The organism is Ruania zhangjianzhongii (assembly GCF_008000995.1).
In the GTDB taxonomy this organism is placed as follows: Bacteria; Actinomycetota; Actinomycetes; order Actinomycetales; family Beutenbergiaceae; genus Ruania; species Ruania zhangjianzhongii.
The window spans coordinates 2,913,600-3,028,548 of the sequence record NZ_CP042828.1; the positions used below are offsets into that span (position 1 = coordinate 2,913,600).

Consider the following 114,949-nt stretch of genomic DNA (forward strand, 5'->3'; position numbering starts at 1 on the left):
AGGCGCGGCGGGAGCCGAGCCCGGCGCCGGCGAGCACCTTCTGCAGCCGGATCCCGTCGGGATCGTGCACATCTTTCGTTGTCATGGCCTACCTTCCTGATCCGACCGGCGCGTCCCGACCCGGGCGGCCCTCCCCCATGGGGCGCGTGCTCACTCCGAGCTCCCGTCGATGTCCTCGAGCGTGTCGATATCCGGCAGGTACGGCGCCAGCGGCGGCAGGTCGTCCAGATCCCGCAGTCCGAGGCGCTCGAGGAAGTAGCTGGTGGTGCGGTACAGGGTGGCGCCGCCCTCGAGGTCCTGGCCCGCCTCCTCGATCAGCCCACGGGTCAGCAGCGTGCGCACCACCGAGTCGACGTTCACCCCGCGGATCGCGGAGATCCGGCCGCGGGAGACCGGCTGCCGGTAGGAGATCACCGCGAGCGTCTCCAGAGCGGCCTGGGTCAGACGCGCCGTCTGCCCGTCGATCACGAACTTCTCCACCGCGGGGGCGAACGCGGGTGCGGAGTAGAACCGCCACCCACCCCCGGCCTCGCGCAGCTGCACCCCGCGCGGGCGTTCGCAGCGGTCCAGCTCGGCAGCGAGCTCGGCCAGGGCGTCGGCCACGGCCGGTATCGGCACGCCGAGCACGGTGGCGAGCTGGTCGGTGGGCACCGGGGTCTCGGTGACCATCAGGATCGCTTCCACGGCACCGAGCAGCTGGTCACCGGTCCACACCGGGGTGTCCTCCTCGATGGCCGCGGCGCCGTCGGCGGCCTCGGTCGGTGTCGGTTCGCTCACTGGTCCTCCCCGCTCCTCTCGGCGGTCTCCGGTTCACCCGCACTGTCGTTGTAGTCGTCGTACTCCTCGCCCACGTCCACGTCGCTGGCCTCGCCGCCGGTCCAGTGCACGCTCAGGTCGCCGAGCGGTCCGGCCTGGTCGAAGCCCACCAGGCCCTCGCGGAACAGCTCGAGCAGGGCGAGGAACCGCGCCACCACCACCGCGGTGGAGCCGGCGTCGTCGGTGAGGGTGCGGAACGAGGCGGACCGGGTGCGGCGCAGGCGCCCGGCGATCTGTGCGGCCTGTTCCCGCACGCTGACCACTGGGGCGTGCAGGTGGGAGACGTCCACTCCGGCCGGTTCCGGGCGGGGGGTGAGCGCCTTCGCGGCGAGCTGGGCGAGCTCGTCCGGGCCGATCTTCATCACCAGCTCCGGCAGCAGGGCCGCCAGCCGGGGCTCCAGCGCCACCTGCCGTGGGAAGGAGCGTCCGGCGAGCTGCCAGGCGGCGTCCAGATCGGCTGCTGCCTTCTTGAACGCGCGATACTGCAGCAACCGCGCGAACAGCAGGTCGCGCGCTTCGAGGAGTTCCAGGTCCTCTGCGTCCTCCACGTCCCCGCGGGGCAGCAGCCGGGCAGCCTTCAGGTCCAGCAGAGTGGCGGCGATCACCAGGAACTCGCTCGCCTGGGACAGGTCCCAGCTTTCCTGACCGCGAATATGGGCGATGAAGTCGTCGGTGACTACTGCCAACGCCACCTCGGTGACGTCCATCTTGTGCTTGGCGATCAGGGAGAGCAGCAGGTCGAACGGGCCGGTGAAGTTCTCCAGCCGGACCTCGAAGACCGGCCGGCCGGAGGCCGGTGCACTGTCCTCACCCCCGACCCGGGTGACGTCAGCGTCCGGGCAGGGCTCCGCCGTCGCCGGTTCGCCCCCGGTGACCGGGGCGTCAGGCGACGTCACCACGGTAGACGAGCTCCCGGGCGAGCTTGCGGTAGTGGTACGCACCCGGGTGGTTCGGGGCAAAGCTGGTGATCGGCTCCGTGGCCACCGAAGCGTCCGGGAACTTCACCGACCGGGTGATCACCGTGTCGAAGACCACGTCACCGAAGTGGTCACGCACCCGGGCGAGAACTTCACGGGAGTGCAGGGTCCGGGTGTCCACCATGGTGGCCAGGATGCCGTCGGTGTGCAGACGCGGGTTGAGTCGCGAGCGCACCTTGTCGATCGTCTCCACCAGCAGCGCCACACCCCGCAGTGCGAAGAACTCGGTCTCCAGGGGCACGATCACCCCGTGCGAGGCGGTCAGCGCGTTGATCGTGAGCAGCCCGAGCGAGGGCTGGCAGTCGATGATGATCGCGTCGTAGTCGTCGGTGATCGGGCGCAACACCCGGGACAGGGCCTGCTCCCGGGCCACCTCGTTCACCAGCTGCACCTCGGCAGCGGACAGGTCGATGTTCGCCGGGATCAGGTCCAGCCCCTGCACGCCGGTGGGATGGATCACCCGGTGCACGTCCGGTTCCGCGGACATCAGCTCGGTGTAGATGGTGTCGTCCAGCTCATGCGCGGCCACGCCCAAGCCGGCCGAGGCTGCACCTTGGGGATCGAAGTCCACGATCAGCACCTTGCGGCCGTACTCGGCGAGCGCGGCGCCCAGGTTGATCGTGGTGGTGGTCTTGCCGACCCCGCCCTTCTGGTTGCACATGGCGATGATCCGCGCCGGACCGTGACCGCTCAGCGGTGCCGGGACGGGGAAGTCGCGGTCGGTGCGGATCTCGGATGCTTCGCTACTCACCCCGCCCACACTACTGGTCACCAGAGGCGGTGGACGGCCCAACACCCGCTGTACGGCCGTAGTCTGGCCGTTATGGCTTACCGCACCCGTGCGCTGACCCCCGCGGATACCGACGCCGCCCGCCATCTCGGCCGGGAGGCGTTCGGCATGCCGGACGCGGACCGGCCGGACCAGGACCCACCCGACGGCAGCCCGTGGCCCGGGCCGGGTTCTCATGCCCTCGGCACGTTCGCCGGTGCGGAGCTGGCCGCCCGAGCGGTGGCGCTGGAGCTGGGCACCTGGTTCGCCGGCCGGGAGCTGCGCACCTGCGGGATCGCGGGGATGACGGTGGCGGCCGAACACCGCGGGCGGGGCCTGACCCACCCGCTACTCACCGAGCTGCTGCTCGCCGCCCGGGACCGGGGGGAGGTGATCGCCACGTTGTTCGCCACCGCACCGGGGATCTACCGCAGGCTCGGTTTCGAGATGATCACCACAGTGGACCAGGTGCAGCTGCCGGTCTCCTCGGCCGCGGCGGTGCCCCCCGGCGATCCGGTGCGACTGCGCCGGGCCACCGCCGCCGATGCCCCGGCCCTGCGGGACTGCTACCGGGACTGGGCCCGGGTACGGCAGGGACCGCTCACTCGCACCGGAGCGGCCGAGCAGGTCAGCGACGAGGACCTGATCGGTGACCAGGACGCCGTCACCCTGGCGGTCTCCGAGGCCGGGGAGATCCTCGGCTACGCCTGTTGGGACCGCGGCACCCTGTCCGAGCGGACGCTCACCGTGACCGAGCTGGTGGCCCACACTCCGCAGGCGTACCGGTCGCTGTGGCGGATGGCCGGCGCCTTCGCGATGAAGGTGGACCGGGTGCTGCTGCACGCCCCGGCCGGCGATGTCGCCCGGACCTTCCTGCCCGCCAAGCACTGGCAGGTGGTGGCGCAGGAACCGTACATGCTGCGGGTGCTGGACCTGCCGGCGGCGTTGGCTGCGCGGGGCAGCCGCGGCAGCGGGCAGGTGCGGATCACGGTCGCCGGGGACGAGCTGGGCCTGGTCAACGGCACGTTCCAGATCACTGCCGACGGCGGAGAGCTCAGCTGCGAGCCGAGCGCACCTGCCGAGGGCCCTCCGGTGCTCACCGCCGGTGGCCTCTCCCTCGCGGTGTCCGGGGCGTTCAGCTGCGCGGACCTGCGGGCGAGCGGGCACCTCACCGGTGGGGACGCCCGCACCGACCGGACCCTGGAGGACCTGCTGCACGCGCCGCCGTGGCAGATCCGGGACACGTTCTGAACCGGGCGCCCGCACTCCATCCTCCGACTCATCGGCCGGCCGGCAGCTTCACACTTTCGACTGACGATCACCCGCACGCACGCGCCCTAGCGTGCCGGGCATGACGTTACGCCCTGCCCACTCCACCTTGACCGCCGCGCTGCTGGCACTCCCGGCACTGGTGGCGCTCTGTCTGCCCACACCGGCGGCCGCGAGCCCGCCGGAGACCAGCACGCCCGACCTGCGCGATGTCGGGGCGGTGGTGGACCAGGTGCTGCCGGACCAGCTCGCCGACGGGGACATCCCCGGTGCGGTGGTGACCGTGGTGGCCGGCGGCGAGACCGTGTTCAGCAGCGGGTACGGGGTGGCCGACCCTGCCACCGGTGCACCGATGGATCCCGCCACTACCGGTCTGTACACCGCCTCGGAGGGCAAGCTGTTCACCGCGACCGCGGTCATGCAGCTGGTCGAGGAGGGCACGCTCGACCTGCGCGCGGATGTGAACGAGTACCTGGATACTCCGATCCCGGACACCTACCCGGGCCGGCCGGTCACGCTGGAACACCTGCTCACCTTCACCTCCGGCTTCGACTACGACATCTACGGCTGGTCCCAGTGGGAGTACAGCGAGCTGCCGACGCTGGCGGAGTTCGCCACCGAGGTCCGGCCGGACCGGGTCCGCCCGCCCGGTGAGCTGGTCGCCTACAACAACTTCGACTACGTCCTCGCTGGGCGGATCGTGGAGATCGCCTCCGGGCAGAGCTACGCCGACTACCTCGCCGAGCACGTCTTCGCCCCGGCAGGGATGTCCAGCACGACGGCTCAGCAGCCACACCCGGCGGAGCTGCAAGCGCGGACCAGCCCGGGTTACCGGCCGGCCGACGGTCGGCAGGAACCGGCCGGCGGGCAGGTCAGCCCAGCAACACCGGCCGGTACCGACACGCTGACCACCGCCGCGGATATGGGCCGGTTCATGATCGCCCAGCTCCGTGCCGACTCCCCGCTGGGCACCGAGGCGACGGGCGAGATGCAGGCCGAACAGTTCCGCGCCGATCCCGAGGTACCGGGAATGGGGTACGCGTTCGAACAGCGTCCGATGAACGGCCAGCAGGTGATCACCAAGGACGGCGACCAGCCCGGCACGCACCACAACCTGGCCCTGCTGCCGGAGCACGACATCGGCATCCATGTGGCCTACAACGGCGATGGCAGCAACGGGGCGGCATTCTGGGGCGGAAAGGAACTGGTCCGGGCGATCCTGGACGCCTACTTCCCCACCGATGGGCAGGACACCGCGGACGCGGCGAGCGCGGGCGCAGACGTCGAACCGCTGGCCGGTAGCTACCGGGCGGCACGCACCTCGCAAGGGACGTTCACCACGGTCACCAGCCTGACCGGGCCGGTCACCGTCGAGGCCACCCGGCCCGGGCACGATCAGCACCACCGGACTGTCCGAGAACCCCGACGCCGGCGCCCAGGTCTGGCACCAGACCTCACCCGGGCACTTCGTCCTCGACGGCGGTCAGGCCACGCTGGCGGTGACCGAGTCCGGGGCGCTGGTCACCAGCCAGATGCCGAACAACTCCTTCGTGCCACTGCCGTGGTTCGAGGCGCCGACGCTGCACCTGATCCTGCTCGGGCTCACCGCGCTGGTCCTGCTGGCCGCGTTCGTCACCATTCCGGTGCGAGCAGTCGTCTCCCGGGTGCGCGAGCGCGAGCCTGGGCCGCTCGGGGGCAAGATGGCCCAGGGCCTGACCTGGCTGAACGGGCTGTGTCTGGTGATCTTCGCGGTCGGGTTCGCCCTGGTCTCCGCCGATCCGAACCTGCTCGTCCAGATCCCGCTGACCGGCTCGCCGGCGCTCTCGCTCGCGCTGAACACGATGACCGTGATGGTCGCGGTGACCGTGGCCACGATCGTGCTCACCGTGGTGGCCTGGGCCCGGCGGTGGTGGAGCGTGACCGGCCGGATCGCGCTGACCGTGACCACCCTGGCGGCCACCGGCTTCGTCACCGTCGCGATCTTCTACCGGCTGATCGGTCTGCCGTTCATGCTCACCGTATGACTGCCGGAGCCCTCGCCCGGAACACGACTAGGCTGCCGATACCGCCCAGGCCGACCGGAGGCCCCGATGACCGACCTACCCGCCCTGCCGGACGCCGTCGCGCGCTATACCCGCCACAGTACGTACACCGATCCGGGTGAGCATGCCGCGCTGCTCCGCGCGGTGACGCCGAGTACGGAAGGAGTCAGCGCCGTCGCCCGGAATCTGATCGCGCACTACCGTGGCGAGGCGGCGGTGCTGCCCGCCGCCACCCGGGAGGACGTGAACCTGCGCTGGCTGGCCGACCAGCTCGCCACCGACCAGGAACGGCACGGCGTACCGCTCGCCGAGCCACGCGCACTGGCTGACCGGCTGCAGGGCTGTTGCCGGGACCACTCGCTGCTGTGCGTGGGCACCTTGCGCGAGCACGGCGTGCCGGCCCGGACCCGGATCGGTTTCGCGGGCTACTTCCGGCCCGAGTTCAGCCACGACCACGTGGTGGTCGAACGGTTCGAGGGCGAGCGGTGGGTCCGGTTCGACCCGGAGCTGACCGACGGGTTCGACTTCGACGTGAGGGATATGCCCACCGGGACGGGCTCCCCGTTCGAGACTGCCGCCGAGGTGTGGCGCGGCCACCGGGCCGGCACTCTCGATGTGTCCCGCTACGGCGTGGACCCGAGCCTGGATGCGCCGCTGCGCGGCGAGCAGATCGTGGCGGCCTACGTGATCAGCGAGGTGGCGCACCGCCAGGGTGACGAGCTGTTGCTCTGGGACGTCTGGGGCGCGGCAGTGCCCGACCCGACGGCCGATCCGGCTCTGATCGACGAGGTGGCCGCCCTGCTGGTAGCGGCCGACGAGGAGGAGCGGGCCGGCGTTCTGGCCGGGCCGGCCGCCGGAGAGCTGGCCGCCTGGTACGCCGCCGACGAGCGGCTGCATCCGGGCGACACGGTCACTCTGCTCAGCCCGCTGCCGCCGGCCCGGGTGCCGGTGCCGGTGCAGGTGCCGTTGCGCTGAGCCTGGCGTTCAGGGCCGACGGCTCCACACCTCGGCCTCGGCGAGGAAGGCCGAGGAGGAGGGCCGCTGCGTAGTGCCGCTGCGCCGTACCTGACCACCGAGCTGCCGGCCGGCGATGCTCAGCTGACCCTGCTGGCACGGTCCGAGTACCAGCCGTAGCGTGTGCGGAACCCCGCCGAGCGGGAAGTCACCGGTGGCCACCGAGCGCACGTCGAGCACCTGGGCGAGCCGCACCTCGACATCACCGGCCCGGGCGGATAGCCCCTGCGCCAGGTCGATCGTGGTCTCGACCGGTGTCTGTTCGTACTGCGGCTGGGGCCAGTCCAGTCCGTCCAGCTCCGGGAAGTGCCGGGTGAAGTCCTCGGTGAGCCAGCGGGCCAGGGGCAGGGTGCTGCTCAGCACCCGGACACCGGTCGGCTGCCAGAGCACCAGTGCCGTCCCGGTGCCGTGGCTGCGGGACCAGTCCACCCGCCACACCGAGACGTAGCCGGTGCACTCCCCCTGTGCATCGAAGAGCTGCAGGCCGGGATTGGCACCGACCAGGACGGGCCGGTGCGGCCGGTCCGGGGGCGGGGTCTCGGTGCTCATCCGCGCGCCCTCGGGTGGCTGGCGGCGTACACCTCACGCAGCGTGTCCGGGGTGACCATCGTGTAGATCTGGGTGGTGGTGACCGAGGCGTGCCCGAGCAGCTCCTGCACCACCCGCACATCGGCACCGCCGGCGAGCAGGTGGGTGGCGTAGGAGTGGCGCAGCGTGTGCGGTGAGATGTGCCCGGCCACCTCTCCGCGTTCGGCCGCCAGCTGGAGCACCGCCCAGGCGCTCTGCCTGCTCAACGGGTTGCCGCGCTGGTTCAGGAAGACGGCGGAGTTCCCGCGACCGGACTGGGCGAGCACCGGGCGGGAGCGGATCAGGTAGGCGTCCATCGCGTCCACCGCGTACCGGCCCACCGGGACGATCCGTTCCTTGCGTCCCTTGCCGAACAGCCGGATGCTCGGATGCTCCGCGTGCAGCTCCAGGTCGTCGGCGGACAGCCCGACCACCTCGGAGATACGGGCGCCGGTGCCGTACAGCACCTCCACCAGCGCCCGGTCGCGCAGGCCGAGCACCCCTTCGGCCATCGAGGCTCCGGCCAGCAGCTTGTCCACCTCTTCGACGGCGATCGCCTTCGGTAGCCGCTTCGTGGCCCCGGGTGGACGCACTGCCGCGGCCGGATCGTTGTTCGTATGTCCCTCGACGGTCGCGAAGCGGTGCCACCCCCGCACGGCGACCACCGCCCGCGAGGTGGAGGACGCAGACAGCGGATGACCGCCATCGGCTCCGGTGCGGACCGCCTCCACATAGCCGGCCACATCCGCCTCGGTGACCTGGTCGAACCCGGAGCGGCCCCGCACGGCGAGGAACGCCGCGTACCGGCGCAGATCGCGCCGGTAGGCGGCCAGGGTGTGCTCGGACAGGCCGCGCTCCACCCCCAGGTGCGCCAGGTACTCGGTCAGCTGTGCCCGGAACGGCGCCTCCTGCTCTGCAGGCGTCGACTCAGCCATCGATCACCAGGGCAGGAACGGATCGATCGAGATCGCTACGAACACGACGGTCAGGTACGTGATGGAGGCGTGGAACACCTTCATCGCGCCGAGCTTGCGCGTGGTACCGGTCACCGCGCGCCGGTACAGCTGGATGCAGGCGAATCCGAACCATGCTCCGGCGGCGATCGCCACCGCCGTGTAGAACCAGCCCATCTGCGCCACCGGGATGAGCACCAGGGAGCAGGCGACCATCGCCACGGTGTAGGCGATCATCTGCCGGGCCACCTTGGTGTCGGCAGCGACCACCGGAAGCATCGGCACCCCGGCGGCGGCGTAGTCCTTCTTGAACTTCATCGACAACGGCCAGTAGTGCGGCGGGGTCCACAAGAAGATGATCCCGAAGAGCAGGAACGGGGCCAGGTCCAGGGACCCGGTCACCGCGGCCCAGCCGATCAGCACCGGCATGCACCCGGCCGCACCACCCCAGACGATGTTCTGCCGGGTGTGCCGCTTCAGCAGGACCGTGTAGCCGTAGGAGTACATGACGTTCGCCGCCGCAGCCAGCGCGGCGGCCACCCAGTTCACGGTGAGCCACAGCCAGGCCACCGAGAACGCCCCGAGCAGCAGCCCGAATACCAGGGCGGCCCGCGGCGTCACCGCACCGGTCACCAGTGGGCGCTTGCGGGTGCGCGCCATCACCGCGTCGATGTCCCGGTCGTAGTACATGTTCAGGGTGTTCGCCGAACCAGCGGCGGCCGCGCCGCCGATCAGCGTGGCGATGATCAGCCACCAGGACGGGAACCCGTTCTGGGCGAGGATCATCGTCGGCACCGTGGTGATCAGCAGCAGTTCGATGATCCGCGGTTTGGTCAGCGCCACATACGGGCCCACCACCTGTTTCAGCGACCTCCGCGGCGATGCCGTGGTGGCGCGCGCGGAAGCCTCCGCCTCGGACAGGGGTGCGTCAGGCACTGTCACTTCACTCTCTCGACTACTGATCGCGCCACTGCGGACACGATCGACGGGGCTGGCCCGTCCTGGCCAGTGTAGGCCGTGCCCGGCGGCGATCCCACCTGATCCGACCGGGCGGCGTCCACCCTGCGACTACCCGCGCGCCGGTGGCACCTGCATTGAGTAGGGTCGGATCAGCAGCTGCCACGAAAGTACGCGAGGAAGAAGGACCTGTGAACGCACCTGACCCCAAGGCCGACGCCGTCGGTTGGACCGCACTCGATGTCAAGGCCGTCAACACCATTCGCACCCTCGCCGCGGACGCGGTGGAGAACACCGGTAACGGCCACCCCGGCGCGGCGATCTCGCTCGCACCGGCCGCCTACCTGCTCTACCAGCAGGTGATGCGGCACGACCCGAAGGATGCCGACTGGCTCGGCCGGGACCGGTTCGTCCTCTCCGCCGGGCACTCCTCCCTGACCCAGTACATCCAGCTCTACCTGTCCGGCTACGGCCTCGAGCTCAGTGACCTGCAGGCGTTGCGGCAGTGGGGCTCGCTCACCCCGGGGCACCCCGAGGTGGGGCACACCACGGGGGGTGGAGACCACCACCGGTCCGCTCGGCCAGGGCCTGGCCACCGCCGTCGGGATGGCCTTCGCCCAGCGCCGGGTACGCGGTCTGCTCGACCCGGACGCGGCAGCCGGCACGACGTCTCCGTTTGACCACCACGTGTACGTGATCGCCTCCGACGGGGACCTGCAGGAGGGCATCTCCTCCGAGGCGTCCTCGCTCGCCGGCACCCAGGAGCTGGGCAACCTGGTGGTGATCTGGGACGACAACGAGATCTCCATCGAGGGCGACACCGATGTGGCGTTCACCGAGGACGTTGTCGCCCGGTACGCGGCCTACGGCTGGCACACGCAGAGTGTGGACTGGACCGCCGGCGGTGAGTACCGCGAGGACGTGGACGCCCTCGCTGCGGCGATCGAGGCGGCCAAGAAGGCCACCGACAAGCCGTCGTTCATCGCCCTGCGCACCATCATCGCCTGGCCGTCGCCCGGGAAGCAGAACACCGGTGCGGCGCACGGCGCCAAGCTCGGGGCCGAGGAGGTCGCCGGCCTGAAGAAGGCGATCGGGTTCGACCCGGAGGAGAGCTTCGCGGTGGACCCCGAGGTGCTCGACCGCGCACGCGAGGTGGTCACCCGCGGCAGCGCCGCGCACCGGGAGTGGGACGAGGCCTTCGCCGCCTGGGAGCAGGCGAACCCGGAGCGGGCGGCTTTGCTCAAGCGCCTGCGCGCCGGCCGGCTGCCCGAAGGCTGGACCGATTCGCTGCCCACCTTCCCCGCCGGTGAGTCTCTCGCCACCCGTGCCGCTTCCGGGAAGGTGCTGAACGCCGTCGCCGAGGTGCTGCCCGAACTCTGGGGCGGGTCCGCTGACCTGGCCGGCTCGAACAACACCACGATGGACGGTGTGCCGTCCTTCCTGCCCGAGGCCCGGTCCACGGACGACTTCTCCGGGAACATCTACGGCCGGACGATGCACTTCGGCATCCGCGAGCACGCGATGGGCGCGATCCTCAACGGCATCGCGCTGAACGGGCTCACCCGCCCCTACGGCGGCACCTTCCTCACCTTCAGCGACTACATGCGCGGCGCGGTTCGCCTCGGCGCGCTGATGAAGGCGCCGTCGATCTTCGTCTGGACGCACGACTCGATCGGGCTCGGCGAGGACGGCCCCACCCACCAGCCGGTGGAGCACCTGGCTGCGCTGCGCGCCATCCCTGGGCTGGCCGTGGTCCGCCCGGCGGATGCGAACGAGACGGCTGCCGCGTGGCAGACCGTGCTGGAGCGGCGTGACGGGGCGGCAGGTCTGGTGCTCACCCGGCAGGGTCTGCCCACCGTGCCCCGTGGGGCAGAGGGCTTCGCAGGGGTCGACGGCGTTGCTCGCGGTGCGTACGTGCTGCTGGAGTCCTCGACCGGCGCTCCGCAGGTGATCCTGATCGCCACCGGGTCCGAGGTGCAGCTCGCCGTCGAGGCCCGGAGCCAGCTCGAGGCTGACGGTATCGGCACCCGGGTGGTCTCCGCACCGTGCCTGGAGTGGTTCGAGGACCAGGATGCCGACTACCGCGAGTCCGTCCTGCCCGCCGGCGTGCGTGCCCGCGTGAGCGTGGAAGCCGGTGTGGCGATGCCGTGGTACCGCTACCTCGGTGACGCCGGCCGCGCCGTGTCCCTGGAGCACTACGGTGCCTCCGCCGACTACAAGAGGCTGTTCGAAGAGTTCGGCATCACCGCCGAGGCCACAGTGGCTGCGGCGAAGGAATCGATCGCGGCCGCGTCGGCCGCCGGCAGCGAAGGGAACTGATCATGACCAACCCCACCCATGCCCTGCAGCGGATCAGCGACGCCGGGGTCTCCGTCTGGCTGGACGACCTGTCCCGGGAAGCGCTCACTTCCGGTGAGCTGGCGCAGCTGGTCGCCGAGCGGAACGTCGTCGGGGTGACCACGAACCCGACGATCTTCGCCAAGGCGCTGTCCGAGGGCACCTCCTACGATGCCCAGCTGGCCCAGCTCGCCGCCGACGGTGCGGATCTGGACCAGGCTGTGCTCACCCTGACCACCGATGACGTGCGGGACGCCTGCGACCTGTTCGCCGACACGTTCCGCGCCACCGACGGTAAGGACGGCCGGGTGTCCATCGAGGTGGACCCCCGCCTGGCTCGGGACACCGAGGCCACGATCGAGTCGGCGCACAAACTCTGGAACACGGTGGACCGGCCGAACCTGTGCGTGAAGATTCCGGCCACCCTCGAAGGCCTGCCGGCGATCACCGCTGCCACCGCGGCGGGGATCAGCGTGAACGTCACGTTGATCTTCAGCCTGGACCGCTACCGGGCCGTCACCCAGGCCTACGTGGACGGACTGGAGAAGGCACAGCAGGCCGGTATCGACCTGACCACGATCCGTTCGGTGGCCTCGGTCTTCCTCTCCCGGATCGATGCGAAGGTGGACGACTCACTGGATCAGATCGGTTCCGAGGAGGCGCTCGCGCTGCGCGGGAAGACGGCGATCGCCGGTGCACGGCTGTGCTACCAGGTGTTCGAGGAAGTGTTCTCCACGCCACGGTTCGCTGCTCTGGCTGCTGAGGGTGCGCACCGGCAGCGTCCGCTCTGGGCCTCCACCGGGACGAAGAACCCGGAGTACCCGGACACGATGTACGTGGACGAGCTGGTTGCCGCGGATGTGGTGAACACGATGCCGCACAAGACCCTGGACGCCGTGTACGACCACTCGCCGGCCACCGGCGCAGACCAGGTGCAGGGCACCTTCGACGCGTCTCGCGCCGTCCTGGACGACGTGGTGCGCGTGGGCGTGCCGTACGAGAGGATCCTCGCCGAGCTGGAGACCGGCGGTGTGGACTCCTTCGAGAAGAGCTGGGCCGAGCTGTTGCAGACCGTCACCGAAGGCCTGCAGGCCGCCACCGAGAAAGGCTGACCCAGCCGCATGCCGTCCGCTGCACGAGGTAATCCCCTGCGCGACCCGGCGGACCGCCGTCTCCCCCGCATCGCCGGCCCCGGTGGCCTGGTGCTGTTCGGGGTGACCGGCGATCTGTCCCGGAAGAAGTTGCTGCCCGCCGTCTACGACCTGGCCAACCGGGGCCTGCTGCCGCCCGGCTTCGGGCTGACCGGTTTCGGACGTCGCGACTGGGACGACGACGACTTCCGGGACATCGCCCACGAAGCGATCCAGTCCTACTGCCGCACCCCGTTCGATGAGCGGGTGTGGGAACAGCTCGCCAAGGGTTTCCGGTTCGTCCAGGGCACGTTCGACGACAAGGAGTCCTTCGCCCGACTGGCCCAGACCGTGGAGGAGCTGGACAACGAACGCGGCACCGGCGGGAACCACGCGTTCTACCTGTCCATCCCCCCGGCCCAGTTCCCGGTGGTGTGTCAGCAGCTGTCCGAGTCCGGGCTGTCCACCTCGACGCCGGGCAGCTGGCGTCGGGTGGTGATCGAGAAGCCGTTCGGTGACGACCTCGACTCCGCTCGGGCACTGAACGATGTGGTGGAGAAGGTGTTTCCACCCGACGCGGTGTTCCGCATCGACCACTACCTCGGCAAGGAGACGGTGCAGAACCTGCTCGCCCTCCGGTTCGCGAACCAGCTGTTCGAGCCGATCTGGAACGCCCACTACGTGGACCATGTGCAGATCACGATGGCCGAGGACATCGGCATCGGCTCGCGCGCCGGCTACTACGACGGGATCGGCGCCGCCCGGGACGTGATCCAGAACCACCTGCTCCAGCTGCTCGCCCTGACCGCGATGGAGGAGCCGGTCTCGTTCGAGGCCGGTGCGCTGCGCACGGAGAAGGAGAAGGTCCTCTCCGCGGTGCGGGTGCCCGCCGATATCGGCCGGCACACCGCCCGGGGGCAGTACGCGGGTGGTTGGCAGGGCGGCTCGGAGGTCCAGGGGTATCTGGACGAGGACGGTGTGCCCCAGGACTCGGTGACCGAGACCTACGCGGCGATCCGGTTGGACGTGGACACCCGCCGCTGGGCGGGGGTGCCGTTCTACCTCCGGGCCGGTAAGCGGCTCGGCCGCCGGGTCACCGAGATCGCGGTGGTGTTCACCCGTGCCCCGCACCTGCCCTTCGGCCTGAACGAGACCGAGGAGCTGGGCCAGAACGCCCTGGTGATCCGCGTCCAACCGGACGAGGGCGTCACCATCCGGTTCGGGTCCAAGGTGCCCGGTACCGCGATGGAGGTCCGGGACGTGACGATGGACTTCGGGTACGGCCATGCCTTCACCGAGTCCTCTCCGGAGGCTTACGAGCGGCTGCTCCTGGATGTGCTGCTCGGCGACCCGCCACTCTTCCCGCACCAGCCCGAGGTCGAGCTGTCCTGGCAGATCCTGGACCCGATCATCGAGCACTGGTATAGCACCGGGCGACCGGAGCCCTACCGCGCCGGCACGTGGGGTCCGCCGTCGGCGGACGCCATGCTGGCTCGGGACGGACGAACCTGGAGGCGACCGTGATCATCACACTCGAGGACACCAGCACGGCCGAGATCGGTGCCCGACTGGTCGACCTGCGCGAAGAGGGCGGGGTGGTGGCGCTCGGCCGGGTGCTCACCCTGGTGATCATCGCCACCGGGGACGAGGCGGAGACCGCCGTGGAGGCCGCGAACCGGGCCAGCCGCGAACACCCCTGCCGGGTGATCGTGGTGGACCAGGCGAACGGCAGAGCCGACGTCGCCCTCGATGCGGAGATCCGGATCGGTGCCGACGCCGGTGCCTCCGATGTGGTGGTGCTGCGTCCGTTCGGCGGAGCGCGGGCCGAGGTCGACACACTGGTGATGCCGCTGCTGCTGCCCGATGCACCGATCGTGGTGTGGTGGCCCAGCCGCCCGCCGGCGGTGCTCGGCGCCGAGCCGCTGGGTGCGATGGCCCATCGCCGGATCAGTGACGTGGGCGAGTGCGAGGGTGCGATCGAGCTGCTTGCCGATCTGGGCGCCGGCTACACCGCTGGGGACACCGACCTGTCCTGGGCCCGCACGACGCTGTGGCGCGGGATCACCGCGGCAGCACTGGACCAGACCACGGCCCGGGTGGACCGGGTGACGGTCTACGGGTCATCGGTACGGCCCTCCACCCATCTGTTCGCTGCCTGGTTGGCCACGTACTTGGAGGTGCCCACGGTGCTGCAGGGCGATCCGGACGCGACGGCGATCACCGGTGTGGAGCTGCAGCTGGGCAGCGACACCATCTCGATGCACCGCCCGGAAGGTTCGAGTGTGGTGACGCTCAACCAGCCGGGCCACCCGGAGCACCAGATCGCGATGCCGAAACGACCCCTGGAGGACTGCCTGATGGAGGACCTGCGCCGGCTCGACCCGGACGAGGTGTACCGCCGGACTCTGGTGGACGGCCTGCCGAAGGTTCAGGTCGCGACCGCGGAGGTGGCCCGATGACCGGGAGCAGCGGCGAACGCGCTGTGGTGGTGCACCCGGACGCCGATACGCTGGCCCGCGCAGCGGCGGCCCGGTTCCTGCTCGCCCTGGCGGACGCCCAGTCCCTTCGCCACCCGGTACATGTGGCGATCACCGGCGGCACGATCGGCACCCAGGTGCTCGCCGAGATCGGTCACTCCGACCTGCTCGGGGTGGTGGACTTCTCCGGAGTGCACATCTGGTGGATCGACGAACGGTTCGTTCCGGGCGGGGACCCCGACCGGAACGAGGGGCAGGCCGGTGAGGCGCTGCTCGCGCGGTTGCCGATCCCGGACGAGAACGTGCACCGGATGCCGTCCTCGGACGAGGCGAAGGATGTGGACGCCGCGGCCCGCGCCTACGCCGAGGAGCTGGCCGCGTTCGCACCGGAGGGTGCTGTGACGCCCGATCTCGACCTGGTGCTGCTCGGGATGGGGCCGGATGGACACATCGCCTCGCTGTTCCCCGGTCACGGCACAGTGGCGGTCACCGACCGTACGGTGATCGGAGTGCCGGACTCCCCCAAACCGCCGCCGGAACGCATCTCGCTGACGCTGCCGGTGCTGAACAGTGCCCGGCAGGTGTGGATCATCGTCTCCGGTGCGGCGAAGGCCGACCAGGTCAGCCGTGCGCTCGAAGGTGCTGAGCCGGACGAGCTGCCGGTGGCGGCGGCTGCCGGCCGGGACCTGACGCTCTGGCTGGTGGACGCAGAGGCCGCTGGGCAGTAGCCACCCGGCAGTCTGGTGCCACGGGCGGTCTGGAGTCACCGGTGGCGCGGGGCTGAAAATCTGCTTGTAGTTTCGTCTGGTCTTTGCCAGGCTCGGCACTGATGACTCCGCCCGACGGTCCGTCCACGCTCCGGCTGCGCCCGCCACAGCATCGCTATGACCCGCGGGTGGTGGCGTGGTGGCGGTGGACGATCCTCGGCTGGACGGCCGCCGGTGTCCTGGTGCTGGTGGTGCTCGGGATCCTGATTGCCCCCGCCCGGTTCTGGCTGTTCCTGCCGGCGGTGCTGATCGCGGTGGGTGGCGGCGTGCTCGGCGTGCTGCTACCGCTATGGTGGTACGCCAAGCACCGGTGGGAGGTCACCGACGAGGCGGTCTACACCCGCACCGGCTACTTCTGGCAGACCTGGCGGATCGCCCCGATGTCGAGGATCCAGACCGTGGACAGCACCCGAGGTCCACTGCAGCGCGCCCTCGGCCTGGCCACAGTGGTGGTCACCACTGCGTCCTCGGCCGGACCGGTGACGATCGCTGGGATGGAGCACGAACAGGCCGCCGAGCTGGCCCACGAGCTCAGCCTGATCACCAACGCCACCCCAGGTGACGCCACGTGAGAGGCGCCCCGCCTGCGGAGCCCGACCCCACGCCGTCGGCCAGCACCGGGGCCGACAGCCCCACGTGGCTCACCCTGGCCCCCTCCACGGTGGCGGTCACCGCGCTGCTGCTGTTCGCCTTCTGCCTGGGCACGTCGGTACTGATCGTGGTCCCGGTCTGGCTCGGCGGCGATCACGGGCCACTGGCGCTGGTGCTGTGCCTGGCTGGCACCGTCCTGGTGACCGGTGGCAGTGCTGTGGCCGATCGACTGCGGTGGCGCACCACCCGCTACCGGCTCACCGGGCAGCGTCTGGAGATGCACAGCGGCATCCTCTTCAAACGCCGGCGTTCGCTGGCCCGGGGGCGGATTCGCAACGTCGACCTGACCGCCCACCTGCTGCTGCGGATGTTCGGCTTGGTGCGGTTGAGCCTCGGCACCGGGGAGAAGGTGACCGAGGGGACCGGGCAGTCGATCGTGCTCGACCCCATCCCCCGCGCCGATGGTGAGCGACTGCGCAGCGAACTGCTGCGCCGGGAGCAGGCCGAACCGGCTACCGAGGGTCCGGAGCTGCTGGCCCAGTGGTCACCGGCCTGGATCCGGTATGCGCCGGTTTCTGTGTTCACGTTGTTGTTCTCTGTGGGTGCTGCCGGCGGTATCTTCCAGGTTGCGGAGTGGGCCGGCGTGCCGGCACTCCCGGTGGAGTGGGCCGGCGAGATCACCGACCGGATCGGGGCCTGGCCGGCACTGCTGGCCGCCATCGTGGTGTTCGTCGTGGTCGGAGCCGTGGCGATGACGGCACTCTGGGTGGAGTCCTGGTGGGGATACCGGCTGGAGCGCTCCGAGCAGGCGCTGCGGGTGCACCGCGGTTTGCTCACCTCGCGGTCGGTCAGCTTCGAGGCCTCCCGGATCCGGGGTGTGGAGCTGGTCGAGCCGCTCGGTGTCCGGCTGGCCGGAGCCGCCCGTCTGGACGTCGTCGCCACCGGCCTGCGCGCCGACGCAGAACAGCAGGACAGCGCGACCCTCGTGCCCGGGGCGCCTCGCGCGGTCCCGCTCCAGGTGGCCGAGGAGATCACCGGCCGGGCACTACCGGACGAGCTGCGTCCGCACCCGCCGGTGGCCCGGACCCGGCGCCTGGTCCGCGCGGGCGCTCTGATCGTCGGGCTCCTGGTGGTGGCCGTGATGCTGGTGGCACTGCTGCGCCCGACGGCGTTCTGGACCTCGGTCATCGTGGCCGCCGTGCTCGGCTCTTCGGTGCTGGCGGTGGCTGTCGCGGTGGACTCGGCACGGAACCTGGGGCACGAGTTGACCGCCGCCCACCTGCTCGCCCGCCGCGGCAGCATCCGGCGCACCACAGTGGCGCTCGACCGGCCAGGGATCATCGGTTGGCGGGTGCGGCAGTCCCTCTTCCAGCGCCGCGTGGGAGTGCTCACGGTGACCGCCACGACGGCTGCCGGACGTGGGCGTTACTCCGTGGTGGACGTGGCCACGGGCCCGGGGCTGGCCGTCGCCGAGGAGGCGGTACCCGGGCTGCTCACCCCGTTCCTCGAGCGCGAGGACCTCCCCAGCCACGAGCCGGCCGGAACCTGAGCCGTCACGCGGCGCGCCGTTCCTCGGCTTCGAGCCGCGCGCGTCGGTTCATCAACAGCGTGGAGACGGCGTAGCCCAGGTCGAACGGGCGAGCATCGGTGGCGGTGAGCTGGTCGGTGACGCCGCTCAGCGCCGGCCTCTCGGCCGCTGAGCGGGCCGCGGATGCTGGCACCGGCTCCACCACTGTGCCATCCGGGCTGTACGTGTGCAGGGTGCCGTCCGGGCCCCGGCGGAGTTCGAAGCCACCTTCGTGGTGCCGACGGTGGTGCTGACCACACAGCAACGCCATGTTCTGCAGGGTCGTCGGTCCGCCGAGAGCCCAGTGCCGGAGATGGCGAGCGTGCAGGTAGCGGCGCCGACCGCAGCCCGGAAACACGCAACCTTGGTCACGGTCCCACAGCGCCCGGAACAAGGCGGCGTTCGGGCGCCGATGCCTGCGCCCGAGGTCGATCGTGCGTCCCGACCGCCCGTTCGCGCTGATCAGGACCTCGCGCCGCGCTCCCGCGGGAGCGTCCTCGTGCAGCTGCAGCACCACCCCGGTGTCACAGGACAGACGTCTCGCAGTCTCGGGGTGCAGGGCCGGCCCGAGCTCCAGATGTGGCCCCGTGATTCCGCTGCCGGCAGCGTCGGCCAGATCGTTGAGGGTCGCGTGCAGCACGGTCTCGCTGCGCCGTGAGGCCCGGACACAGTCACCCGGACCCTTCGGAGCGGGCAGCGCCTCGGGTGTGCGGACCGGACCGACGCTACTCTGCTCACAAATGAGCACCAGAGCGTCCAGCAGTGTGTGCTCGGTGTGGGCGAGATCGTCCGCCAACGAACTCGCCGTAGCGTGGTCCGCCGCCGTCTCCGTGTGCTCCAGATAGTCCTGGGCCCGGCGCAGTGCCTCCACGATGACCGCACCGTCCTCGGGTGCGCTTCTGATCGAGAGGCACACCGACCCGTCGTCGTCGACCCGATAGCTCAGTCGGCGGCGACGATGCTGGGCGTTGATCTCTTCCAGCGAAGCCCCGGTACGGATGCCGGCACACAGCCGGTCCAGCTGGACAGCGCTGGCCGCCTTGGCCGCCTGGACCAGCTCGTCCTCGTTCGCCGCTGTGCCTACCCGCGTGATCGCGCGCACCTTGGAGTAGCTCAGCCGGCCCGCAGCGAACTCCGTGTCGGTCAACGGCAGCGCGCTCAGGGCGCGCGCGATGCGGACATGCTCGCGTGCGGTCGAGGCAGATATGCCGCAGCGCCACGACAACCAGTGCGCAGACGAGCACATCCCGGCGTACTGCTGCCACCCCTGCTGGGCATCGAACTCCGCCAGGACATGCAGAAACCGAGCGGTGTGCGCCGCGATCTCGGCAGCCAGCGATCCCAGCTCATCGGCAAGCTCGGCTACCGGCCGCGGCGGCTCGGTGGGCGACTCCGTCCACTCATTCATCCCTATCCCTCACCCTCTCCTCGAACAACTGTTCCAGGATAGGGAGCGGGTGTGACACTCTGGTCGGCGGGGCCGCCGTTCGAGCCCGCTGGGCGCTCCCGCGGGAGCGTCCTGCGGTCCTTCGGTGGTGCTCCACTAGTCACGGCAACCGCCACCTGCAAACGGCAGCACCGCCGTCGCCCAGGACTTGCTCTGCGAGTGCAGTGGCGCTGCGGTCAGCCGCCGCGGCGGGCGCGCAGCGCGGCGAGGGCCTCGTCCAGCAGGGCTTCGCCCTCGGCGTCGCTGCGCCGTTCCTTCACGTAGGCCAGATGGGTCTTGTACGGCTCGTTCCGCGGCGCCGACGGCGGGTTCTCCCGGTCCTGGCCGGCGGGCAGGCCGCAGCGCGGACAATCCCAGGTCTCCGGCACCGACAGGCCCTGCTCCTCGGCGAAGCTCGGACGGGTCTCGTGGCCGCCGGCACACCAGTAGGACACCCAGACCCGAGGGGCCGCCTCTCCGCGCTCGGCCTCACCCATCGGCCCCGCACCGACGCGGGATCCTCGGATCGCACTACCGCCTGCCATGTTGCTCCCTGCTTCAGAATGCGAAGCGCTGCACGAGACCGAGCAGCACGATGACGACGCCCCAGACGATGGCCGAACCGACCGTGATCCGGTTCAGGTTCCGCTCCGCCACCCCGGAGGAGCCGAGGCTGGAGGACAGGCCGCCACCGAACATGTCGGACAGCCCTCCGCCCTTGCCCTTGTGCATGAGGATGGTCAACACCAGCATCGCGCTGGTCAGCACCAGCAGGACCTCAAGAACGATGGTCAGGATCGTCACGGTTGCGCGTACTTCCTCATCTGGACTGCGCGTGCGCGGCATCTGCGCACGGGGGACGCACAGAGTCTACGCGATATGCGCACCGGGTCAGAGCCCCACCTGGTGAGACTGGTACCGGACGATCGATGCGAACTCCTCGGCCTGCAGGCTTGCGCCGCCGATCAGACCGCCGTCGATGTCGTGCTGCGCCATCAGCGAGGCGCAGTTGCCCGACTTCATCGAGCCGCCGTAGAGCACTCGCACCGCTTCGGCTACCTCGGTGGAGTACAGCTCCGCGAGCCGGGCGCGGATGGCAGCGCACACTTCCTGCGCGTCCTCCGGGGTCGCCACCTCACCAGTGCCGATCGCCCAGACCGGTTCGTAGGCGATCACAGTACGGGCAGCGTCCTCGGCGGAGATGCCGTCGTACGCGCCGTCGACCTGGGCGAGGGTGTAGGCGACCTGCTCCCCCGCCTGACGCACCTCGAGCCCCTCACCCACGCACACGATCGGGGTGAGCGTGGCGGCCAGGGCCGCCTTGGCCTTCGCGCCGACCAGCGTGTCGTCCTCACCGTGGTACTGACGTCGCTCGGAATGGCCCACGACGACGTAGCTCACGCCGAGCTTGGCCAGCATCGTCGCGGAGATCTCACCGGTGTAGGCGCCCTTCTCCTGCGCGGAGACGTCCTGCGCGCCGTAGCCGATCTCGAGCTTGTCGGCGTCCACCAGGGTCTGCACCGAGCGAAGGTCGGTGAACGGTGGGCAGACCACCACCTCGACCGAGGAGTAGTCGTGCTTGGCGTCCTTGAGGGTCCAGGCCAGCTTCTGCACCAGGTGGGTCGCCTCGTGGTGGTCGAGGTTCATCTTCCAGTTCCCCGCCATCAGCGGGGTGCGGGTGGTTGCCATCGATCGTTGCCTTTCCGGGCCGTGGGTCGTCAGTTCAGAACGTCGATACCGGGCAGGGTCTTGCCCTCGAGGAACTCCAGAGAGGCACCGCCGCCGGTGGAGATGTGGCTGAAACCGCCCTCGTCGAAGCCGAGGGTGCGCACCGCCGCAGCCGAGTCGCCGCCGCCGACGATGGTGAAGGCACCCTCAGCGGTCGCGTCGACCATCGCCTCGGCGACCGCCTTGGTGCCGTCAGCGAAGGCGTCGAACTCGAACACGCCCATCGGGCCGTTCCAGACGACGGTTTTCGCCTCGCGGATCGCCGCACCGAACGCGGCACCCGAGTCCGGACCGATGTCCAGACCGATCTGGTCGGCGGGCATATCGGCTGCGGGCACCACGGTGGCCGGCGAGTCGGCCTTGAACTCCGGGGCCACCACGATGTCGGTGGGCAAGAGGATCTCCACACCACGGTCAGCCGCGGTGTCCAGGTAACCCTTCACCACCTCGATCTGGTCCTCCTCGAGCAGCGAGCTGCCGACCCGGTAGCCCTGCGCGGCGAGGAAGGTGAACACCATTCCGCCACCGATCAGCAGCCGGTCGGCCTTGGTGAGCAGGTTGGCGATCACTCCGAGCTTGTCGGAGACCTTCGAGCCGCCGAGCACCACCACGTATGGGCGACCGGGGTCGACGGTCGCACGGCGCAGGGCTTCGACCTCGGTCTGCACCAGCGAGCCGACGGCGCTCGGCAGCTCCTTGGCGATGTCGTAGACGCTGGCCTGCTTGCGGTGCACCACACCGAACCCGTCGGAGACGAACACCTCAGCCAGGCCCGCCAGGTCCTTGGCCAGCTCGGCCCGCTCGGCATCGTTCTTGGACGTCTCGCGCGCATCGAAGCGGATGTTCTCCAGCAGCAGGACCTGCCCCTCGGCCAGCTCTGCGGCGGCCGCCTTGGCCCCCTCGCCGACGGTGTCCGGAGCCAACGTCACCGGCGCCTCGAGCAGCTCGCCGAGCCGGCTGGCCACCGGGCCCAGGGAGAAGGCCGGGTCCACAGCACCCTTCGGCCGGCCCAGGTGCGCGGTGACGATGACCTTGGCACCGGCGTCGACCAGCCGGCGCAGCGTGGGCAGTGCGGCGCGGATCCGCCCGTCGTCGGTGATCGTGCTGCCGTCCAGCGGGACGTTGAAATCAGACCGGACCAGGACCCGCTTGCCGCGCAGGTCGCCGAGATCGTCGATGGTCAACATATGCAAGTCTTTCCCTTGTTCTGATGGTCGCTCAGGTGCCGCGGGGGCTGGTCCTCAGGTGCGGACATGACTCGCGCCCGTGCGCACTGGCACACGGGCGCGAGCTGGCAGCAGCGATAGTTCAGAGCCGCTCGCCGACGTAGCTGGTCAGGTCGACCATCCGCTGGGCGAAGCCCCACTCGTTGTCGTACCAGGAGACGACCTTGACCTGGTCGCCGATCACCTTGGTGAGACCGGAGTCGAAGATGCTCGACGCCGGGTCCCCGGCGATGTCGGAGGAGACCAGCGGGTCCTCGGAGTACACGAGGATGCCCTTGAGCGCGTCCGTGGCGGCTGCCTCCTTGACGGCGGCGTTCACCTCGTCGACGGTCACCTCACGGGAGGCGGTGAAGGTCAGGTCGGTGGCCGAACCGGTCGGCACCGGCACCCGCAGCGCGTAGCCGTCCATCTTGCCCGCCAGCTGCGGCAGCACCAGGGAGACCGCCTTGGCGGCACCGGTGGAGGTGGGGATGATGTTCAGCGCGGCGGCGCGGGCGCGGCGCGGGTCCTTGTGCGGGCCGTCCTGCAGGTTCTGGTCCGCGGTGTAGGCGTGAATCGTGGTCATCAGGCCACGCACGATCCCGAACTTCTCGTCCATCACCTTGGCCAACGGCGCCAGGCAGTTGGTGGTGCAGGAGGCGTTGGAGATGATGTGGTGGTTCGCCGGGTCGTAGTCGGTGTGGTTCACACCCACCACGAACGTGGCGTCCTCGTTCTTCGCCGGGGCGGAGATGATCACCTTCTTGGCGCCTGCGTCCAGGTGCGCCTTGGCCTTGGTGGCGTCGGTGAAGATGCCGGTGGACTCGACCACGATGTCAGCGCCGAGCTCACCCCAGGGCAGGTTCGCGGGGTCGCGCTCCTCGAACGCCTTGAAGGTCTGGCTACCGACCGTGATGGAGGTCTCGTCGTGGGAGACCTCCTGGTCCAGCTTGCCGAGGATCGAGTCAAACTTCAGCAGGTGGGCGAGCGAGGCGTTGTCGGTGAGGTCGTTGACACCGACGATCTCGATGTCGGCGCCGCTGGCCAGCACGGCGCGCAAGAAGTTCCGTCCGATGCGGCCGAAGCCGTTAATGCCGACGCGGATGGTCACGTTTTCCTCCTGGCGCGCTCACTGCGCGCATAGCGTCTGGGTTCAGGTTGCGCCGGTGGCGCGTATCCCACGGGATCCGGGGGTTCGATGACACCGGCCGCCGGGTTCTCGGCGTGGGTGTTCACCGCAGGTTCTACGGTACACCCGGCGGGCACCACGGTCAGTTCAGGAGCAAGTCAAGAGTGAGCGTGATCACATGTCGAGCATGTCCTGGGTGAGGTTGCTCTCCGTGTCCGGGACGCCGAGCTCGTGGGCGCGCTTGTCCGCCATCGCCAGCAGACGCCGGATCCGCCCGGCGATCGCATCTTTGGTCAGCTGCGGTTCGGACAGCTGGCCGAGCTCCTCCAGACTGGCCTGCTTGTTCTCCAGCCGCAGCCGGCCAGCTTGTTGCAGGTGATCCGGGACGTCCTCACCGAGCAGCTCGAAGGCGCGCTCCACTCGGGCACCTGCGGCTACGGCCGCCTGTGCGGAGCGGCGCAGATTGGCGTCGTCGAAGTTCGCCAGCCGGTTCGCGGTCCCGCGCACCTCGCGCCGGATCCGCCGCTCCTCCCAGGCGATCACCGCGTCGTGCGCACCCATCCGGGTGAGCAGGGCGCTGATCGCGTCTCCGTCGCGGATCACCACCCGGTCCACACCGCGCACCTCGCGGGCTTTGGCGGGAACGTCGAGCCGGCGGGCCGCGCCGACCAGGGCGAGTGCCGCCTCCGGTCCTGGGCAGGTCACTTCAAGAGCGGAGGACCGGCCCGGTTCGGTCAGCGACCCGCGGGAGAGGAACGCCCCCCGCCAGGCGGCGACGGCGTCCCCGGTGCTGGCGTTCACCACATGCGGGGGCAGCCCGCGCACCGGGCGACCGCGAGAGTCGAGCAGACCGGTCTGCCGCGCCAGCGCCTCTCCCCCGGTGACCACCCGGACCACGTACCGGTTGCCCCGGCGCAGTGCACCCCCGGAGACCACGATCACCTCGCTGGTGTGGCCGTACACCTCGTGGATCGCCTGGCGCAGCCGGCGTGCGGCCACCCCGGTATCCAGCTCGGCCTCCACGACGATCCGCCCGGAGATGATGTGCAGGCCCCCGGCGAACCGCAGCGTGGCGGCGACCTCGGCCTTGCGGGCGGACATCTTGTCCACCCGCAGTCGGGCCAGCTCGTCCTTCACGTCGGCGGTCAATGACATGAGCGCCATCCTGCCATTCATCCTGACCTCTCTCCGACGTCGCCCAAGAAGCGTTCGAACGCATCCGAGTAGGCGGCAGCCAACCGCAGCATGTCGTGCTGCGGCCTGCCGTCGCCCTCGCTGACCTGACGTAAGAGTAACCGGGCACCGAGGGCCCGTGCGCTTTGGGTCAGGTCGTCCAGGTCCTCCACCGAGGATGGATCGGCGACCACCACGTCCAAGCGCAGGTCCGGTGCATACTCGGTGAGCGAGCGCACGTGGTCGGCGGCGCTGTAGCCGGTGGTCTCCCCGTCCTGCGCCGACAGGTTCAAGGTGAGTGCCCGGCGCGCCCGGGTCTCGTTCAGGGCGGTGGCGATCTCGGGGACCAGCAGGTGCGGCATCACCGAGGTGAACCAGGAGCCGGGGCCGAGGATCACCCAGTCGGCGGCCCGGATCGCCTCGACCGCCTCGGCACACGCCGGCGGTTCGGACGGGATCAGCCGAACCCGCTCCACCCGGCCGGAGGTGACCGCCAGCCGGCTCTGGCCACGCACCAGAGAGCGGGTCGCACCGGGCCCCTCCCCCAGGGCGACGTCCGCCTCGATGTCCAGCGGCACCGAGGCCATCGGTAGCACCCGGCCCTTCGCGCCGAGCAGCTGCCCGATCAGGTCCAGCCCGGCCACCGGGTCCTCGAGCAGCTCCCAGACGGTGGCGATCAGCAGGTTGCCCAGCGCGTGTCCGTCCAGCGGCCCCGGTGAGCTGAATCGGTGCTGCAGCACGTCCCGCCACACGTGCCCCCAGTCCGAGGAGTCGCACAGCGCGGACAGAGCCATCCGCAGGTCCCCCGGCGGCAGCACGCCCAGCTCTTGGCGCAGCCGCCCGGAGGAGCCGCCGTCGTCGGCCACGGTCACCACTGCGGTGACCTGGGTGGTCACGTGCCGGAGCGCCCCGAGGGTGGCGGACAGCCCGTGGCCACCACCGAGGGCGACGGCGCGCAGCTGATCCTCACGCCGGTAGGCGCGTACCGGGGGCATGCCGATCCTCATTCGCGCCCCAGGTCCCGGTGCACCGTGCGCACTGTTCGTCCCTGCGCCCGCAGGCGGCTGGCGATCGCCTCGGAGATCGCCACCGACCGGTGTTTGCCGCCGGTGCAGCCGACGGCGATCGTCACGTACGGTTTCTGCTCCTCCAGATAGCCGTCCAGCACCGGGTTGATCGCGGCGACGTACCGGTCGACGAAGTCATCGGCACCCTGGAGGCCGAGCACGTAGTCCCGCACCGGTTCGTCCTTCCCGGTCAGGTGCCGCAGCTCGGTCACCCAGTACGGGTTCTTCAGGAACCGCACGTCCACCACATGGTCGGCGTCCAGCGGCAGTCCGTACTTGAAACCGAACGAGACCGTCGTGACCCGCAGCTTGGTCTCGGTCTCGGTAGCCACCACGTCCCGGACGGCGCGAGCCAGGTCGTGCACGGACAGCTCACTGGTATCGATGGTCACGTCGGCACGTGAGCGCAGGTGCGCAAGCAGGCGTCGCTCCTCGGCAATCCCGTCGAGCATGCGACCATCCCCCTGCAGCGGGTGCGGACGCCGCACCTGCTCGAACCGGCGCACCAGCGCCTCGTCCGAGGCGTCCAGGAACACGATCCGGTAGTCCAGGCGGGCGCTGCGCAGATCGGCGAGCACCTGCACCAGGTCGGCGAAGAACTCCCGGGACCGCACATCCACCACAGCGGCCAGCCGCCGCACACCACCGTCGGTCTGGGTCATCATCCCAGCCAGTGCGAGCAACATCCGCGGTGGCAGATTGTCCACCACGTACCACTCCAGGTCCTCCAGCACGGCCGCGGTGCGGGTCCGGCCCGCCCCGGACATCCCGGTGATGATGAGCACCTCGGGGCGGTCGTCCTCCGGCGGCGGGGCGGTCTCGTCGAGCAGTGGGATCCCCTGCGGAACGGTCGGTGGCGGCTCGGGCCGGCTCGGGTCGCTCATGGGTTCAGGATGGCACGTCGGATGCATCCCGCGCGCTGGATGCACTCGATTCTCCGGCACCGGAACTAGCGCGCAGCGCGGCGGAGATCGTGGCGGCCAGGGCCGGGCCGATCCCGGGCACCGTGGCGATGTCGGCCACCTCCGCCTCGGTGAGCGAGCGCACCGAGCCGAACTGCCGCAGCAGCGCAGCCTGGCGCTTCGGCCCGAGGCCGGGCACGGCATCCAGGGACGAGCGGGTCATCCCCTTGCCACGGCGCTTGCGGTGATGGGTGATGGCGAACCGGTGCGCCTCGTCCCGCAGCCGCTGCAGCAGGAACAGCCCGTCGCTGGTACGCGGCAGCACCACTGGGAAATCCTCCCCGGGCAGCCATACCTCCTCGAGCCGCTTGGCCAGGCCGACCACTGCCACGTCGGTGATGCCCAGCTCGCCCAGCGCCAGGTGAGCCGCTGCGACCTGGGGAGCTCCGCCGTCGACCACCACCAGCTGCGGCGGATACGCGAACCGGCGCTTCTCCGCGACGGCGGTCCTCAGCTCGCCGCCGGCCACCTGCTCCCCGTCCTCGGCAGCGTCCACCTCACCACTGGCCACCCCTTGCTGCTCGGCCAGGTAGCGCCGGAACCGGCGGGTGAGCACCTCGTTCATCGCCTCGGTGTCGTCCCGCGCGCCGGTCCCGTCCGGCCCGCGGACCACGAAGTGCCGGTACTCGCTCTTGCGGGGCAGCCCGTCCTCGAACACCACCATCGAGCCGACCTGCTCCGAGCCCTGAGTGTGCGAGATGTCGTAGCACTCGATCCGCAGCGGGGACTCGGCCAGGCCCAGGTACTCGGTCAGCTCGGCGAGCGCCTGGGACCGGGCGGTCAGGTCACCGGCCCGCCGGGTCTTGTGCAGCGCGAGCGCGTGCACGGCGTTCTGCCGCACCGTCTGGGCCAGGGCACGCTTGTCCCCGCGCTGGGCCACGTGGATCCGCACCCCGGCACCGCGGATGCCCCGCAGCCAGGCGGTCACCTGCTCGAGGTTCGCCGGCAGCACCGGCACCACGATTTCCCGGGGCACCGAATGCGCGGCCTCCTCCCCGTCGGTCAGATCGCCGTAGACCTGCTCCAGCAGCCGCTCCACCAGCTCGGCCTCGGTGACGTCCTCGACTCGCTCGGTCACCCAGCCGCGCTGTCCGCGGATGCGCCCGTCCCGCACGTGGAACACCTGCATCGAGGCTTCGAGCTCGTCGGCAGCCATCGCGAACACATCCGCGTTCGTGCCGTCCGGAAGCACCACCGCGTTCTTCTCCACCACTTTGGTCAGTGCCGCCAGGTCGTCGCGCAACCGCGCCGCCCGTTCGAAGTCCAGCTCGGCGGAGGCCTGCTTCATCTCCTGCTCCAGCCGGCGCACGTACGGCCCGGTCTGACCGGCCATGAAGTCGCAGAACTCCTCGGCGAGGTCCCGGTGGTCGGGGATACTGATTCGTTCCACGCACGGCGCCGCACACTTGTCGATGTAGCCGAGCAGACAGGGTCGCCCGGTCTGCTGAGCACGCTTGTACACCCCCTGGGAGCAGGACCGGATCGGGAACACCCGGAGCAGCAGGTCGACCGTCTCCCGGATCGCCCACGCGTGCGAGTACGGCCCGAAGTAGCGGTTGCCCTTGCGCTTGGCGCCGCGGGTGACCAGCACCCGCGGCACGTCCTCGCTCATCGTCACCGCCAGGTACGGGTAGGACTTGTCGTCGCGGTATTTGACGTTGAACCGGGGGTCGTACTGCTTGATCCAGGAGTACTCCAGGGCGAGGGACTCCACCTCGGTGCCCACGACGGTCCACTCCACGCTCGCCGCGGTGGTGACCATCTGCTGCGTGCGCGGGTGCAGTCCGGACACGTTCTGGAAGTAGTTGCTCAGCCGGGCGCGCAGGTTCTTCGCCTTGCCCACGTAGATCACCCGCCGGTGGCTGTCCCGGAACCGGTACACCCCGGGATCTGTGGGGATCTCCCCCGGGCGGGGACGGTAGGTGGAGGGGTCGGCCATGCCCTCCAGAGTAGTTCGCGCTAGCGTGTGGTGATGGGACCCCTTCACTCATATTCAGTCGTCGTGGACTGGTCCGGAGCCGGTGAGCGCGGCACCGAGTCCTACACCTCCTACGGGCGTGACCACGTGGTGCGGATCGAGGGCAAGCCGCCGCTGCCCGGCTCGGCGGACGTCGCCTTCCGCGGTGATCCGGACCGGTACTCCCCCGAGGACCTGTTCGTGGCGGCGCTCGCGCAGTGCCACATGCTCTGGTTCCTGCACAAGGCTGCAATGGGTGGCGTGGTGGTCACCGGGTACACCGACCGGGCCGCCGGAACGATGCGGGTGGAGACTGCCGGCGCCGGGCAGTTCACCGAAGTGGTGCTGCACCCGCGGGTGAGTGTGGCCGAGCCGGTCGGCGAGGATGTGATCGCCGCACTGCACCAGCAGGCGCACGACCACTGCTTCATCGCCCGCTCGGTGAACTTCCCGGTGCGGCACTCCCCGCTGACCACGGAGGTCGTGGCCCGCGCCTAGCCGGCCCGGCCACCCGCGGCCGGGGGCGCAGCAGCTGGCCCGCAGCGGCGCTCAGGCGGTCGCCGCGGACTTCGTCCGCCGTGCCTTCCCCTTGGCGGCAGCCTCCTTGCGGCGTGCGGACCGAGCCTTGGGGCGGGTCAGCGCGGCCACTGTGGTCACCGGGCGCAGATCTGCCTGGGCATCGGTGCCGAGGATCTCGGCGAGGAAGTGGCCGGTGTGCGAGGTCTCCACCTTGGCGAGGTCCTCCGGGGTGCCCTCGGCCACCACCAGTCCACCACCGGAGCCCCCTTCCGGGCCCATGTCGACCACCCAGTCGGCGTTCTTGATCACATCCAGGTTGTGCTCGATCACGATCACCGTGTTGCCCTTCTCCACCAGACCCTGGAGCACGTCCAGGAGCTTGCGGATGTCATCGAAGTGCAGCCCGGTGGTGGGTTCGTCCAGCACGTACACCGTGCGCCCGGTGGACCGCTTCTGCAGCTCGGAGGCCAGCTTCACCCGCTGCGCCTCACCGCCGGAGAGGGTGGGGGCCGGCTGCCCGAGACGCACGTAGCCCAGGCCGACGTCCACCAGGGTGCGCAGGTGCCGCGAGATCGCCGGCACTGCGGCGAAGAACTCGGCAGCCTCCGCGATCGGCATGTCCAGCACGTCCGCCACGGTCTTGCCCTTGTAGTGCACCTCGAGGGTCTCCCGGTTGTACCGGGCCCCGTGGCACACCTCGCACGGCACGTACACGTCCGGCAGGAAGTTCATCTCGATCTTCAGCGTGCCGTCACCGTTGCAGGACTCGCAGCGGCCACCCTTGACGTTGAAGGAGAACCGGCCGGGGGTATAGCCGCGTACCTTCGCCTCGGTGGTCTCGGCGAACAGCTTGCGCATGTGGTCCCATACCCCGGTGTAGGTGGCGGCATTGGACCGTGGGGTGCGCCCGATCGGGCTCTGGTCCACGTGCACCACCTTGTCCAGGTCGTCCAGACCGGTGACCCGCTTGTGCCGGCCGGGCACGTGCTTGGCGCCGTTCAGCTCGTTGGCGAGCACGTTGTACAGGATCGCGTTCACGACGGTGGACTTGCCCGAGCCGGACACTCCGGTCACCGCAGTGAAGGTGCCGAGGGGGAAGGCCACGTCGATACTGCGCAAGTTGTTCTCGTGCGCGCCCTGCACGGTGAGCCACCGCCCGGAGTCCGGCTCGCGCCGCTGCGCGGGAATCGGAATGCTGCTACGGCCGGCCAGATACGCACCGGTGATCGAACCAGGAGCTTCGAGCAGGCCCGGGTAGTCGCCGGAGTGCACGATGTGCCCACCCTGCTCCCCCGCGCCCGGGCCGATGTCCACGATCCAGTCCGCGGTGCGGATGGTGTCCTCGTCATGTTCGACGACGATCAGCGTGTTGCCCAGGTCCCGCAACCGGGTCAGGGTGTCGATCAGGCGACGGTTGTCCCGCTGGTGCAGTCCGATGCTCGGTTCGTCGAGCACGTACAGCACTCCCACCAGACCGGAGCCGATCTGGGTGGCGAGCCGGATCCGCTGGGCCTCGCCGCCGGAGAGCGTGGCGGCCGGCCGGGACATGCTCAGGTAGTCCAGGCCGACGTCGAGCAGGAAGCCGAGCCGGGCGTGGATCTCCTTGAGCACCTGGCCGGCGATCGCCGCTTCCCGCTGGCCCAGCTGCAGACCGTCGAGGAAGGACTTCGACTCCCGGATGGACAGGTCGCACACCTGGGCGATCGACTTCCCGCCGACGGTCACCGCGAGCACCTCGGGCTTGAGCCGGGCGCCCTGGCAAACCGGGCACGGCACCTCGCGCATGTACTCCTCGTACTTGTCCCGCGACCATTCCGACTCGGTCTCGGTGTGCCGGCGCTGGAGGAAGGCGATGGCACCCTCGAAGCCGGTGGAGTAGGACCGCTCCCGGCCCCACCGGTTCCGGTACCGCACGTGCACCTTGTGGTCCTTGCCGTAGAGCACCGCTTCCTTGGCGCGCTTGGGCAGCGCGCGCCACGGCACGTCCACGGAGAAGCCGAGATCGTCGCCGAGCGCGGTCAGGATCCGGTCGAAGTACTGCGAGCTGCCGCTCGCCCACGGCGCCACCGCGCCTTCGGCGAGGCTGAGCTCCTCGTCCGGCACCACCAGCCCCGGGTCTACCTCCAGGCGGGTGCCGATCCCGGTGCACTCCGGGCAGGCGCCGTAGGGGGCGTTGAAGGAGAAGGTGCGTGGTTCCATCTCCTCCAGGGTCAGCGGGTGGTCGTTCGGGCAGGCCCGGTTCTGCGAGAACCGCCGCTGCCGATCCGGGTCGTCGGCGTCGAGATCAACGAAGTCGGCGATCACCAGGCCCTCGGCCAGACCCAGCGCGGTCTCCACCGAGTCGGTCAGCCGTTGGCGGATGTTCTCCCGGACCACGAGCCGGTCGATCACCACATCGATGGTGTGCTTGAGCTTCTTCTCCAGTGTGGGCGGCTCGGCGAGCTGGATCAGCTCACCGTCCACCACGGCGCGGGCGAACCCACGGGACTGCAGGTCCCGGAATAGCTCGGAGTACTCCCCCTTGCGCCCGCGGACCACCGGGGCGAGCACCTGGAACCGGGTACCGTCGGGCATCTCGCGCAGCCGGTCGACGATCTGCTGCGGGCTCTGCGCGACGACGCGCTCGCCACATACCGGGCAGTGCTGAGTACCGGCCCGGGAGAACAGCAGCCGCAGATAGTCGTAGACCTCGGTGATGGTGCCCACGGTCGAGCGCGGGTTGCGGTTCGTCGACTTCTGGTCGATCGAGACCGCCGGGGACAGTCCCTCGATGAAGTCCACATCCGGCTTGTCCATCTGGCCGAGGAACTGCCGGGCATAGGCGGACAGGGACTCGACGTAGCGGCGCTGCCCCTCGGCGAAGATCGTGTCGAACGCCAGAGAGGACTTCCCGGATCCGGACAGACCGGTGAAGACGATCAGCCGGTCCCGGGGAAGCTCGAGATCGACGTTCTGGAGGTTGTGCTCGCGCGCGCCGCGAATCAGGAGGGAGTCACTCACGGATGCCATGGTAGGACGAGCCACCGACATCGTACAACCGTTCGAGATGCTGGGTTGGTCACAGTTGCTCATTTCCGGGTGGGGTCCTGGAGGGGGTGCCTGAGCGTGTGCGCAGGTCAGCGCCCGTCGTGGTGGTGCACTGCACCATCACGTGGGAGGACACCCACCCGGGGGTCGTGATGAAGCGAGTGCGGGCCGGATAAGTGCTCGTGCGGCGCTCCTTGCCTGTGGTGTGGGTGTGACGTACTGGGCACGTCAATCCAACACCGCAACGGCCCGTCCGGCAGGTACGGGCTCCGGCCACACCCCAGCCCTGACCGACACCCCCACCGTCGCTCGCCCCGGTCGTTGTCGGCGCGCCGTGGCAGGCTGCCGACATGGACCAACGCCTCAGCCTCATCACCCTCGTCGTCGACGACCTCAGCCGAACCCGCGCGTTCTATCTCGACGGGCTGGGCTGGACTGCCGACGTGGACGTGCCCGGGGAGGTGCTGATGATCCGGATCGGGCAGCGCCTGCTCCTGTCCCTGTGGCAACGCGATCATGCCGAGGCCGAGATCGGCCCGGTGACCCGCGACGGCACCCCACCGATCACACTCGCGCACAACCTCGCCACCCCGGACGAGGTGGATACCGTCCTGGTCGAAGCCCGCGCTGCCGGGGGTGCAGCGGAGGCCGCGACCCAGCGCGAATGGGGCGGCTACTCCGGATATTTCACCGACCCCGACGGCTTCCGGTGGGAGATCGCGGTGAACCCGACGCCGCTGGGTGAGAGCCTGCTGCCATGACCACCACCGAACTTTCCGGATCTAACCCGATCGTCCCGGGACACGTGCAGCGTGGCGGGCCCACCGCCGTCTGGCGTACCGCCAATGCCGAGGTGCACAAGGCGAGCGTGTCCGCGATGGACAACAACGCCTACCTGATCGTGGACCGGCGCACCGGCGACCACCTGCTGATCGACGCCGCCGACGATGCCACGCGGCTGCAGGAGCTGCTGGCAGCCGAGGCGGCCACCGGGTCGCTGGTCGGGATCCTCACCACGCACCGGCATCCCGATCATCACGGCGCTCTCGCCGAGCTCGTCGCCAGCACGGGCGCGCCGGTCCTGGCCGGAGGTCCCGATGCCGACCAGCTGCGAGCAACGGTCGATCACCGCCTGGGTCACGGCGACCAGGTCACCGTGGGCTCCCTCGGTCTGCACGTGGTCGCCCTTCGCGGACACACGCCCGGTTCCGTGGCGCTCGTTCTTGCCGACGACGGCGCCCCGCCCCTGGTCTTCACCGGTGACAGCTTGTTCCCGGGTGGGGTGGGCAAGACGGGGTCGGCTGCGGACTTCCAGCAGTTGATCGCCGATGTCACCGAGCGGGTCTTCGCTGTCCTGCCCGACGGGACGGTGGTGCTGCCCGGGCACGGGGACAACACCACCCTCGGCGCGCAGCGACCGGCCCTGCCCGAGTGGCGAGCACGGGGCTGGTGACCGGCCGACCACGGGTACAGTCGACGGCCATGAGCACCTTCGCCGTCGAGTACAGCTACGACCCGGACCGCGCCACTGACATGGAGCGGATCCGCCCCGGGCACCGTGCATTCCTGCGCAGCCTGTTGGAGGAGGGTCGGCTGCTCGCCTCCGGTCCCTGGGTCGGCGAAAGCCCGGGGGCCTTGCTGCTGATCATTGCCGAGGACGCCGCCGGCGTCGAGCAGATGCTCGACGCCGACCCGTTCCAGCAAGCCGGGCTGATCACCGAGCGCCGCGTGCGCGGCTGGAATCCGGTGATCGGCCCGTTCGCCGACGAGGCGAACTAGTGCTCTAGCCCCGCTCCTGCTCCTCGGCCTCAACCTCAGACTCAGACTCAGACTCAGCCGGCAGCTTCCGCCGACCGAAGGTGAGCGAGGCGATCGTCGTGATCGCCAGGATGCCGACGATCACGACCAGCGAGGTGATCGTGCCCGGTTCCGGGATCACCGTCCACGGCTCGCCACCGTTGATGAACGACACCTCGTTCTTGTGCAGGGCGTGGATCACCAGCTTGGCGCCGATGAACCCGAGGATGCCGGCCAGGCCGTAGTTCAGGTAGACGAGGCGGTCCAGCAGCCCGTCGATGAGGAAGTACAGCTGCAGCAGGCCGAGCAGGGAGAAGGCGTTCGCCGCGAACACCAGGAACGGTTCCTGGGTCAGGCCGAAGATCGCCGGGATGGAGTCCACTGCGAACAGCACGTCGGCGCTGCCGATGGCGATGATCACCACCAGCATGGGGGTGACGTGCCAGCGGCCGTCGTGCTTGTGCAGCAGCTTGTCGCCGACGTAGTCGCCCGTGGTCGGGAAGATCCGCCGCACCACCCGGACGGCGATGTTCTCCTTACCGTCGTCCTCGTCGTCGTTGCTCTTCAGCTGCGTGATCGCGGTGTAGATGAGGAAGGCGCCGAACAGGTAGAACACCGCCGCGAACTCGTTCACCGCTGCTGCGCCGACGAAGATGAAGACGGTCCGCAGCACCAGCGCGATGATGATGCCGATCAGCAGCACCTTCTGCTGGTACTGCCGGGGCACTCGGAAGCTGGTGAAGATCAGCACGAAGACGAACAGGTTGTCCACCGACAACGACTTCTCCGTGACATAGCCGGAGAAGTACTGCACGCCGAAGTCCGATCCCCACTCCCACCAGACGAATCCGCCGAACACCAGGGCTATCACTACGTAGGCGAGCGACCACAGCGCCGCCTCCCGCAGCGACGGCTCATGCGCCTTGCGGGCATGGCCGAAGAAGTCGATCGCGAGCATGAGCACGATCACACCGATCGTGACGCCCCAGACCCAGGGCTGTACATCCATCAAGAAACCTCCGGTGAGTTGAACTGGCACCGGAGGTCTCCCCCACCCGAGAATCGGGCCGCTGGCACCGAGTCGACCTCGAGGTCGACTGTGATGACGACACCAGCGCTTATGGGGTACTCCCCTCCACGATCACTGAGTGTACCGGTCGCCCACCGGCGATGCGCCCCGACCCTCCACGGGCGGGGGATCCGGCTTCTCTAGGCGCTTGCGCCCGAACGTCAGCGAGGTGACGGTCGTGACCACCAGAATTCCGATGATCACCACCAGCGAGACCAGGGTGGTCGGCTCCGGGATCACCTCCCACGGCTGACCCCCGTTGATGAAGCTCCGGTCGTTGGTGTGCAGCGCGTGCAGCACCAGCTTGCCGCCGATGAACGCCAGGATCGCCGCCAACCCGTAGTTCAGATAGACCAGCCGGTCGAGCAGCCCATCGATCACGAAGAACAGCTGGCGCAGCCCCATCAGCGAGAAGGCATTGGCGGCGAAGATCAGGTACACCTCCTGGGTGAGGCCGAAGATCGCCGGGATCGAGTCGACTGCGAACAACAGATCGGCGCTGCCGATCGCGATCATCACGATGAGCAGCGGGGTGATGTGCCGCTTGCCATCGATATGGGTGGTCAGCTTGCCACCGACGTAGCCGTCCGTGGTGGGGAACACCCGCCGGGTGAGCCGGAGCAGGAGGTTCTCCTTGAACTCCTCGTCGTCGTTGCTCTTCAGCTGGGTGATCGCGGTGTAGATGAGGAAGGCACCGAAGATGTAGAACACCCAGGAGAAGTTGCTCACTACCGTAGCGCCGAGCAGGATGAAAACGGTACGTAGGGCCAGCGCGATGATGATCCCGACGAGCAGCACTTTCTGCTGGTACTTCCGGGGCACTGCGAAGCTGGACATGATCAGGACGAACACGAACAGGTTGTCCACCGAGAGCGACTCCTCGGTGATGTACCCGGAGTAGTACTGGACCGCGAAGCCGCTGCCCCACTGCCAGAGCACGAAGAGCCCGAAGAGCAGCGCCACGCTGATGTAGCAGGCGGACCAGATCGAGGCTTCTTTGAGGCTCGGTTCGTGTGCCTTGCGCACGTGGCCGAAGAAGTCGATCGCCATCATCGCTGCGATCACCAGGATCAGGGCAGCCCAGGCCCACGGTTCTACGTGCATTCGTTACCTCCGGTGAGTACGTCGAGCACCGGAGGTCTCCCCCGCCCAACATCGGGTCGATGGCACCGAGCCTGCTACCTAGCCGGCCGTGGTGACGACGCCATCGCTTATGGGGTACTCCCCTCCACCGCGATGAGTCTAGACCTCAACTGCCGGCCGCGCGGGTGGTATCCATCACATCGCCCACCGCAGCGGTGCGGTCGGATTCGACAGCCGGGGCGGGAACCGCCGCAGCCAAGCCGGCTCCGATCAGGGCAACCAGGCGCACACCGCCGCGGCGGAGCAGGCCTGGGGCCGGCAGCCGGTCGGTCATCTCCTCGTACTCGGCGGTCACGGCCGCGCTCGGCGCGGCGGTGAGTCGGCTGACCAGGACCGCGACCAGCAGGTTCATGGCGAATGCGGGGAGCAGCTCGTGCAGCGTGTCGTCCAGTCCCGCTTGGGTCCAGACGAACACCACGACGGCGCCGCTCGCCAGGCCGGCAAGCGCACCCCAGGAGGTGAGCCGCCGCCAGAACAGGCTGAGTAGCACCAGGGGGGCGAACGTGGCGCCGAACCCGGCCCAGGCGAAGGCGAACAGATCAACTGCACCGGTGCGGCCGCTGTAGGCGAGCATCGCTGCCACCGCGGCCACCACCAGCACGGCCAGCCGGGCCAGACCGGCATGGCGCCGCCTGGGCTGCTCGGTGCGCACGATCAGCCGGTACAGGTCCTCCACCAGGGCCGAGGAGCAGAGCAGCAGCTGGCTGGCAGCGGTGCTCATGACGGCCGCGAGCACCACGGTCAGCAGCAGTCCGCCGACGAACGGCGAGAACAGGAGTTCCGCCAGCCGCGGGTACGCGTCCTCGGGGCGATTCAGGGGCCGCCAGCTCTGCTCGAAGTAGGCGAGGGTGGCCAGTCCGACCACGATCGCGGCACCAAGGCTGATCACCAGCCAGCCGATCAGCACTCGCCGCGCGGACCGGGCCGCACGGGGTGAGCGCAGCGCCATCATCCGCACCAGGGCTTGCGGCTGACCGAGGTAGCCCAGCCCCCAGGCCAGTGCGGTGAACAGGCCCGCCCCGACCCCGCCGGCCAGCAGCGACGTCGACTCCGGCGCTACCGACTCGACGACCGCCCGGGTGGCGTCCCAGCCGCCGAGCTCGCGCACCGCGGTGACCGCCACCAGCACCAGTCCACCGGCCATCAGCAGGGCTTGGACCACATGTGCGTTCGCCACCCCACGCATCCCCCCGAACAGCACGTAGACCGTGGTGACTGCGCCGACCACGACTAGCCCGACCAGCTCGCTGGTGCCGAAAGCGGAGGCGAAGAAACTGCCGCCGATCCGCATCCCGGCGGCCAGGTAGAAGGTGAAGAACACCAGGATCAACAGTGCGGACGCGATCCGGAGCAGATGCGACGAATCGTGGGTACGGCGGTCAAAGAAGGTCGGCACTGTGATGGCATCACCGGCGATCGGTGCGTAGCTGCGCAGCCGCGGGGCAACGACCGTCCAGGCGAACCAGGCCCCGAGGATCAGACCGATCGGGATCCACGCTGCGTGCATCCCGGTGCTGTAGGCGGCTGCCGGCAGGAGGAGGATCAGCCACCAGGAGGCATCCGAGGCACCGGCACTCAACCCCGCCTGGCTACCGCGCAGCCGCCGATCGGCGAGCAGATAGCCGCCGAGCGTGCGGCTCTGCTCGTGCCCGGAGTAGCCCAGAGCGAGCATGCCGATGAGAAAGAGGGCGATGGCCATCCATAGAGAGGTCTCGTCGCTCATCCGGCCATCATGCCGTGCCCGGGCGCTCGATGTGCACGCGTCCACCCGGGCACGGCCGCTCCGTGCGGGAGTACCACTGACTCCCCCGTTACTTCATGGTTCCTTGGGTGACCGATCCTTGGAGCTGTCGTTGGAAGATGATGTAGACCACCAGCACCGGGACGACGGTGATGACCACGGCGGCGAACATGGCGCCGAAGTCGACCTGGTAGGTCATCGCGGAGGCGAATGCGTTCAGCCGCTGGGACAGCACCCAGTTGGCCTCGTTGGTGTTCAGCGCCACCGGCAGGATGAACTGGTTCCACAGACCGAGGAAGTTGAAGATCGCAATCGATGCCATCCCCGGTTTGGCCATCGGGAGCATCACCTGGAAGAACGTGCGCCACTCCCCTGCGCCGTCGATCGCTGCCGCTTCGGAGATCTCCTCCGGTAGCCCGCGGAAGAAGGCGTAGAGGAAGAAGACCGTGAACGGCAGCGCGAAGGCGATATAGGTGATCGTCAACCCGAGCAGGGTGCCGAGCAGGCCGATGTTCTTCAGGACGAAGAACAGCGGCACGATCGCCAGGAACACCGGGAAGGTGAGTCCGGCCAGCATCAGGTAGTAGATCGCGCGCCGGCCGGGGAAGGAGAATCGGGCAAGTACGTAGGAACACATCGCCCCGAGGAGCATTACCGCGACCAGCGCGAAGCCGACCACGATGATCGTGTTCAGGAATGCTCGGCCGATCTCGGAGGAGACCCAGGCGTTGATGAAGTTCTCGAAGCTCCACTCGGCGGGCAGCCCGAACGGGTTACCGAAGATCTCCCGGCTGGTCTTGAACGAGCTGAGCAAGGTCCACAGCATCGGGCCGATGACCAGGATGCACCAGACCACGAGCACAAAGTGGGACAGACCAGAGACCAGGCGGTCACCCTTGGCACGGCTCGCGGGCCGGGTCGCGGTCGCGGTCGAGGCACTCATGAGACCCCCTTCTCGTCCTTACCTCCGGTGAGGCGGTTCACGGTGAACACGATTGCTGCGAACACCAGCGTCACCACAGCCATCGCGACCCCCATCGCGCTGGCGTAGCCGGCCTTGCCCTCGGTGAACGCGGTGCGGATCAGCTGCTGGCTCATCACCAGCGTGCTGGAGTCCGGGCCGCCGGTGGGAGTCATCGCCTGGACGTAGACGAACAGGTCCAGTGCCATGATCCCGATATAGATGTAGGCGGTCTGGACGTTGTCCCGGATCAGGGGCACCGTGACCGAGACCGTCATCCGCCACCGACCGGCGCCATCAATCCGGGCGGCCTCATAGATCTCAGCCGGCACACCCTTGATCGCGGCGATGAACAACAGCATGTAGAACCCGATCAGCCCCCAGACCACCACCAGGATGACCACCGGCATGGCCGTGGACACGTTCCCGAGCCAGGCGAAGGACTGGAACTGGTCCAGGCCGACCGCGGTGAGGATGCCGTTGACCAGGCCGCTGCTCGGATCCAGGATCAGTCGCCACATCAAGCCGATCGCAATACCGGGGATCACGTAGGGGAACAGCGACACCACCCGGTACATCCCGGCGTTCTTCACCCCCCGGACCTGCCCCTTACCGGAGCCGCCGATAGTGAGCAGCACCGCGAAGGTGAGAGCGATTCCGAGGGTCACCGCCGGGATCACGATCGCGAACACCATCGAGTTGCCCACCGCGTTGATAAACCGGGGGTCTTGGGCCAGCTGGGTGAAGTTGTCCAGCCCGACGATGTTGAACTCCGCGGAGTACCCGGACCAGTCGGTCAGCGCGTAGAACCCCGCCTGCAGGAACGGCCAGATCACGAACAGCAGGAACAACGCCAGCGGGAGACCGAGAAACACCACGAAGAAGCTGACCACGTCGAAGGACAGCTTGCGGCGGGGACCCCGGCGGGGCGCACCGCGCCCCGCCGGAGCTTCCGCTGGGTTGACGACCGCGGTCACGAAACCTCGATCTTCTCGATCGAGTCGTCGTTCGCGATCCGGTCAGTGATCGCCTGCAAATCGCTGGTCAACGACTCCACCGTCTTGTCCCCGGAGAGGAACGAGTTCCAGATCGGCAGCTGCTCCGGGTTCATCCCGTACGTGTTCACGAAGTTGAAGGTGAAGATGTCTTCACCCGCAGCATCGAGCATGTCGGTCTGGGACACCAGAGCGGTGGAGCCGAACCCGTCCTCGGGAACCAGGTCCTTGATGACCGTGGGGGCGAGCTTCTCCTGGGAGAAGTTGCTCGCGGACTCCTCGGAGAGCATGATCCGCAGCAGCTCCTTACCGTTGGCGACATTACCGTCGGAGGGGACGATGAACGGTTCACCGGCAGTGGAGTGCAGTGCGGTCTGCGGCATCGACGGACTCGCCGTGAGCGAGAACGATGCCACACCCTTCATCTCGAAGCCGTCTGCCGTCTGGTCCTTCATCTCGTTCTCGATCCAGGAACCGGACGGGTACAGCAGCGCCTCCTGCGCGTCGCTCCACTGCGCCTGCGCCTGGGTGAACTGGGTGCCGGCGCCGCCGGGCTTGAAGTAGCCGGCGTCGACGATCTCCTTCATCGCGGTGAACACACCCTGGATCGGCTCCAGCGACCAGCAGTCCGGCTGCAGGTTCTCCAGCGCCAGCCGCACCTCGTCGCCACCCTCCTTGATCGCCGACTCGATCGCCAGCGACTGGTAGTAGGTGGCCGCCTCGGTGCCCCAGCAGAACAGGAACAGCCCCTCCTCCTTGGCGGCGGCGCCGAGTTCCTTGGCTTCCTCCCAGTTCGTCGGCGGGGTCCAGCCGTGCTCCTCGAACAGACTGCCGGAGTACCAGACGGCGTAGACGGTGAGTACGTAGTTGATCGCCGCGAGCTTGTCCCCGTAGGTGCCCGGCTCGAGCACGCCGCCATACAGCGTGTCCCGGATCGTGGTGCCCTCGAGGTTCGGCGCATCGATCACGTCGGTGAGGTCCTCGAGCTGCTCCAAGATGGTGTTGAAGCCGATCGAGTTCGCACCGGAGTTGTCGATCAGGTCCGGCGGGTTGCCGGAGACGAACCGGGGCTGCATCTCCTGGGCGATCTGGGTGGACGGTGCCACCGTCACCGTGGTGCCGTCGTGCTGGGTCTGGAAGATGTCGGCGGCGAACTCCACATAGTCCACGCCATAGCCACCGTCGAAGATCACCGCGTCGACCTCAGCGTCGGCCTCGACGCCGAACGGGTTCTCCGGGTCGCCGGCGGGCTCGTCGCCACCGTCACCGTCGTCGGTCTCGTCCTCGTCGCCGCCACCGCCGGTGGCGCAGGAGGCGAGGGTGACACCGAGCGGAACAGCCGCCGCGGTATACAGGCCGCCCCGGAGTACGGTGCGACGGTCGGGAGCGGAGATTCGTGAATCAGTCATCGTCCTCGATGCCCTTTCTGTGCTGGTAGTGAAACTGGGTTGGAATGCTCACCTGACCCGCTGGGCGGTGAGGGTGGGGCGTTCGCCCCGATCGGTGCGCTCGGCGCTGGTGCAGGTCAAGCCAGACGGCGAAGTCGGCCGCTGTAGACGTCTTCTAGTGCGCGGTTGTGCTCATCACCTCCTGGCCGGTTCGCCGAGATGTACAACGGCGGTTCCTTGTCCGCGGCAAGCATCCGTTCCACCACACCCAGGGTGAGCACCTGAGCGATGTAGGCGGCCGTCAGGGAGGAGACGGCGCCGGCGCCGTACTCGTCACCGAGGGTCAGGGTGGAGTCGCCATAGGGGGCAAGGTTGTCGATCACCACATCTGCCACGTCCACCAGCCGCTTGCCGCTGGGGTGCTTGGGGGTGACGGCGTGGGTGTGTTCGAGGCTGGTGACCGCGATGATCTTGTGTCCACGTTCGGCCACCGCGAGCGCCATACCGACGATCGAGCCGTTCACCCCGGAGTTGGAGGCGATCACGAACACATCCTCCGGGGCGATCTGGGCGGTGCCGAGCAGATCGTCGGCCACGGCTGGGTTGCGCTCCAGTTCGGAGCCGCGAAGGTCGTCGACCTCCCATCCACCGAGGAGTGCCAGATCGGCCAGTGCGAGCTTGCTGGTGGGGATCAGCCCGCCGGCGCGCCCTGCGACCTCCATAGCAAAGGCCTGCGAGTGTCCGGTGCCGAAGGCCTGGATCACGCCACCGGACTCGATCGCGGCAGTGAGCAGATCGACAGCCTCGTCGTACTCACCGGCGGCGGCACGCTCGGCGAGGGTACTCAGCCGAGAGGTGGTCTCGGTGAGGAAGTCGGCGGCAGAGGTGATCATCAGGCGATCGGTTCCTTTCAGTCGGGGCGGCGATGGCTGGCGACGGCGGCATCGGTGGCCGCGATCCGAGCAACCGTCTCGGTGTAGTCGTGCTGGGCCACGAGCAGGTACAGCAGGTCCAGGACGAACAGCTGGGCGTGTTTGGCGGACAGGTCCGCCGGGTGCAGGTAACGGTCCGGCACGGAGGCGAGCAGGACGTCGTCGGCCACCTGCGCCAACGGGGAGGCGCTCTGGCTGGTGATCGCGACCGTGTAGGCGCCGGAGGACTTGGCCCGGCCAAGCATCTCGATCGTCTCTTTGGTCCGCCCGCTGTGCGAGATACCGATCGCCACGGACTTCTGCGGCAAGATCGATCCGCTCGCCAGGCCAGCGTGCACATCCCCCCAGGCGTGGGCGTTGACGCCGATCCGGTACAGCCGGGTCATCATCTCCTCGGCCATGGCCGAGCTGCCGCCGGTGCCGTAGATGTCCACATGCGCCACAGTGGCCATCCGCTCCGCCACCCGGGCGCTCACCTGCGGGTCCAGCACACTGGCCGTGGCCCGGAGCGACCGGATGTGTGCGTTCAGCAGCGTGCGGGAGACGTCGTCAGCGGTGTCGTTCGGATCGAGCGTGCGGCTCATCGCGGCGCGCCAGCGGTTGTCGTCCGCCTCGCCGTGCCCGGAATCGGTGGCCACACCGACCCGGAACTGCACGTATCCGGGGTAGCCGAGCTGCCGGCAGAACCGGGTGACCGTGGCCGCAGAGGTGCCCGCCCGGTCCGCGAGCTCGGTGATCGACATCTCGATAGGTGCGGACGGATCATCGAGGAGCAGCTCGGCGATCTTGACCATCGCCGAGGACATCAGCGGGAGGTTGGCGTGGATACGCTCAGTAACCCGGAGAGCCCCTTCGGACTCGGGCGGCGCACCCACCATGGTGAAAATCCCTCTCACGTCGTTGTCGATCTGTCTGAAAGGTATTCTCACGATAGGTTCTCGTCAAGCCACCTGAAGGAATTGTGATGTTGCGTTATCTCGGCGTCGACGCCGGCGGCACCTCTACCCGCGCTGTTCTGGTGTCCGCAGACGGCACCTGTCTCGGTCTGGGGCGTGCCGGAAGTGGAAATCCGGTCTCCTCCGGGACTGAGCACGCCGCCGCGCAGGTGCTCGCCGCTTCGCTGCAGGCGGTGACAGCGGCGGGAACTGATCCGGCGTCGGTGGCCGGTGCCGTCGCGGCGATGGCCGGTGCCCGGGTGGTGGGTGGACCGGACTGGTTGAATCAGGCCGCTCATACCGGTGGGCTCCCGGTGACGTTCCGGTTGGAGGCAGACCTGCACGCAACGTTCTGCTCGGCCTCACCGGAGCCCGCCGGGTACGCACTCGTAGCGGGGACCGGAGCAATTGCCCTGCGGGTGCGCGATGACGAGGTAGACCAGGTCAGCGACGGTATCGGCTGGCTGCTCGGTGACGTCGGCTCCGGGTTCTGGATCGGCCAGCAGGTGGCTCGGGCGGGTCTGGCGGCCCTGGACGGTCGTGGACCGGCCACGGCGCTCAGCCGCGCCCTGCTGGAACAGCTCGGTCTGGACCCGGACCCGGCAGACCTGATCGAGGGGCGTTCGCGCAGTGTGCAGGATGCCGTGGACCTGCTCTACAGCTGGCGACCGGTGGACCTCGCCCACCTGGCACCGTTGGCGTTCGCCGTCGGCGTGGACGAGGTGGCAGATCAGATTGTCTCCGCGGCGGCCTCAGCGCTGGCGACGACGATCACCGCTGTGCGTCAGCCCGGGCTGAGGGGGCCGATGGTGTTCGGTGGCAGTGTGCTCAGCCGTCAGCCGGAGTTCGCCGCGCAGGTGCGCCGGCTCGCCGGTGATTTCGACGATCCGGTGTTCACCCATGACGGTCTGGTCGGTGCGGCGAGCCTCGCGCTACGCCGGCATGGTGTCCCGGTAGACCGGCAGATCTTCGACCGGTTGACCACCACGATCGCCGCCGCCCGCGCTGCAGCCTAATACTGACCACCGAGCTCAGGCGGTCGCCTCGGTCATCTGCCGGAGCTCCTTCTTCAGGTCGGCGATCTCGTCCCGCAGCCGCGCGGCGAGCTCGAACTGGAGCTCCTCGGCGGCCACGTGCATCTGGTCGGACAGCTCCTGGATGAGGTCGGCCAGATCGCTGGCGGCGGCACCGGCCAGCTTCGCCCGGGCCGTCGTGGGCGTCGGAGCCTTCTGCCCCTTCTTTCCCGGCTGCCGGTACCCGCCGGCGAGGAGCTCCTTGGTGTCGACATCCTCCCGGCTGAGCATGTCGGTGATGTCGCCGATCCGCTTGCGCAGTGGAGTCGGGTCGATGCCGTGCTCGGCGTTGTAGGCGAGCTGGGCGTCCCGGCGCCGGTTGGTCTCCTCGATCGCGTGCTGCATCGAAGCGGTGACAGAGTCGGCGTACATGTGCACCTGTCCGGAGACATTCCGTGCCGCCCGACCGATGGTCTGGATCAGCGAGGTACCGGACCGCAGGAATCCCTCCTTGTCCGCGTCCAAGATGCTCACCAGGGACACCTCCGGAAGATCGAGACCTTCCCGGAGCAGGTTGATCCCGACCAGCACGTCGAAGCTACCGCTGCGTAGCTCACGGAGCAGCTCGACCCGGCGCAGCGTATCCACTTCGGAGTGCAGGTAGCGCACCTGGACGCCACGTTCGAGCAGGTAGTCGGTGAGGTCCTCGGCCATCTTCTTGGTGAGGGTGGTCACCAGCACCCGCTCGGAGCGTTCGGCGCGCTCGTTGATCTCGGCGAGCAGGTCGTCGATCTGGCCCTCGGTCTGCTTGACCACCACCTCCGGGTCCACGAGTCCGGTGGGGCGGATGATCTGCTCGACCACGCCGTCGGACTGGGACAGCTCGTAATCGCCCGGGGTGGCGGACAGGTACACAGTCTGCCCGATGCGTTCGAGGAACTCCTCCCAGCGCAGCGGCCGGTTGTCCATCGCGCTGGGCAGCCGGAAGCCGTGATCCACCAACGTGCGCTTGCGGGACATGTCCCCCTCGTACATGGCGCCGATCTGCGGCACGGTGACATGCGACTCGTCGATCACCAGCAGGAAGTCCTCGGGGAAGTAGTCCAGCAGGGTGTTCGGGGCCGAACCGGCGTCACGGCCGTCGATATGCCGGGAGTAGTTCTCGATCCCGGAGCAGGAACCGATCTCGCGCATCATTTCGATGTCATAGGTGGTGCGCATCCGTAGCCGCTGGGCCTCAAGAAGCTTGTTCTGCCGCTCCAGCTCCTCCAGGCGTTCAGCGAGCTCGGCTTCGATCGTGCCGATCGCGCGCTCCATCCGTTCCGGGCCGGCCACGTAATGGGTGGCGGGGAAAAGGAAGATCTCCTCCTCGGAGCGGACCACGTCCCCGGTGAGCGGGTTCAGGGTGGCCAGGCTCTCGATCTCGTCGCCGAACATCTCGATCCGGACGGCGAGCTCCTCGTAGACCGGAATGATCTCCACCGTGTCGCCGCGCACCCGGAAGGTGCCGCGGGTGAAGGCCATGTCGTTGCGGGTGTACTGCATGGTGACGAACTGGCGGAGCAGGTCGTCCCGGTCGAGCTGGTCTCCTACCCGCAGCGGCACCATTCGATCGACGTACTCCTGCGGGGTACCCAGACCGTAGATGCAGGAGACCGAGGCGACCACCACTACATCCCGCCGGGTGAGCAGGTTGTTGGTGGCGGAGTGCCGCAGGCGTTCCACCTCGTCGTTGATCGAGGAGTCCTTCTCGATGTAGGTGTCCGTCTGCGGGACGTAGGCCTCAGGCTGGTAGTAGTCGTAGTAGGAGACGAAGTACTCGACGGCGTTGTTCGGCAGCAGCTCACGGAACTCGGTGGCCAGCTGGGCGGCGAGGGTCTTGTTCGGGGCCATCACTAGCGTGGGCCGCTGCACCTGTTCGATCAGCCAGGCGGTGGTGGCGGACTTACCGGTGCCGGTGGCGCCGAGCAGGACGATGTCCTTCTCCCCCGCCTGCAGCCGGCTGGTGAGATCGGCGATGGCGGTCGGCTGGTCGCCGGCCGGCTGGTACTCGGAGATCACCTCGAGCGGCGCGACGCTCCGCTGCAGATCTGTGACTGGACGCATGGAGTCAACGGTACGCCGGACCACCGACAGTCGAGGAGTGAGCGCAGCGAGCCCCGCAAGACTGGCGCCACCAACCCCCACAGTCGAGGAGTGAGCCCGGCGAGCCTCCCCACCGCGAGTGGCCAAACTCCGTTGCCTCGCCGCGACCCGGACAACAGATCTTGTCCACTCGCGAAACTGGTACAACTCAGCTATGACCTCGATCCGGCCGCTGGAGCTACCCGTCGACCCCGCTGCCACCGTCTGGTCCGTACCGGAATCGGAGCTCCCCGGGGCACTCGAGAGCCGCCCCCTGCTGGTCCTGATGCACGGTTACGGCTCGCACGAGCACGATCTGGCCGCCCTTGCCGCCCACCTCGACCCTGGCCACCCCGGTACCGGCCCGGTGGTCGCCAGCCTGCGCGCACCGCTACCCGCCGGGCCCGGGTACGCCTGGTTCCCGATCACCGACCCCACCCGAGCCGGGAACCCGGACATCGATCTGGCGAATGCGGCCACCGTCGGGGTGATGCGCTGGCTGGAGGAGGTGCAGGCACTGGCCCGCACCCCCGGCCCGGTCGCCTTGCTCGGCTTCTCCCAGGGCGGTGCGATGGTCACCCACCTGCTCCGCCACCATCCGGAGCAGTTCTCCTGTGGGGTGGTGCTGTCCGGGTTCACCGTGCCCGGTCTGGTGGGTGGGGACCAGGCTCTCGCCGAGATCTCACCGCCGGTGTACTGGGGCCGCGGACTGGCGGATCCGCTGATCGGCGCCGACGCGGTCGCCCGCACCGAGCGGTTCCTCACCGCTCACACCGACCTGACCGCGAGCACTTTCGCCGGCCTGGGGCACGGGGTGGCCGGGGAGGAGATCGAGGAGGTCGCAGCGTTCCTGGCTACCCACCTGACCGCCCCTTCCAGGTGAGCCGATATCTCCTGGCGACCTGCGCCGTCGCCGGCTCGAACCGAAAGGCGCCGATTCGAACTCCGCACAGCGGCGAGCGCCGATGCACTCTGGTGTCGTACCGGGCAGGATGGAGGGGTACGCAGTTCCCGACACGGTTGGAGACCACTATGCCCACGCCCGTCACCAGCAGCGCCAACGGATCCTGGAACGGTGACCTCACCTCCGGCTCCGGCCAGACCACCCTGTCCACCTCCGGACTCGGCACCTTCGATGTGAACTGGAAGGCCCGCACCGAACCGAACGCCGGCACCACGAATCCGGAAGAGCTGATCGCCGCAGCGCACGCCGCCTGCTACTCGATGGCGCTGTCCAACGAGCTGGACGGCAACGGCACCACGCCCACGTCGGTGCGCACCCAGGCCGATGTCACCTTCGTGGCCGGTACCGGCATCACGGGCATCCACCTGACCACCGTCGCCAACGTGCCGGGCATCTCCGAGGCGGACTTCGCCCGCATCGCCGACGGCGCCAAGGACGGGTGCCCGGTCTCGGTCGCCCTGAAGGCCACCCCGATCACCCTGGACGCCACTCTGGAGCAGTAGGCCTCAGCGCGTCGGGCCGGCTGCTACCAGGGAGAGTTCCACCACGGTGAGCAGCCGGTCCAGCGCCGCCTCGAAGTCGTCGGTGGCATCGAATCCGCCGTCGGCGTAGATCCGCGCCATGGTCGGATAGCGGGAGTAGTCGAAGTAGTCCGTCCAGAAGCTGCTCACCGATTCCCAGTAGCGGTCGAACTCGATCCCGGAGACCCGCCGATCGGCGTCCTCGGCGATGTCGGCGCGGGCGGTCCCCTGGACGACGGTGTCCACCAGCGCGAGCGTGCGGACCACCTCGGGCGCGGTCAACCCGGTGCCAGCAAGCGTGCGCAGGCCCGCCTCCTGAGCGTCCAGCACATGCGGGGCCAATGGGCCGCGCCACATGTTCAGCTGCAGCAGCCAGGGATGGCGGCAGTACAGCCGCCAGGTCTGGCGCGCATACGTCCCGAGCCCCTCCCGCCAGCCGAGACCGGCCGCGGGCAGCTCCAGCTCGCCGAAGACCTGGTCCACCATCAGCTCGACCAGCTCGGCTCGTCCCGGTACGTAGGTGTACAGGGACATCGCACCGACCACGAGCTCACCGGCTACCCGACGCATGGAGAGTGCCTCCATCCCATCCCGGTCGGCGACCGCCACCCCGGCGGCGACCACGTCCGCGAGGGCGATCCTCGCCTTCCGGCCGCGGGTCGGCGGCTCGCTGATGCCCCAGAGCAACTCCAGCCGGCGGGTGACCTCTGGGCTGCGCACCACGGGGTACCCCTGGTCCGCGGCATGAGCCAGTGCGTCCTGACGCAGCCGATCCAGCTCAGCCTCTCCCGGCTCCCACTCCTGCTGCACTCCCGGTCCACCTCCTTCTTCCGTTCCCGTACACCGTATGCTATCGTCGCTCCGCCATTTCGGTACACCGTACGAGAGGACTCGACACTCACGTGATCCGAGCGAGTGGTCTGACCAAGACCTTCCACCGCAACAACGAAACGATCGAAGCCGTCAAAGGCATCGACGTGACCGTCTCCGAAGGTGAGCTGGTCGCCTTCCTCGGCCCGAACGGGGCCGGCAAGTCCACCACCCTGCGGATGCTCACCTCCCTGCTGCCACCCACCGCAGGCACCGCCCACGTGGCCGGCTGGGACGTGGCCACCCACCCGGCGCAGGTGCGCAGCCAGATCGGCTACATCGGCCAGGGCAACGGGGGCGGGTACTCCTACCGGGTGCTCGACGAACTGCACAACCAGGGCCGGTTCTACGGGCTCCGCCCGGCCGAGTACCGGCGCCGGGCAGCCGCACTGGTCGAGGCGCTCGAGCTCGGCGGCCTGGACAAGCGCACCGTGCAGAGCCTGTCCGGCGGGCAGCGCCGGCGCCTGGATGTGGCGATGGGTCTGATGAACCACCCGCCGCTGCTCTTCCTGGACGAGCCGAGCACCGGGCTGGACCCGCACAGCCGGGCGAACCTGTGGGAGCACATCACCTCGATGCGCCGTGAGCTCGGGATGACGCTGGTGCTCACCACGCACTACCTGGACGAGGCGGACCACATGGCCGAGCGGGTGGTGGTGATCGACCACGGCGAGATCATTGCCGACGCTCCCCCGGGAGTGCTCAAGCGCGAGTTCGCCGATGACACGGTCACCCTGACCGTCGCCGGCCGCGGCGAGACCCTGGCCGACCTGCTCCGGCCCACCTGGCCGCAGGTCGTCCACCGGGTGCAGGCAGGCGCGGAACAGGTGGTGGTCACCACCAGCAATGGCCCCGAGTCCGTGCCGGCAATCCTGGACACCGCCCGCGGCGGGGAGCACGCCGTGACCGCCGTGGACGTGCGCCAAGCCAGTCTGGACGACGTATTCCTCAATCTCACCGGACGCAGCCTGCGCGAGGAGGCCCAGTCATGACCAGCACCGACCTCACCCCCGAGCACCGCGCCGACCCGCGGTCCACGCCAGCCAAGTTCCTCGGCGACACCCGGGCGGTCTTCACCCGGGAGATCCTGCTGGTGCTGCGGGACCCGTTCACGCTGATCTTCTCGCTGCTGCAGCCCCTGGTGTTCCTCGGCCTGTTCGCGCCGCTGCTGGCCGGTTCACTGGGCGGCTTCGGGCCGATCGGTGGCTCCACTGCGGACACCTTGCAGTGGTTCGTCCCCGGCGTGATCGTGATGATCTCGCTGTTCGGCACCTCGATGACCGGCTCGAACCTGCTGTACGAGATGATGACCGGCTCCTACGAACGGGTGCTGGCCACCCCGCTGGACCGGTCGGCCATCCTGGTCGGCCGGTCGCTGAAGGAGTTCGCTCCGCTGGTGGTGCAAGGCCTGATCATCGTCGGCCTGTGCGTGCCGTTCGGGTTCACCTTCTACCCGCTGCACGTGCTCGCCGGCCTGGCCCTGCTCGGTCTGTTCGGGGTCGGGGTCGGTGCCCTCTCGATGGCACTGGCACTGGCGGCGAAGGGCCGGGAGTGGCTGTTCTGGGGGGTGCAGCAGGCGCTGATCTTCCCGCTGCTGATCCTGTCCGGGATGATGCTGCCGCTGGAGTCCGGACCGGGCTGGATGCAGACGGCCGCCCGGTTCAACCCGCTGACCTACATCGTCGACGCGGAGCGGGCGCTGCTCGGTGGCTCGTTCACCGATCCGGTGGTCGGGTGGGGCCTGCTCGCCGGGGCGATCACCTGTGCGCTCGGCCTGGTGGTGGGCATCCGGAAAACGGCGAAGACGATCTGATCACCCGGGGCACCGGCTGGACCTCCGCTCAGAACGGCGGTGGAGCCCAGCCGGTGCGCTCGGCCCAGGCGCGGATCTGCGGCCAGGTCTGGTCGAACCACGGCTCCTTCGCCGCGGCGTACTCCTGGGTGCTGGCTGTGGTGGCCGCGAGCTCCTGCTTGAGCCGCTGATACCGGCTGCGGGCGTCGTCATCCGCGCGCAGCCAGTCCCGGCAGAGCAGGGCGTACCGCCAGCCGGGCCCGCCGGCCACCCGCACGTGCAGGTTCACCGCCCGGCCCGGATCGGCATTGGCATGAAACCGCTTGTCCCAGGCCGTACCCGGGCCGGCCAGGCCGTCTTTCGGGCTGTCGTACCAGTGCCCGTCCAGCCGCGGAAAGCCGGCCCGGGCGAAGGCGCCGGCGAGCTGGTCCGCGGCCGCCAGGTCCGTCACGCCGATCTGTAGGTCGAGGACGTCCTTGGCGGCGAGTCCGGGCACAGCGGTGGAGCCGATGTGGTCGGCGCTGCGCACCAGGTCACCGCCGGCGCGGCGCAGCCGGTCCAGCACCGCCTCGGCCTGCACCGCCCAGGTGCGTGGCGGGTCCGGTGGCGCCGCGAGCTCGGGCCGCTCCGGCCGCTCGGCCCCGCGCTGGGCGGCAATGTTGCCGGCGTACGGGGCGATCCGCTCCCGCCAGAGCGCGGCGACCTCGGCTACGGCACGCTCGCGTGCGCCGTCGTTGTCTATCCACACATCGGCCACCCGGGCACGGGCGGCATCATCGGCCTGCGCGGTCATTCGGGCGCGGATCTGTTCAACGCTCATCCCCCGGTCCCGCTGCAGCCGCGCGGTGCGCGTGGCCGCACTCGCCCCGACCACGAGCACCAGGTGGTACTCGGGGGCCAGCTCGTTCTCCACGATCAGTGGCACATCGTGGATCACGACGGCGCTGGCTGGCAGATCTGCCAGGCGCGCCTTGGTCTCGGCTCGCACGAGCGGATGCACGACGGCGTTCAGTCGCCGGAGCGCTTCGTCGTCACCGAAGACGGTGCGGGCAAGAGCGGGCCGGTCCAGGCTGGAGTCGGCGGACAGGATCCCGGGCCCGAACTCCTCGATGACGGCGGCCAGCCCGGCTGTTCCGGGCTCGAGGACGTCGCGGGAGATCTGGTCGGCATCGATCAGGTGCGCGCCGCACTCGATCAGCGCGGCGGCCACTGTCGACTTGCCCGCGCCGATCCCGCCGGTGAGGCCGATGTGCAGCATGGGACTCAGCGTAGTGATCCGAGCGTCAGGACACGGCGCCGACCGGGCGGCGCAGGTCCGTCGTGTGGTCCAGGGCAGTGCGTAGGCCTGCCGCCAGGCCGGCCGTAGTCTGCGCCACGGGTAAGGTCTGCGGGTCCGGGACGTGCGCGAACCCTGCACCGCGGTCATCCGCAGCGGCCCAGCGCGCCAGGTGGTAGAAGACCGCATTGCACACGTAGGTTCCCGCGGTCATGGACAGCTCGGCCGGACAGCCGGCCGCCTCGGCGGCGGTGACCATCCGCTTCACCGGCAGGTTCGACCACAGGGCGGTCGGCCCGCCGGGGACCACCGGCGCGGCGTCCGGCTGGTAGCCATCATTGTCCGGGATCCGGGCGTCGCAGAGATTGACCGCGAGCCGCTCGAGGCTGAGCCGGGTGCGTCCGGCGGCCAGGCCCACACCGAGGGCGACGGCTGGGTCCGTGGCCTCCAGGAGCTCGGCAAGGCACTCACCGGCGCGCGTGTAGGCCACCGGCAGCTCGGCGACCACGAGGCGCTCCGGACCGGCCCAGTCCCGGGCGAGTGCGCGCACTACCTCGATCGAGGGGTTCCCGGCACGGCCGTCGAAGGGTTCGAACCCGGTGAGCAGAACGGTGGCGGCCACACCCAGGAGCCTAGCGGGCGGCGAGGGTGGCCTGGTGGTTGTCCTCGGGCCGGATCGCCACCATCAGCCCACCTTCGCGCGCGATCGCGCCCAGGAACGAGCAGCGGCCCGCCACCAGTGGTGACGGGCCGCTGCCTGCGACTACTGGACTCAGTTGCCGGTGAGCTTCTCCCGCAGTGCGGCGAGCGCCTCGTCCGAGGCGAGCGTGCCGCCCGCGTCGGCCGGGGCCGAGGAGTAGGAGGAGTCGGCGACCTCGCCGCCGCCGCCGCCACTACCGCTGCTGCTGCTGCCGCCCGCCGGCGCGCTGCCGGTGGTCTCGGCGTCAGCCTCGATCGCACGGGCGACCTGCGCCTTGTGCGCCTCCCAGCGCTGGTGGGCGGCAGCGTACTCCGCCTCCCAGGCCTCACGCTGGGTCTCGTAGCCCTCAAGCCACTCGTTGGTCTCCGGGTCGAAGCCCTCGGGGTACTTGTAGTTCCCCTGCTCGTCGTACTCGGCGGCCATCCCGTACAGCGACGGGTCGAAGTCGTCTCCGGTGGGGTCCAGACCCTCGTTCGCCTGCTTCAGCGACAGCGAGATCCGGCGCCGCTCCAGGTCGATGTCGATGACCTTGACGAACACCTCGTCGTCGACCTTCGCGACCTGCTCGGGCACCTCGACGTGGCGCTGGGCCAGCTCGGAGATGTGCACCAGGCCCTCGATCCCGTCCTCGACGCGGACGAACGCACCGAACGGCACCAGCTTGGTGACCTTACCCGGGACGACCTGACCGATGGCGTGGGTGCGGGCGAAGGCCTGCCACGGGTCTTCCTGGGTGGCCTTCAGCGAGAGGGAGACCCGCTCGCGGTCGAAGTCCACGTCGAGCACCTCGACGGTGACCTCCTGGCCCACCTCGACGATCTCGTTCGGGTGGTCGATGTGCTTCCAGGACAGCTCGGAGACGTGCACCAGACCGTCGACACCGCCGAGGTCCACGAACGCACCGAAGTTGACGATCGAGGAGACCACACCGGGACGCACCTGGCCCTTCTGCAGGGTCTGCAGGAAGGTGGAGCGCACCTCGGACTGGGTCTGCTCCAGCCAGGCGCGGCGGGACAGCACCACGTTGTTGCGGTTCTTGTCCAGCTCGATGATCTTGGCCTCGAGCTCCTGGCCGATGTAGGGCTGGAGGTCGCGGACGCGACGCATCTCCACCAGCGAGGCGGGCAGGAAGCCACGCAGGCCGATGTCGAGGATCAGGCCGCCCTTGACGACCTCGATGACGGTGCCGGTGACGACGCCGTCCTCTTCCTTGATCTTCTCGATGGTGCCCCAGGCGCGCTCGTACTGGGCGCGCTTCTTGGACAGCAGCAGGCGACCCTCCTTGTCCTCCTTCTGGAGGACGAGAGCCTCGACTTGGTCTCCCACGGTGACGACCTCGTCCGGGTCGACGTCGTGCTTGATGGAGAGCTCGCGGGAAAGAATGACGCCTTCGGTCTTGTAACCGATGTCGAGGAGAACCTCGTCACGGTCGACCTTGACGACCGTGCCCTCGACGATGTCACCGTCATTGAAGTACTTGATGGTCGCGTCGATGGCTGCGAGGAATTCCTCTTCCGAGCCGATGTCGTTGATCGCGACCTGCGGGACGTTCGTCGGGGCCGGGCTAGTGATAGTCATACGGTGTTGGACTCCGTTGCGGACATGGATAGAAGGGACTGACGGACAGGCACGCGCAACGCCGACGGACCATTGCAGCAGCAGGCACCGGATCCGCGTCGGCTTCAGCCGCACCGAACCGCTACACCTTGCCGCCACCGTCTGGGCACAGGAGCGCACGAGTAACCGCATCTACCCTACCGCGCCCGGAGAGTAGATCACAATGCGGACGCCTGGATCGCTGTGGGATCCCTCACCCCGTCGGAGCGCGGGTGATACTGGCCCGATGCAGGAGCGCGATGACGCCGGCCGGAGTGAGCCCATGGCCGAGGCCGGCTACCGGGAGGTGGACGGTCAGCAGGCGGCTGAGGCGACGATCAGCTGGTGGAGCCGGAGCGCGGCGGAGTACCTCGCCGAGCATGGCCAGTTCCTCGGTCCGGCGGACTTCTGCTGGTGCCCGGAGGGGCTCCGGGAGTCCGAGGCCCAGCTGCTCGGCGACCTGGGCGAGCTGCGCACGGCGCGGGTGCTCGAGGTCGGCGCCGGAGCGGCCCAGTGCTCGCGCTGGCTGCGCGACCAAGGTGTCGATGTGCTGGCCAGTGAACCGGCCGCGGGAATGGTGACCGCCGCCGCAGAGCTGGACACTGCCACCGGCGTGAGCGTGCCGATGGTGCAGGCCGATGCCCGGGCGCTGCCGCTGGCCGGCGACAGCGTGGATGTGGCGTTCACCGCGTTCGGGGCGATCAGCTTCGTGCCCGACCCGGCGCAGGTCCATGCCGAGGTGGCGCGAGTGCTGCGACCGGGCGGACGGTGGGTGTTCTCGGTGACGCACCCGCTGCGGTGGGCGTTCCCGGACGATGCGACCGTGACCGGGCTGACCGCGAACCGCTCCTACTTCGACCGGCGCCCCTACGTGGAGTCCGACAGTGCCGGCCGCCCGCTGTACGCGGAGTATCACCGCACGCTCGGTGACCACGTGGCCGACGTCGTCGGCGCCGGCTTCACCATCACGGACCTGATCGAGCCGGAGTGGCCGGTCGGGAACAACAACGTCTGGGGCGGCTGGGGTCCGGAGCGCGGCGCGTTCCTGCCGGGAACGCTGATCGTGCGCACCGAGCTGCGCTGAACCTCCCGGGGCGCTGCTGGGCGGTCAGTGGCCGGCGTCGCGCCAGTTGGTGCCGGTGCCCACCGAGACGTCCAACGGCACGGCCAGCTCGGCCGCACTGCCCATCTGCTCGCGCAGCACCTGCTCGACGGCCTCGGCCTCCCCGGCGGTGACCTCCACCACCAGCTCGTCGTGCACCTGCAGCAACAGCCGGGAACGCAGCTGCTGTGCGGTCAGCTCTCGGTCCACCCCGATCATCGCCAGCTTGATGATGTCCGCGGCGCTGCCCTGGATCGGGGCGTTCAGCGCCATCCGCTCGGCCATGTCGCGCCGCTGGCGGTTGTCGCTGTTCAGGTCCGGCAAGTACCGGCGGCGGCCGAGGATCGTCTCGGTGTACCCGGACTTGCGGGCTTCCTCCACCACAGAGGCGAGGTAGTCCCGCACTCCCCCGAACCGGACGAAGTACTCCTCCATCAGGGACCGGGCCTCGGCGGTCTCGATCTTCAGCTGCCGGGACAGACCGAACGCGCTCAGCCCGTAGGCGAGCCCGTAGCTCATCGCCTTGATCTTCGAGCGCATCGCAGCAGTGACCTCCTCCGGGGCCACGTCGAACACCCGGGAGCCGACGAACGAGTGCAGGTCCTCACCGGAGCGGAAGGCTTCGATCAGCCCCTCGTCACCGGACAGGTGCGCCATGATCCGCATCTCGATCTGGGAGTAGTCGGCGGTGAGCAGCTGCTCGTACCCGTCGCCGACGACGAACGCGGCCCGGATCCGCATCCCCTCCTCGGTGCGGATCGGGATGTTCTGCAGGTTCGGGTCCGCTGAGGACAGCCGTCCGGTCGCCGCGATCGTCTGGGAGTAGGTGGTGTGGATGCGCTGGTCCGGTGCGACCGTGCGGAGCAGGCCCTCGACCGTCTGCCGCAGCCGGATCTGGTCCCGGTGGGTGAGCAGGTGCTCCAGGAACGGGTGCTCCGTCTTGACGAACAGGTCCGCCAACGCGTCCGCGTCGGTGGTGTACCCGGTCTTGGTCTTGCGGGTCTTCGGCATCTCCAGGTCGGTGAAGAGCACCTCCTGCAGCTGCTTCGGTGAGGACAGGTTCACCTCCCGGCCGATCACGGCGTAGGCCTGCTCGGCGGCCGAGCGCACCGCCGCGTCGAACTGCTGCTCCAGCTCGCGCAGGTAGTCGGTATCGGCAGCGATCCCGGCCTTCTCCATCCCGGCGAGCACACCGGCGACCGGCAGCTCCAGATCGGTCAGTAGGTCGGCAGCGTGCCGCTCGTCGAGCTGTTCGCGCAGGGCGGTGGTCAGCTCGAGCACCGCGGCGGCCCGGATCGCTCCGAGCTCGGCCTCCCCCGGGCCGTCCAGCACCAGCATCTGCTGGCCGCCGGTGTCGGTCTCGGTGCGCAGCTCCCGTCCGATGAACCGCACGGAGAGGTCGGCGAGGCTGTAGGAGCGTTGGTCCGGGTGGCACAGGTAGGCGGCGATCGCGGTGTCGAAGGCGACGCCGTCCAGTGCGAGCCCGCGCCCGTCCAGGGCGTGCCAGGCACCTTTCGCCTCGTGCAGGACCTTGATCGCCAGCGGGTCGGCCAGCCACGCGGCCAGAGCGTGCTCGTCCTCGGGCGCGATGTCGGTGAGGTCGACGCTGAGCACCGCTCCGCCGTCAGCAGCCAGCGCCAGCGCCCACGCGTCTCCACCACCCTGAGTGGCGGTGCCGGTCACGTCCAGGCCGATCTGGGCGCCGGCGTGGGCGTCCAGCCACGGCTGCGCACCGCCGGCGGCGAGGGTGGTGATGTCCAGGTCGAAGGCGGCGGCGTCGGCCGCTTCGGTGTCCTGGGGGTCCATCGCGAACAGCCGCTCGCGCAGCACCCGGAACTCCAGAGCGTCGAAGACCTGGTGCACGAGCTCGCGCTCGTACGGGCGACGGGCCAGGTCCTCCAGGGTGACCGGCAGCGTCATATCGGTGACCAGCCGGTTCAGCTGCCGGTTCAGCAGCACCTGGTCCAGGTGCTCACGCAGTGAGGCACCTGCCTTCCCGGCGATCGAGGGGGCGTCGGCGACGATGCCCTCCAGGCCGCCGTGCGCGTGGATCCACTTGGCCGCAGTCTTCGGGCCGACGCCCGGCACTCCAGGCAGGTTGTCGCTGCTCTCCCCCACGAGTGCGGCCAGGTCGCTGTACTGCTGGGGCCCGACGCCGTACTTGTCAGTGATCGCGTCCGGCGTCATCCGGCTCAGCTCGGAGACACCCTTGCGCGGGTAGAGCACGGTGACCGCTTCGTCCACCAGCTGGAAGGTGTCCCGGTCCCCGGAGCAGACCAGCACCTCGAACCCGTCGGAGCGCCCGCTGGCGGCGAGGGTGGCGAGGATGTCGTCGGCCTCGAAGCCCTCTTGGCCGAGGGTCGTGATCCCGAGGGCGGCGAGCACCTCTTCGATCAGCGGGATCTGCCCGCGAAACTCTTCCGGCGTCTCCTCCCGGGTGCCCTTGTAGTCGGCGTAGGTCTCCTTCCGGAACGTCTGGCTGGAGACGTCGAAGGCGACCGCCACGTGGGTGGGGTCCTCGTCGCGGAGCAGGTTGATCAGCATCGAGGTGAACCCGTACACCGCATTGGTGGTCTGCCCGGTGGTCGTGGAGAAATTCTCCGCGGGCAGGGCGAAGAACGCCCGGTAGGCCATCGAGTGGCCGTCGATGATCAGGAGCCGAGGTCGCGCTGTATCGGTCACAGGTGACAGCCTAGGTGCCATGACCGACATTCCTGAGCCAGACGTGGCCCTGCCGTTCCCTGCCGAGCTGATGCGGGACACTCTCCCCGACCGGATGGGCATCGAGATCCTGGAGATCTCCGCGCAGCGGGCGGTGGGCAGGATGCCGGTGGCGGGGAACACCCAGCCCGCCGGACTGCTGCACGGCGGCGCGTCGGCGGCCCTGGCCGAGACCCTGGCCTCGCTCGCCGGCACGGTCCAGGCGGGTCCGGGCCGGATCGCCGTGGGGATGGATCTGAATGCCACTCACCACCGGTCGGCCCAAGAAGGGTGGGTGACCGGGACGGCCACAGCGTTGCACCTGGGGCGTCGGACCGCCGCCTACGAGATCGTGGTGGAGGACGAGTCCGGGCGCCGGCTGTGCACGTCCCGGTTGACCTGCATGCTGGTGGACTCGCGCTGAGAGACCCGTTCGGCGAGCCGGCTGAGGTCCACCCCGCCGGGGGGTGTCTCCGGAAGGCCGCGGCTGCGGCGGCGGCGGGCGATCAGCTCATCGAGGGCGCGCGGACGGCGCTCGCGCACCCCAGCACTGGCCAGGTCCAGTCGGCGCAGCAGCGACGCCGTCTCGGCGACCCGGCGCGACCCGGCCGGGGAGAAGCCCAGGCCGGAGAGGAACCGCTGCTCGCTGCGTGCACCGGTGAGCGGCATCGTCACCACGCGTTCGGCGTTCTGCCGGGCAGCAGCCAGGGCCACCTCGTGCACCATCAGCCGCCCGGCACCGCGGCGGCGGCGCGCCTGCGCCACGTACATCGCCTCGAGCTGGACGTAGCTGACGTCGGAGAACAGGTTCGGCGGCACCACCTGAGCGAGCGCGAAGCCCACCACGCGGTCCTCGCTCTCGGCGATCACCGGGGTGCTGCCAGGCATGCCGTACCAGGTGCGAAGCTGCTCCGCGAGCGTGTCGCTCGCGGGGGCAACGAACTGCGGGCCGAGCGGTGAGTCCGCCCGAGCCGCCTGGATCACCGGCACTACGGCGTCCAGATCGTCCTCAGTGGCCGGGCGCGCCGTCATCGCACTACGCACAGCCGACACGGCGCACCTCCACGAAATCGATCCTGCCCACCATACGCCCGCTGTCCAGACCGGACGCCTGACGTCGCTACTACTTGGAGCCGACCTGGTCGATGACCGCGTCGGCCACCTCACGCATGGTCAGGCGGCGGTCCATCGAGGTCTTCTGGATCCACCGGAACGCCTCCGGCTCGGTCAGACCCATCTTGGTCATCAGCAGGCCCTTGGCCCGGTCTACTCGCTTCCGGGTCTCGAACCGGTCGGCCAGGTCGGCCACCTCGGACTCCAGGGCGGCGATCTCGGTGTGCCGGGAGAGCGCGATCTCCAGGGCGGGGAGCAGGTCCGCCGGGGTGAACGGCTTGACCACGTAGGCCATCGCACCGGCGTCCCGGGCTCGCTCCACCAGCTCGGTCTGGGAGAAGGCGGTGAGCAGCACCACCGGCGCGATGCGGTCCTTGGTGATGCGCTCCGCGGCGGAGATCCCGTCCAACACCGGCATCTTCACGTCCATCACCACGATGTCCGGCTCAAGCTCGGTCGCCAGCTTGACCGCGGTCTCACCGTCACCGGCCTCACCGACGACCTCGTACCCGGCCTCCGCCAGCGTCTCGACCACGTCGAGGCGGATCAGTGCCTCGTCCTCGGCCACCACCACTCGGCGGGTACGTCCCGGCTTGGCCTTGGTCGGCTCCTGCGCGGTCGGCATCTGCAGGTCGAGCAGGCTCGAGTCAGTGCTGTTCGTCTCCGGCGCATCGCCGGTGTTCTCGTCCGTGGTCACGGTGTCTGATCCTAATCCCCTGGGCGTCGTCGTGGGGCATGCGCGACGGCGCAACTTTCCGAATGTGCCTAGTGTCACCACCCGCAGGTGGTCGCAGGCGGCGTCGCCGTCGGCCTGCTGTGCCCCGCCCCGGACTCGAACCGGGACGCCCGAGGGCAGCCGGTTTTGAGCCGACCGCGTCTGCCAATTCCGCCAGCGGGGCGCGCCGCTGTGCACACCCATGGCGCCCACAGCGGGTCCATCCTAACGTGCGGCCGCGGTGGCACAGACCCCACCGCGTTCCACTGCCCCTCGGTGTCAGTAGGTCACCGGGTCACGTTCGATCGGACAGGTCATACAGTGTCCGCCGCCACGGCCCCGGCTCAGCTCACCGCCGCGGATCTCCAGCACCTCGATGCCGGCGGCGCGCAAGCTCGCGTTCGTGGCCGTGTTCCGGTCGTAGGTCATCACCAGGCCAGGTTCCAGGGCGACGGCGTTGTTCCCGCTGTCCCACTGCTGGCGCTCGGAGTCGTAGTCGTCCCCGCCGGTGGCGATCACCCGCAGCTCACTCAGCCCCAGCGCGGCGGCGACCTCGGAGACGAACGTGCCCCGCCCGGCGTCGCGGACCTGCACGCCGGGCGCCTTGTCGCTCGGGAAGAGGTTGATGGTATGGATCCCGTCCACGATCGCCGGGTAGAGGGTGACGGCATCGACGTCGGCGAACGTGAAGACCGTGTCCAGGTGCATCGCCGCCCGCAGCTGCGGCATCCCGGCCACCACCACCTGCTCGGCGGCGCCCGCGTCGAAGAGCGACTTGGCCACCTGGGTGATCGCCTGCCGGGAGGTCCGCTCCCCCATCCCCATCAGCACGACGCCGTTGCCCACCGGCATCACATCGCCACCTTCCAGCGTGGCTTGGCCCCAGTCCTGCTCCGGATCACCCCACCAGATCCGGGCGGAGGCGAATCGCGGGTGGAAGGAGTAGATCGCCTTCATCAGCAGCGTCTCGTCCCGCCGAGCCGGCCAGTACAGCGGGTTCAGGGTGAGCCCGGAGTACAACCAGCTGGTGGTGTCCCGGGTGTAGAGCATGTTCGGCAGTGGCGGCAGCAGGTACTCCCGAGCTCCGGCCGATTCACGTGCCAACGCCAGGTACGGCGGCCGGTACTCGCCGGGCAGATCAGAGGTGGCCAGGCCCCCGACGAGCATCTCGGCCAGCCGCGCCGGGCTCAGCGACTGCAGGAACGCCGTCGTGGCCTCGACCAGGCCCAGACCCACCTTGTTCGCGGTGACCTTCCGGGCGAGCACCCACTCCCGGGCTGCTGGCACAGCCAGCGTCTCGGTGAGCAGGTCGGCCAGCTCGAGCACCTCCACGCCCTGAGAACGCATCGTCGCCACGAAATCGGCATGATCGCGCTGTGCGCTCTCCACCCAGAGCACTTCATCGAAGAGCAGATCGTCGGCGGTGGACGGGGTCAGCCGGCGGTGTGCCAGGCCGGGTGCACACACGATGACGCTGCGCAGCCGGCCGACCTCGGAGTGCACGCCCAGTGCCATCAGCCCACGCTCACGCTGTCCACCAGCGGCTCGCAGGCCGGTTCGATCACCTCGCGCGCGGACTCGTCGGTCCACTGGCAGTAGGCGTGCAGCAGCTGGGTCTCGGAGAACAGCCAGTACCCGACGTAGCGGTACTCGGCCAGGCCGATGCGCTGGGTGACGGCGGGCATCCCGGCTACCTCGGTCATCTCCGCCTCGTCCAGCGGCTCGGCGCCGATCTGCTCCCGGTACCGGCCGAGCTGTTCCTCCACGGCGTCCAGCGGGACGCGGCCGCAGGAGTCGGCAAGACCCTCCCAGTCCAGTCCGGTGTACACGACGACGTTCAGCACGTTCAGCGTCGGCAGCTCCGGGTCGGTGGGGACGGCGTACCAGGTGGTGTCGATCGTCTCGACCGGGTTGTCCTCGACGTAGGAGAAGCTCTCCTCGAATCCGTCCGGCAGCGACCAGGTCGCCGTGGTCAGGTCGACGTCGGCGAGCTGCAGCTCGTCGTCGGCAGGCCGGTCCTGCCCACACTCCAGCAGCTGCGGCGGCACGGTGGGACGGTCACCGGAGGCGTCCGGTCCGCCGGCCTCGCTACTGCCGTCGGTCGAACCAGGCGGCGGAGTCTCCTCGTCGCCGCCGAAGGCGCCGCAGCCGGTGAGTGCCAGTACGACGGTCACCGCGCTGGCCCACGCCACCGAGCGGGCGCGCCGGCCACACCAGCCCCCTGCGCGTGTGGTCATCTCCCGGTCCTCCTCGTCACCGTGGCCGCCGGTGGCGGTTCCTGCGTCATGCTAAGCCATCTCGTTGGGCGGATTCAGTCCCTTACCCGACCTGTACGGTGCCCACCAGCTGCGAGCAGGCGGACTCGATCTCACTCCGCACGCTCTCCTGGGTCCACTGGCAGCCGATGAACAACAGCTCGCTCTGGGAGAACAGCCAGTAGCCGCGGAAGTCGTAGCTCTCGATGCTCATCGCCTGGGTCACCGCAGGCAGGCCACCCACCTCGATCAGCTCCGCTTCGTCAAGGGGATCGGCGCCGAGCAGTCCCTGATACTCACCGACCCGTTCCAGCATCGCCTCCAGCGGCACCCGGCCGCACTCCTCGGCGAGCTCGCCCCAGTCCAGTCCGGTGTAGCCGAGCACGCCGACCAGGTCGAGGGTGTCGTATCCGCCGGCCGAGGGCACGTAGGTGTGCAGGAAGGACAGCTCTTCGTAGTCGAGGTCGTCGTAGTAGCCGTCGGCCGAGTAGTAGCCGTCCGGGGTTCCCCAGGTGGCATCGGTCGCCACGCGGGCGTCGCTGAGCTCGACCTGCTCGCCGCCTTCGGCGTCCGCGTCGTCGCCGGGTTTGGCGTTCGGGTCACCGCACTCCAACAGCTGCGGTGGGATGGTGCGGTCCTCCGGCGGCACGGCACCCGGCGTGCTCGGCGGCCCGTCCGAGGGGACATCGGGGGCATCGTCGGAGCCGATCAGCGAACAGCCGCTCAGCCCGACCAGCAGCGCTGCCGCCGCCCCCAGTGCCACTGCTCCCCTGCTCCGCACGAGGTTCCTCCCGCTGATCCGTCTCGACCGCTCCGGCTCTCGGTGGCGGTGCTGGCAACCTACCCGCTGGGCGGGCGTCCGGGCGCCTTGCGGACCGGGGAGAAGTCCCCGTCGAACGGCTCAGCCGCCGGAGACCGAGGTGAGCAGTTCCTCGCATCCGGCGCCGATGACGTCCTGCTGACCGGTCCACTGGCAGGAGATCATCATCAGCTCACCGGACCCGATGAGGATGGTGGAGTCCACGATGAAGTCCCGTCCCTGGTATCGCTCGCGCTCGCTGACCGCGGGCACGCCGGCCACCTCGGTCCACTGCACTGCGGTGGCGGTGACACCCGCCTCCTCGTGCCACTGCGCCAGATACGCATCCACCTGCTTGCGGTCGACCTCACCGCAGTCGTCGGTCAGCTCGGCCGGCACCTGCGGGTAGTGCACCACGACCAACACCTCCACCCCGGTGCCAGGCTGCTGCGGCACGAGGTAGGTGGCGGAGTAGTCCGGTTCCAGCGGCGCGATCTGGGTCAGGCCACCGGCATCCTCGAACCCGTCCGGGGTGGTCCAGGTCAGGTCCGCGAGCGCGGGAGCCGCCTCCTGGTCACCGCACTCTCGCAGTTGCGGCGGGACCGTCCCCGGTGGTGCAGCCGGTCCATCCGCAGCGCTGGGCGGCGGGCCGGACCCGGAGGGATCGACCGGCTCCCCGCTGCCGCCAGGTCCGGTGCTGGTGCACCCGGCGCAGAGCAGCGCCACCGCCACGGCAACGGACCTACACAGCCGCACCCCCGCCGTCGACCGCGGACCAGAAGAGGTCACCGGTCCGGGTAGCCCAGCTCCTCACCGACCGTGTGCACCCGGATCGAGTTGGTGGAGCCGGACACGCCGGGCGGCATCCCGGCGACCACGACGACCGTGTCACCTTCGGAGCCGTGGCCGGAGCCCTTCAGCACCACGTCCACCTGGTTGATCATGTCGTCGGTGTGCTGCACCTGCGGCACGGTGAAGGTCTGGATGCCCCAGCTGAGCGCGAGCTGGTTGCGGACCCCCGGCACCGGGGTGAAGGCGAGCAGCGGGATTGCCGACCGCAGCCGGGACATCCGCCGGGCGGAGTCTCCGGACTGGGTGAAGCAGGTCAGGTACTTCACGCCGAGGGTCTCCCCGATCTGGGCGGCTGCCTTGGTAATCACCCCACCGCGGGTGTGCGGGGTGGCGCGCAGCTTGGCGATCCGCTCCAGGCCGTGCTCCTCGGTGTTCTCGATGATCCGGGCCATCGTGCGCACGCACTCGATCGGGTACTCACCCACGCTGGTCTCACCGGAGAGCATCACCGCGTCAGCACCGTCCAGCACGGCGTTCGCGCAGTCCGAGGCTTCCGCACGGGTGGGCCGCGGTGCGCTGATCATCGATTCCAGCACCTGGGTGGCCACGATCACCGGTTTGGCGTTGCGCAGACACATCTCGGTGGCGCGCTTCTGCACCATCGGCACCTGCTCCAGCGGGAGCTCCACGCCCAGGTCGCCGCGAGCGACCATGATGCCGTCGAAGGCGTCGACGATCTCGGCGAGGTTCTCCACCGCCTGCGGCTTCTCGATCTTCGCGATCACCGGGACCGTGATGCCCTCCTCGGCCATGATCGCGGCGACGTCGTCGTAGTCGGCCGCCGAACGGACGAAGGAGAGCGCGATGAAATCGGCACCCTGGTGCAGTCCCCAGCGCAGGTCCTCGGTGTCCTTGCCGGACAGGGCCGGGACGTTCACCGCCACCCCCGGCAGGTTCAGCCCCTTGTTGTTCGAGACCGGTCCGGGCACCTCCACCCGGGTAGTCACCCGCGGGCCGGTCACGTCGACGACCCGTACCGCCACCCGGCCGTCGTCGATGAGGATGGCATCACCGGGCTTCACGTCCCCCGGCAGCCCCTTGAACGTGGTCGACACCAGCTCCTTCGTGCCGGGGACGTCTTCCGTGGTGATCGTGAACGTGTCCCCTTCGGCCAGCTCGTGCTTGCCCTCGACGAACCGGCCGAGCCGGATCTTCGGGCCCTGCAGGTCGACCAGGATCGCGACCGCACGCCCGGAGGCCTCAGCAGCCTCCCGGACCCTTGTGATCACCCTGGCATGGTCGTCGGCATTGCCGTGGCTGCGGTTGATCCGCGCTACGTCCATCCCGGCGTCGACCAACGCCTGGACCATTTCAGGGGACTCGGTGGCGGGCCCCAACGTGCACACAATCTTGGCTCTACGCATACCCCGAACCCTATGCCCTCGGGGCGGGCGCTCGTACCGCCCGGTCATACCGTGAGCGAGGCCGTGTCGGAGGCGATCGGCGCCGGCAGGTCGCTGCTGCCGCGCAAGTAGGTATCCACTGCTGCGGCCGCTGACCGACCCTCGGCGATCGCCCAGACGATCAGCGATTGTCCGCGCCCAGCGTCACCAGCGACGAACACCCGCTCCTGGGTGGTACCGAAGCTCTCGGTGCGCATGATCCGGCCGCGTTCGTCCACCTGCAGACCGAGCTGGTCCACCAGTCCCTCGGCGGGCACGCCGGTGAAACCCATCGCAAGCAGCACCAGCTGGGCCGGGATCAGCTGCTCGGTGCCCGGCACCTGCTCAAGCCTGCCGTCGGTGAAGGTCACCTCCACCACCCGCAGGTGGCTGACGTTTCCCCGGTCGTCGCCGACGAACTCCACAGTGGAGGTGGCGTAGACCCGCTCGCCGCCCTCTTCGTGCGCGGAGGAGACCCGGTAGAGCATCGGGTAGGTCGGCCACGGCTGACCGGGAGGACGTTCCTCGGTGGGCCGGGGCATGATCTCCAGCTGGATCACATTCTTTGCGCCCTGGCGTAGTGCGGTGCCGAGGCAGTCCGCCCCGGTGTCGCCGCCGCCGATGATCACCACGTCCTTGCCCGCAGCGGTGACCTGCCCCGGGACGTACTCGCCGTGGCAGGCCCGGTTGGACTGCGGCAAGTAGTCCATCGCCTGGTGGATCCCGGCCAGCTCCCGACCGGGCACCGGCAGCTCTCGGCGCACCGTGGCACCCACAGCCAGCACCACGGCGTCGTAGCGCTCCAGCAGGTCGTTGCCGGTCAAGGCATCGGAGCCCACAGCCACTCCGGGGCGGAACCGGGTGCCCTCGGCCTCCATCTGCTCCAGCCGCCGGTCCAGGTGCTGCTTCTCCATCTTGAACTCCGGGATGCCGTAGCGCAGCAGCCCGCCGACCTTGTCGTCCCGCTCGTAGACGGCCACGGTGTGCCCGGTCCGGGTGAGCTGCTGGGCAGCGGCCAGCCCAGCCGGTCCGGAACCGATCACGGCGACCGTGTGCCCGGTCAACCGGTCCGGAATCTGCGGGGCGACCAGACCACGGGCGAAGGCTTCGTCGATGATCGACTGTTCGATGTTCTTGATCGTCACCGCGGGCTGGTTGATGCCGAGCACGCAGGCGGTCTCGCACGGTGCGGGGCACAGCCGGCCGGTGAAGTCCGGGAAATTGTTCGTCGCGTGCAATCGGTCGATGGCCTCCTGCCAGCGGCCGGTGCGGGTGAGGTCGTTCCACTCCGGGATCAGGTTGCCCAGCGGGCAGCCGTTGTGGCAGAACGGGATCCCGCAGTCCATGCACCGTCCGGCCTGGCGAGTCAGGGCGGCGGCGTCCTCCTCCCGGCGGGCATACACCTCTTTCCAGTCCAGCAGCCGGACCGGGACCGGCCGGCGGGCGGGCAGTTCACGGTCGCGTACGTTCAAGAATCCACGTGGGTCAGCCATGGGTCGCCTCCAGTACTCGGTTCCAGACCTCGGGTTCGCCCGGCTCCGCCCCTTCCGCGCGGGCGGCAGCCAGCACGGCGTTCACCCGGGCGTAGGCCGGGGGCAGGACGCGGGTGAATCGGCGGGCCACTGCTTCGGGATCGGCGGCCAGCTCTGCGGCCAGTGGTGATCCGGTGTGCTCGGCGTGCTGGGTGAGTAGACCGGTCACGATCGCCACGTCTTCCGGATCGAGCTCGTCGAGGGAGAGGTCTCCCGCGGCGAGGGCCGGGCCGTTCACCCGGCTCGGGACCAGATCGAGCACGTACGCGGTGCCGCCGGACATGCCGGCACCGAAGTTCCGTCCGGTGGGGCCGAGCACCAGCACCGTGCCGCCGGTCATGTACTCGCAGCCATGGTCGCCGACCCCCTCCACCACAGCCGTGGCACCGGAGTTACGGACGGCGAACCGCTCGCCGACCAGTCCGCGCAGGAACAGCTGCCCTCGGGTGGCGCCGTAGCCGATGACGTTGCCGGCGATCACGTTGGCACCCGCTGTGAAACCGGCGTTCTCCTCCGGGCGGACGATGATCGTGCCGCCGGACAGGCCCTTGCCGACGTAGTCGTTGGCGTCCCCGGACAGCCGCAGGGTGATCCCGGGGGGCAGAAAGGCGCCCAGGGACTGCCCGGCCGAGCCGCGCAGGGTGACGTCGATCGTGCCAGGCGGCAGACCGCCGTCGCCGTAGCTCTTGGTGACGGCGTTGCCGAGCATGGTCCCGACCGTGCGGTTGACGTTGCGCACGCGGGCGTCCAGCCGGACCTGCTCGCCCCGGGCGAGCGCCGGTTCGGCGGCTGCGATCAGGGCGTTGTCCAGCGCCCGGTCCAGGCCGTGGTCCTGCCCGCGGACCTGCCGGGGCGCCGAACCGGCCGGGAGTTCGGGGCGGAGCAGGATCGGGGACAGATCCAGGCCGCTGGCCTTCCAGTGCTCGACGGCGTCACTCACGTCGAGCAGGTCGACCATCCCGATCGCTTCGTCCAGGTTGCGTAGGCCGAGCTCGGCGAGCAGCTCGCGTACTTCTTCGGCGATGTATTCGAAGAAGGTGACGACGAACTCTGGTTTCCCGTTGAACCGCGCTCGGAGCTCGGGGTTCTGGGTGGCGACGCCGACCGGGCAGGTGTCCAGGTGGCAGACCCGCATCATCACGCAGCCGGAGACCACCAGCGGTGCCGTGGCGAAGCCGTACTCCTCGGCACCGAGCAGTGCGGCGATCAGCACGTCCCGGCCGGTCTTCAGCTGCCCGTCGGTCTGCACCACGATCCGGTCCCGGAGGTTGTTCGCCACCAGGGTCTGCTGGGTCTCGGCCAGGCCGAGCTCCCACGGAAGCCCGGCGTGCTTGAGCGAGGTCAGCGGCGAGGCGCCAGTTCCGCCGTCATGCCCGGAGATGAGCACGACGTCGGCATGCGCCTTGGACACGCCGGCGGCGACGGTGCCCACGCCCACCTCGGCGACGAGCTTGACGTGCACCCGGGCCGCCGGGTTGGCGTTCTTCAGGTCGTGGATCAGCTGGGCGATGTCTTCGATCGAATAGATGTCGTGGTGCGGGGGCGGGGAGATCAGGCCGACGCCGGGGGTGGCGTGCCGGGTACCGGCCACCCAGGGGTACACCTTCCCGCCGGGAAGCTGACCGCCCTCCCCGGGCTTGGCTCCCTGGGCCATCTTGATCTGGATGTCGTCGGAGTGGGTGAGGTAGTCCGAAGTGACCCCGAACCGGCCGGAGGCGACCTGTTTGATCGCGCTGCGCCGGCGCGGGTCGTGCAGCCGGTCGGTGTCCTCCCCACCTTCGCCGGTGTTCGACTTGCCGCCGAGGCTGTTCATCGCGATCGCGAGGGTCTCGTGCGCCTCGGCAGAGATGGAGCCGTAGCTCATTGCCCCGGTGGAGAAACGCTTGACGATCTCGCTGACCGGTTCCACCTCCTCGATCGGCACCGGAGCCCGGCCGGCGGTACGCAGCCGGAACAACCCACGCAGGGTCATCAGCCGGCGGGACTGGTCGTCCACGCGGCGGGTGTAGTCACCGAAGATCTGGTAGTTGCGGGTGCGGGTGGAGTGCTGCAGCCGGAACACGGTATCCGGGTCGAACAGGTGCGGCTCTCCCTCGCGGCGCCACTGGTACTCCCCGCCGACGTCGAGGTTGCGGTGCGCTGGGCTGATCCCGCTGGGCGGGTAGGCGGTGGCGTGCCGGGCGGCCACCTCGGCGGCGATCACGTCCAGGCCCACGCCACCGAGTGGGGAGGCGGTGGCGGTGAAATAGGTGTCGATGAGTTCCTCGGCCAGACCGAGTGCCTGAAACACCTGGGCGCCACGGTAGGAGTGAACGGTGGAGATGCCCATCTTGCTCATCACCTTCAGCACACCCTTGCCCAGGCCGCGGATCAGGTTCTGCACCGCACGGTCCGGGGTGACGCCCTCGACGACGCCGGAATGGACCAGCTCCTCGACGCTCTCCATCGCCAGGTACGGGTTCACTGCTGCGGCGCCGTAGCCGATCAACAGGGCGACATGGTGCACCTCGCGGACGTCCCCGGCCTCGGCCAGCAGGGAGATCCGGGTGCGGGTCTGGGTCCGGATCGTGTGGTGGTGCACGGCGGCGGTGAGCAGCAGGGACGGGATCGGTGCCCACTCGGTGTCGGACTCGCGGTCGGAGAGCACGATGAAGCTCACGCCCCGGTCGATCGCCTCGTCCACCTCCTGGTAGATCTCCACCAGCCGCTGCTCCAGTGCCTGCTCACCACCCCGCACCCGGTACAGCCCGGAGACGGTGATCGAGGAGAAGTGGTGGCCGGCCGCCGGGGTGCGGTGGATGTGCTTGACCTTGGCGAGCTCGTCGTTGTCGATCACTGGGAAGCCGAGGGCGAGCTTGCGGGCGTGCTCGGGAATGTCGGCGAGCAGGTTCGGCTCCGGGCCGATCGCACCGCCGAGCGAGGTGACCAGCTCCTCCCGGATCGCGTCCAAGGGTGGGTTGGTGACCTGCGCGAACAGCTGGCTGAAGTAGTCGAAGAGCAGCCGGGGACGAGCCGACAGCACGGCGACCGGGGTATCGGTGCCCATCGAGCCGAGCCCTTCGCCGCCGGTGGCGGCGAGCGGGCGCAACAGGATCCGCAGCTCCTCCTCGGTGTAGCCGAAGGTCTGCTGGCGGCGCAGCACCGAGGAGCGGGAGTGGGCCACGTGCTCCCGGTCGGGGAGGTCGCCGAGGCGGACCAGCTGCTCCTGGAGCCACTCGGCGTAGGGGTGGCCGGCGGCGAGCTCGTCCTTGATCTCGGCGTCGTCGACGATTCGGCCCTCGGCGGTGTCCACCAAGAACATCCGGCCCGGGGCCAGGCGGCCCTTCTCCACCACGCTGGCCGGGTCCAGGTCGAGTACCCCGGACTCGCTGGCGAGCACCACCAGGCCGTCGTCGGTGACCCAGTAGCGGCCGGGGCGCAGACCGTTCCGGTCCAGCACAGCACCGATGTAGCGGCCGTCGGTGAAGCACATCGCGGCCGGGCCGTCCCACGGTTCCATGATGGTGGCGTTGTACTCGTAGAACGCCCGCCGCCGGCGGTCCATCGTGGCGTGGTTCTCCCACGCCTCCGGAATCATCATCAGCACGGCATGCGGTAGTGAGCGGCCACCGAGGTGGAGGAGCTCGAGCACCTCGTCGAAGCTGGCCGAGTCGCTCTGCGCCTCGTCGCAGACTGGCAGCAGATCGGCCACCTCACCGAGCAGCTCGGACTCCAGGGTGCCCTGGCGGGCCGCCATCCAGTTCCGGTTCCCACGCACCGTGTTGATCTCGCCGTTGTGGGCGACCAGGCGGAACGGGTGCGCCAGTGGCCAGGACGGGAACGTGTTCGTGGAGAACCGGGAGTGCACGAGCGCCAGCTCGGTGGCCAGCCCCGGGTGGGACAGGTCGGTGAAGAATCCTTGGAGCTGCCCGGTGGTGAGCATGCCCTTGTACACCAGCGTGCGGGCGGACAGCGAGGCCGCGTACACCCCGAGCGTGCGCTCGGCGCGCTTGCGGACCCGATACGCACGCCGGTCCAGCTCGATCCCGGCGAGTGCCCGGTCCGGGGCGGCGAGGACGAGCTGGCGGAAGGTCGGCATACAGGAGCGAGCTGTGGGGCCGACCAGTCCCGCATCCACCGGAACGTCTCGCCAGCCGAGCACGTCCAGACCCTCCTCGGCCGCGATCTGTTCCACCCCGGCAGCGGCGGCCTGCGCCTCGGCCTGGTCGGCGGGAAGGAACAGTGTGCCGACGGCGTAGTGCCCCGGGGCGGGCAGGCTCACCTCGAGCACCTCCCGGAAGAAGGCGTCCGGGATCTGCAGGAGGATGCCGGCGCCGTCACCGGAGTTCGCCTCGGCGCCGACGGCGCCGCGGTGGTCCAGGTTCGCCAGTGCCGTCAGCGCGGCGTCGACGATGTCCCGGCCGGGCGTCCCGCGCAGCGTGGCGACGAAGGCCACCCCACACGCGTCGTGATCGCGCGCGGGGTCGTACAGGCCGTGCGCCGCCGGAGCGGTGCTGAAGGCGGTGTACGGCGAGGTCGCCGACGCGGGCTGGTTCATCCGATCATCCTCACGGCCGCGGATCTGACATCCTCCGGCAAATTTTCATTGACTCATTTGGGACATCGTCGACCCACTGGCGACACCATTTTACCTACCCATGGGGTCCCATGTGCCTAGAGCCATGTAAATTTTATGTTACGTGGAAGTGCGCAGCGTCCGGTGGTGGGGCCGGACTGGCACGGGTGGGCGCGCTGCGGAGCGCTGGCTCCATCGTGAGTGGCCAGAATCCGTTGCTCAGATCGCGCGCCGACAACGGAAATTGGCCAGTCAGCGGGCCGCTCTCCCATCACCTGCGGTCGGCTGGCCTACCGTCCGGTGGTGGTGTCTGCTTCGTCTGCGCCACTCTCGGGCTCGCCGGAATCGTCGGCCACGTCCTTGGCGTTGCCGGACGCGACAACCTTCTCCCCGGAGTCGGCTGTGTTCCCAGCGTCCTTGTCCGCGTCCTTGTCCGCGTCCTTGTCCGCGTCCTCGTCCGAGTCCTCGGCGCCCTCGTCCTCAGTGTCCGCCGGACTGTCGGCGCTCGCGCCGCTCTCGCCGTCGAAGTCGGAATCCTCGTCCTCCGGCTCGCGGCCCGGCAGCCACGCCGAGGCCTCCCGCTCCGGGTACCGCTTGGACAGCACGATGAAGATCGCCAGGGACACCACGCAGACCAGGATCGAGGTCCACACGTTCAACCGGAGACCGAGCACCTGCTCCGCCTCATCGATCCGGAGCATCTCGATCCAGCCACGGCCGACGGTGTAGCAGAACACGTACAGCCAGAACACCCGACCGTGACCGAGACGGAACTTGCGGTCGATCAGAATGATCAGGACCGCCATCACCACGTTCCACACCAGCTCGTACAGGAACGTGGGGTGGAACAAGGTGCCGTCCGGGTAGTCCATCCCCTGGGCGGCGAGCACCCCGGGATCGATCTGCAGCCCCCACGGCAGCGTGGTGGGTGAGCCGAACAGCTCCTGGTTGAAGTAGTTACCCAGCCGCCCGATCGCCTGGGCGATCAGCACCCCTGGGGCCATCGCATCAGCGACGGTGGACAGCCGCAGCCCGCGCCGGCGCATGTAGATCCATACCCCGAGGGCACCGGCCGGGATCGCACCCCAGATCCCCAGCCCGCCGTTCCAGATCGCGAACGCGTTCCAGGGATTGCCGTCCGGGCCGAAGTAGGCGTCCGGGGAGGAGAAGACGTGGTAGATCCGCGCACCGATGATGCCCAGCGGCACCGCCCAGAAGATCGCATCCAGGATCGCGCCCTCGGGGCCGCCGCGGGCGCGGTAGCGGCGCACGGAGATGATCGCGGCCACCACGATCCCGGCAAGGATCGCGAACGCGTAGGCACGCAGCGGGATCGGTCCGAGGTGCCACACGCCCTGAGCGGGACTGGGGATACCGTCCGCGATCAGCGGCAGCATCGCCGGGTCCGCGATCACGCGCGCCTCTCCTCGGCCGGGTGTGGCGCCGCAGCACGCACACCGGCAGCCAGCTCGGCCACCTTCTCCCGTAGCGCGGCCAGCCCCGCCTCGCGATCCGCACCCGCATCGATCAAGGTGCGCACCAGCGCGGAACCGACGATCACGCCGTCGGCATAGCCGGCCACCTGCGCAGCCTGCTCCCCGGTGGAGACCCCCAACCCCACGCACACCCGCTCGCCGCCGGCAGCGCGGGTGGCCGCGACCAGGCCCTCCGCCTTGGCACCCACAGTCGCCCGGGTCCCGGTCACCCCCATCGTGGAGGCGGCGTAGACGAAGCCACGGCAGGCGGCGGCGGTCAGATGGAGGCGCTCGGTGGTGGAGCTCGGTGCGACCAGGAAGACCTTGTCCAGGTCGTGGGCGTCGGCAGCCGCGATCCACTCCCCCGCCTCGTCCGGGATCAGGTCCGGGGTGATCAGCCCGGCACCGCCGGCGGCAGCCAGGTCTGCGGCGAACCGGGCCACGCCGTAGCGCAGCACCGGGTTGTAGTAGGTCATCACCAGCGTGGGTGCGCCGGTGGCCGCGACTTCGCGCACCGCACGCAGCACATCCGTGATCCGGGTGCCGCCGTCGAGGGCCGCCTGCGCTGCTTCCTGGATCACCACCCCGTCCATCCCGGGATCGGAGTACGGCAGCCCCAGCTCCACGATGTCCGCACCGGCTGCCACCGCAGCCTGCGCGGCGGCGATCGAGCCATCCACGTCCGGGTAGCCGACCGGCAGGTAGACGACCAGTGCGGCGCGCCCCTGGGCGCGGGCGGCGTCGAGCGCGGCGGCGGTGCCGCGAGTGATCTCCGTGCGCGCGGTCATTCTCCAGCCCTCTCGTCCTCGTCCACGAGCGAGAACCACTCGGCCGCGGTGGACACGTCCTTGTCGCCACGGCCGGACAGGTTGACCAGCAGCACCGTCTGCGCCGGGTCGGCCCCTCCGGCAACGAGTTCCTCGCCCAGACGGAGCGCCCCGGCCAGGGCGTGCGCCGACTCGATCGCGGGGATGATCCCTTCGGTACGGCAGAGCAGCTCGAACGCAGACATCGCCTCCGCGTCGGTGACCGGCACGTACTCGGCCCGCCCGATCGAGGCTAGCCAGGAGTGTTCGGGTCCGACCCCGGGGTAGTCCAGACCGGCCGAGATGGAGTGCGACTCCACCGTCTGGCCATCCTCGTCCTGGAGCACCATGGTCTTCGCACCGTGCAGCACCCCGGGGTCACCGGCGGTGATGGTCGCCGCGTGCCGGCCGGTGGCCACGCCGTCGCCCGCTGCCTCGCAGCCGATCAGCCGCACCTCGGCGTCGTCGAGGAAGGCGTGGAACAGGCCGATGGCGTTCGACCCGCCGCCCACACAGGCGACCGCGGCATCGGGCAGCCGACCGATACGCTCCAGGAGCTGGCCGCGGGCCTCCTCGCCGATGATCTTCTGCAGGTCGCGCACCATCGCCGGGAACGGATGCGGACCGGCGACGGTACCGAAGATGTAGTTGGTGGTCTCCACGTTGGCCACCCAGTCCCGGAAGGCCTCGTTGATGGCGTCCTTCAGGGTGCGCGACCCGGTGCTGACCGGCACCACCTCGGCGCCGAGGAGCCGCATCCGGGCCACGTTCAGGGCCTGCCGGCGGGTGTCCTCCTCGCCCATGTAGATCGTGCAGTCCAGCCCGAACAGTGCCGCAGCGGTCGCGGTGGCCACCCCGTGCTGGCCGGCACCGGTCTCGGCGATCACTCGGGTCTTGCCCACGAGCTGGGTGAGCAGCGCCTGACCGAGCACATTGTTGATCTTGTGCGATCCGGTGTGGTTCAGGTCCTCGCGCTTGAGGAAGATCCGGACACCGCCGGCGTGCGCAGCGAACTGCGGTACCTCGGTGATCGGGCTCGGCCGGCCGGTGTAGTCGCGGTGCAGCGCGGCGAGTCGGCTGGTGAACTCCGGGTCGCCCTTCGCTTTCTCCCAGGCGGCGGACAGGTCGTCCAACGCTGCGATCAGGGCTTCCGGCACGAATCGGCCGCCGAAGTCTCCGAAGTACGGGCCAGCGACCTCTCGCAGGGTGCGTGCGGCCTCCGAGCCCGCCTCCATACTCATCGGCACTCCTCGTTCGCTGCCCGCTGTGGCTCCTCGCTCCGGCACCCTGGACCCGCAGCGGCTACCCGGCTGCCTCCGCGGGGGCTCCTGGCGCTCATCGGGCCCGCACCGCGCGCAGTGCCGGGTGCGCGCCCGCCGCCACCAGGTCGGCCACGGCAGTGCGGGGTTCGCCCTGGGTCACCAGCGCCTCCCCGACCAGCACGGCGTCGGCGCCGGCACGGGCGTACTCGAGCACATCGTGCGGGCCGCGCACCCCGGACTCGGCCACTCGGGTGATCCCGGCGGGCACTCGCGGGGCGAGATCGGCGAACACGCCGCGGTGCACCTGCAGCGTGTGCAGGTCCCGGGCGTTGATGCCGAGCAGGCGGGCACCGGCGTCCACTCCGCGGGAGACCTCCTCCGCGGTGTGCGCCTCGACCAGAGCGGTCATCCCGAGGGAGTGCACGCGTTCCACCAGTGAGGTGAGCACCGTCTGCTCCAGTGCGGCCACGATCAGCAGCACGATGTCGGCGCCGTAGGCACGGGCCTCCCACACCTGGTAGGGGCTGACCACGAAGTCCTTGCGCAGCACCGGGATATCCACCCGGGCGCGCACGTCCGCCAGATCACCCAGGGAGCCACCGAAGCGCCGTGCCTCGGTGAGCACACTGATCGCACTGGCTCCACCGGCCTCATAGTCGGCCGCGAGCCCGGCCGGGTCGGCGATCTCGGCGAGCGCCCCCTTGGACGGACTGGAGCGCTTCACCTCCGCGATCACCGTGACCGCGTCGTCCTGACGGAGCACATCGATGGCGTTCTTGGCCGACGGCACCGCCTCGGCGCGGCGCTTCAGTTCCGCCAGGGGCACTGACGCTTCCCGCGTGGCCAGGTCTTCCCGGACCCCGCGGACGATGTCTTCCAGTACGGTCACGATCCGCCTCTCCGCTTCGCTCGGCCTCCATCGTAGGCCGTTCGAGGCAGTGACCGAGCACACGGCCCCCTGGTGAGCAGCACGCAGGTCTGCGCAGGCGTCAGAACTGGCTGAGGCTGCCCGGCACGAGGAGTATCGCGAGGACGGTGATCAGCAGGCTGGAGGCACCGATAATGATGCCGGCCAGCGCCATCCCGCCGTTGTTCGCCCGCCCCTCACTGACCGCCTTGCGACCCATCACACCGGTGATGATCGCCGCGATCGAGATGCCCTGGGAGAGCACCGGAACGAAGCAGAGCACGATCGCCGCGATGCCCAGGCCGAGCGACCAGCCACCGGCACCATTCTGGTAGCCCATCAGTGGCGGATATCCGCCGTAACCACCGGTCCCGTACCCGCCGGGGGGACCGTAGGCGCCGGGGGGTTGGTAGCTCTGCTGCCCGCCGCCGTAAGGGTCGGCGTACTGCCCGCCCGACGACGGAGCCACCTGGGCAGGGCCGGTGTAGGGGCCCTGGTCGGTTCCGCCATACGGGGACGGGGCAGCGCCGCCGTAGGGGCCAGGGCTACCGAAAGGAGTGGTCGGTCCAGCCTCACCGTACGGATTGGCCGGCCCCGGCTCACCGTACGGATGGGTCGATGGCTCACCGTAGGGGTTGGTCGCCCCCGAGTCACCGTAGGGATTGTTCGGTCCGGAGGAACCACCGTACGGGTCGGAGAACGGGCCGCCGGTGTTACTCATGCAGACCACTCCGGCCGCGGCGGCGCCAGCTGTCCCTCGTGCGCATCTCGTCTGCCCCCTCGTGGTCTCTCATCCCGGTCCCAGGTAGCCGTGCAGTACTGGAATGTTACGTGCGACGCCGAAAAGTACCAACGCCGCCGCAACCGTGGCGAACAACCAGGCCGGCGGGTTCCGCGGTGGCACGTTGCGCCAGGAACGCCAGAGCCACCGCGCCCAGAGCAGGCCGAGCACCGGCAGGGCGACGGTGAGCATCGGGTTCATCGCCCAGGCTCCAGCCAGATCGCCGGTGGCCAGCGAGGAGACGGTACGCAGCCCTCCGCAGGTCGGACAGTAGTAGCCGGTCAGGGCGAGCAACGGGCAGAGCACCGGCCCACCGTGACCAGGGTTCCACCACACCACCAGTGCGGTACCGGCCGCGAGAACGGCACCGATCAGCACGGGGCCGAGCCGGTCCCGGCGCACTGCTCGGGCCGGCGCTGGTCTCACTCCTGCGCCCGCACCCGCTGTACCTGTCCATAGCCGGCAGCGCGCAGGACGATGCTGGCGATCACACCGACGACGGCCACGGCGATACCGGCGTAGATCAACGGCATCGACGGCAGGATGAATCCGATGGCCACGATGAGCGCCCCCAGCGCTCCGCCGGCGAATAGGGTCCAACCGGCTCCGGTGCGGCCGTGGTTGGCGGGCGGAGGGCCCACCGGCAGCGTGTCGGCGGAGTAGTGGCCACCGGCCACGGAGTCCACCGCGTGTGAGTTCACATCGGTCATCGAGATCTCGCCCTTCACCAGCAGTATCGACCTGGCTCCAGACTACCGGTCCTCGGGCTCGCTCGGGTCTTCGCCACGGCTGAGTGCATCCCAGTCGGAGATGTGCTGGCGGGTACCGCCCGGCGCCGGGCGCGGGTCACGTTCGTACCGCTGACCGACGCGGGTCCAGGCGCCCATCACCCACGGCAGCACCGCACCGAGCACGGTCAGCACAGCTGCGATCACCAGCGTCACTACCGGCCAGGCGTACAGCTGCACGGGCCCGTCCAGCTCCGAGACCGGGGAGAGCTCACCGGCGGCGGCCCGCAGAGCCGACTCCGGTGCCCGGATGAAGAGGATGGTCGTGACCCCGGCGAGCACACCGCACAACGCCACGGCCAGGGCCGCGACCACGCGGGCGATCCGCCCAGCCAGGCCGATCGCAAGCCCTGCCGCCAGGATCACCAGGGCCGTACTCGGCACTACCGGTTCCGCCTCGGTGCCATTCACCTCGGCGGCTCCGATCGCGTCCAGGCTCAGCGCCACCGGTACCGTCGCCCAGGGCGGCAGTGCGCTGAGCAGCAGCAGCGCCCCGCCGGCGAGCACTGCGAGCACGGCCTTGGCCCGGGAGAGCCGCGGCCTCGTGGCGTCCTGGCTCATCCCAGGTCGTCCAGGCTGGCCGCCCGCTGCACAGCCCGTACCGCTGCGGCCGCCTTGTTCCGGCTCTCCCAGTACTCGGCCTCCGGATCGGAGTCGGCCACCAGCCCGCCGCCGGCCTGCACGCTGGCCCGTCCGCCGGAGATCACCGCGGTCCGGATCGCGATCGCCATGTCCAGGTCACCGTCGAGGTCGAAGTAGCCCACCGTGCCGCCGTAGATGCCGCGCCGGGCCGGCTCCAGCTCGTCGATCAGCTCGATCGCTCGTGACTTGGGAGCACCGGAGAGCGTGCCCGCTGGGAACGTGGCGGTGAGTACGTCCACTGCGGAAGCATCCGGGCGTACCGTGCCGGTCACCGTGGAGGACATGTGCATGATGTGACTGAACCGCTTCACCGCCATGAACTCCACCACAGCGACCGTTCCCGGCTCGCACACCCGGCCCAGATCGTTGCGGGCCAGATCCACCAGCATCAGGTGCTCGGCGCGTTCCTTCGGGTCGGCGAGCATCTCTGCCGCCGCGGCAGTGTCCTCGGCGGGGGTGGCCCCGCGGGGACGGGATCCGGCGATCGGGTAGCTCTGCGCTGCCCGGCCGGTGACCTTCACCAGAGTCTCCGGCGAGGAGCCGACCACGTGGAAGTCGCCGCCATCGGCATCGGGCAGGTGCAGGAAGTACATGTACGGGCTCGGGTTGATGGTGCGCAGCACCCGGTACACGTCCAGCGGATCGGCAGGGCTGTCCAGGTCCAGCCGCTGCGAGAGCACCACCTGGAACACGTCGCCGTCGCGGATCGCCTGCTTGGCAGTGGCGACACCGGCGGTGAAGTCCTCCCGGGCCGTGCGGAAGGATAGCTCCGGCTCGCTCGCCTCGCCCTGCACCAGCGGGTAGGAGCGGGTCGGGGCGAGCAGGTCGGCCTGCATCGCGTCCAGCCGCGCGAGGGCGTCTGCGTGCGCCTCGTCGACGCGCTGGTCGGTGTCGTCGGAGTTGATCGCGTTGGCGATCAGCCACACGTCCCCGGTGTGGTGGTCGATCGCGGCCATGTCCCCCACCAGGCACAGGCTCACCGTGGGCACTTCGGACTCGGTGACCGCGCGCCGGGGCAGCGTCGGCTCCCAGTGATGGACGATGTCCCAGCCCAGCGAGCCGACCAGACCACCGGTCAGCGGCGGCAGATGATCCAGACTGGGCGTGTGCAGGGCGGCCAGGGTGCCGCGGAGCACGTCCAGCACATCACCGTCGGTGGGCACCGAGACCGGCACGTCGCCGCTCCAGTGCGCCTGCCCGTCGCGTTCGGTGAGGATCGCCCGGGCGGAGACACCGATGAAGGACCACCTGGACCAGACGCCGTCGGTGGCGGACTCGAGGATGAACGTCCCCGGCCGCCCGGAGGAGAGCTGACGGTACAGACCAACGGGAGTGACGTCGTCGGCGAGGAGCCGGCGTACCACCGGGATCACCCGGCGATGCGTGGCCAGCTGCCGGAACTCGCCCAGGTTCGGCCAGGTCTGCCCCCAGGGCAGGCCGGTCGGGTGGTCCGGAGCGGGTCCCGCGGTCATGAGCTCTCCAGGTCGGTCCGCGCGGGCAGCTCGCCGCCGGCGCGGAAGCAGGTGCGCGCACCGGTGTGGCAGGCCGGACCGACCTGGTGCACCCGCACCAGCAACGCATCGCCGTCACAGTCGATCGCCACCGAGCGCACGTACTGCACGTTCCCGGAGGTGTCCCCCTTGCGCCAGTACTCCTGCCGGGACCGGGACCAGTAGGTCGCTCTGCCTTCGGTGAGGGTGCGGTGCAGCGCTTCGTCGTCCATCCAGGCGACCATCAGCACCTCCTCGTTCGCCTCGTCCTGCACCACAGCGCAGACGAGTCCATCGGCGTTGCGGGCCAGGCGGGCGGCGATCTCGGGATCCAGGGGGGAGTTCTCAGGCACATGACGATCCTGCCATGTCCGCACCCGGGTACCGTCGCCTCAGTCGCTGGCGGACACCCAGGACGCGTGCAGCCGCCCGTAGACGCCACCCGCGGCGACCAGCTCGGCGTGTGGACCGAGCTGCACGATCCGGCCGGCGTCGACCACCACCACCAGGTCCGCGGCCTCCGCGGTGGACAGCCGGTGCGCGATCGCCACGCTGGTCCGGCCAGCGGTCAGGTGGATGAGCGCGGTCGAGATCCGCTGTTCGGTCGCCGGGTCGACGGCGGAGGTCGCCTCGTCCAGGACCAGCACGTCCGCATCGGCCAGGTAGGCGCGAGCGATCGCCACCAGCTGCCGTTCTCCGGCGGACAGGGACTCCCCCCGCTGCCCAACGTCGGTACGCACCCCGTCCGGCATGGTCGCCAGCCAGGGGCCAAGGCCAAGGTCTCGCAGTGCCCGCTCGATCTCCTCCTCGCTCAGCCCCGGCCGGCCGTAGCCGACGTTGCCGGCGATGGTGCCGTTGAACAAGAAGCCTTCCTGCGGCACCACGACGATACGCTCGTGCAGGTCGGCGAGGGTGAGCTGGTGCAGATCCACTCCCGAGAGCCGCACCGTGCCGGAGTCGGGGTCCATCAGCCGGGTAAGCAGCTTGGCGATCGTGGTCTTCCCCGAGCCGGTCTCCCCCACGATCGCTACCCGCGCGCCGGGCGGAATGGTCAGGGTGACGTCCCGGAGCACCGGCGGCCCGCCCGGGTAGGCGTAGTTCACCTCGGCCAGCTCCAGTCCGGCCGGGCCGCGGGGGCCGGGGCTTGCCGGGTTCTCCGGATCGGCCACGTCCAGCGGGGTGTGCACGATCCCGATCACCCGCCGCCAGCCGGCTACCGCGTTCTGCATCTCGTTCAGCACCTCGGTGGCGGACTGCACCGGGCCGGTGAACAGCTGCACCAGGAACAGGAAGCCGAGCAGCTGGCCGACGGTCAGAGAACCGCCGATGCCGAGCATCGTGCCGATCAGCACCACCGCGCCCAGTGCCAGACCGGAGAGCAGCACGCCGGAGGAAAAAGCGAGGGAGGCGAACGTCTGGGCCCGGACGGCGGCATTGCGGTGCGCGCTGATCGCTTCGTCCAGCCGCTCCTGGGTGCGCTGCTCGGCGCCGTAGGAACGGATCGTCTGGGCACCGACCACCGCCTCGGATATCCGGGCGAGCATGGTGCCCACCCGGGTACGCACGGCAGCGTAGGCGACGTTCAGGGCCCGCTGGGCGCGGGGTGCGAGCACGATCATCGGGGCGTAGGCCAGCCACACCACGAGGGTGAGCTGCCAGGAATAGAAGGCCATCGCGATAGTGGCGGCGGCGATCTGCAGCGTGGAGAGCACCAGCTGCATCCCACCCCACTGCACGAACATCGAGATCGTGTCCACATCGCTGGTCACCCGGGAGACCAGCGCGCCGCGGCGTTCGCTGTTCTGGGTGAGCGTGGACAGATCGTGCACGTGCCGGAACGCCCGCACCCGCAGCTGGGCCAGACCGGCCTCGGCTGCCTGGAACAGCCGGACGTTCACCCAGCTGGTGCAGGCTGCCGTGACCAGCAGACCCACGGCGCACACGGCCGCGAGCTGGAGCACCAGGGACACGTTCACCCCGGTCTCGGCCAGCAGCCCGCGGTCGGTGGTGATCTGCACCGCGAACGGCACGATCAGCTTGCCGGTGGTGGCCAGTACCGCCAGGGCCAGGGTGACGCCCAGTCCGCGGCGCATCGCCGGGGACAGCCGCAGCCCCTCCCGAAGGGTGCCGAACACCCCGAGAGTCGAGGTGTCGGTGATCTGGGTGCTCACCGGACCTCCTGCTCGTCTTGAGCCTGGCGCTGGCGCCGGTAGGTGGTGACCAGGCGGCGGTAGCCGGCGTCCCGGGCGAGCAGGTCGGTGTGCGGCCCGTGGTCGATCACCCGGCCGCCATCCAGGTGCAGCACGGAATCGGCGAGCATGATGGTGGCACTGCGGTAGGCGACCAGCACCACGGTCACGCCGCCGGCGTAGCGGCGCAGCCGGGCGAGGATGTCCTGCTCGACCACCGGGTCGACCGCGGAGGTGGCGTCGTCCATGATCAGCAGCCGTGGTCGGCGGATCAGGGCCCGGGCGATCGCCAGCCGCTGGCGCTGACCACCGGAGAGGGAGGTGCCCCGTTCACCGACGACCGTGTCCGCACCGTGCGGGAGTGCGTTCACGAAGTCGTCGGCACGGGCGGTGCGCAGCGCTTCTGCCACCTCCTCGGTGCTGTACGGCTCACCGGTGGCCCGATTGCGCTGCCCGAGGGTGACGTTCTCGGTGATCGTGTCCTCGAAGACGAAGGCGTTCTGCGCCACCAGGGCGATCGCAGCGGTGCGGTCTGCCGACCGTACCGACGGCGCAGCCAGGCCGTCGTAGCGCACCTCGCCGGCGCTGGGGTCCTGCAGGCGGGCGAGCAGGTCCACCAGGGTGGACTTACCGGAGCCGGTGGGCCCGACCACGGCGAGCGTCCGGCCGGCGGGCACCTCCAGGCTCACCTGGTGCAGCAGGGCCCGGTCGGGGTTGCCGAGCAGCCCGGGCACGCTCACGCTCACCCGGTCGGCCGCCAGGTGCAGTCCGCCGGTGGCGCCGAGCGTGGCGTCGCCCTCACTGAGGTAGCCGCGGGCGTCGATCACCCGGGAGATGCGCTCGTGCCCCACGAGGGAGCGGGGCAGGTCACCGAGGACGAAACCGATCGCCCGGATCGGGAAGGTCATCACCGTGAGCAGATAGGCGGTGGTGACCACATCACCGGTACCGATGAGGCCATCGGCCGCCCGGACCGTGCCGACCGCCAGGACCACCAGCGTGGCCAGGGCCGGCAACAGGTCGATCACCGGGTCGAACACGCTGCGGATCTTTCCGACGGCCACGTTCGACGCCCGCAGGTCCTCGGCGGCGGCCTCGAACCGGGCCTCCTCGAGCGACTCGGTGCCCAGCGACTTGACCACGGCAGCGGCCTCGAAGCTCTCGTGCGCGACGTCCGAGGTGTGCGCGCGTTCGTGCTGCACCCGGGTGATCGCCGGGGACATGTACCGGCGATACACGGCGTTGGCCACCAGCACCATCGGCAGCACGCTCACCCCCACCAGACCGAGAACCGGGTCGGCGGCGAGCATCGCTGCTGAGGCCACCAGCAGCATCGCCACCACGCCGAGCGCGAACGGCAGCGGAGTGAACACGAACCCGGCGGACTCGGCGTCGGCGTTCGCATTCGAGAGCAGCTGCCCGGTGGGGTGGCGCCGGTGCCAGGACATCGGCAGTCGCAGGTACTGGCGGGTGACTCGGCGGCGGTGCCCGGCCTGGACATCGAACGAGCCCATCCCGGCGAACACGCGGCGTCCGGCCACTCCGACGGCGGTGAGCACACCGATCCCGAGCAGGCCGAGCCCGGCCAGCCAGATCGCCGATGCGGCCACCCCGCTACCGTCGATCGCGGGCACCACCACCCGGTCGGTGATCCGACCGAGCACCCAGCCCTGCGCCACCATGGCGAGGCCGTAGAGCACCGAGGCGCTGATCGCGATCGCGAAGGTGCGCGGCTGCGAGCGCAGCCCGCGTCCGATCAGCAGCAGCGAACGACGCAGCGCGCCGCCGGGCAGGGCATACCGCTGCGCTGGGCGCGCGGAGGCGGTGGGCATCACGAGGTGGGCTCCCTGGGCACCGGATGGCTGGCGCGTCCCCCGCACCGGTGACCGGGTGGCGGCAGTGGACGACTGTCCGCCATCCTTCCACACCGCACGGCCGATCCTCGAGCCAGCGATCCGTGTGCAAGGGTGAGCAGCATGTGGGCACAGGTGGAACAACAGGCACTGGCCACGACGCTGCTGCAGGCAGGTCCCGAGCAGGACACGCTCTGTGCCGGGTGGCGCACCCGGCACCTGGCAGCACACCTGTACCTGAGGGCGCACCAGCCGTGGCGGCTGCTCGGCCTGCCCAGCAGCGACGGTCTGGACGAGCTCGCCGAGGAGTGCCGGGACGTGCTGCGCTACGAACAGGTCGTCGAGCAGTTTCTGCAGCGGCCCGCCTGGCCGTGGCGGCTGGGTCAGCTAGGCGGGATGAACGATCTGGGCAACCTGGTGGAGTACGTGGTGCACCACGAGGACGTGCGCCGCGCCGGCGACGACCCGGCTCCGCCGCGGACCCTGCCGCCGGAGCTGAACGCGGCGATCTGGGCCAGGTTCGCGCCGATGTCGGCGGGCTTCTACCTCCCGGCACCGGTCGGCGTCCTGCTGACCGTGCCCGGAAGTCCGCGGATGCAGCGGCGGGCCCGGCCCGGGGCCGATCCGGTGCGAGTGGTCGGACCGCCGGTGGAACAGGCGCTGTACGCGATGGGCCGGCGCGGCCAGGCGCAGGTGCAGCTGCGTGGCAGCACCATGCAGGTGCAGCGCTTGGCGGACTGGCTCAGCGCACGCTGAACCCGGCGGCGGCCAGCGCGTCCTTGACCTGACGGATGGTCAGCGTGGCGAAGTGAAACACACTGGCGGCGAGCAGTGCATCCGCGCCCGCCTGCGCGGCCTGGACGAAGTGCTCGGCGGTTCCGGCGCCACCCGAGGCGATCAGCGGCACGTGCACCTGGGCGCGCACGTCGGCGAGCATCTCCAGGTCGAACCCCGCAGTGGTGCCGTCGGCGTCGATGGAGTTCAGCAGGATCTCGCCCACACCGAGATCCTCGGCGCGGCGTACCCACTCCAGTGCGTCCAGACCTGTGCCCCGGCGACCCCCGTGGGTGGTGACCTCGTACCCGGACGCTGTCGCTGCGCCGTCGCGCGTGCGCCGGGCGTCCACGGACAGCACGAGTACCTGGGAGCCGAACCGTGCCGCGATCTCGGCGATCAGCTCGGGCCGCGCGATCGCGGCGGTGTTCACCCCCACCTTGTCCGCTCCGGCGCGCAGCAGAGCGTCCACATCGGCAACGCTGCGCACTCCCCCGCCCACGGTCAGCGGGACGAACACCTGCTCGGCAGTGGCCGAGACCACTTCGATCGTGGTGGCCCGCCCGTCACTGGAGGCGCTGACGTCCAGGAAGGTGACCTCGTCGGCGCCGTCGGCGTCGTACCGGCGGGCCAGCTCGACCGGGTCGCCGGCGTCGCGCAGGTTCTCGAAGTTGACGCCTTTGACCACGCGGCCAGCGTCCACGTCCAGGCACGGGATCACCCGCAGCGCCACGGTCATGAGCCGGCCCCTTCGGTGCCGTCCATCGCGGAGACGGCGAGTACGTCGATCACATAGACGAGGGTATCGTCCCCGAAGGCCTGCTCCGGCGGCACCACCAGCATGATCTGGGAGCCGACCCGGGCATCCACCAGTCCGTTCTGCCACCCTTCGATCAGACCGGTGAAGGCGATCGTGGTCGGCCCCTGTCCGGGGGTCCAGGTGGACTCCACCACTTCACCGTCGGACCAGCCGACCGCCGTGTAGCGCACGGTGACCGCCATTCCGGAGCGGACCTGGGCGCCGTCGCCCCGGCGCAGCGGGACGATCTCGAGATCGCTCGGCGGGTCGTGGTCCGGGATGGTCACCGTGGGTCCACCGGAATCGGCCACGGTGACTTCTGGGGCGTCCTCCGGCGGATCGACCGGTTCGCCCCAGGCGCGGGTATGCATGATGTCGTAGACCAGCACTACCGGTTCCGGCCGCTCGGCGGTACCGAGCTCGACCCGGAGCAGGCGGGTGCCTTCGGTGCTGCCGAGGAGATCTTCGTACAACGGTCCGGCATCGTCCTCGGTGATCCGGGTGGTCTGTGGCTGAGAGCCGAAGTTGTCCTCGATCACCTCGCCGGTGCTCGCGTCCACAGCCAGGTAGGAGAGCAGCGCTACGTCATCCTCGGCGAGGGCGGGGCCCTCTCCCTCGAGAACGGTGGCGGTGCTGGTCTCGGTGACGTCCAGCGGCGCCGGAAAGCTCACCTGCGGCAGTGCACCGAACTCCCCACCCACGGTGACCTGTTCGATCGCGGTGGGGTCGTCGTCGTCGGAACTGCACGCGCCCAGCCCCAGCAGCAGGGCGAGGAGCAGGACCAGGCCGTGCAGCGGGCGGGGAGATGTCAGGGTGGGACGCACGGGCAGAGATCTTACGTGGCCCACCTTGACGACTGTTCCACTCAGGTGCCCAGGTGGGCCAGCATCGGGTCCGCTGGTCCGCCCATCGACGCGATCAGCGCGTCCACGCGTTCGTCCTCCGACCGGAACGGGTCCTTGCAGAGCACGGTGCGGCCGGCGTTGTCATTCAGCTTCAGGTGGACCCAGTCCACGGTGTAGTCGCGGCGGCGGGCGGTAGCGGCCTGCACGAACTCCCCGCGCAGCTTCGCCCGGGTGCTCTGTGGTGGGGTGCTGATGGCTTCTTCGACCTGCTCGTCGGTGACGACCCGGGTGGCGAGGCCGCGTGCGGTGAGCTTGGACATCAACCCGTGACGGGCGGAGATGTCGTGGTAGGCGAGGTCGAGCCGGAGCGCCCGCGGGTCAGCCAGCGGGAGGTCGTGCGCCGCGGTGTACCGGTCCAGCAGTCGCTTCTTGATCGCCCAGTCCAGATCGCGTTCGACCAGGGAGTGCTCACCGGTGCGCACCGCACGCAGGCCGCGGTCCCACAGTTCCAGGACCCGGTCATCGTGCCGGCTGCCTTCTCGGGCCCCGGCGAGGAAGTCGCGGGCGCGGTCCAGGTAGATCTGCTGGATCTCCACAGCGGTCCGCCGCGCTCCGCTGGCCATCGCCACAGCAGTGCTGCCGGTGATGTCGTGGGAGATCTCTCGGATCGCACGGACCGGGTTCTCCAGGGTGAGCTCGGGGAAGACATGCCCGGCTTCGAGCATGCGCAAGATGATGTCGGTCATCCCCACCTTGAGCAGGGTGGTGGTCTCCGACATCGAGGAGTCGCCGGAGATCACGTGCAGGCGCCGGTACAGGTCAGCGTCGGCGTGTGGCTCGTCGCGGGTGTTGATGATCGGGCGGGACCGGGTGGTGGCCGAGCTGGTGGCCTCCCACAGGTGGTCGGCGCGCTGGCTGAAGCAGTACACCGGTCCACGGGAAGTGACCAGCACGTGCCCGGCGCCGGTGAGCACCTGCCGGGTGATCAGGAACGGGACGAGCACGTCCGAGACGCGGGTGAAGTCGCCGCGCCGGCGGATCAGGTAGTTCTCGTGGCAGCCGTAGGAGTTCCCGGCCGAGTCCAGGTTGTTCTTGAACAGGTGGATCCGCCCGGCGATGCCATCGGCGTCCAGGCGTTCCTGGGCATCGGCGACCAAGCCGTCGAGAATGTGCATCCCGGCCTGGTCGTGCGCGACCAGCTGGGCGAGGTCATCACACTCGGCGGTCGCGTACTCCGGGTGCGAGCCGACGTCGAGGTACAGCCGGGAACCGTTACCGAGGAAGACGTTCGAGGACCGCCCCCAAGCCACCACTTTGCGGAACAGGTAGCGGGCCGTCTCCTCCGGGGTGAGACCGCGGCCCTCGTCGGCGGCACAGGTGAGGCCGAACTCGGTCTCCAGACCGAAGATCCGGCGGATCACTGCTGGTCCGGGCTGGGCGGTGGGTCCTGGGGACTGGGTGCGTCCGGGCTGGGTGCGTCCGGACTGGGCTCGTCCGCGCGGGAGGCAGCCGGGCTGGCTGCGTCAGCTGCGGGAGGGTCGGCAGATTCATCCGCGGCCGGGGCAGCCTCGGTGTCCACTGGTGCAGGAGCCTCGGCGAGCAGCTGGGTGAGCCGCTGCGCCGTCAACCTCCGGAAGGTGCGCCGTGGCCGGGTGCGGTCCAGGACGGCGGCCTCGAGATTGTTGGTCCGGATGGTGCGGGCGTTCTCCCCGGAGCCGGCGAGTACCCGCACCGCCAGAGCGAGCACCTGAGGCAGACTCAGCCCGGGCTGCCACTCGGCGCGGACCCGGTCGGAGAGCTGCTCGGCTGCTCCCCCCATCACCACGAACCCGGGCTCGTCGGCCACGGATCCGTCATAGGACAGTCGGTAGAGCTGGTCGGCGCTCTGATCTGCGCCCACCTCCGCGACCGCGAGCTCCACCTCGAGCGGCTTGGCCTCTGTGGTGAACACCGCGCCGAGAGTCTGGGCGTAGGCGTTCGCCAGGCCCCGGGCGTTCACGTCGTCGCGGTCGTAGGAGTAGCCGCGCAGATCGGCATAGCGCACCCCGGCCACCCGCAGATTCTCGAACTCGTTGTACTTGCCCACGGCGGCGAAGCCGATCCGGTCGTAGATCTCGCTGATCTTGTGCAGCGCACCGGAGGGGTTCTCGGTGACGAACGCGATTCCGTCGTCGTAGCCGAGCACCACCACGGAGCGGCCCCGGGCGATACCTTTGCGCGCGAAGTCCGCCCGGTCCTTCATCAGCTGCTCGGGCGAGACGTAGAACGGCTGGGTCATCGTTCGCGGCTCCTTTCCGGCAGGGCGTCGATCTCGGCCACCATGGCGGCCAGCTGCTCATCCGGGATGCGCTGCTGACCGGTGGTGTCCACCCGCACCACGATCGGGTAGATGCCGCGGCGGGCGTCCGGTCCGCCGGTGGCGGAGTCATCGTCCGCGGCATCCATCAGGGCGTGCAGCGCGACTCGCACTGCGCCGTCGCCATCGAGGTCCGGATGCCAGAGCTTCTTCAGCGAGCCTCTGGCGTACACGGATCCGGAACCGATGCTGTGGTGGTCGTGCTCGTCGTAACGACCCCCGACGACGTCGTAGGAGAAGATCCTGCCGGTGTCCTCGCGCTGGTCGTACCCGCCGAAGATCGGCATCGCGACCAGGCCTTGCAGCGCCATCGGGAGGTTGCCACGCACCATCGACCCGAGCCGGTTCGCCTTGCCCTCGAGGGAGAGCAGCGTGCCCTCGATCTTCTCGTAGTGCTCCAGCTCGAGCTGGAAGAGCCGGACCAGCTCGACAGCTATTCCGGCGGTACCGGCAATGCCGATCACGGAGAGCTCGTCAGCGGGGAACACTTTCTCCATCTGCCGGTGGGCGATGCTGGAGCCCATCGTGGCGCGCCGGTCCCCGGCCATCACCATGCCGCCAGAGTAGGTGAGCGTGACGATCGTGGTGGCGTGCGGAGCGGTGACCGGCGTCTGCGGAGCCGGGCCGGCACCGGGCAGGAGCTCCGGGGCGTAGGAGCGCAGGAAGTCCACGAAGGACGAGCTGCCCGGGCTGGTGAATGCTGCCGGCAACCGGGCCGGGTAGCGCGCGCCGGTCATGCTCATTGCCCGCCCTTCTGCACGAACCCGCGCACGAAGCTCTCGGCGTTGGTCTCCAGCACATCGTCGATCTCGTCCAGCAGCGAATCCACCTCGGCGTCCTGGCTCTGCGGTGCGGCCGCGGCCGGTGGCGGCGCCGGCTCATCCTCCGGCTTCGGATCGTGATGGCGCTGCTCGAACTGTCGGGGCGACATGGGTCCTCCTCCCGCGCTGGGTCCTCCGTCCGATCCTACGGTGTCGCGTCGGTCGGTGGGGCCGCAGCGGAAGCTGGTGCGGGCCGCTCACCTGGCTGCGGCTCCGCGGTCAGCTCGGCCAGCAACGCGCCGGCGTCCGCGCTGCGGTCGAGCAGTTCACCGACGTGCGCCCGGGTGCCGCGCCACGGGTCCGGTGTGGGCACCCGTTGCAGACTCTCCGACTCGGCCACGTCGAAGACCACGGCGTCCCAGTTCGCGGCGGCCACCTGCGGGCCGTACCGGCGGATCGCCTCACCGCGGAAGTACGCGCGGGTGTCGCTCGGCGCCTGGGCCAACGCGCGCTCCACCTCCGCGTGCTCGACCAGCGTTTCCACTGCGCCGGCCGTCTCGAGGCGGGAGTAGACGCTCCGCTCGGGACGCAGGTCGGACCACTGCAGGTCGAGTGCCGCCAGCCGTGGCGAGTCCCAGTCCAGCCCGTGCCGGCGGCGCATCCCCTCGAGGACGCGGAGCTTGGCGACCCACTCCACCTCCCGCGCGGCGGACTGCACGTCGCTATCGAGCCGCTCGAGCACCTCCGCCCAGCGGCGGAGCAGGTTCTCGGTGGCCGGGTCCGCCTGCCCGCTCGCGGCTACTTCGCGGGTGATCACGTCACAGTAGACGCGCTGGATCTCCAGGGCGGTCATCGTTCGACCGTCATCGAGGTCCAGCGGTGTGCTCAGGGTCAGGTCCCGGCTGACCTCACGGGCGGCGGCTACCGGGTCAGCCAGGCGCAGCGCACTGAGCTCCAGCCCGACCCGGCCCTGCTCGAGCAGCCACAGCAGCGCCGCCGTGGTGCCGAGCTTGAGGTAGGTGGAGACGTGCACGAGGTTGGCATCGCCCACAATCACGTGCAGACGCCGGTATCGGGAGGGTTCGGCGTGCGGCTCGTCCCGGGTGTTGATGATCGGCCGGCGGAGCGTGGTCTCCAGGCCTACCTCGGCCTCGATGAAGTCGGCCCGTTGGGAGATCTGGTAGCCCGGCAGCTCACCGCGTTGGCCCAGCCCTACCCGGCCGGCCCCGCAGAAGATCGGCCGAGTCACCAGGAACGGGGTGAGGAAGGTGATGATCTCGTCGAAGGCGACGTCCCGGTCCACCAGGTAGTTCTCGTGCGTTCCATAGCTGGCGCCCTTGCCGTCGGTGTTGTTCTTGTACGGGACCACCTCGGGCATCCCCGGCAGCTGTGCGAGCAGGCGGGAGGACCGCAGCAGCACCTCGTCCCCGGCCCGGTCCCAGAGCACACCGTCGAGCGGATTGGTCACCTCGGGTCCGGAGTACTCCGGGTGCGCGTGATCCACGTAATAGCGTGCCCCGTTCGGCAGGATCACGTTCGCGACGGTGCTCGGCTCGGGCTGCGGTGCGGGCCGCCGACGGGTGGTGATCCGGTGCGGGTCCCCCTCGGGCGCGGGGGCGAGCGGGTTGTCGGTGAGCAAGCTCGGGTCGGCCGCGGAGCGGTCCAAGCGCCAGCCGCGGGCATCGCGGAGCGGGTCCTCGTCCTGGTAGTCCCACTTCGCCCGGGAGGTGTTGCCGAGCGCCTCGGTGGCATAGGCGGTGACCAGTTGCGCCGACATCAGCATCGGGTTCGCGTTCGGCAGCCCGACGCCGAGGATTCCGTACTCGGTCTCGATGCCCATGATCCGTCGCACGCTCATGGCTCCAGCCTAGGCCGGGCCCCACCCCCACTGGCGTTGAATCCATTCATTCGTTACCCGGTCCGCTCGGTCGTGCACCCGGGTATCGAGCCCCTGCACTCGGTAACGACCGCCCCGCGGCGGGTATCACCCGGCCCCCGCGGCGGGTATCGACCGGGCCCCCGCGGCGGGTATCGACCGGGCCCCTACAACGGGTACCGCCCGGGCGCGGTGACACGTTCTCCACAACCCCCCGCGCCGTCGATACTCTCCCCTCGGAAACCCGCCAGGCTAGCTCGCATGGACGAACGAACAGCCGGAGCCATGGTGTACCTGAGCAGCGACCTGGATCGCGGAAGCCTGGAACGCGCGGTGCGCGACGGGTCGCTCGAGCGAATCCGCCGCGGAGTGTATGGGCGAAGGATCGACACCGAGGACCGCTACGCCCGTGAACGCATCCGCGCGCGCCAGCACATGAATGCGCTCGCTCGCCAGCTTTCCGGTCCGTTCTGGTTCAGCCACTCCAGTGCGGCGGTGCTGCACAATCTCCCGCTGCTCCGGCCGCTAGCCAGCACGCACCTGACCCAGGCCCAGCGCCCGTCAGGGCGGGCTGACCCCACGATCACCCGACACACCCGACCCGTAAGTACTGGTGACACCGCGGTCGTGGACGCACTACCGGTCACCTCACTGCTGCGGACTGCCCTCGACTGCGCCATGACCATGCCTGATCTCGACGCCCTGGCTGTGCTCGACCGCGCGCTGGCGACATCGGGACTTTCCGAGGGGATCGCGGACCGGCTGGCCACGCTGCAGGGCACGACCGGTAGCGCACGGGCTCGCTGGTGCCTTGATCGTGCCGACGCTCGCGCCGAGTCGCCGGGCGAGACAGGCACGCGATTCACTCTGCTGCGCCATGGCCTGCGGGTACCCGCGTTGCAGATCCCGGTGCACACACGGCGCGGGAAGTATCGCATCGACCTTGGCTGGCCGGAACTGAAGATCGGGATCGAGTTCGACGGCAAGATCAAGTACACGAGGATGGCGAAGGGTGACCCGGCCGAGATCGTCTTCCAGGAGAAGCGTCGTCAAGACGACCTTGAACGCGAGGGCTGGGTAATCATCCGGGTGGTGTGGGCCGACCTCTACCGGCCGGGCGAGTTCATCGCCGAGGTGCACCTGCGGTTGGACGAGCGCACCAGCGGACTGTTCGTCGCCTGACCCGTCCGCTCCCACGCAGACGGTTCGTCACCCGGCGCGATGGCTCGATACCCGCGCGCACGACCGAACGCACGGAGTAACGAGTGCATCGATTCAGCGACGGTGGGGTGGCAGCGACGGTGGGTGGGGGCGACGGTGGGGTGGGGGCGGCGGGTCAGAGGTACTGGCCGGTGGGGTTGATGTTCTCGATCGTCCGGCCCGGCTGCGCGGTGCCCTTGTCCTGCACGATGGTGCGGATGAACACGATCCGCTCCCCCTTTTTCCCGGACACGCGCGCCCAGTCGTCGGGGTTGGTGGTGTTCGGCAGGTCCTCGTTCTCCTTGAACTCGGCCACACAGGCGTCGAGCAGGTGCTCCACCCGGATCCCGCGCACCCCGGTGGCGAGCAGATCCTTGATCGCCTGCTTCTTCGCCCGGTCCACGATGTTCTGCACCATCGCCCCGGAGTTGAAGTCCTTGAAGTAGAGGACCTCCTTGTCGCCGCTGGCGTAGGTGACCTCGAGGAACTGGTTCTCCTCGTCCTCGGCGTACATCCGCCCGACCACCTGCTCGATCATCGCGTCCACGGCGGTCTGCGCATGGTCGTGGTGCTCGGCCAGATCGTCCGGGTGGATCGGCAACTCGGCGGTCAGGTACTTGGTGAAGATGTCCCGGGCGGCCTCGGCGTCCGGGCGCTCGATCTTGATCTTCACGTCCAACCGTCCCGGTCGCAGGATCGCCGGGTCGATCATGTCCTCGCGGTTCGACGCCCCGATCACGATCACGTTCTCCAGCCGCTCCACGCCGTCGATCTCGGCGAGTAGCTGCGGCACGATCGTGGTCTCCACATCCGAGGACACCCCGGTGCCGCGAGTACGGAAGAGGGACTCCATCTCGTCGAAGAACACCACCACCGGCACCCCCTGGGAGGCCTTCTCCCGCGCCCGGGAGAAGATCAGCCGGATATGCCGCTCGGTCTCCCCGACGTACTTGTTCAACAGCTCGGGCCCCTTGACGTTCAGGAAGTAGCTGCGCACCGGCGTCTGCGCCCCGGTGGACTGCGCGGCGGTCTCGGCCAACGAGGTGGCCACCGCCTTGGCGATCAGCGTCTTCCCGCAGCCGGGCGGACCGTACAGCAGCAGTCCCTTCGGCGGCTTCAAGCCATGCTCGCGGAACAGGTCCGGGTGCAGGAACGGTAGCTCCACCGCATCACGGATCTGCTCGATCTGCGCGGACAGTCCGCCGATATCGGTATAGGCCACATCGGGGACCTCTTCGAGCATCAGGTCCTCGACCTCGGCCCGCGGGATGTGCTCGAACGCGAACGCGGTCCGCGAGTCCACGGTGAGCGCGTCCCCGACCCGCACCGTCGTCTCCAGCAGTGGGCCCGCCAGGCGCACCACCCGTTCGTCCTCACCGCGGCCGAGCACCAGCACCCGGCCGGGGTCGAGCACCTCCTTGACCGTGACCAGCTCACCGACCGGCTCGTACCCACCGGCGGCCACCACCGTCATCGCTTCGTTGAGCTGGACCTCCTGGCCCGGGCGTAGCCCTTCGACGGCCACGCTGGGCGCCGCTCCCACGCGCATCTTCCGGCCAGAGGAGAGCACATCGAGCGTACGGTCGCCCCGGTCGGCGAGGAACAGCGCGTAGCTGGCCGGTGGTTTGCTCATCTCCTCGAGCTGGGTGCGCATCTCCACCAGCTGGGAGCGCGCCGTGGTCAGCGCGGTGACCAGCCGCTCATTCTTGGCGGCCAGCTCGATCGCCTGGTTCTGTAGGTCGCGCTCGCGCGCAGACCCGTGATTCTCGACCATCTAGAGCTCCCTCCGGGCGCGTGGCTTCTACTGTAGGTCAGCCCTGCGCGTCGGCGTCGTCCGGTCCGCTGTGTGAACCCTCACGTAGTGCTCGGTTGGCCTCGAAGGAGCGTCGCAGCTTGCGCAGCTTCTTGTCCGAGACGGTGCGCTCGCCCAGGTCGGCGGCCAGGTCCGCCTCGCCGAACTCCGGTGCCTCCTCCGCATACGCTCCGGGGGCAGGCCGGCGACGGCGGAGGGGCGCTTTGGTCTCCGGCGCCATCCTCCGTGTGGTCACCAGGAAGCCGGTGTGAGCGATCATCCGGTGCTCGGGCCGCACCGCCAGCCCCTCGAGGTGCCAGCCCCGGATCATCGATTCCCAGGCCTGCGGTTCGGTAAACCGGCCGTCGGCCTTGGCGTCCTCGGTGAATCGGGACAGCTGGGTGGCAGTGGCCACGTAGGCCACCAGCACCCCACCGGGGGTGAGGGCAGTAGCAGCGGCGTCCAGGTTCTCCCAGGGCGCCAGCATGTCCAGCACGATCCGGTCCACCGTCCCGGGCTGGCGCAGGTGCGTGATCACCTCGGCGAAGTCACCCACCTGCAGCTCCCAGGCGGGGTGCTGGCCACCGAAGAAGTCGGTGACGTTGCCCCGGGCGATCTCGGCGAAGTCCTCCCGCCGCTCGATGGACAGCAGGTTTCCGCCTTCACCCACGGCGCGAAGCAGGGACAGGGTCAGCGCACCGGACCCGACCCCGGCCTCCACCACCCGTGCGCCGGGATAGATGTCAGCCATGGTGACGATCTGGGCAGCGTCCTTGGGATAGATCACCGCGGCGCCGCGCGGCATGGACAGCACATAGTCGGAGAGCAGCGGCCGGAGGGCGAGGTATTCGATCCCGGCGGTGGTGGCCACCACAGTGCCCTCGGGGGCCCCGATCAGTTCGTCGTGGCCGAAGGAACCGCGGTGGGTGTGGAACACCTTCCCGGGCTGCAACGTGAGCGTGGTCAGCCGCCCCTTGGGGTCGGTGAGCTGGACCTTGTCACCGGGCCGCAACGGGCCGCGACGCATCGCGGCACCAATCGCTCCGGCAGCGGTTTCAGTTCCGGCCGACTCGATCGAGCCGGAAGCTCTCCCGTCTCGGTCATCGCTGAAAACCGTCGGTCCGGAAGTGGTCTCGGGTCCGTCGTTATCGTGGGTGGTCACGACCGGGCAGTGTACGTGCCCGCGAGCGCCGACACCCACGCCCGCACGTCCTCAGCCGCGCCCGGTACCACCGAGATGGCGCACCACCTCGGCCACCGGCACCACGCCGAGCGGACCCTGTGCCGGGTCCACCAGCACCACCACAGAGGCGCCGGCCTGCGCCGCCCGTGCCACCCGGGCCACCGCCGCGGGGCCCTGGAACACGGTGACCACCGCCACCGGTGGCAGCGCAGTGGCCACCGCGGTCACCGTGGTGCTCGCCCGAGCAGCTGGTGGCACCGCGCGCCACGCCTCGGCGGAGACGAGCGCCACCGGTCGTGACTGGGCGGTCACCACCACCGTTGTGGCGCCGCCCGCGGCCGCAGTGTCCAGATCGGCCACTGTGGCTGAGGCGTCCACGCCGATCACCGGTGACGCCATCGCGAGCAGGTCCAGCCCACGCGCCCCCATCTGCGCCTTGGCGTGGCGGACCGAGGCGTGGGCACCGTTCCAGAGCACCGCCCCCACCACGACCGCCCAGATCGCGGTGGTGAGCGAGGGACGGTGCCCGGCCAGCAGCGGCTGCCCGAGGCTGACCACCACCACGGTGATCGCGAGTACCTGACCGGCCCGCCCGGCCACCAGCATGCCGCGCAACCGGTCCTTTCCCGCGGCCCAGATCGCCGCTTCGAGGAGCTTGCCGCCGTCCATCGGCAACGCCGGCAGCAGGTTGAACACGGCCACGAAGGCATTCGTGTAGGTGAAGGCGAGCACGGCGAGCGCCGGCAATCCGTCGGTCACCATCCCGGCGGCCCACCCGATCCCAGCGAGCAGCACGTTGGCCGCTGGACCGGCCACGGACACGATCGCCGAGTCCGCCGGTGTACGCAGGCCACTGCCGAACGAGGTGTGTCCGCCCCAGAGGGTGATCACATACTCCCGCGCCCGGATTCCGCGGGCCCGCGCCGCCAACCCGTGGGCAAGCTCGTGGGCGAGCACGGACACGAACAGCAACGCGGGCACGGTCAGCGCCCACAGGTAGGCCTCGATGCCCAACCGGAGGTTGCGCTGCAGCCAGGGCCCGATCACCGCGACCAGCACCACGGAGATCAGCAGCCACCCCGCGGTGACCACCACCGGGGCGCCGGCGAGCGTGCCGATGCGCCACCCGCGGGTGCGGGCTGGTTCAGCCGGCCGGGAGGAGGTCATAGACAACTCCAGCGGCGATGCGGCGCAGGTCCGCCACGTCCACCTGGTCCAGGCTGGCCAGCCGGCTCCGGCCCTGCGCCGCGGGCACCGGTACCTTCGCCTGGACGGCGAGCACCCGGGTACCGGCCGCAGTGGCCGAGGCGACTCCGGGTAGGGAGTCCTCGATGGCGACGCAGCGCGCCGGATCCACCCCGAGCGCGGCTGCGGCCCGCAGGTACGGTTCCGGATGCGGTTTGCCCTGGTCCACCTCGTCCCCGGTGACCACGACGTCGAAGGTGCCGGTCTCGATCCCGGCCAGCACCACGTTCGTCAGCGGCCGCCAGGACATCGTCACCAGCGCACAGGGCACACCGGCCGCGCGCACCGCCTGGAGCAGCTCGCGCGCCCCCGGTCGCCAGGGCGCGCCGTCAGCGGCGATCTGTGCCACCACCCGACGCATCAGCTCGTGCACGATCTCCTCGACCGTGCCCCGGATCCCGGCCCGGCGCTGCAGTTCACCGGCGGAGGCCTCCAGGGACATCCCGATCAGGTCCACGGCGAGGCTTTCGTCCCAGCTCCCGCCGTGCTCGGCGGACAGTGCGACCTCCGCTGCCATCCAGTACGGCTCAGTGTCCACCAGCGTGCCGTCCATGTCCCAGAGCACCGCCGCGGGTAGGTCGGTCTCAGCCGGCTGCGGGTCGGTCAGAACCCGGTCGTCAGGGTGGGGCAACGCATTCTCCAGGGCTGGCAGTGGGAACAGGCGGGTACCGCCAGGCTATCGGCACCCACGCCTACCCCCAGCCATCCCACACCTGGCACCGCCGGCGGTGCAGCCCGGTGAGCACCACGGCCGTAGGCCCCGCACCACCGTGTAAGCATCGTGCAAGTGGGCGTCCCTAGCCTCGGATCGCATGACTGAGACGACCACCCGCACCGATATCGTCACCACGCTACGCACCTCGCTCACCTGCCCGGTGCACGGCCCGCAGGATCCGGACTGGGAAACAGTCCGCCGCGGCTGGAACCTGTACGTCGACCAGCAACCGGACGCGATCGTCGAACCGGCGACTGTGGCCGACGTGCAGCAAGCGGTGCGCCTGGCCGCATCGTTGGACGTGCCGGTAACGGCACAGAGCAACGGCCACGGCGCCACCGAGGCGATGAGCGGCACGGTGATGATCCGCGCGCACCGGCTGCGCGACCTGACCATCGACAGCGAGAACCGACGCGCGCGCGTCGGAGCCGGGGTGAAGTGGACGCACCTGGTCCAGGCGCTGGCCGGATCCGGGCTCACCGGCACCCCGGGAAGCACTGACGATCTCACCGTGGTGGGCTATCACCTCGGTGGCGGGCTGCCCTGGTTCGGCCGCGCCTACGGCCCCGCCGCCCGGTGGGTGCGGGCCTGGCAGGTGGTTCGTGCCGACGGGTCGCTGGCCGAGGTGAGCGCGCAGAGCGACCCGGAGCTGTTCTGGGCCCTCGGCGGCGGAGGCGGCGGGCTGGGCATCGTCACCGCCGTGGAGATCGAGCTGCTGCCTGCGCCGCAGCTCACCGGCGGCCAGCTGATGTGGCCGGCCGAGCGTGCTGCCGAAGTGCTGCACGCGTTCGCCGAGGCGACCACCACCGCTCCCCCGGAGCTGACCCTGTGGCTCTGGCTGATCACCTTCCCACCCACCGAGCCGTTCCCGCCGGAGCTGCACGGCCGCTCGATGATGAACCTGAACGTCACCCACCTGGGCGATCCGGCCGCCGCCGAACGCCTGCTCGCCCCGCTGCGGGCCGTGCCCGGTCTGGAGGTGGACACGGTCGCGCCGTTGCCGATCAGCGAACTGTCCACAGTGGCGAACGAACCCACCGAACCGCTGCCGGTGATGGACTGGTCCCACTTCGTGGCCGATCTGGACCCGGACTTCCAACGCGGTCTGCTCGAGGTGAACACCCCGAGCCAGGACACGGCGATGATCGCCTGCATCCGCCACCTCGGTGGTGCGTTGCGGGACGACTCGCCCACCGCCGTCGAGCCGATCACCGAGGGATACCTGCTGTTCGGATTTGCTCTGGCCGCCACCCCCGCCGACGAGCAGCGTATCCACGCGCACTGGCGTGTCCTGGAGGACCGGCTGGGTGCGCACCTGAGCGAACGCACCCACCTGAACATGCTCGGCCCGGACCCGGATCTGGCCCGCGCGCTCACCCCGGAAACGCGGCAGCGCTTGCGCCAGATCAAGGCCGCCGAGGATCCGCACGGGGTGTTCCGCAGCCACCGGCCGATCCTGGCGTGAGCGGCTCTGCCGGGTCCCGGTCGGCGGCGCAGGCCGCCGCCGGTGGCCGGCGCACCTCCCGTAGGCTAGTGCGGTGAGTACATCCCCGCGCCATCGTGGCCTCGCTCCGGAGGACGGAAGCCAGGACACGGCACAGATTCCTCCCGCTATGGTGATCGCCGCGTTCGAGGGCTGGAACGATGCCGGTTCCTCGGCGAGCTCCGCAGTGGAGCAGATCGCCACCGAGTGGGATGCCCGCGAGGTGAAGAGCCTGGACGTGGACACGTTCCACGACTTCCAGGTGAACCGGCCGGTGATCTCCACCGACACCGACGGCAATCGGACCCTCAGCTGGCCGGCGACCACGGTCTCGGTGACCGCCTCACCGAATCGCGGCCGCCGGGTGGTGCTGGTGCAGGGGGTGGAGCCGTCGATGCGCTGGCGAGAGTACTGCCGGCAGGTGCTGGACGTCGTGGAGGAGCTCGGTGCCTCCACGCTGGTGTGCGTGGGGGCACTGCTCGCCGACGTTCCGCACACCCGGCCCATCCCGGTGCAGACCAGCAGTGACGATCCCCGGGTGCAGGCCCTGCTGGACGTGGAGGCCAGCGAGTACGAGGGGCCGACAGGGATCACCGGGGTACTCACCCACCTGGCCTCCGAACGCGGCCTGCATGCACTGAACGTGTGGGCGGCGGTGCCGCACTACGTCGCCCAGCCGCCCTCGCCGAAGGCTACGCTGGCGCTGCTCACGGCGCTGGAGGAACTGCTCGGTGAGCCGGTCCCGATGGGTGAGCTGTCCGAGGACGCCAAGGCCTGGCAGGACGGGGTAGACGAGCTGGCGAACGAGGATCCGGAGGTCGCCGAGTACGTCCGGCAGCTGGAGCAGGCCAAGGACACGGTGGAGCTACCCGAGGCCAGTGGGGACGCGATCGCGCGCGAGTTCGAGAAGTACCTGCGCCGCCGCGACTCCGGGCACTGACCGCGAACGGCTCTCACCCGGTCAGGTCAGCTCGATCCCGAGCAGGGCGTCGATAGCGGTGATCACCTCGGCGGCGAGCGGCCCACGTGCGGCCGCCCGGTCCACCACCTCCAGGCATGCGGCGGTGTCCAGGTTATTCGCGAGCGCTTCGCGCATCTCCTGCACGACGGCGGAGCCCGGCGTGGTCTGCGCCGCTGCGGCGGGCGGGGAGGTCTCCTGGGCGTGTGCGCCGCCGGTCGCTGCCGTGGCATCGACCGCGGCGCGCCACCGGCCGAGCCGCCGGCCGGCTTCGTCCAGCTCGGCGTCGGTGTACTCCCACGACTCGCTGTAGTGGTGCGCGAGCAGCACCATGCGGATCGCCCGCACATCCACCCCGTCGGCGAGCAGGCCGGAGACGAACACCAGGTTGCCCAGCGACTTGCTCATCTTGGTGCCCTGGTAGGCGACCAGACCGGTGTGCAGGTAGCCCCGGATCGGCTCCTCGTCACCCGGGTGCAGGAAGCGCAGGTGGCTGGTGCCCATCTCGTGGTGCGGGAAGATCAGGTCCGCCCCGCCCCCCTCCACGGTGACCGGGAGCCCGAGGTAGTGCTCAGCCAGCGCCCCGCACTCGATGTGCCATCCGGGCCGGCCCGGACCGAGGCTGGCGCCGTCCCACCACGGTTCCCCGGCGCGGCGGCCACGCCAGAGCAGCGGGTCCAGCGGGTCCTTCTTCCCCTCGCGCTCGGGGTCCCCACCACGTTCGGCGAAGAACCGGGACATCGTCTCCGGATCGAGGTTCGAGACCGACCCGAAGCGGGAGTCGGCGCCCAGGTCGGCGTAGACATCCTGGTCCACCCGGTAGGCGGCGCCGGCGGCGACCAGTCGCTCCACTGCGGAGACCACCAGGTCGGTCGACTCGACCACGCCGATGTAGTGCTCCGGCGGGAGGACCCGCAGCGCCTGCATGTCGGTGCGGAACAGCTGCACCTGGTCGGCGGCGAGCTCGCGCCAGTCCACCCCGGTCTGCTCGGCCCGCTCCAGGAGCGGATCGTCCACATCGGTGACGTTCTGCACGTAGCGCACCTCCAGCCCGGCGTCTCGCCACACCCGGTTCAGGGTGTCGAAGGCCACATAGGTGAACGCGTGACCCAGATGGGTGGAGTCGTACGGGGTGATACCGCACACGTAGAGGTGAGCAGCGCCAGCGACGACTGGATCGAACCTCCGGCCGGTGGCGGTGTCCTGCAGCTGCGGCCGAAGGCCGGTCTCGGTCAGGACAGGGAGATGAGGATGAGGCCAGGAGTGCACTCGATCAGACTAACCGGCCGGAGGGGGCATCACGCTCAGCGCCCCGGCGAGCAGCAGGATCACCACCACCACTGCCAGACCGATCCGGTAGTACACGAACGGCTTGTAGGAGTAGGTGGAGACGATTTTCAGGAAAGCGATGATCACCACATAGCCGACGACGAAGGCGACCACTGTGGCCAGCAGAGTCGGCACGAAGCCCACCTGCCCGGCGGTACCGCCGCTCTTCACCAGCTGGTAGAACCCGGAGCCAAGCACCGCCGGGATCGCCAGCAGGAAGGAGTACCGGGCGGCGGCCTCGCGGGTGTAACCCATCAGCAGACCGGCGGTGATGGTGCCGCCGGAGCGGGAGACGCCCGGAACCAGGGCGAGGGACTGGGCGAAGCCGTAGAACCAGGCGTGCTTCCAGGTCAGCTGGGTCAGGGTCCGGGTCTTGGTGCCGCGCACGTCCGCGATGCCGAGGATCACGCCGAACACGGCGAGTAGCAGTGCGGTCAGGTACAGGTTGCGCAGCGCGTTCTCGATCTGGTCCTGGAAGAGTAGTCCGAGCACCACGATCGGGATGGAGCCGAAGATCACGAACCAGCCCATCCGGGCGTCCGGGTCGGAGGTCGGCATCTGCTTCTTCCACGGCCCGATCGGCAACGATTTCGCCCAGTGGGAGATGATCCGGGCGATATCTCGCCGGAAGTAGAGCACCACGGCCGCTTCGGTGCCGATCTGCGTGATCGCGGTGAACGCGGCACCGGGGTCGGAACTCATCAGGTCGCCGACGATGCGCAGGTGCGCGCTCGAGGAGATGGGGAGGAACTCGGTCAACCCCTGTACCAGGCCCAGGATGAGGGCTTCCCACAACGTCACGGGGTCCAAGAGTAAACGCCGCGGACCGGTAACCTCGCACCTATGGATTCACGGCGTGTGGGCGACAGCGGTCTTCGCGTGTCGTCGGTGGGGCTGGGCACGATGACCTGGGGCCGCGATACCGACGCCGGTGACGCGGCCGACCAGCTCCGCGAGTTCCTGGACGCCGGGGGCACGCTGCTGGACACCGCCGCCACCTACTCCGACGGCGCGGCCGAAGAGGTGATCGGCGAGCTGCTGGTCGATCAGGTGCACCGCCAGGACGTGGTGCTGTGCTCGAAGGCGGGCGTACGGGACGGCCGGGTGGATGCCTCCCGCGGGGCGCTGCTCGATGCGCTGGACGCCTCCCTGTCGCGGCTCGGTACCGATCACCTGGATCTGTGGCTGGTGCAGGCGCCCGACCCGCGCACCCCGCTGGCGGAGACCCTCTGGACGATGCAGCACGCCGTCGCGACCGGCCGCACCCGGTACGTGGGGCTGGCCAACCACCCGGCGTGGCAGCTCGCGCATGCCGCTACGGTGCTCGCCGGCGGCGCCGGGCCGTCTCTGGCGGCCGCCCAGATGGAGTACTCGTTGTTGCAGCGAGGTATCGAGCGGGAGGTCCAGCCCGCTGCGGAGGCGCTCGGCGTCGGCGTGCTGGCATGGTCGGCGCTGGGTCGCGGGGTGCTCACCGGGAAGTATCGCCGTGCGGTGCCGGCCGACTCCCGGGCCGCATCGCCGCACCTGCGCGGGTTCGTGGAGCCGTATCTGAACGACCGGGCGCGCTCGGTGGTGGAGGCGGTGGCCACTGCGGCCGATGGGTTGGGCCGGGCACCGGTGGAGGTGGCGCTGGCCTGGACCCGGGATGCACCAGGCGTGGCCAGTGCGATCATCGGTGCCCGCAGCCCCGCGCAGCTGCGCGGGGCGCTGGCGGCAGACGACCTGGAGCTGCCGGACCAGATCCGCACCGTGCTGGACGAGGTCACCGAGCCCGAGTTCGGCTACCCCGAACGTCGCTGACCCGGCCCGGTTGAATCCAGCCCGCCCCAGCCCGAGTGAGTCCAGTCACGCGATACCCGGCGCGCTGGGTCGTGCTCCCCGGGCACGACCGAGCACAGGAAGTATCGACTGCGTCCGGCCACGGGTGGGAGCGTCAGAGCGTCAGAGGCGCGCTTCGCCCTCGTCCGTGGGGGTGTCGGACTCGAGGTTGTCGTCCTCGAGGGCATCGTCGTCCAGGTCGTCGAAGTCGAAGTCCTCGTCGCCCTCGTCATCGCCGTCGTAGACCACCAGGGGCGTGTCCACGCCGTACTCCTCGTAGACGGCCTCGTCATAGTTCTCGAACGCCTCGGCGAGACCGTCGGCTGTGGCCAGTACGACCGGGGCTTCGTCATCCTGGACGGACTCGACCGCCTCCAGGTGCTGCTCGAAGGCCTCGATCAATCGGTCCAGCGCGGCACGCGGGTCGGTAGCCATACCGTGACCGTAGCACCCGGACCTCACGGTGGGGAGAGGCATTTTCCCGCCGCCTCGTGCCACCACACCGGCGCTTGTGTTCGACGCACTCGGGTGCGCTGGCTATCGTGCTGCCATGCCGTCTTCCACCGCACCGGTAGCCGCCTCCCAGGCAGCGTACGAGTTCCGAGTGCTGACCCTTCCGGCGACCACCGCGCGCAACGAACTCCGACAGCTCCTCACCGACGAGGCCGAGTACGGCCGGTGGGAGTTGGCGCGGCACCGGATCTACCTGGGTGGCGCCCGCAAGGTGTGGCTGCGCCGCAAGATCATCCGCGTGCGCAGCACGCTCTGAACCACCCAGTGCGCAGCACGCTCTGAACCCAGTGCGAGCTCGCGCCTCACCTCCCGGCGCGCCTCACCTCCCCGTGCGCCGCAGGGCTCAGCAGCTGCGCAGGAACTTCTCCAGCACCCGGACCCCGAACTGCACCGAGGCCACCGGCACTCGCTCGTCCACGCCGTGGAACATCCCGGCGAAGTCCAGGTCCGGCGGCAGCTGCAGCGGCGCGAACCCGTAGCCGGTGATGCCCAGCCGGGCCAAGGACTTGTTGTCGGTACCGCCGGAGAGCATGTACGGCAGCACCACAGCACCCGGGTCCTCGGCGTCCAGTGCCGCCACCATTCGGTCCACCAGCTCGCCACCGAAGGGCACCTCGAGGGCGATGTTGCGCTGGACGTCCTCCAGCCGGATCCCGGGCCCGGCCAGCTCGCGGATCATGTTCACGGTCTGCTCTTCCTCACCGGGCAGGAACCGGACGTCCACCACGGCCTCGGCCACCGACGGCACCACGTTCGCCTTGTACCCGGCGTCCAGCTGGGTGGGGTTGGAGTTCGCGGCCAGGGTGGCGCTGACGAACTTGCTCGCCGAGCCGATCGAGCCGGCCAGTGCCTCGATCGAGGCCCGGTCGCCGGCGTCGTACCCGGTGCCGGTGAGCTCGGCGACCCCGTCGAGCAGGGCCCGCACAGTCGGTGAGAGGCTCAGCGGCCAGGCGTGCCGGCCGATCCTGGCGACCGCCTCGGCCAGGTGGGTGACGGCGTTGTCGGAACTGATCTGCGACCCGTGCCCAGCAGTGCCGTCGGCGATCAGGCGCAACCACGCGATGCCCTTCTCCGCGGTCTGCAGCAGATAGGCACGGCGGCCGTTCACCTCCACCGAGTACCCGCCCACCTCGCTGATCGCCTCGGTCGCCCCCTCGAACAGCTCGGGCTTCTTCTCCACGGCGTATCCGGCGCCGTAGGTACCGCCGTGCTCCTCGTCGGCGAAGAACGCGATCACCAGGTCCCGTGGCGGCTGCCAGCCGGTGCGCTTCATGTCCCGGACCACGGCGAGGATCATCGCGTCCATGTCCTTCATGTCCACGGCGCCCCGGCCCCAGATCATGCCGTCCATCTCTTCGCCGCCGAACGGGTCCATCTTCCACTCGGAGGCCTGAGCGGGGACTACGTCCAGGTGCCCGTGCACCACCAGTGCGTCCCGGTCCGGATCGGCTCCCGGGATGCGCAGCACCACGCTGGCGCGCCGGTCGGCCGACTCGAAGTAGGTCGGGTCGTAGCCGACCTCGGTGAGCAGCTCCATCACGTACTCGGCGGCAGCCCGCTCCCCCGGTCCCGACCCGTCGCCGTAGTTGGAGGAGTCGATCCGGATGAGGTTCCGGCAGATCGCTACTGCATCGAGCTCGGCGGCGGTGGGTGTGCGGTTCTCGTCGGTCATGAATCCAGTCCTAGGCGCTTGAGAAGGGGGTCGATCACGGCGTCGCGACCACGCAGGTCACGATACGAGGCGAGCGGGTCACGGGTGTGCCCGCGGGCGAGCAGGGCGGCACGGAACCGGCGTCCGGCGGCCCGGTTCAGACCGCCGTCGTCGTTCTGGGCGGCCTCCTGGCGGAACCACTCGACGGTATCGGCGTCCAGCACCTCGCTCCAGATGTAGGAGTAGTAGCCGGCGTCGTAGCCCCCGCCGAAGATGTGGTTGAAGTAGGTGGATCGGTACCGCGGTGGTACCAGCGGGTAGTCCAGGCCGATCGCAGCGAGCGCGTCGGACTCGAAGCCGGTGACTGCCTCGGCCCGGGTGGGCACCTGCTCGGGGGTGAGCTGGTGCCAGGCCTGGTCGAGCATCGCCGCCGCGAGGTACTCGGTGGTACCGAAGCCTTGTCCGTAGGCCTGAGAGGTGCGCAGCTTCTCCACGGTGTCGGCGGGTAGCGACTCGCCGGTGCGGTGGTGCCGGGCGAAGCTGGCGAGCACCTCCGGGTGCCACGCCCACATCTCGTTCACCTGCGAGGGGTACTCGACGAAGTCGCGCGGCACGTTGGTTCCGGACACGGACGGGTAGCGGCACTCCGCGAACAGACCGTGCAAGGCATGCCCGAACTCGTGGAACGCGGTGATCACCTCGTCCCAGGTGAGCAGAGTGGGCTGACCGTCCGCCGGCCGGGCGATGTTCAGGTTGTTCACCACCACCGGCGCGTGCCCGAGCAGCCCCGAAGCGTCCACCAGGTTGTGCATCCAGGCGCCGCCGCGCTTGCCCTCGCGGGCGTAGTAGTCGCCGACGAACAGCCCCAGGCCGGTGCCGTCGTGATCGAAGACCTCCCAGACCCGCACTCCCTCGGCATACCCGGCCAGGTCCTTGTTCTCGGTGAAGGTCAGGCCGTAGAGCCGGCCGGCGGCGTAGAAGACGCCGTCGTGGATGACCCGGTCGAGCTCCAGGTAGGGGCGTAGCGCCGCGTCGTCGACGGCGTAGCGCTCCCGCCGTACCCGGTCGGCATAGTAGGGCCAGTCCCAGGCGGCCAGCTGCGCCCCCGGTTCGTCGGCGGCCAGTGCCTCGGCCAGCTCGGCACCCTCGGCACGGGCATTGCGCACCGCGGGACCGGCCAGGCGGGCGAGCATGGCGTTGATCGCCTCGGTGCTCTTCGCCGTCCCGTCCTCGGCGACGTAGGCGCCGTGATGGGCGTATCCCAGCAGCTGGGCCCGCTCGGCACGCTTGCCGGCCAGTGCTACCAGGGTCGCGCGGGTGTCGGAGTGGGGGTGCACCCCGGTGCCGCGGGTGGCCGACGCGGTGAACACCTGCTCGCGCAGCCGCCGGTCCGCGGCCTGACTGACGATCGCCTGATCGGTGGGCAGGTCGAGGGTGACCAGGTGCCCGTCGAGGCCCCGGTCGGTGGCCGCCTGCGCGAGCGCGGAGACCGCGTCCTCGGCCAGTCCGGCGAGCAGCTCGGGGTCGGTGAGGTGCACAGCAGCCGACTCCAACCCAGCCACCACCTGCTGGGCAAACTGGGTCTCGAGTGTGGTGATCTCACCGTTCAACCCGCGCAGGATCGCCTTCTCGTTCTCGCCGAGGCGGATCCCGGCGCGGATGAAGCCGGTGAGGTACCGGTGCAGCACCCACGCGGTCTCCGGATCGTCTACGCCGGAGGCCTGCACCTCTTCGAGCCGGTCGTAGAGGCGTTCGTCCAGCCAGAAGGCGTCCTGGTGCGCGGCCAGCACCGGCGCATACTCCGACTCAATCTCCCGGAGCTCGTCCGTTCCGGCCGAGCTGACCAGCGTGCCGAACACGGCTTCGACCCGTTGTAGCAGCTGTCCGGAGCGCTCCACCGCATCCAGGGTGTTCGCCACGGTGGGGGCGGCGGGGTCGGTGGCGATCGCCGCCCACTCGGCGCGCTGCTGGGCGAGTCCAACGTCAAGCGCCGGGCGGATGTGCTCGGTGCGGACAGCCACGAAGTCCGGCAGTCCGTACGGCAGGATCCAGGCGCGGGAGAACGGGTTCTCGGCGGCGAGTGAAGAGGCGGTCATGACTCATTCATACCCGAAATTCGTCCGTCCCCACCCGGTACCCGCAAGCACTGCAATGTTGTACAGTTTGAAGCACGCCGGGATCAGTCCCCGTCCCCCTCGGAGGCGTAGAAGTCCCGGCTAGCAGCGACGGTCGAACGGCCCCCCTCTGAACGGCCGATCGCGCGGCGGCCCCGATTGCGTTCATCGCGTCGGGGCCGCTTCCTTTTCGCCGGAAGTCGCCAGTGTCGCTGCCCAACGGCGGTGCCGTGGACCACGGCGGATCGGCCCGCTCACCGGTCAGTCAGAGGCCGCCGGCGTAGCCGTGCTGACGCCACGCCTCGTAGACGGCGATCGCTGCCGAGTTGGACAGGTTCAGCGAACGCACCGCGGGTCGCATCGGGATCCGCACCTGTGCGGTGATCGCTGGGTCGGCCAGCACGTCCTCGGGCAGCCCGGTCGGTTCGGTGCCGAACAGCAGGGCATCGCCCTCGGCGTAGGAGATATCGCCGAAGTGGCGCTCGGTATGGGTGGTGAAGGCGTAGATCCGCCCACTGCCGTGGGTCTGCAGATGGTCGACGGCGCAGGGCCAGTCGGGATGGACCCGCACGTGGGCAAGGTCGTGGTAGTCCAGGCCGGCACGGCGCAGCTTGGCATCGCTCATCTCGAATCCGAGGGGTTCGACCAGGTGCAGCGTGGCACCGGTCACCGCGGCCATCCGGATGGCGTTTCCGGTGTTCGGCGGGATGACCGGCTCGTGAAAGACGATGTGGAACACCAGCGCAGAGTACTCCGACGGCTACGCTGAGCCCGATGGAGCAGTTGTCGCTGGACCGCCTGAGAGCACTGGAGCACCGAGGCTGGACGCGCTCTGTGCCTCGACCGGAGGCGAGTTCTACGGCGAGCTGATGACCGCCGATGGGCTGATGGTGCTGGTCAACGGGATGGCACTCGACCGCGATCAGGTGGTCGCGAGCTTGGACGGTGCCCCCGCCTGGGACGGCTACCAGCTCACCGAGGTCCGGCGCATCGACCTGGGCGATCACGCTGCCGCCCTGACCTATCGAGCCACAGCGCACCGCGCCGGCGAAGAGCCGTTCGTCGCGCTGATGTCCAGCACCTACCGGCTCCTCGACGGCGCGCCCCGCCTCGCGCTGTACCAACAGACCACCGCGACGCACTGACGCTCCGGCGAGCGATCGCCGTCGGCGCGGTGGTGAAGACTGTGAAGATCTTGTGTGCCCTTTGCACCCACTGGTCGATCGGATAGCGCTATGTTGCTTCGGGTGTCCCGATTGTCCCCGGGGCCATTCCCGACTCGATGAGGAGACCCCTTGATGCGTCGACCACCGTCGCCGGACCGCGTGCGGCCGCGTAGAGCCGTTGCCTGCGGAGGCATCGCCGCGCTGGCGTTGTCCACGCTCGTCCCCCTGTCCGGAGCATCCGCCGATGAGGTGAGCGATCTGGGCACCGCCTCTGATTACGGTGCCTCGTCCAGTGCGACCGGACTGCAGGCTGAGTCCTCCGCCACCGGTGCCTGGTTCGTCCAGACCGGCGGAACGCCCACCGTCCAGGGAGGATCGCCGTCGGTGAACACCCGCAGCGCCGATGCCGCTGTGGACGAGGCCGAGGACCTGGGACTGGACGTCGAGGTCCGGGAGACCTACTCCCAGCTGTGGACAGGGTTCTCCGCGGAGATGTCCGACCATGACGCTGCCGTGCTCGCCGAGGCCGACTCGGTGCAGGCGGTGTTCCCGGTGATGACCGTCGCCCTGCCCCCGGATACGGCATCTGCCGAGACCCCCGAGATGGTCAGCGCACTGGCGATGACAGGTGCGGACATCGTGCAGAGCGAGCTCGGATTCACCGGTGAGGGCATCCGGGTGGGCATCCTGGACACCGGGGTGGACTACGACCACCCGGACCTGGGCGGGGCCGGGGACGGGACCTCGTTCCCGACCGAACGAGTCACCCACGGGCACGACTTCGTGGGCGATGACTACAACGCCGACAGTTCCAGCCCCGACTATCAGCCGGTGCCGCACCCGGACGACGACCCGGACGACTGCTACGGGCACGGCACCCATGTGGCCGGTATCGTCGGCGCGAGCGGCGACCCGGCCCAGGACGAGGTCCGCGGGGTCGCACCCGGGGTGACCTTCGGCGCCTATCGTGTGTTCGGCTGCGGTGGCTCCACCGACACCGACATCATGCTCGCCGCGATGGAGATGTCGCTGGCCGACGGGATGGACGTGCTGAACATGTCCGTCGGTGCCGGCTTCGCCTCCTGGCCGCAATACCCCACCGCCGTGGCCAGTGACAACCTGACCGCCGCCGGGATGGTCGTGGTCGCCTCGATCGGGAACGACGGCGAGCTGGGCACCTGGTCCGCTGGTGCACCGGGGGTGAGCAACTCCGCGATCGGCGTGGCCTCCTTCGACAACACCGCGTTCACCACCAACGTGTTCGCCACCAGCCCGGACGGCGCCACCTACCCCTACACCACGGCTTCCGGTTCACCGGTGATCCCGACCAGTGGCGGCGCTCCGCTGGCGGTTCCCGCGGCAGGTGAGGAGGAAGCCTGTGCGCCGCTGACCGGTGACTTCACCGACCAGATCGTGGTGGCCTTCCGCGGCACGTGTCCGTTCTACGACAAGGCCTTTAACGCGCAGGAAGCCGGTGCTGCCGGTGTCGTGCTCGCCAATAACGTGCCCGGACTGATCAACCCGACCGTGGAGGGCGAGCCGGCGATCACCATCCCGGTCGCCTCGGTCTCGTTGGAGTCCGGTACGGCGCTCGTGGCAGCGATCGAGGCCGGTGAGGCGACCGACCTGGAGTGGACCGACGAGCTCTCCTCCGAGCCGAGCCCGACCGGTGGCCTGATCTCCAGCTTCAGCTCCTACGGCATGACTGCCGACCTGCAGCTGAAGCCGGACCTGGGTGCTCCTGGCGGCCAGATCTGGTCCACCATCCCGCTGGAGAACGGCGGGTACGGTTCGATGTCCGGCACCTCGATGTCCTCTCCGCATGTGGCCGGTGCTGCTGCGCTCATGCTCGAGGCGCGGGACGTGACTCCTGCGCAGGTCAAGGACCTGATGCGGAATACCGCCGACCCGGCGCTGTGGGCGCTGTCCCCCGACCTCGGGTTGCTCGGCCCGGCGTTCCGCCAGGGTGCGGGCCTGCTGGACATCGACGACGCGATCCTGGCCGCCACCTCGGTCACCCCCAGTGGGCTGAGCCTGGGTGAGAGTGAGGCGGGGCCGGTCACCGAGACGCTCACCGTGGACAACGCCGGCGACCAGCCGGTCACCTACGCGGTCAGCTACGAGGATGCGGTGGCCACCGGCGGCGACCCGGACAACCCGAGCTTCTTCTCTGCGCCGAGCACAGTCGAGGCGCCGGAGACGGTCTCGGTCGGGGCCGGTGAGAGTACGTCGTTCGACGTGACGATCTCCCCGAACGCGGACCTGGAGCTGTCCCAGTACGGCGGCTACGTGGTGCTCACTCCCGAGGAGGGTGAACCGGTGCGGATCCCGTACGCGGGCTTTGCCGGCGACTACCAGTCACTGCCGCTGATGACCGACATCGGCGCTGGGCTGCCCACGCTCGGCTCGCTGGCCGAGTGCGAGCGGTTCATCGGTGTGGACTGTGTGATGGGTGGTTCCTACAACCTGGAGCCCGAGGGCACCACGTACACCATGAAGGACGGCGATGTGCCGACCATGCTGGTGCACCTCGAGCACCCGGCACAGTCGCTGGAGCTGACCGTCTACGCCTCGAACGGCGGTGAGCGTGGGGCGCAGTTCGGCCCGACCGCCACGTTCCTGGCCGAGGACTACCTGGGCCGTCACCCCGGTGACCAGTCGTTCCAGCCCTACACCTGGGACGGGCGGTTGGACTCCGGTTCGGCGCACGGTCAACGCAGCTCGGACTGGCGGGTGCCGGACGGTGACTACATCGTGGAGATCACCGCAGTGTCCGCGCTCGGTGATGCGGCCAACGCCGACGAGTCGCAGACGGTGTACACCTCGGAGTTCACCATCGACCGGAACGACAACGGCAACCCCTGGTGGGAGACGGCGATCCAGATGCTCGCCGTCCCGTTCCACCTGTGGGACGACGTGTTCTGCGCCATCACCGGCGTGTGCGGGCCCGGGCACGGCGGTGGTCGCTGAGACCGGGTCGCTGAGACCACACGGCTGACCGCCTGACGGTCACCCGCGGGCCGTGGTCCGCACCGATCGGTGCGGACCACGGCCCGGGTGCTCTCTCCGCCAGGTGAGTGCGCGGTGGGTTCAGAGCACGCTGAAGGACAGCTCCATCAGGATGGCGGAGAGCAGGGTCAGCTGCGCCAGTGGCGGGTGACCGACCGGCTGCGGCCGGTTCAGCACGAACCGCAACTGGTCCCGGGTCTGGTCGGTCACGGCTTCGACCGCCTTCTGCCCGAGCCACTGGCCAGCGCTGGTCACCGGACGCGTCCGATTCGCTTCTTGCTGGTTGAGCTGGATGTCGTAGGACCCATGCTTGTCCAGCCGGGCCAGCACCGTACCGTTCGGTGCCTCCACATCGAAGTGCTTGGCGCGCGCTCCATCGGCCCGGATCGTACCGACGGGGCCGTCCTGGGCATCGACGAACTCGAAGCGCGCAGCGCCGAACACGTTCGCCTGCTTACCGGTGAAGAGCAGCTCGCCGGCCGGCCCCGTGACGGTGAAGCTGGACTTGATCGGCTTGTAGTGTGCCACCCGGGCGATCAGCCGGCCGGTGGCCGGATCACCCACCTGCATCGTGGTGGTGCGTTGCTTGCGGGTGAGCTCGTCGATGGAGTCGTTCTCGATGTCCTGCTCCGGCTTGGCCTCCTCGATCGAGTCGACCACCACGTGGCCCGACGGCGTCGCGTACTGGAGCTGCACCGTCTCACCATGGTCGAACCGCAGGAGGGAGAGGGACGGTTCGCGGAACGGATCGCTGGTCGCGGAACCGCCTTGTGCTGCCGGTTGCGCGGGCGCGGTGGGTGCGGCCGCCGCGTTCGATTGCCCCGGGTGACCCTGGCCCCCGTACCCCGGCTGCCCCTGGAACCCCTGCTGCTGTCCCTGGCCCCCGTGGCCCTGGTACCCCTGCTGCTCCTGCTGCTGCGGTGCCTGCGGGAGCGGGTCCACTCCGGTCCCCTGCGGCCCGGCGACATGCTCGGTCCAGAGCCGGCCGTCCCAGTAGCGGAACTGGTGACGTCGGGCCGGATCTGCATACCAGCCGGGTGAAGGAGTCATCCCGTCAACGTAGTGGGCGCGAGGGTCGTTGTCAGTGGGGACTTCTCCCTCTGTGCAGGGGTCGAGCCACCGCGCTCCACAGTGTCCTGGACCACGCTCGCAGGTACGGAACGAGCCGCTGTGCGTGGTATGTTTACCGACGTTGCGGGCGGCCGTGAGGCTTCCCGCTGCACCCTTGTCCGGGTGGCGGAATTGGCAGACGCGCTAGCTTGAGGTGCTAGTGCCCTTTATCGGGCGTGGGGGTTCAAGTCCCCCCTCGGACACCGAACGACGAAGGCGTCGAGACCATCGGGTAGTGGCTCCCCCACCACCCAGACACGATCGCTGTGTGTGCGGCGGTTCTCGTCGAGACGCACACTCAGCGAGTTCCACTGGCCGGGGCACAGTTCCTCCCCTGCGGGGTCGTCGCACCGGTGCAATGACGGCGTGCCGGTCACGGTGACGAGGCCGACGGCCAATGACGAGCCCCCGCCACCGGAGATCGGTGACGGGGGCTCGGTGCGGCCTCCTGGGCGCTGTCTCACCCTGGAGGTCGGGACATCAGCTCAGGCTGCGCCGCCGTGTGAGGATGACGATAGCGCCTGCTCCCAGGAGCAGGAGCGAGAGCGTCGCCAGGTTCCCGGCGTCCGAACCCGTCTCCGGGAGGCTTCCGCCGGCGGGACCGGTGGTGTCAACCGCCGTCACCTGGAACATGGCCGACACCTGGTCGCCCTGCGCGGTGCTCGTCGCGACACCCTCGTGCGAGCCCACCTCGAAGTCGCTAGGAACCGTGAAGGTCCAGCTGACCACGCCGTCCGCATCCGCCGCCTGAGCGGTGAGCACTATCGGCGTCGAGTGGATCGTCGCGGAGACCATCTCACCCGGGTCGAAGCCCGAGGCGGAGAGGGTCTGCTGTTCACCCTGCTCGACCGTGTCGAGCTGGAACGACGCCGCCAGCGTGCGCGGCTCCTCCGGCTCGGGGTCCACCGGACCGGGGTCCACCGGACCGGGGTCCACCGGACCGGGGTCCACCGGACCGGGGTCCACCGGACCGGGGTCCACCGGACCGGGGTCCTCCGGACCCTCGACGATGGCGAGCGGGGTCGTCGCCTCCTGGCCCGTCTCCTCGTCGACGGCGACGATCGTGTAGCCGTCTCCGACCGCAGCGTCGGCCGGCACGTCCAGCACCGCCTCGAACGTGCCGTCAGCTCCCGCCGGGACCGTCACGGGCTCACCGAGCACGTTGCCCTCGGCGTCGGCGAGGTGCAGGGTCACCATGCCGTCCGGTGTGAAGTCCGCACCGGTGACCGTCGTGGTCGCACCCCCCTCAGCGACCTCGGACGGGTCGGCGGTGATCGACGGCGTGATGGCGGTGAGCACCGTCAGCGGGGCCTGCGCCGGGGTACCCGTCGCGTTGTCGGTCCCGATGACCGTGTACTCGCCTGGGAGCGTGTCCATCTGGACGATCGCCGGCAGCGCGAAGCTCCCGGCCTCATCGGAGTTGACCACCACGGCACCACCCACGAGGTTGCCGTCGGCGTCGAAGAGTTCCACCGCCACCGTGCTGTCCGGTGTGTAGCCGGAGCCGACGATCTCGAGGGCGTCACCCGGGAAGACCTCGGAGGGGTCCACCTCGAGTACCGGGACGATCTCGGCCACGGCGCAGGCGTCCACGCGGACACCCGAGTTCCCCAGGCCGACACGACCCTCGACGCCCGTGAGCAGCAAGCTCAGTGCCGACACCTCGACCGAGGCGAGGACCTCGGTACCGTCGGACGTCGTGCACGTCGCCATCTCCTGGTGGTTCACCTGCAGGGAGAGGAGGTCGGTAAGCCCGGTGAACACCGGGGCCAGCCCCTCATCGATCGTCTGCGTGACCAACCCGGTCAAGATGTCGGTGATCAGCAACTCGTACACCGCGGTGCCCTCGTCACTGATGAGGAAGTCGTAAACCGTGCTGAAGATCGCGGCCACCTGGGGCCCGGCACTGTCGATAGAATTGGCGAGAGTCGAGCACAAGGCGGGCGCCGTCGGCCCCGAACAGTCGGTCTCGGCCGGCGGGAAGTTCCCAGCCGCCCCATCCCCCAGGCTGATCGGACCCCAGTCGACGTCGATGACGTCGCCGGGAAGCGGTCCCTGCTGGGACCACTCACAGGTGACGGTCACCGCGTGCACGGACGCCGCGACAGCCGCCGACATGAGCGCTGTCGCTTCCTCCATGATCTCTTCCACGCCCTCGGCGACCAGCGGGTACGTGGATTCGTCGATGAGTTCGGTGTTCGGCGCCAGACCGTTCAGGCCCGCGTCGTCACCGCCGGCCCACGGATCGCTCCCGTCCACCAGGTGCTCGAGGTGGATCTCGACGGACCCCGTCGCGAAGTCGATGGTCACCAGCTGGTCCGCCGAGGTGATCGGTGCCCCCACCACCGCGTCCACGATGTCGCCCTGCATGTTCGAGTCGACGCTGCATTCGGGTGCCGAAACACTGCCATTTCCAAGAGCCGCATCGAGTGCGTCCGTGTCAAAGGTCTGGGCGGTCAGGTCCTCGATGGTCGTGTCGACCTGACCGCCCAGATCGGAGATCTGCGCGGCGGCGTCCTCGATGAGCGGCGAGTGCGCGAAGAGCGACGCGTCCCCGGCGATGTACTGCCCGGGGCCGGTGCCCCCGCCATCCGGGTCGAGGAAGACACCATCCTCGGCGATCACCTCGGAGCCCATCGCTCCAAGTTCGAGATCGAGCTCGTCGACGGCGAGGCCGCTCAGCCCGCCGAGGCCGAGCGCGTCGGAGAACGACAGCAGGTCGATCGTCGTCGTGCCCCAGTCGGCCTCGGCGCTGTCCAGCGAAAGGCCGCCGTCCGGCCCGAGCAGGCCCGACGCCGCGTGCCCGTCCAG

The 114,949-nt window shown here is 69.6% G+C and carries 100 protein-coding genes, 2 tRNA genes and 1 pseudogene (2 of these 103 only partly in view); 30 read left to right on the forward strand and 73 right to left on the reverse strand.

The features are described from left to right. The 4 genes from FU260_RS13580 to FU260_RS13595 form a co-directional block, all read right to left on the reverse strand. A protein-coding gene (locus FU260_RS13580) for a pseudouridine synthase (protein WP_147917551.1) crosses the window boundary here: on the reverse strand, positions 1-85 show its 5' portion. 665 nt of this gene lie to the left of the window's left edge; the window shows 85 of its 750 coding nt (coding positions 1-85); its start codon is at positions 83-85; the stop codon falls past the left edge of the window. Between the two features lie 65 nt (positions 86-150). Next, positions 151-777, reverse strand: a complete 627-nt coding sequence (gene scpB / locus FU260_RS13585) for an SMC-Scp complex subunit ScpB (protein WP_210418085.1) — start codon at positions 775-777, stop codon at positions 151-153. Beyond that, positions 774-1,715 (reverse strand): segregation and condensation protein A, encoded by a 942-nt coding sequence (locus tag FU260_RS13590; protein ID WP_187368392.1) that lies wholly within the window; start codon positions 1,713-1,715, stop codon positions 774-776. Before FU260_RS13590 ends, scpB begins: the two co-directional genes overlap by 4 nt. Beyond that, entirely contained in the window at positions 1,699-2,544 is an 846-nt protein-coding gene (locus FU260_RS13595) for a ParA family protein (RefSeq protein WP_235912345.1), read from the reverse strand. Before FU260_RS13595 ends, FU260_RS13590 begins: the two co-directional genes overlap by 17 nt. A gap of 72 nt (positions 2,545-2,616) precedes the next feature. On the opposite strand from FU260_RS13595, the gene FU260_RS13600 reads away from it, so the two are divergent. The 3 genes from FU260_RS13600 to FU260_RS13610 all read left to right on the forward strand — a co-directional run bounded on the left by FU260_RS13600 (position 2,617) and on the right by FU260_RS13610 (position 6,848). After that, positions 2,617-3,813, forward strand: coding sequence for a GNAT family N-acetyltransferase (locus FU260_RS13600; protein WP_147917554.1), 1,197 nt, complete (start codon positions 2,617-2,619; stop codon positions 3,811-3,813). Between the two features lie 100 nt (positions 3,814-3,913). Continuing rightward, a complete protein-coding gene (locus FU260_RS13605; RefSeq protein WP_147917555.1) occupies positions 3,914-5,995 on the forward strand; it encodes a serine hydrolase domain-containing protein in 2,082 nt (693 codons plus the stop codon). Beyond that, positions 5,922-6,848 (forward strand): transglutaminase-like domain-containing protein, encoded by a 927-nt coding sequence (locus FU260_RS13610; RefSeq protein ID WP_147917556.1) that lies wholly within the window; start codon positions 5,922-5,924, stop codon positions 6,846-6,848. Before FU260_RS13605 ends, FU260_RS13610 begins: the two co-directional genes overlap by 74 nt. A gap of 9 nt (positions 6,849-6,857) precedes the next feature. Here the strand turns inward: FU260_RS13610 and FU260_RS13615 are convergent, their stop codons facing one another. The 3 genes from FU260_RS13615 to FU260_RS13625 are packed head-to-tail and all read right to left on the reverse strand — an operon-like array spanning position 6,858 to position 9,343. Then, the gene (locus FU260_RS13615; protein WP_147917557.1) at positions 6,858-7,436 is read right to left on the reverse strand and encodes a hypothetical protein; all 579 of its coding nucleotides are present in this window, start codon (positions 7,434-7,436) and stop codon (positions 6,858-6,860) included. Then, the gene (locus tag FU260_RS13620; RefSeq protein WP_187368393.1) at positions 7,433-8,389 is read right to left on the reverse strand and encodes a site-specific tyrosine recombinase XerD; all 957 of its coding nucleotides are present in this window, start codon (positions 8,387-8,389) and stop codon (positions 7,433-7,435) included. Before FU260_RS13620 ends, FU260_RS13615 begins: the two co-directional genes overlap by 4 nt. Before the next feature lie 3 nt (positions 8,390-8,392). After that, positions 8,393-9,343 (reverse strand): heme o synthase, encoded by a 951-nt coding sequence (locus FU260_RS13625; RefSeq protein ID WP_413038345.1) that lies wholly within the window; start codon positions 9,341-9,343, stop codon positions 8,393-8,395. A gap of 212 nt (positions 9,344-9,555) precedes the next feature. Between FU260_RS13625 and tkt the strand changes: the two are divergent. The 7 genes and pseudogenes from tkt (at position 9,556) to FU260_RS13660 (ending at position 18,215) form a co-directional block, all read left to right on the forward strand. Continuing rightward, a pseudogene (tkt, locus tag FU260_RS13630) lies at positions 9,556-11,683 on the forward strand (transketolase). A gap of 2 nt (positions 11,684-11,685) precedes the next feature. Beyond that, on the forward strand, positions 11,686-12,813 hold the full coding sequence (gene tal / locus FU260_RS13635; protein ID WP_147917559.1) for a transaldolase: 1,128 nt from the start codon (positions 11,686-11,688) through the stop codon (positions 12,811-12,813). Positions 12,814-12,822: 9 nt separating this feature from the next. Further along, positions 12,823-14,355: a glucose-6-phosphate dehydrogenase gene (zwf, locus tag FU260_RS13640; protein WP_147917560.1), complete on the forward strand. Its 1,533-nt coding sequence runs from the start codon at positions 12,823-12,825 to the stop codon at positions 14,353-14,355. After that, the gene (locus FU260_RS13645; RefSeq protein WP_147917561.1) at positions 14,352-15,290 is read left to right on the forward strand and encodes a glucose-6-phosphate dehydrogenase assembly protein OpcA; all 939 of its coding nucleotides are present in this window, start codon (positions 14,352-14,354) and stop codon (positions 15,288-15,290) included. Before zwf ends, FU260_RS13645 begins: the two co-directional genes overlap by 4 nt. Further along, complete coding sequence (gene pgl / locus FU260_RS13650; protein ID WP_147917562.1) at positions 15,287-16,036, forward strand: 6-phosphogluconolactonase; 750 nt, start codon at positions 15,287-15,289, stop codon at positions 16,034-16,036. The genes FU260_RS13645 and pgl overlap by 4 nt, the downstream gene beginning before the upstream one ends. 101 nt (positions 16,037-16,137) lie before the next feature. Next, complete coding sequence (locus FU260_RS13655; protein ID WP_147917563.1) at positions 16,138-16,647, forward strand: PH domain-containing protein; 510 nt, start codon at positions 16,138-16,140, stop codon at positions 16,645-16,647. Further along, positions 16,644-18,215: a PH domain-containing protein gene (locus FU260_RS13660; protein WP_147917564.1), complete on the forward strand. Its 1,572-nt coding sequence runs from the start codon at positions 16,644-16,646 to the stop codon at positions 18,213-18,215. The genes FU260_RS13655 and FU260_RS13660 overlap by 4 nt, the downstream gene beginning before the upstream one ends. A 4-nt stretch (positions 18,216-18,219) precedes the next feature. Here the strand turns inward: FU260_RS13660 and FU260_RS13665 are convergent, their stop codons facing one another. From FU260_RS13665 to uvrC, 10 genes are all read right to left on the reverse strand, one after another. Continuing rightward, positions 18,220-19,641, reverse strand: a complete 1,422-nt coding sequence (locus FU260_RS13665; protein ID WP_147917565.1) for an HNH endonuclease signature motif containing protein — start codon at positions 19,639-19,641, stop codon at positions 18,220-18,222. A 215-nt stretch (positions 19,642-19,856) separates the two neighbouring features. Continuing rightward, the gene (locus tag FU260_RS13670; protein ID WP_147917566.1) at positions 19,857-20,204 is read right to left on the reverse strand and encodes an RNA polymerase-binding protein RbpA; all 348 of its coding nucleotides are present in this window, start codon (positions 20,202-20,204) and stop codon (positions 19,857-19,859) included. 13 nt (positions 20,205-20,217) lie between these two features. Then, entirely contained in the window at positions 20,218-20,463 is a 246-nt protein-coding gene (gene secG / locus FU260_RS13675) for a preprotein translocase subunit SecG (RefSeq protein WP_147917567.1), read from the reverse strand. 87 nt (positions 20,464-20,550) lie between these two features. Beyond that, positions 20,551-21,348, reverse strand: a complete 798-nt coding sequence (tpiA, locus tag FU260_RS13680; RefSeq protein ID WP_147917568.1) for a triose-phosphate isomerase — start codon at positions 21,346-21,348, stop codon at positions 20,551-20,553. Positions 21,349-21,377: 29 nt separating this feature from the next. Further along, entirely contained in the window at positions 21,378-22,574 is a 1,197-nt protein-coding gene (locus tag FU260_RS13685; protein ID WP_147917569.1) for a phosphoglycerate kinase, read from the reverse strand. A 121-nt stretch (positions 22,575-22,695) separates the two neighbouring features. Continuing rightward, positions 22,696-23,703 carry a type I glyceraldehyde-3-phosphate dehydrogenase gene (gene gap, locus FU260_RS13690; protein WP_147917570.1) on the reverse strand — a complete coding sequence of 336 codons (1,008 nt, stop codon included), beginning with the start codon at positions 23,701-23,703 and terminating at the stop codon, positions 22,696-22,698. 192 nt (positions 23,704-23,895) lie between these two features. Next, positions 23,896-24,876 (reverse strand): DNA-binding protein WhiA, encoded by a 981-nt coding sequence (gene whiA, locus FU260_RS13695; RefSeq protein ID WP_147917571.1) that lies wholly within the window; start codon positions 24,874-24,876, stop codon positions 23,896-23,898. A 17-nt stretch (positions 24,877-24,893) separates the two neighbouring features. Further along, a complete protein-coding gene (locus tag FU260_RS13700; RefSeq protein WP_187368394.1) occupies positions 24,894-25,889 on the reverse strand; it encodes a gluconeogenesis factor YvcK family protein in 996 nt (331 codons plus the stop codon). Between the two features lie 8 nt (positions 25,890-25,897). Next, positions 25,898-26,845 (reverse strand): RNase adapter RapZ, encoded by a 948-nt coding sequence (gene rapZ, locus FU260_RS13705; RefSeq protein WP_147917573.1) that lies wholly within the window; start codon positions 26,843-26,845, stop codon positions 25,898-25,900. Between the two features lie 4 nt (positions 26,846-26,849). Next, positions 26,850-28,862: an excinuclease ABC subunit UvrC gene (gene uvrC, locus FU260_RS13710; RefSeq protein ID WP_147917574.1), complete on the reverse strand. Its 2,013-nt coding sequence runs from the start codon at positions 28,860-28,862 to the stop codon at positions 26,850-26,852. Between the two features lie 33 nt (positions 28,863-28,895). On the opposite strand from uvrC, the gene FU260_RS13715 reads away from it, so the two are divergent. Beyond that, the gene (locus FU260_RS13715; protein WP_147917575.1) at positions 28,896-29,378 is read left to right on the forward strand and encodes an OsmC family protein; all 483 of its coding nucleotides are present in this window, start codon (positions 28,896-28,898) and stop codon (positions 29,376-29,378) included. A gap of 51 nt (positions 29,379-29,429) precedes the next feature. On the opposite strand, the gene uvrA is transcribed toward FU260_RS13715, so the two are convergent. After that, a complete protein-coding gene (gene uvrA, locus FU260_RS13720; protein ID WP_235912346.1) occupies positions 29,430-32,408 on the reverse strand; it encodes an excinuclease ABC subunit UvrA in 2,979 nt (992 codons plus the stop codon). 368 nt (positions 32,409-32,776) lie between these two features. On the opposite strand from uvrA, the gene FU260_RS13725 reads away from it, so the two are divergent. Genes FU260_RS13725 through FU260_RS13735 form a run of 3 tightly spaced genes read left to right on the forward strand, consistent with a single transcriptional unit; the run spans position 32,777 to position 34,205 of the window. Further along, a complete protein-coding gene (locus tag FU260_RS13725; protein WP_147917577.1) occupies positions 32,777-33,187 on the forward strand; it encodes a VOC family protein in 411 nt (136 codons plus the stop codon). Beyond that, positions 33,184-33,879 (forward strand): MBL fold metallo-hydrolase, encoded by a 696-nt coding sequence (locus tag FU260_RS13730; RefSeq protein WP_147917578.1) that lies wholly within the window; start codon positions 33,184-33,186, stop codon positions 33,877-33,879. The genes FU260_RS13725 and FU260_RS13730 overlap by 4 nt, the downstream gene beginning before the upstream one ends. Positions 33,880-33,908: 29 nt before the next feature. Then, positions 33,909-34,205 (forward strand): YciI family protein, encoded by a 297-nt coding sequence (locus FU260_RS13735; RefSeq protein ID WP_147917579.1) that lies wholly within the window; start codon positions 33,909-33,911, stop codon positions 34,203-34,205. A 4-nt stretch (positions 34,206-34,209) separates the two neighbouring features. Here the strand turns inward: FU260_RS13735 and FU260_RS13740 are convergent, their stop codons facing one another. From FU260_RS13740 to FU260_RS13775, 8 genes are all read right to left on the reverse strand, one after another. Beyond that, positions 34,210-35,232, reverse strand: coding sequence for a TerC family protein (locus tag FU260_RS13740; RefSeq protein ID WP_147917580.1), 1,023 nt, complete (start codon positions 35,230-35,232; stop codon positions 34,210-34,212). A gap of 132 nt (positions 35,233-35,364) precedes the next feature. Beyond that, a complete protein-coding gene (locus tag FU260_RS13745; protein ID WP_147917581.1) occupies positions 35,365-36,396 on the reverse strand; it encodes a TerC family protein in 1,032 nt (343 codons plus the stop codon). A gap of 145 nt (positions 36,397-36,541) precedes the next feature. Further along, the gene (locus tag FU260_RS13750) at positions 36,542-38,158 is read right to left on the reverse strand and encodes a sodium/proline symporter (RefSeq protein ID WP_147917582.1); all 1,617 of its coding nucleotides are present in this window, start codon (positions 38,156-38,158) and stop codon (positions 36,542-36,544) included. An 88-nt stretch (positions 38,159-38,246) separates the two neighbouring features. After that, positions 38,247-39,119 (reverse strand): carbohydrate ABC transporter permease, encoded by an 873-nt coding sequence (locus FU260_RS13755; protein ID WP_147917583.1) that lies wholly within the window; start codon positions 39,117-39,119, stop codon positions 38,247-38,249. Continuing rightward, a complete protein-coding gene (locus FU260_RS13760; protein ID WP_235912347.1) occupies positions 39,116-40,114 on the reverse strand; it encodes a carbohydrate ABC transporter permease in 999 nt (332 codons plus the stop codon). Before FU260_RS13760 ends, FU260_RS13755 begins: the two co-directional genes overlap by 4 nt. Beyond that, positions 40,111-41,541 carry an N-acetylglucosamine/diacetylchitobiose ABC transporter substrate-binding protein gene (ngcE, locus tag FU260_RS13765; protein ID WP_147917584.1) on the reverse strand — a complete coding sequence of 477 codons (1,431 nt, stop codon included), beginning with the start codon at positions 41,539-41,541 and terminating at the stop codon, positions 40,111-40,113. Before ngcE ends, FU260_RS13760 begins: the two co-directional genes overlap by 4 nt. 116 nt (positions 41,542-41,657) lie before the next feature. Continuing rightward, on the reverse strand, positions 41,658-42,413 hold the full coding sequence (locus FU260_RS13770) for a sugar isomerase domain-containing protein (protein ID WP_147917585.1): 756 nt from the start codon (positions 42,411-42,413) through the stop codon (positions 41,658-41,660). 17 nt (positions 42,414-42,430) lie between these two features. Continuing rightward, positions 42,431-43,330, reverse strand: a complete 900-nt coding sequence (locus FU260_RS13775; RefSeq protein WP_147919493.1) for a MurR/RpiR family transcriptional regulator — start codon at positions 43,328-43,330, stop codon at positions 42,431-42,433. An 86-nt stretch (positions 43,331-43,416) separates the two neighbouring features. On the opposite strand from FU260_RS13775, the gene FU260_RS13780 reads away from it, so the two are divergent. Continuing rightward, positions 43,417-44,403, forward strand: a complete 987-nt coding sequence (locus FU260_RS13780) for an N-acetylglucosamine kinase (protein WP_147917586.1) — start codon at positions 43,417-43,419, stop codon at positions 44,401-44,403. A 15-nt stretch (positions 44,404-44,418) separates the two neighbouring features. Here FU260_RS13780 and uvrB read toward each other — a convergent pair whose 3' ends face one another. Beyond that, positions 44,419-46,506 carry an excinuclease ABC subunit UvrB gene (gene uvrB, locus FU260_RS13785; protein ID WP_147917587.1) on the reverse strand — a complete coding sequence of 696 codons (2,088 nt, stop codon included), beginning with the start codon at positions 46,504-46,506 and terminating at the stop codon, positions 44,419-44,421. Between the two features lie 193 nt (positions 46,507-46,699). Between uvrB and FU260_RS13790 the strand changes: the two genes are divergently transcribed. Both FU260_RS13790 and FU260_RS13795 read left to right on the forward strand, forming a co-directional pair. Next, positions 46,700-47,407, forward strand: coding sequence for an alpha/beta hydrolase (locus FU260_RS13790; protein ID WP_147917588.1), 708 nt, complete (start codon positions 46,700-46,702; stop codon positions 47,405-47,407). Between the two features lie 149 nt (positions 47,408-47,556). Beyond that, positions 47,557-47,991 carry an OsmC family peroxiredoxin gene (locus FU260_RS13795; protein ID WP_147917589.1) on the forward strand — a complete coding sequence of 145 codons (435 nt, stop codon included), beginning with the start codon at positions 47,557-47,559 and terminating at the stop codon, positions 47,989-47,991. Positions 47,992-47,994: 3 nt separating this feature from the next. On the opposite strand, the gene FU260_RS13800 is transcribed toward FU260_RS13795, so the two are convergent. After that, positions 47,995-48,819: a TetR/AcrR family transcriptional regulator C-terminal domain-containing protein gene (locus tag FU260_RS13800; RefSeq protein WP_147917590.1), complete on the reverse strand. Its 825-nt coding sequence runs from the start codon at positions 48,817-48,819 to the stop codon at positions 47,995-47,997. A 92-nt stretch (positions 48,820-48,911) separates the two neighbouring features. On the opposite strand from FU260_RS13800, the gene FU260_RS13805 reads away from it, so the two are divergent. Both FU260_RS13805 and FU260_RS13810 read left to right on the forward strand, forming a co-directional pair. Continuing rightward, on the forward strand, positions 48,912-49,871 hold the full coding sequence (locus FU260_RS13805) for an ABC transporter ATP-binding protein (protein WP_147917591.1): 960 nt from the start codon (positions 48,912-48,914) through the stop codon (positions 49,869-49,871). Beyond that, on the forward strand, positions 49,868-50,692 hold the full coding sequence (locus FU260_RS13810) for an ABC transporter permease (protein ID WP_147917592.1): 825 nt from the start codon (positions 49,868-49,870) through the stop codon (positions 50,690-50,692). The genes FU260_RS13805 and FU260_RS13810 overlap by 4 nt, the downstream gene beginning before the upstream one ends. A 28-nt stretch (positions 50,693-50,720) precedes the next feature. Here the strand turns inward: FU260_RS13810 and coaE are convergent, their stop codons facing one another. From coaE to rpsA, 3 genes are all read right to left on the reverse strand, one after another. Further along, positions 50,721-51,929, reverse strand: coding sequence for a dephospho-CoA kinase (coaE, locus tag FU260_RS13815; RefSeq protein WP_147917593.1), 1,209 nt, complete (start codon positions 51,927-51,929; stop codon positions 50,721-50,723). Positions 51,930-51,954: 25 nt separating this feature from the next. After that, complete coding sequence (locus FU260_RS13820) at positions 51,955-52,569, reverse strand: pyroglutamyl-peptidase I (RefSeq protein ID WP_147917594.1); 615 nt, start codon at positions 52,567-52,569, stop codon at positions 51,955-51,957. A gap of 150 nt (positions 52,570-52,719) precedes the next feature. After that, positions 52,720-54,225: a 30S ribosomal protein S1 gene (gene rpsA / locus FU260_RS13825; RefSeq protein ID WP_147917595.1), complete on the reverse strand. Its 1,506-nt coding sequence runs from the start codon at positions 54,223-54,225 to the stop codon at positions 52,720-52,722. Between the two features lie 265 nt (positions 54,226-54,490). Between rpsA and FU260_RS13830 the strand changes: the two genes are divergently transcribed. Next, a complete protein-coding gene (locus FU260_RS13830; RefSeq protein WP_235912349.1) occupies positions 54,491-55,327 on the forward strand; it encodes a class I SAM-dependent methyltransferase in 837 nt (278 codons plus the stop codon). Positions 55,328-55,351: 24 nt separating this feature from the next. Here the strand turns inward: FU260_RS13830 and polA are convergent, their stop codons facing one another. Continuing rightward, entirely contained in the window at positions 55,352-58,048 is a 2,697-nt protein-coding gene (gene polA, locus FU260_RS13835; protein ID WP_147917596.1) for a DNA polymerase I, read from the reverse strand. Here polA and FU260_RS13840 point away from each other — a divergent pair. Beyond that, a complete protein-coding gene (locus FU260_RS13840; RefSeq protein ID WP_147917597.1) occupies positions 58,047-58,469 on the forward strand; it encodes a PaaI family thioesterase in 423 nt (140 codons plus the stop codon). The two genes, polA and FU260_RS13840, sit on opposite strands and share 2 nt — an antisense overlap. On the opposite strand, the gene FU260_RS13845 is transcribed toward FU260_RS13840, so the two are convergent. The 22 genes from FU260_RS13845 to FU260_RS13950 form a co-directional block, all read right to left on the reverse strand. Continuing rightward, positions 58,388-59,098 (reverse strand): GNAT family N-acetyltransferase, encoded by a 711-nt coding sequence (locus FU260_RS13845; protein WP_147917598.1) that lies wholly within the window; start codon positions 59,096-59,098, stop codon positions 58,388-58,390. The genes FU260_RS13840 and FU260_RS13845 overlap by 82 nt on opposite strands. Positions 59,099-59,168: 70 nt before the next feature. Then, complete coding sequence (locus FU260_RS13850; protein ID WP_147919495.1) at positions 59,169-59,783, reverse strand: ANTAR domain-containing response regulator; 615 nt, start codon at positions 59,781-59,783, stop codon at positions 59,169-59,171. Between the two features lie 192 nt (positions 59,784-59,975). Further along, positions 59,976-60,057, reverse strand: a tRNA-Leu gene (locus tag FU260_RS13855). Positions 60,058-60,152: 95 nt separating this feature from the next. After that, positions 60,153-61,388 carry an arginine deiminase gene (locus FU260_RS13860; RefSeq protein ID WP_147917599.1) on the reverse strand — a complete coding sequence of 412 codons (1,236 nt, stop codon included), beginning with the start codon at positions 61,386-61,388 and terminating at the stop codon, positions 60,153-60,155. Next, positions 61,388-62,110, reverse strand: coding sequence for a hypothetical protein (locus FU260_RS13865; RefSeq protein ID WP_147917600.1), 723 nt, complete (start codon positions 62,108-62,110; stop codon positions 61,388-61,390). The genes FU260_RS13860 and FU260_RS13865 overlap by 1 nt, the downstream gene beginning before the upstream one ends. Before the next feature lie 82 nt (positions 62,111-62,192). Next, positions 62,193-62,891 carry a hypothetical protein gene (locus FU260_RS13870; protein WP_147917601.1) on the reverse strand — a complete coding sequence of 233 codons (699 nt, stop codon included), beginning with the start codon at positions 62,889-62,891 and terminating at the stop codon, positions 62,193-62,195. 138 nt (positions 62,892-63,029) lie between these two features. Further along, positions 63,030-63,659 carry a hypothetical protein gene (locus FU260_RS13875; RefSeq protein ID WP_147917602.1) on the reverse strand — a complete coding sequence of 210 codons (630 nt, stop codon included), beginning with the start codon at positions 63,657-63,659 and terminating at the stop codon, positions 63,030-63,032. A 53-nt stretch (positions 63,660-63,712) separates the two neighbouring features. Then, positions 63,713-65,143 (reverse strand): pyruvate kinase, encoded by a 1,431-nt coding sequence (gene pyk, locus FU260_RS13880; RefSeq protein ID WP_147917603.1) that lies wholly within the window; start codon positions 65,141-65,143, stop codon positions 63,713-63,715. A gap of 44 nt (positions 65,144-65,187) precedes the next feature. Further along, positions 65,188-66,654, reverse strand: a complete 1,467-nt coding sequence (locus FU260_RS13885) for a glutamate synthase subunit beta (protein WP_147917604.1) — start codon at positions 66,652-66,654, stop codon at positions 65,188-65,190. Continuing rightward, positions 66,647-71,230, reverse strand: a complete 4,584-nt coding sequence (gene gltB, locus FU260_RS13890) for a glutamate synthase large subunit (protein ID WP_147917605.1) — start codon at positions 71,228-71,230, stop codon at positions 66,647-66,649. The genes FU260_RS13885 and gltB overlap by 8 nt, the downstream gene beginning before the upstream one ends. A gap of 308 nt (positions 71,231-71,538) precedes the next feature. Next, positions 71,539-72,663, reverse strand: a complete 1,125-nt coding sequence (gene lgt / locus FU260_RS13895) for a prolipoprotein diacylglyceryl transferase (protein WP_328593008.1) — start codon at positions 72,661-72,663, stop codon at positions 71,539-71,541. After that, positions 72,660-73,511: a tryptophan synthase subunit alpha gene (gene trpA / locus FU260_RS13900; RefSeq protein WP_147917606.1), complete on the reverse strand. Its 852-nt coding sequence runs from the start codon at positions 73,509-73,511 to the stop codon at positions 72,660-72,662. The genes lgt and trpA overlap by 4 nt, the downstream gene beginning before the upstream one ends. Then, on the reverse strand, positions 73,508-74,770 hold the full coding sequence (gene trpB / locus FU260_RS13905; protein WP_147917607.1) for a tryptophan synthase subunit beta: 1,263 nt from the start codon (positions 74,768-74,770) through the stop codon (positions 73,508-73,510). Before trpB ends, trpA begins: the two co-directional genes overlap by 4 nt. Before the next feature lie 94 nt (positions 74,771-74,864). Continuing rightward, positions 74,865-75,680 (reverse strand): indole-3-glycerol phosphate synthase TrpC, encoded by an 816-nt coding sequence (gene trpC / locus FU260_RS13910; RefSeq protein ID WP_147917608.1) that lies wholly within the window; start codon positions 75,678-75,680, stop codon positions 74,865-74,867. Positions 75,681-75,780: 100 nt separating this feature from the next. Beyond that, a complete protein-coding gene (locus FU260_RS13915) occupies positions 75,781-76,419 on the reverse strand; it encodes a DUF4190 domain-containing protein (protein WP_147917609.1) in 639 nt (212 codons plus the stop codon). A 69-nt stretch (positions 76,420-76,488) separates the two neighbouring features. Continuing rightward, on the reverse strand, positions 76,489-76,905 hold the full coding sequence (locus FU260_RS13920; RefSeq protein ID WP_147917610.1) for a DUF2752 domain-containing protein: 417 nt from the start codon (positions 76,903-76,905) through the stop codon (positions 76,489-76,491). Next, positions 76,902-77,207, reverse strand: coding sequence for an HGxxPAAW family protein (locus tag FU260_RS13925; RefSeq protein WP_147917611.1), 306 nt, complete (start codon positions 77,205-77,207; stop codon positions 76,902-76,904). The genes FU260_RS13920 and FU260_RS13925 overlap by 4 nt, the downstream gene beginning before the upstream one ends. A 24-nt stretch (positions 77,208-77,231) precedes the next feature. After that, complete coding sequence (locus FU260_RS13930) at positions 77,232-77,828, reverse strand: Trp biosynthesis-associated membrane protein (protein ID WP_147917612.1); 597 nt, start codon at positions 77,826-77,828, stop codon at positions 77,232-77,234. Then, the gene (locus tag FU260_RS13935; RefSeq protein ID WP_147917613.1) at positions 77,825-79,381 is read right to left on the reverse strand and encodes an anthranilate synthase component I; all 1,557 of its coding nucleotides are present in this window, start codon (positions 79,379-79,381) and stop codon (positions 77,825-77,827) included. The genes FU260_RS13930 and FU260_RS13935 overlap by 4 nt, the downstream gene beginning before the upstream one ends. Continuing rightward, entirely contained in the window at positions 79,378-79,752 is a 375-nt protein-coding gene (hisI, locus tag FU260_RS13940) for a phosphoribosyl-AMP cyclohydrolase (protein WP_147917614.1), read from the reverse strand. The genes FU260_RS13935 and hisI overlap by 4 nt, the downstream gene beginning before the upstream one ends. A 39-nt stretch (positions 79,753-79,791) precedes the next feature. Further along, positions 79,792-81,570, reverse strand: a complete 1,779-nt coding sequence (locus tag FU260_RS13945) for an ABC transporter ATP-binding protein (protein WP_235912350.1) — start codon at positions 81,568-81,570, stop codon at positions 79,792-79,794. After that, positions 81,567-83,420, reverse strand: coding sequence for an ABC transporter ATP-binding protein (locus FU260_RS13950; RefSeq protein WP_147917615.1), 1,854 nt, complete (start codon positions 83,418-83,420; stop codon positions 81,567-81,569). The genes FU260_RS13945 and FU260_RS13950 overlap by 4 nt, the downstream gene beginning before the upstream one ends. A gap of 144 nt (positions 83,421-83,564) precedes the next feature. Here FU260_RS13950 and FU260_RS13955 point away from each other — a divergent pair, with 144 nt between their 5' ends. After that, positions 83,565-84,197: a TIGR03085 family metal-binding protein gene (locus tag FU260_RS13955; protein WP_147917616.1), complete on the forward strand. Its 633-nt coding sequence runs from the start codon at positions 83,565-83,567 to the stop codon at positions 84,195-84,197. Here the strand turns inward: FU260_RS13955 and hisF are convergent. From hisF to dop, 7 genes are read right to left on the reverse strand one after another with little or no spacing between them, the layout of a single operon-like run. Further along, complete coding sequence (gene hisF / locus FU260_RS13960; protein ID WP_147917617.1) at positions 84,184-84,954, reverse strand: imidazole glycerol phosphate synthase subunit HisF; 771 nt, start codon at positions 84,952-84,954, stop codon at positions 84,184-84,186. The two genes, FU260_RS13955 and hisF, sit on opposite strands and share 14 nt — an antisense overlap. After that, positions 84,951-85,838, reverse strand: coding sequence for an FKBP-type peptidyl-prolyl cis-trans isomerase (locus tag FU260_RS13965; protein WP_147917618.1), 888 nt, complete (start codon positions 85,836-85,838; stop codon positions 84,951-84,953). The genes hisF and FU260_RS13965 overlap by 4 nt, the downstream gene beginning before the upstream one ends. A 41-nt stretch (positions 85,839-85,879) precedes the next feature. Next, positions 85,880-87,280 carry a Pup--protein ligase gene (gene pafA, locus FU260_RS13970; RefSeq protein ID WP_147917619.1) on the reverse strand — a complete coding sequence of 467 codons (1,401 nt, stop codon included), beginning with the start codon at positions 87,278-87,280 and terminating at the stop codon, positions 85,880-85,882. Next, positions 87,277-88,137: a proteasome subunit alpha gene (prcA, locus tag FU260_RS13975; RefSeq protein WP_147917620.1), complete on the reverse strand. Its 861-nt coding sequence runs from the start codon at positions 88,135-88,137 to the stop codon at positions 87,277-87,279. Before prcA ends, pafA begins: the two co-directional genes overlap by 4 nt. Continuing rightward, on the reverse strand, positions 88,134-88,952 hold the full coding sequence (gene prcB / locus FU260_RS13980; RefSeq protein ID WP_147919498.1) for a proteasome subunit beta: 819 nt from the start codon (positions 88,950-88,952) through the stop codon (positions 88,134-88,136). The genes prcA and prcB overlap by 4 nt, the downstream gene beginning before the upstream one ends. A gap of 2 nt (positions 88,953-88,954) precedes the next feature. Continuing rightward, positions 88,955-89,146: a ubiquitin-like protein Pup gene (locus tag FU260_RS13985; RefSeq protein WP_147917621.1), complete on the reverse strand. Its 192-nt coding sequence runs from the start codon at positions 89,144-89,146 to the stop codon at positions 88,955-88,957. Positions 89,147-89,181: 35 nt separating this feature from the next. Continuing rightward, on the reverse strand, positions 89,182-90,834 hold the full coding sequence (gene dop, locus FU260_RS13990) for a depupylase/deamidase Dop (RefSeq protein ID WP_147917622.1): 1,653 nt from the start codon (positions 90,832-90,834) through the stop codon (positions 89,182-89,184). Between the two features lie 279 nt (positions 90,835-91,113). Between dop and FU260_RS13995 the strand changes: the two genes are divergently transcribed. Beyond that, a complete protein-coding gene (locus FU260_RS13995; RefSeq protein ID WP_147917623.1) occupies positions 91,114-92,034 on the forward strand; it encodes a hypothetical protein in 921 nt (306 codons plus the stop codon). A 154-nt stretch (positions 92,035-92,188) separates the two neighbouring features. On the opposite strand, the gene arc is transcribed toward FU260_RS13995, so the two are convergent. From arc to FU260_RS14015, 4 genes are all read right to left on the reverse strand, one after another. Beyond that, positions 92,189-93,826 carry a proteasome ATPase gene (arc, locus tag FU260_RS14000; protein ID WP_147917624.1) on the reverse strand — a complete coding sequence of 546 codons (1,638 nt, stop codon included), beginning with the start codon at positions 93,824-93,826 and terminating at the stop codon, positions 92,189-92,191. A gap of 37 nt (positions 93,827-93,863) precedes the next feature. After that, entirely contained in the window at positions 93,864-94,871 is a 1,008-nt protein-coding gene (locus FU260_RS14005; RefSeq protein WP_147919499.1) for a tRNA (adenine-N1)-methyltransferase, read from the reverse strand. 186 nt (positions 94,872-95,057) lie between these two features. Continuing rightward, positions 95,058-96,194: a site-2 protease family protein gene (locus FU260_RS14010; RefSeq protein ID WP_147917625.1), complete on the reverse strand. Its 1,137-nt coding sequence runs from the start codon at positions 96,192-96,194 to the stop codon at positions 95,058-95,060. Beyond that, positions 96,172-96,903 (reverse strand): HAD family hydrolase, encoded by a 732-nt coding sequence (locus FU260_RS14015; RefSeq protein WP_235912502.1) that lies wholly within the window; start codon positions 96,901-96,903, stop codon positions 96,172-96,174. Before FU260_RS14015 ends, FU260_RS14010 begins: the two co-directional genes overlap by 23 nt. A gap of 181 nt (positions 96,904-97,084) precedes the next feature. Here FU260_RS14015 and FU260_RS14020 point away from each other — a divergent pair, with 181 nt between their 5' ends. Both FU260_RS14020 and FU260_RS14025 read left to right on the forward strand, forming a co-directional pair. Next, positions 97,085-98,452: an FAD-binding oxidoreductase gene (locus FU260_RS14020; protein WP_147917626.1), complete on the forward strand. Its 1,368-nt coding sequence runs from the start codon at positions 97,085-97,087 to the stop codon at positions 98,450-98,452. A gap of 148 nt (positions 98,453-98,600) precedes the next feature. Then, positions 98,601-99,410 (forward strand): PAC2 family protein, encoded by an 810-nt coding sequence (locus FU260_RS14025; RefSeq protein WP_147919501.1) that lies wholly within the window; start codon positions 98,601-98,603, stop codon positions 99,408-99,410. Between the two features lie 21 nt (positions 99,411-99,431). Here the strand turns inward: FU260_RS14025 and mshC are convergent, their stop codons facing one another. Both mshC and FU260_RS14035 read right to left on the reverse strand, forming a co-directional pair. Beyond that, positions 99,432-100,697, reverse strand: coding sequence for a cysteine--1-D-myo-inosityl 2-amino-2-deoxy-alpha-D-glucopyranoside ligase (mshC, locus tag FU260_RS14030; protein WP_147917627.1), 1,266 nt, complete (start codon positions 100,695-100,697; stop codon positions 99,432-99,434). Between the two features lie 9 nt (positions 100,698-100,706). Further along, positions 100,707-101,558 (reverse strand): undecaprenyl-diphosphate phosphatase, encoded by an 852-nt coding sequence (locus FU260_RS14035; RefSeq protein ID WP_147917628.1) that lies wholly within the window; start codon positions 101,556-101,558, stop codon positions 100,707-100,709. Between the two features lie 42 nt (positions 101,559-101,600). Between FU260_RS14035 and FU260_RS14040 the strand changes: the two genes are divergently transcribed. After that, a complete protein-coding gene (locus tag FU260_RS14040; protein ID WP_147917629.1) occupies positions 101,601-102,557 on the forward strand; it encodes an aldo/keto reductase in 957 nt (318 codons plus the stop codon). A 141-nt stretch (positions 102,558-102,698) separates the two neighbouring features. Here FU260_RS14040 and FU260_RS14045 read toward each other — a convergent pair whose 3' ends face one another. After that, positions 102,699-103,010, reverse strand: coding sequence for a DNA primase (locus tag FU260_RS14045; protein ID WP_147917630.1), 312 nt, complete (start codon positions 103,008-103,010; stop codon positions 102,699-102,701). 115 nt (positions 103,011-103,125) lie between these two features. Between FU260_RS14045 and FU260_RS14050 the strand changes: the two genes are divergently transcribed. Beyond that, entirely contained in the window at positions 103,126-103,344 is a 219-nt protein-coding gene (locus tag FU260_RS14050; protein ID WP_147917631.1) for a DUF5703 family protein, read from the forward strand. Positions 103,345-103,431: 87 nt separating this feature from the next. On the opposite strand, the gene FU260_RS14055 is transcribed toward FU260_RS14050, so the two are convergent. The 3 genes from FU260_RS14055 to FU260_RS14065 form a co-directional block, all read right to left on the reverse strand. After that, positions 103,432-104,760, reverse strand: a complete 1,329-nt coding sequence (locus tag FU260_RS14055) for a M20/M25/M40 family metallo-hydrolase (protein ID WP_147917632.1) — start codon at positions 104,758-104,760, stop codon at positions 103,432-103,434. Next, on the reverse strand, positions 104,757-106,835 hold the full coding sequence (locus FU260_RS14060) for a M3 family metallopeptidase (RefSeq protein WP_147917633.1): 2,079 nt from the start codon (positions 106,833-106,835) through the stop codon (positions 104,757-104,759). Before FU260_RS14060 ends, FU260_RS14055 begins: the two co-directional genes overlap by 4 nt. A 283-nt stretch (positions 106,836-107,118) precedes the next feature. Further along, positions 107,119-107,592 (reverse strand): tRNA (cytidine(34)-2'-O)-methyltransferase, encoded by a 474-nt coding sequence (locus FU260_RS14065; RefSeq protein ID WP_187368445.1) that lies wholly within the window; start codon positions 107,590-107,592, stop codon positions 107,119-107,121. Between the two features lie 130 nt (positions 107,593-107,722). Here FU260_RS14065 and FU260_RS14070 point away from each other — a divergent pair, with 130 nt between their 5' ends. Continuing rightward, the gene (locus tag FU260_RS14070; protein WP_235912501.1) at positions 107,723-107,998 is read left to right on the forward strand and encodes a nuclear transport factor 2 family protein; all 276 of its coding nucleotides are present in this window, start codon (positions 107,723-107,725) and stop codon (positions 107,996-107,998) included. A 153-nt stretch (positions 107,999-108,151) separates the two neighbouring features. Then, positions 108,152-110,989 carry a S8 family serine peptidase gene (locus FU260_RS24400; protein WP_147917635.1) on the forward strand — a complete coding sequence of 946 codons (2,838 nt, stop codon included), beginning with the start codon at positions 108,152-108,154 and terminating at the stop codon, positions 110,987-110,989. Positions 110,990-111,109: 120 nt separating this feature from the next. Here FU260_RS24400 and FU260_RS14080 read toward each other — a convergent pair whose 3' ends face one another. Continuing rightward, positions 111,110-112,078 (reverse strand): DUF2510 domain-containing protein, encoded by a 969-nt coding sequence (locus FU260_RS14080; RefSeq protein WP_147917636.1) that lies wholly within the window; start codon positions 112,076-112,078, stop codon positions 111,110-111,112. Between the two features lie 177 nt (positions 112,079-112,255). Between FU260_RS14080 and FU260_RS14085 the strand changes: the two genes are divergently transcribed. Beyond that, positions 112,256-112,341 (forward strand) — tRNA-Leu (locus FU260_RS14085). 277 nt (positions 112,342-112,618) lie between these two features. Here the strand turns inward: FU260_RS14085 and FU260_RS14090 are convergent. Beyond that, a protein-coding gene (locus tag FU260_RS14090) for a choice-of-anchor G family protein (RefSeq protein ID WP_147917637.1) crosses the window boundary here: on the reverse strand, positions 112,619-114,949 show its 3' portion. 384 nt of this gene lie beyond the right edge of the window; 2,331 of the gene's 2,715 nt are visible here — the last part of the coding sequence; the start codon falls outside the window, past its right edge — the gene reads right to left on this strand; the stop codon is at positions 112,619-112,621.

Excerpts from the sequence above, each read along its gene's own strand:
- FU260_RS13600 (WP_147917554.1), top strand. The coding sequence starts at position 2,617 with ATGGCTTACCGCACCCGTGCGCTGACCCCCGCGGATACCGACGCCGCC.
- FU260_RS13605 (WP_147917555.1), top strand. The coding sequence starts at position 3,914 with ATGACGTTACGCCCTGCCCACTCCACCTTGACCGCCGCGCTGCTGGCA.
- FU260_RS13610 (WP_147917556.1), top strand. The coding sequence starts at position 5,922 with ATGACCGACCTACCCGCCCTGCCGGACGCCGTCGCGCGCTATACCCGC.
- FU260_RS13615 (WP_147917557.1), bottom strand. The coding sequence starts at position 7,436 with ATGAGCACCGAGACCCCGCCCCCGGACCGGCCGCACCGGCCCGTCCTG.
- FU260_RS13620 (WP_187368393.1), bottom strand. The coding sequence starts at position 8,389 with ATGGCTGAGTCGACGCCTGCAGAGCAGGAGGCGCCGTTCCGGGCACAG.
- tal (WP_147917559.1), top strand. The coding sequence starts at position 11,686 with ATGACCAACCCCACCCATGCCCTGCAGCGGATCAGCGACGCCGGGGTC.
- zwf (WP_147917560.1), top strand. The coding sequence starts at position 12,823 with ATGCCGTCCGCTGCACGAGGTAATCCCCTGCGCGACCCGGCGGACCGC.
- pgl (WP_147917562.1), top strand. The coding sequence starts at position 15,287 with ATGACCGGGAGCAGCGGCGAACGCGCTGTGGTGGTGCACCCGGACGCC.
- FU260_RS13655 (WP_147917563.1), top strand. The coding sequence starts at position 16,138 with ATGACTCCGCCCGACGGTCCGTCCACGCTCCGGCTGCGCCCGCCACAG.
- FU260_RS13665 (WP_147917565.1), bottom strand. The coding sequence starts at position 19,641 with ATGAATGAGTGGACGGAGTCGCCCACCGAGCCGCCGCGGCCGGTAGCC.
- FU260_RS13670 (WP_147917566.1), bottom strand. The coding sequence starts at position 20,204 with ATGGCAGGCGGTAGTGCGATCCGAGGATCCCGCGTCGGTGCGGGGCCG.
- tpiA (WP_147917568.1), bottom strand. The coding sequence starts at position 21,348 with ATGGCAACCACCCGCACCCCGCTGATGGCGGGGAACTGGAAGATGAAC.
- FU260_RS13685 (WP_147917569.1), bottom strand. The coding sequence starts at position 22,574 with ATGTTGACCATCGACGATCTCGGCGACCTGCGCGGCAAGCGGGTCCTG.
- whiA (WP_147917571.1), bottom strand. The coding sequence starts at position 24,876 with ATGTCATTGACCGCCGACGTGAAGGACGAGCTGGCCCGACTGCGGGTG.
- FU260_RS13700 (WP_187368394.1), bottom strand. The coding sequence starts at position 25,889 with ATGCCCCCGGTACGCGCCTACCGGCGTGAGGATCAGCTGCGCGCCGTC.
- rapZ (WP_147917573.1), bottom strand. The coding sequence starts at position 26,845 with ATGAGCGACCCGAGCCGGCCCGAGCCGCCACCGACCGTTCCGCAGGGG.
- uvrC (WP_147917574.1), bottom strand. The coding sequence starts at position 28,862 with ATGGCCGACCCCTCCACCTACCGTCCCCGCCCGGGGGAGATCCCCACA.
- FU260_RS13715 (WP_147917575.1), top strand. The coding sequence starts at position 28,896 with ATGGGACCCCTTCACTCATATTCAGTCGTCGTGGACTGGTCCGGAGCC.
- uvrA (WP_235912346.1), bottom strand. The coding sequence starts at position 32,408 with ATGGCATCCGTGAGTGACTCCCTCCTGATTCGCGGCGCGCGCGAGCAC.
- FU260_RS13725 (WP_147917577.1), top strand. The coding sequence starts at position 32,777 with ATGGACCAACGCCTCAGCCTCATCACCCTCGTCGTCGACGACCTCAGC.
- FU260_RS13730 (WP_147917578.1), top strand. The coding sequence starts at position 33,184 with ATGACCACCACCGAACTTTCCGGATCTAACCCGATCGTCCCGGGACAC.
- FU260_RS13735 (WP_147917579.1), top strand. The coding sequence starts at position 33,909 with ATGAGCACCTTCGCCGTCGAGTACAGCTACGACCCGGACCGCGCCACT.
- FU260_RS13740 (WP_147917580.1), bottom strand. The coding sequence starts at position 35,232 with ATGGATGTACAGCCCTGGGTCTGGGGCGTCACGATCGGTGTGATCGTG.
- FU260_RS13745 (WP_147917581.1), bottom strand. The coding sequence starts at position 36,396 with ATGCACGTAGAACCGTGGGCCTGGGCTGCCCTGATCCTGGTGATCGCA.
- FU260_RS13750 (WP_147917582.1), bottom strand. The coding sequence starts at position 38,158 with ATGAGCGACGAGACCTCTCTATGGATGGCCATCGCCCTCTTTCTCATC.
- FU260_RS13755 (WP_147917583.1), bottom strand. The coding sequence starts at position 39,119 with ATGAGTGCCTCGACCGCGACCGCGACCCGGCCCGCGAGCCGTGCCAAG.
- ngcE (WP_147917584.1), bottom strand. The coding sequence starts at position 41,541 with ATGACTGATTCACGAATCTCCGCTCCCGACCGTCGCACCGTACTCCGG.
- FU260_RS13770 (WP_147917585.1), bottom strand. The coding sequence starts at position 42,413 with ATGATCACCTCTGCCGCCGACTTCCTCACCGAGACCACCTCTCGGCTG.
- FU260_RS13775 (WP_147919493.1), bottom strand. The coding sequence starts at position 43,330 with ATGGTGGGTGCGCCGCCCGAGTCCGAAGGGGCTCTCCGGGTTACTGAG.
- FU260_RS13780 (WP_147917586.1), top strand. The coding sequence starts at position 43,417 with ATGTTGCGTTATCTCGGCGTCGACGCCGGCGGCACCTCTACCCGCGCT.
- uvrB (WP_147917587.1), bottom strand. The coding sequence starts at position 46,506 with ATGCGTCCAGTCACAGATCTGCAGCGGAGCGTCGCGCCGCTCGAGGTG.
- FU260_RS13790 (WP_147917588.1), top strand. The coding sequence starts at position 46,700 with ATGACCTCGATCCGGCCGCTGGAGCTACCCGTCGACCCCGCTGCCACC.
- FU260_RS13795 (WP_147917589.1), top strand. The coding sequence starts at position 47,557 with ATGCCCACGCCCGTCACCAGCAGCGCCAACGGATCCTGGAACGGTGAC.
- FU260_RS13810 (WP_147917592.1), top strand. The coding sequence starts at position 49,868 with ATGACCAGCACCGACCTCACCCCCGAGCACCGCGCCGACCCGCGGTCC.
- coaE (WP_147917593.1), bottom strand. The coding sequence starts at position 51,929 with ATGCTGCACATCGGCCTCACCGGCGGGATCGGCGCGGGCAAGTCGACA.
- rpsA (WP_147917595.1), bottom strand. The coding sequence starts at position 54,225 with ATGACTATCACTAGCCCGGCCCCGACGAACGTCCCGCAGGTCGCGATC.
- FU260_RS13830 (WP_235912349.1), top strand. The coding sequence starts at position 54,491 with ATGCAGGAGCGCGATGACGCCGGCCGGAGTGAGCCCATGGCCGAGGCC.
- FU260_RS13840 (WP_147917597.1), top strand. The coding sequence starts at position 58,047 with ATGACCGACATTCCTGAGCCAGACGTGGCCCTGCCGTTCCCTGCCGAG.
- polA (WP_147917596.1), bottom strand. The coding sequence starts at position 58,048 with ATGGCACCTAGGCTGTCACCTGTGACCGATACAGCGCGACCTCGGCTC.
- FU260_RS13850 (WP_147919495.1), bottom strand. The coding sequence starts at position 59,783 with ATGCCGACCGCGCAGGAGCCGACCAAGGCCAAGCCGGGACGTACCCGC.
- FU260_RS13860 (WP_147917599.1), bottom strand. The coding sequence starts at position 61,388 with ATGGCACTGGGCGTGCACTCCGAGGTCGGCCGGCTGCGCAGCGTCATC.
- FU260_RS13865 (WP_147917600.1), bottom strand. The coding sequence starts at position 62,110 with ATGACCACACGCGCAGGGGGCTGGTGTGGCCGGCGCGCCCGCTCGGTG.
- pyk (WP_147917603.1), bottom strand. The coding sequence starts at position 65,143 with ATGCGTAGAGCCAAGATTGTGTGCACGTTGGGGCCCGCCACCGAGTCC.
- FU260_RS13885 (WP_147917604.1), bottom strand. The coding sequence starts at position 66,654 with ATGGCTGACCCACGTGGATTCTTGAACGTACGCGACCGTGAACTGCCC.
- gltB (WP_147917605.1), bottom strand. The coding sequence starts at position 71,230 with ATGAACCAGCCCGCGTCGGCGACCTCGCCGTACACCGCCTTCAGCACC.
- trpA (WP_147917606.1), bottom strand. The coding sequence starts at position 73,511 with ATGACCGCGCGCACGGAGATCACTCGCGGCACCGCCGCCGCGCTCGAC.
- trpB (WP_147917607.1), bottom strand. The coding sequence starts at position 74,770 with ATGAGTATGGAGGCGGGCTCGGAGGCCGCACGCACCCTGCGAGAGGTC.
- FU260_RS13915 (WP_147917609.1), bottom strand. The coding sequence starts at position 76,419 with ATGAGTAACACCGGCGGCCCGTTCTCCGACCCGTACGGTGGTTCCTCC.
- FU260_RS13930 (WP_147917612.1), bottom strand. The coding sequence starts at position 77,828 with ATGAGCCAGGACGCCACGAGGCCGCGGCTCTCCCGGGCCAAGGCCGTG.
- FU260_RS13935 (WP_147917613.1), bottom strand. The coding sequence starts at position 79,381 with ATGACCGCGGGACCCGCTCCGGACCACCCGACCGGCCTGCCCTGGGGG.
- FU260_RS13950 (WP_147917615.1), bottom strand. The coding sequence starts at position 83,420 with ATGCCCACCGCCTCCGCGCGCCCAGCGCAGCGGTATGCCCTGCCCGGC.
- FU260_RS13955 (WP_147917616.1), top strand. The coding sequence starts at position 83,565 with ATGTGGGCACAGGTGGAACAACAGGCACTGGCCACGACGCTGCTGCAG.
- hisF (WP_147917617.1), bottom strand. The coding sequence starts at position 84,954 with ATGACCGTGGCGCTGCGGGTGATCCCGTGCCTGGACGTGGACGCTGGC.
- prcA (WP_147917620.1), bottom strand. The coding sequence starts at position 88,137 with ATGACCCAGCCGTTCTACGTCTCGCCCGAGCAGCTGATGAAGGACCGG.
- prcB (WP_147919498.1), bottom strand. The coding sequence starts at position 88,952 with ATGACCGGCGCGCGCTACCCGGCCCGGTTGCCGGCAGCATTCACCAGC.
- FU260_RS13985 (WP_147917621.1), bottom strand. The coding sequence starts at position 89,146 with ATGTCGCCCCGACAGTTCGAGCAGCGCCATCACGATCCGAAGCCGGAG.
- dop (WP_147917622.1), bottom strand. The coding sequence starts at position 90,834 with ATGAGCGTGCGACGGATCATGGGCATCGAGACCGAGTACGGAATCCTC.
- FU260_RS13995 (WP_147917623.1), top strand. The coding sequence starts at position 91,114 with ATGGACGAACGAACAGCCGGAGCCATGGTGTACCTGAGCAGCGACCTG.
- arc (WP_147917624.1), bottom strand. The coding sequence starts at position 93,826 with ATGGTCGAGAATCACGGGTCTGCGCGCGAGCGCGACCTACAGAACCAG.
- FU260_RS14005 (WP_147919499.1), bottom strand. The coding sequence starts at position 94,871 with ATGCGTCGCGGCCCGTTGCGGCCCGGTGACAAGGTCCAGCTCACCGAC.
- FU260_RS14010 (WP_147917625.1), bottom strand. The coding sequence starts at position 96,194 with ATGACCTCCTCCCGGCCGGCTGAACCAGCCCGCACCCGCGGGTGGCGC.
- FU260_RS14020 (WP_147917626.1), top strand. The coding sequence starts at position 97,085 with ATGACTGAGACGACCACCCGCACCGATATCGTCACCACGCTACGCACC.
- FU260_RS14025 (WP_147919501.1), top strand. The coding sequence starts at position 98,601 with ATGGTGATCGCCGCGTTCGAGGGCTGGAACGATGCCGGTTCCTCGGCG.
- FU260_RS14040 (WP_147917629.1), top strand. The coding sequence starts at position 101,601 with ATGGATTCACGGCGTGTGGGCGACAGCGGTCTTCGCGTGTCGTCGGTG.
- FU260_RS14045 (WP_147917630.1), bottom strand. The coding sequence starts at position 103,010 with ATGGCTACCGACCCGCGTGCCGCGCTGGACCGATTGATCGAGGCCTTC.
- FU260_RS14050 (WP_147917631.1), top strand. The coding sequence starts at position 103,126 with ATGCCGTCTTCCACCGCACCGGTAGCCGCCTCCCAGGCAGCGTACGAG.
- FU260_RS14055 (WP_147917632.1), bottom strand. The coding sequence starts at position 104,760 with ATGACCGACGAGAACCGCACACCCACCGCCGCCGAGCTCGATGCAGTA.
- FU260_RS14060 (WP_147917633.1), bottom strand. The coding sequence starts at position 106,835 with ATGACCGCCTCTTCACTCGCCGCCGAGAACCCGTTCTCCCGCGCCTGG.
- FU260_RS14070 (WP_235912501.1), top strand. The coding sequence starts at position 107,723 with ATGACCGCCGATGGGCTGATGGTGCTGGTCAACGGGATGGCACTCGAC.
- FU260_RS24400 (WP_147917635.1), top strand. The coding sequence starts at position 108,152 with ATGCGTCGACCACCGTCGCCGGACCGCGTGCGGCCGCGTAGAGCCGTT.
- FU260_RS14080 (WP_147917636.1), bottom strand. The coding sequence starts at position 112,078 with ATGACTCCTTCACCCGGCTGGTATGCAGATCCGGCCCGACGTCACCAG.